We start from the raw sequence: 115343 nt of genomic DNA, 5'->3' as shown, positions 1-115343 counted from the left end.
ACTCAATACCCTCAACGACCCCAAAGGTCGAAGCATGGGGGCCGATGCAGAGGCGATTGCCTGCAATCTGCTCAGCGTCCAGCCCGGCTGGCCGACTGATCTGTGCATACAGGTCTACCAAGGTGCCCAGGACTTCAATGGCATGATCGCCAAAACCCATAAACTGCTAGGCACCTACGGCAATGAGTCCGCAGGCAACACCATTATTCTTGCCCGGCTCGACGATCGTTATGCGGGATATGATCAGACTAACGCGCAAATGCTGCAGCCTGGCAGCACTGACTTCCCATTGATATCGACACTGCTGCGCACACTGACTGACGCCCAGCGCGACGATCTGAAGCACCAGTTGAATGACGGCCCCAAACTGACAACGGCCATTCTGAGCCAGGCGCTACTCAACGCGGACATTCTCAGCGACCTGCTACCGGTGCCGACTACTTTCGACCTGAGCACCGATCGCCTCGCGGCGTTTCAGCTTGTGCAGGATTACAGCAGCACCAAAGCCGACAGCGACGGCATCTATTCCGATGAAGGCAAGCTGTACGTGTGCATCGACGGTGATTTCTTCCAGGTAATGCATGATCGTGACGCATCCAGCCCGGGCCGCAAAGTCATGCGCGTTGTCAGGCCTGGCGACCCGGTCGCCAGCGATACTGACAACCGTTACGTATCAAGCCGCGAGGGTCGCAGCGAACCCGTTACCCGCGATGAACAGGGGCTGTGGGTCGGCGCAGTGATCGGGCTGAGTGGCGGCGGCCCAAAAGTCGATCGCCTGAAAGCCATGAGAGAAAAGACCCTGGCAGAGCGACAGCAATACATTGAGAACGAACTTGCCTTGCAACATGTCCTGTCCGAGTTCCACGCGCACTTCAACCAGCCTGCCTCTACCACCTACTTCCTGCTAGCAGGTGACGAATATTTTCAGCTCAAACAAATGACCCACGAAAACCTCCTTGTCCAGGTCTCCCGTCATCGCAAGGCCGCAACGACCGACTTTGAGGATCTGCCGCCCAGCATCCCTTTGAAGCGTGAGGCGCTGATTCACTCAATCATCGAACTTGAAAATGTCGATCAAAGCTACAGCCGTATTTCCGATCTTTATCAGGGCATAAGCACGCTGGAACTGGAAACCATGAAGACCAACAGTGCGGGCGCTGATCTGGATATCGCGATCTATTTCCTGAAGTACAAACCCATGCAGGATGCCAATGCGAACGTTATCTCGTTGATTGATCGTTTCAAGGCACTGGTTCACGACGAAATCGACCGATTACTGATCAAGCTCGATGAGTTTCCGGTCGCACCGGAACCGCAGACCCGGCGCCCACCAAGCCCCGGCAAAGCACGCGCCCCTTCAAAGGCCAAACCCAGCGTCACACCGCCGCCAAGCATGCCGAAAAACCGCATAGAGATAGTCACCCAGAGCAACGCTGTCCTCAGTGGCAAGCCGCGTGGCGACAATCCCAACATCGTAGATATTCTCGACAGTCGCGGACAGCGCAAAGCCACTTACTTGCGCTCCAGTGACGGTCAGTACTGGGTAGAACACCACACAAATCGAGCGTCTTCGCCCTCAGCTACAACAGTTGCCGCTCCAGCCTGGGAATCCTATGGCACTGCAGCGCAGAAACTGATGAGCGAAGCGCAACACGCCGAATCAGTGGCCGACTATCTGGGCCGCAAAAAGAATTCAGCCCCCTCTGCGCCTGAAGGCCTGCTGGAGTACCACGCAAACCGTCTGGAAGAGTTCGCCAAGGAAACTCTGGAAATAGCCCCACAACTGATCAGCGCAGAGGATCGCCAGCAAGCACTGGACAGGACCAAAGCCTTACGCGACAAAGCGCTGTATCTCAGGCAAAAAGGTCGAACCCTGCGCGTTGATTTGATCATCAGCAACAATGCACCGGTCGCCAATGACCTTCAGTATCTGGCGGACTGCAACAACCTGAGCGTGCGTAAAACCCGCAAAGAGCGCCTCCCGCTGGAGCGTGCAGGCTCAAGCAAACAGCATGCACCGCGCGACTACATCGACGAATTCGAGCTGAAGATCAAGGACCGCAATCAGGTCTGGGCTTACGCGCACCTGCATTACGCCGAATTTGCCAGCGATACTGAGGCTTTTAACGCCGCGCACCTGAAACGGCCAGAGCAGCGGTTTCAGGGCGCGCAATTGCAGATTCAGGAAGCTCAGGCAGGCCGCCGTTATGAAATCCATCGGGGGGCGCTGGAGAAGGCTCAGGTGCAGAACATTCTTCTGTCAGAGCGATTCGCTTGAGCTAAGGCTTACTCGTCTTCGAAGTTATAACTACCCGGTGCGAGGTTTTCAAAGCGCGTGTACTTGCCAATGAACGCAAGCCGGGTGGTACCAATAGGCCCGTTCCGCTGCTTGCCGATGATGATTTCAGCGATGCCTTTATGCTCGGTTTCCGGGTGATACACCTCGTCCCGGTAAACAAACATGATCACGTCAGCATCCTGCTCGATCGCTCCGGATTCCCGCAAGTCGGAGTTGATCGGGCGCTTGTTCGGACGTTGCTCCAAAGATCGGTTGAGCTGCGACAGGGCAACCACCGGGCAGTTGAATTCCTTGGCGAGGGCTTTCAACGAGCGAGAAATCTCGGAAATCTCGTTGGTCCGGTTATCACCGCCTGAACCGGGGATCTGCATCAACTGCAGGTAGTCGATCATGATCAGGGCAATGTCGCCGTGTTCACGTACCAGACGCCGTGTCCGGGCGCGCATCTCCGACGGACTGATACCGGCCGTATCGTCGATGAACAGCTTGCGCTCGTTGAGCAGATTGACCGCAGAAGTCAGGCGTGGCCAATCATCGTCTTCCAGGCGACCGGCACGGACTTTGGTCTGGTCGATTCGGCCCAACGAAGACAGCATACGCATGATCAGCGATTCACCTGGCATCTCAAGCGAGTAAACCAGCACCGCCTTGTCGCTGCGTAAAACGGCGTTTTCCACCAGGTTCATGGCGAAAGTGGTTTTACCCATGGACGGACGACCGGCGACGATGATCAAGTCGGACGGTTGCAGGCCGCTGGTCTTCTCATCCAGGTCGGTATAACCGGTAGACAGGCCGGTAATCGCGTTGTCAGTGTTGAACAGGGTATCGATACGGTCGATGGCCTTGGTCAACAGGTCGGTCACGCTAACCGGGCCACCGGTCTTTGGACGCGCTTCGGCAATCTGGAAAATCTGCCGCTCGGCTTCGTCGAGGATTTCAGCAGCATTGCGCCCTTCCGGGTTAAACGCGCTGTCGGCGATTTCCGTGCTGATGCCGATCAATTGACGCAGCGTCGCCCGCTCACGGACGATTTGCGCGTAGGCCTTGATGTTGGCAACGGACGGAATGTTTTTCGCCAGTTCGCTGAGATAGCCCAGGCCGCCAACCTGCGAGGTCTGGCCTTCTTTTTCCAGCTGCTCGGCCAGCGTAACCACGTCGATGGGCTGGTTCTGGTCAGCCAGACGGGCGATGGCGCGAAAAATCAAACGGTGGTCATGTCGATAGAAATCGCCATCCGACACCTGATCGAGCACGCGCTCCCAGGCGTTGTTGTCCAGCATCAGACCACCGAGCACGGCCTGTTCAGCCTCGATGGAATGCGGCGGCACCTTCAGCGCGGCGGTTTGCAGATCATATTGCTCAGGGGCGGAGATATCGTTCATGACCACTCAGAATCAGGGGTTGTGAAAAATCAGGGTTTGTAAAAACCAAGGGTACAGAAAGACAAAGGGCACGACCTGTAAACAGGATCGTGCCCGATGTTAATCCTCTAGCGAGCAAGTCGCCAGACGATTACGTACTGCTTAAGCAGCCACCACAACAACGCGAACGGTTGCTTCTACGTCGCTGTGCAGGTGCACGGCTACGTCGAATTCGCCAACGTTACGGATGGTGCCGTTCGGCAGACGAACTTCGCTTTTTGCAACTTCAACGCCAGAGGCGGTCAGTGCATCAGCGATGTCGTGGGTGCCGATCGAACCGAACAGCTTGCCTTCGTCACCAGCAGTGGCAGTGATAGTCACTTCCAGCTCAGCCAGTTGGGCAGCGCGAGTTTCGGCAGAAGCTTTTTTGTCTGCAGCCAGTTTTTCCAGCTCGGCACGACGCTCTTCGAACGCAGCAATGTTAGCAGCGGTCGCAGCGGTAGCTTTGCCGTAAGGCAGCAGGTAGTTACGACCGTAACCGGCCTTAACATTTACTTTGTCGCCCAGGTTGCCCAGGTTCGCGACTTTTTCCAGAAGGATCAGTTGCATGTGAAAATCCTCTTAACTTTTAACCTTCACCGTTCGCGCTATCGGAGTCTTTCGATCCCAGACGACCGCGAAAATCAATCAGGCTGTCGACAATGGCAATAACCACGAGCAACGGACCTATCAGGTGCATGAATGGCACCAGCGTGACGTACATCCCCACCAGCCAGAAACTGGCCAGTTTTTTCTGCGCCACCAGCCCGTGAATCAGGGCTAGCCCGGCGAAGGCCAACGGTATGCTCAACAACGGCAACAAGATCAACATATGTACGCCAAGCATCGGCCCTACAAACATCGCTGCCAGCAACGATAACGCCAGTCCTTTCGGGATTCTGATCTGACGAAATTCGCGACCAAAACCACCAGGGTTGTACAACAACGCCTGCCAATAGCGCCCAAGAATCAGGCACAACACACTGAAAACCTGAAGCGTAACCGCCATCGAACCGATGATCAGGGGTGGAATCAGTGAAGCGAAGGTAACTCGCTGGTCAGCCGAGAGTTTCTCGTAGACCTCACCGAAAGCCTGAGGCATGAGTTTCTCGAACTCCTGACTCAAACTGTCAACCATGGGACTGAACACCGTTCCAAGGCTCACTGCACACAACAACCCGACTACCACGCTGACCAGCAGCACGCGATTCCAGGTGTGGCCTGCGCGTAAAACCAGCGACAGACCACAAGCCCCAAGCAACACTAAAAGTGCGCCGGGATCTTTCTGGAAGTACCAGCAAACCAACGCTGAAAGCACTCCCACACCAATGACGCCGATGGCGTCCGAACCGCGCCGCAGTAGCACAAGGCTAGCTGCGGCGGCACTCACACAGTACAACAACGGCAATGCCGCAAATCCGGCCACAACCAGCATGGCCTGCAAGCGTCCCCGCATGATGAATTCAGCCAAGGCGCGCATGCATTAGATCCTTACTACTTTGTCGACTGCCCGGTCTCAGCGGCCGTGGCTGTCGGTGTAGGCCAGCAGGGCCAGGAAGCGGGCACGCTTGATAGCGGTGGCCAGCTGACGCTGATAACGTGCTTTGGTACCAGTGATACGGCTTGGAACGATTTTGCCGGTCTCGGATACGTATGCTTTCAGAGTGTTGAGATCTTTGTAATCGATCTCTTTCACGTCTTCAGCGGTGAAGCGGCAGAATTTACGACGACGGAAGAAACGTGCCATGTGATTGGCTCCTTAAAAGGTCCGTGGATTACTCGTCAGCGTTATCGCTGTTGTCGCTGTCATCACCATCAACGCCATCGGCGCTGTCGGAGTGCTCAGGACGGTCGCGACGCTCACGGCGCTCACTGCGGTTTTCTTCAGCCTTGAGCATCTCGGACTGGCCAGTTACGGCTTCGTCACGACGGATGACCAGGTTACGGATCACTGCATCGTTGTAGCGGAAGTTGTCTTCCAGCTCGGCCAGAGCCTTGCCAGTGCACTCAACGTTCAGCATCACGTAGTGAGCCTTGTGAACATTGTTGATTGCGTAAGCCAGTTGACGACGGCCCCAATCTTCCAGACGGTGGATTTTGCCGCCGTCTTCTTCGATCAGCTTGGTGTAACGCTCTACCATGCCGCCGACTTGCTCGCTTTGATCCGGGTGGACCAAAAAGATGATTTCGTAATGACGCATGAATGCTCCTTACGGGTTGTAGCCTGCCGCCAATAAGCGGTCAGACAAGGAGTGAATGACACTGTTAGTCTTGCTCAGGGACAGGCACATGAGCGCCTGCCGTGACAGCAAGGGGCGCAATTGTAGAGAAGGGGATGAAGAGGCGCAAGGCAATTGGTGAATATTTGAGCAGCGAAGATTCGTAGGACCGGCTTTAGCCGGGAGGGCGCTATTCCTGACGAGGAATATGCATTGACTGCACCGCCCCTCTCCCGGCTAAAGCCGGTCCTACGAATAAATCATTTTGCCTCAGGCTTTCTTGGTGCCAGCCGCTTTCACGTTGCGCTGACGCAACGCTTCAAACAGGCAAACGCCGGTTGCAACCGAGACGTTCAGGCTGCTGACGCTACCTGCCATCGGCAGGCGCACCAGGTAATCGCAGTGCTCACGGGTCAGACGGCGCATGCCTTTGCCCTCAGCACCCATGATCAGGATGGTCGGGCCCGTGAGGTCTTGCTGATACAACTCCTGCTCCGCCTCCCCTGCCGTGCCGACAACCCAAAGGCCGCGCTGCTGGAGTTTCTCCAGGGTGCGCGCGAGGTTAGTCACAGCAACCAGCGGAATCACTTCAGCCGCGCCACAAGCCACTTTACGCACTGCTGGCGTCAGGGTTGCAGACTTGTCCTTGGGCACGACCACCGCCAGCGCTCCGGCAGCATCGGCAGTGCGCAGGCATGCACCGAGGTTGTGCGGATCGGTTACACCGTCGAGCACCAGAATCAACGGAGCGCCTTCGGTACGATCCAGCAACTCATCGAGCATTGCCTCGCCCCAGACCTGACTAGGACTGACTTCCGCAACAACGCCCTGATGCACCCCATCAACCCATGCGTCCATCTCACGCCGCTCGGCCTGACCGATCGACACGCGATTTTCACCGGCCAACGCAACCAGCACCTGTACACGAGGATCATTACGACCCTCGGCCAGCCAGATTTGCTTGACCCGCTTGGGGTGGTGACGCAGTAGCGCTTCTACGGCATGCACGCCGTAGATTTTTTCCAACGAACTCATGACTTGGCCTTAGGCTTGCGCGCCCCGCCGCTTTTCGCGGCTGGAGCAGAACCCGCTTTCGGCGGGCCTTTACGGTGTTTGCTAGGTTTAGCAGGTCTGTCCGATGATGGCGCAGAACCGGCTTTACCGGACTTTCCCGACGATGCCTTGCTACCACCCTTCGCTTCAGCCAACAGAGCCTGTTTCAGTTCGCGACTTTTGCGCACTTCAGCGTTTTTCGCGGCTGCATCACTAGGCCGGTAGGCCTCTGGCTCAGCGCTGGCCTTGGCTTTAGCCTTGGCCGGACGCTTGCTCGGTGCGCGCTCTGAAGCAGCGGCTTTTTCAACTGGCTGCGGCTCTGCACCGCGACGCTTGCGGCCAATTGGGGCGCTGATGGTTTTCTCGGCCATCTCGAAGTCGATCTTGCGCTCATCCAGATCAACGCGCATGACGCGCACTTCAACGGTATCGCCCAAGCGGAAGCTACGACCGGTACGCTCGCCCGCCAGGCGGTGATGCAGCGGATCGAAGTGATAATAATCGCCCGGCAAAGCAGTGACGTGCACCAGACCTTCGACATAGATATCAGTCAGTTCTACAAATAGACCAAAACCAGTCACAGCGGTGATCACACCAGGGAAAGATTCGCCTACGCGGTCTTTCATGAACTCACACTTGAGCCAATTGACCACGTCACGCGTAGCTTCATCGGCGCGGCGCTCGTTCATCGAACACTGTTCGCCCAACTGTTCGAGAATGGCATCGTCATACGGATAGATACGAGCTTTCGGGATTACCGCGGCGCCCGCTCGGCGCACGTGCGGGGTGTCCTGCTTCGAGCGGATCACACTGCGGATTGCGCGGTGAGTCAGCAGGTCCGGATAACGACGAATCGGCGAGGTGAAGTGGGTATACGCCTCGTAATTCAGGCCGAAGTGGCCGTTATTGTCAGAACTGTACACCGCCTGACTCAACGAACGCAGCATGACGGTCTGAATCAGGTGATAGTCCGGACGATCACGTACGGTTTCCAGCAGCGCCTGATAATCCTTCGGAGTTGGACCGTCCTTGCCTTTGTGCAGAGACAGACCCAGCTCGCCCAGGAACGCACGGAGTTTTTCCAGACGCTCAGGTGGCGGACCATCGTGCACGCGGTAAAGCGCAGGAATTTCGTGCTTCTTGAGGAATTCGGCAGTGGCCACGTTAGCAGCCAGCATGCACTCCTCGATCAGCTTGTGAGCATCGTTACGAGTAGTCGGGCGGATTTCAGCGATTTTGCGCTCGGTCCCGAAAATGATGCGGGTTTCCTGCGTTTCAAAATCAATCGCGCCACGCACATGACGAGCACCGAGCAGCACTTTGTACAACGCATAAAGCTGCTTCAGGTGCGGCAACACGTCCGGGTATTCGCCACGCAACTGGCGAGCGTCGCTACTTTTCGGCTGCTCCAGCATGGTACTGACCTTGTTGTAGGTCAGACGGGCATGGGAGTGGATGACCGCTTCATAGAACACGTAATCAGTCATCTCGCCGGTTTTGGAGATGGTCATCTCACAAACCATGGCCAGACGATCAACGTGCGGATTCAGCGAGCACAAGCCGTTGGAAAGCTGCTCAGGCAGCATTGGCACGACCCGCTCGGGGAAGTAAACCGAGGTGCCACGCACCTGCGACTCGGCGTCCAGAGCAGAACCGATCTTCACGTAGCTCGACACGTCAGCGATAGCGACGTAGAGCTTCCAGCCGCCCGAGAACAGACGCAGCTTGCCGGGCTTGGCTTCGCAATAAACAGCGTCATCGAAGTCGCGAGCATCTTCACCGTCGATGGTGACGAACGGCAGATGGCGCAGGTCGACGCGATTTTCTTTGTCTTTTTCTTCCACTTCCGGCTTGAGTTTGGCGGCTTCTTTAAGCACGGCCTCTGGCCAGACGTGAGGAATATCGTAGGTACGCAGCGCGACATCGATTTCCATGCCGGGCGCCATGTAGTTGCCTACGACCTCGACAATATCGCCCTGAGGCTGGAAGCGCGGCGTTGGCCAGTGGGTGATTTTCACCTCGACGAACTGACCGATCTTCGCGTTGTTATTGCGACCGGGAGTAACCAGCACTTCCTGCTGAATTTTTGGATTGTCAGGAATGACAAAACCAATGCCGCTCTCTTCGAAGTATCGGCCGACCACGGACTCGTGGGCGCGGGAAATAACTTCGACGATCACGCCTTCGCGGCGACCGCGGCGGTCCAGACCGGAAACGCGCGCTAAAGCACGGTCACCGTCGAACACCAGACGCATCTGGGCCGGACTCATGAACAGGTCATCGCTGCCATCGTCAGGGACCAGGAAGCCGAAACCATCACGATGCCCGGAGATTCGCCCCAGGATCAGGTCCAGCTTGTCCACCGGGGCATAGGTGCCACGACGGGTGTAGATCAACTGAGCGTCGCGCTCCATTGCTCGCAAACGGCGGCGCAGGGCTTCGAACTGATCTTCAGTTGTCAGGCCAAATTCTTCCACCAGCTGCTCACGGCTCGCAGGCGAACCGCGATCGGAGAGGTGAGCCAGAATCAATTCACGGCTGGGGATAGGGTTTTCATATTTTTCCGCTTCACGAGCGGCCTCGGGATCGAGGGACTGCCAATCGGCCATTAGATAGTTTTCACCTTGTCTATATGGGGGCTAGTTTGGCATACACCTATTGAAACGGGAAATTTCACACTCGAACATCGCCTGAAAAACCCGTGACCGGATGCAAAAAAGCCTTTAAATACACCGCCTGCGAATTTTTTCAAATATTTTAACCACTGGGGGTTTACAGTGCAAAAGGCGCTCCGTATAGTGCGCGCCATCGACAGGTAGACGCTTGTCGATATTGCCCAGATGGTGAAATTGGTAGACACGCCAGCTTCAGGTGCTGGTGACCGCAAGGTCGTGGAAGTTCGAGTCTTCTTCTGGGCACCAATTCAGAGCAGCAGATTAAATCTGATGACTCTCCCAAAAACCCGCGAAAGCGGGTTTTTGCATTTCAGGGTTTAGGTTTTGTGCTTTTGATTATTGCGTCTGTTGCCGATTTTGTTTGCCTCAGCGGAAAAACCATTTATTAAAACCAAAACAGGGGTTTACAGATCAAAACCCGCTCCGTATAGTGCGCTCCATCAACGGCGTGCAACGCTGCTGATGCTGCCCAGATGGTGAAATTGGTAGACACGCCAGCTTCAGGTGCTGGTGACCGCAAGGTCGTGGAAGTTCGAGTCTTCTTCTGGGCACCAATTCAAACAAAACCGAGCCATGTGCTCGGTTTTGTGCTTTCTGGGGCTTGAAAAATAGCAGCTCACCCGTGAGAGCAAAGCTTGGTCTGCTCCTATCAAACAAAATATAACTATCTGATTTGGAATGCTTTTTACTGTAGGAGTGAGCTTGCTCGCGATAGCTCCAGTACAGGCAATATATTCATCGACTGACAGGCCGAATCGCGAGCAAGCTCACTCCTACAGGGTCCGTGTTTGCTGCGCGACAGCGTGGTGTCAGGGACACCGGGGCGACTCCCACAAGGTTACCCACCAAGCAATCCCGGCAATCAAGCCCTGAATTGCCCCAGACTCGCCTTCAACTGCGCCGCCAGGCCATCCAGCACTTTGCCGCTCGCCGTAGTCTCTTCAACGACCTGCGCCGCACGCTGGGCCTGGGCGTGAATCACTTCTACACGTCCTCTCACCGCGTGCGCGCCTTCTGCCTGGTGCACTGCCGCCTTGGTTGCCAGACCAATCGCCGTATGGACCTGCTCAACAGACTCCTGCACGGATTGCTGCAACTTGACGCTGTTTCGCAGTACCGCCAACCCCTCATTGGCCTGCCGTCCCGCCAGACCAATCGCCGCAACGGCCTCTTTCGCACCTGACTGCAACGCACCGATGTGCGCCTGAATATCCCCCGTGGAGCTTTGGGTCTTGCTCGCCAAAGCACGAACCTCATCGGCCACCACAGCAAAACCGCGCCCTGTTTCCCCAGCCCGCGCAGCCTCAATGGCTGCGTTCAGCGCCAACAGGTTAGTCTGTTCGGCAATCCCGTGAATGACCTCCAGCACCACTTCGATCTGCTCGCTCTGCTGCGCCAGCCGCTCGATGACTTTAGAACCGGTTTCAACCTGCCCCGCCAGTGCCTCAATCAAGCCGCCCACTTGATTCGATGTGCGCGTGTTTTCATCAGTCGCCTGACGAATATCCACCACCTGCCTCAAAGCAGCCTGCATGGCATGGCTCTCGGACTGAGCCTCGTCGGCCATGTGCTCAAGCGCTTGCAGACTGGCAGCCACTTCATCGCGCTGCATCGCGGCCGCAGCACCTGCACCCGCATTGCGCTGACTCATCGCATTGATCTCAACACCGGTGCGCTGCGCAACATCTCCGGCCTCGCGAACAATGGGCTGTAGCTTGGCAACAAAACGATTGACTGCTGCCGCCATGTCCCCGATCTCGTCATTACTGTCGATTTTGACGCGCTTGGTCAGATCGCCCTCGCCCGCCGCCAGATCATCCAGCGCCGCGATCAACAGCAGCAGCTTGTTGACTACCCTGCGCCCCAGCACTACCGCCAATACCAAAAGGACGCCCAACCCAATCAGGGCCAGGCCCATGCCTATCCGCCAGCGCAGTGTTTCAGACGCCTCCTTTACCGCTGATGTCGTGTTGGTAGCCATGGCAGAAGCCGCGCCTTGTGCCGAATCAAGCCGTGAACGCAAAGCTGCCGAGCTCTCCTTGGAGGCGCCGCTCAGGCTTTCCGAAACCAGCTGCCCGCCACTGGTAATCAGCGTCGCAAAACGCTTGTCGAGAGCGACAAGGTTTTCTTCAACGGTGGCTGTGGAAACCCCCATGCGTACCTTGCCGATTTCAACACCGTTAGGGCTGATGGATGCCTCGACGTAGTAAACCGAACTGTCGGTCCTGGCAGCGTTCAGCACTTTATCCATTGCCCGCTCGCCCTCGCCCTTGGCAAGCAACGCCTGGATCAGCGGGTTTTCGCGGTTCAGATAACGGGTCAAGTGCTCGCCCGCCGCATCGTCATAAATCACGAACAACACATTGGGGTTGCGTTGCGCGCGACGAGCGAATTCGGACAACGTCGGCGTGTCGTTATCCCACATGGCGCGAGGTGCCACAGCGGCCAGCAATTCGGCCATATCGGTGGCTGAGTCTCTGAGGTCTTTTTCCAGCGTGGCGCGCAGCTGTGCCTGCTCATCCTTCAGACGGGCGGCAAGGCCCGTACTCAAGCGCTGACTGGTACTGGTAGCAAGATTATCGAGACTGGAGGTTACTTCTCGACTTGCCTGTTCCAGTTCAGCGGACAAGTGTTGCGAATCTACACCCAGGCGATTAGCCAAATCAGCTTCAAGCGCAGTGACCGTGCTCCGGGTGAGAGCAACGGCGACCAGCACCTGCACCAAAAGAGCGATGCCAAGTGCAATAAACACGGGCCGCAGCAAGCGGCTCCGCAAAAGAGAGAGGACAGCTGACACGGGGAATCCCTCCACCACCGGCGCCATTAAAATGCTGGCACCTTTTCTGACGCTTTTTACAGCAATCGCCGTGCCGTTCCTGCGGCCACGGTCAAACCAGAAAAAACAAAGGGCCGCATCTGCGACCCTTTGTTTTTACATCAACAACTTATCATCCAAACGGATGACGCAACACGATGGTTTCGTTGCGATCTGGACCCGTCGAAATAATGTCGATAGGTGCGCCCACCAACTCTTCCAGACGCTTGATATAAGCGCGAGCGTTAGCTGGCAGCTCTTCCAGAGTCTTGGCACCCAGCGTCGATTCAGTCCAGCCCGGCACTTGCTCGTACACAGGCTTGAGGCCCAGGTAGCTGTCAGCGTCGGTCGGTGCTTCGATCACTGCTCCGTGCTCGTTCTCGTAACCGATGCAGATGTTGATGGTTTCGAGGCCATCCAGCACGTCGAGCTTGGTCAGGCAGATGCCGGAGATGCTGTTGATTTCGATAGCGCGACGCAGGATCACGGCATCGAACCAGCCGCAGCGACGAGCACGGCCAGTGGTTGCACCGAATTCGTGCCCACGCTTGGCCAGGAATGCACCAACATCGTCGAACAGCTCAGTCGGGAATGGACCCGAGCCTACACGCGTGGTGTAAGCCTTGGTGATACCCAGGATGTAATCCAGGTACATCGGACCAAAACCCGAACCTGTGGCAATACCGCCCGCGGTGGTGTTGGAGCTGGTGACGTACGGATAAGTACCGTGGTCGATGTCCAGCAGCGAACCTTGAGCGCCTTCGAACATGATGTCTTTGCCGTCGCGACGCATTTCATGCAGCGCAGCAGTAACGTCGAGCATCAGCGGCTTGAGCAGTTCGGCGTATTCCATGCACTCGTCGAGAGTTTTCTGGAAATCGATGGCGGGCTCTTTGTAGTAATTGACCAGCACAAAGTTGTGATAGTCGAGCAGCTCGCCCAGCTTCGCGGCGAAACGCTCGCGGTGGAACAGGTCACCGATACGCAGACCGCGACGTGCAACCTTGTCTTCATAAGCCGGGCCGATGCCACGACCGGTAGTACCGATCTTGAACTCGCCACGGGCCTTTTCACGCGCCTGATCCAGCGCAACGTGATAGGACAGGATCAGCGGGCAGGACGGGCTGATGCGCAGACGCTCGCGTACTGGAATGCCTTTCTCTTCCAGCTTGATGATTTCGCGCATCAGCGCATCCGGCGCAACGACCACACCGTTACCGATGAGGCACTGCACGCCTTCGCGCAGTACACCGGACGGAATCAGGTGCAATACGGTTTTTTCGCCGTCGATCACCAAAGTGTGACCCGCGTTGTGGCCACCCTGGTAACGCACTACAGCGGTAGCATGTTCGGTCAGCAGATCAACGATCTTGCCTTTGCCCTCATCACCCCATTGGGTGCCCAGGACTACGACATTCTTACCCATAACACTTGTCCTCATTCACGCAAACTTGGTGTCGGCGGCCGCCGACAGGAAAACTCAAGAAGCCAGCGGCACGACTTGCCAACGCTCGCCATGCTGAATCAATTGCCGATCGCAATCGGCCTCACGCGCTGCGGCCACCCGTTGCCCAGGCAATGCCTGCACAACACGCTGACCTTCACTGCGCAACTGACAAACCTGCTGCCAGAGTGCTGCATCCGTACTGTCCGGCATCCAGATACCGCCGGAAGGCAATTCGATTTCCGCACGACCCAATGTCACCAAAGTCTTCAGGTCCGTGGAAAAACCGGTGGCCGGGCGAGCCCGACCGAAATCTGCACCGATGTCATCATAGCGACCGCCCTGAGCAATGGATTGACCCACGCCCGGAACGAAAACAGCAAAGACAACACCCGTGTGATAGTGATAACCGCGCAACTCACCCAGATCGAAGTACAACGGCAGCTCAGGGAAACGGGTCGCAAGGCGCTCAGCTACGGTCAACAGGTCATCAAGCGCAGCCAGCACTGGCGCTGGCGCGCTGGCCAGGCGATCACGCGCAGCCGCCAATACTTCACGACCACCGCACAGATCGACCAATGCACGCAGCATCGACGCCAGATCGGCAGGCAGATTGGCTGTCAGCTCGATCACTTCGTCGATGGCCTTGCGTTGCAGGGCATCAAACAGCAGTTGTTCAACCTCGCCAGACAAACCAGCTGCGCGGGCCAGGCCGCGGTAGATACCGACATGCCCCAGATCCATGTGCACATCTGGAACATCAGCCAGTTGCAGCATGGCCAGCATCAGGCTGATGACCTCAACGTCACTGCTTGGGCTTGCATCGCCATACAACTCGGCGCCCAACTGAATAGGGCTGCGCGAAGAAGACAAGGCACGCGGCTGTGCATGCAGCACGCTACCGGCGTAGCACAGACGGCTCGGCCCTTCCCGACGCAGGGTATGCGCATCAATGCGCGCCACTTGCGGCGTGATGTCGGCACGAAAGCCCATTTGCCGACCCGACTGCGGGTCGATCACTTTGAAGGTGCGCAGATCCAGGTCCGAGCCCGCGCCAGTGAGCAAGGATTCAAGGTATTCGATATGAGGGGTGACTACGAATTCATAGCCCCAGCTCTGGAACAGATCCAACACCTGACGGCGCGCTACTTCTATGCGCGCCGCTTCAGGCGGCAGTACTTCTTCGATGCCATCTGGTAGCAGCCAGCGGTCAACCGTTGCCATTACGCCTTTCCCCTATGATCCGGGCGACCCGCGCCGAGGCGGGCCTTGAGTAAAGCAGAGAGTGGTCAGGTGCTGCGCCCATTCCTGCGGGCACGGCGAGCGCCCGAGAATGGCTGTTTCAGACCACTGTCCTCGAAAATCATGCCACTGCTGTGGCCAATCAATCGTGCAGACGCAAAAAAGCCGGGAATTTCCCGGCTGCCGCATCATACACACGTTTTACCGCATGATCACCCCGCCAGACGGTTTTGCCGCCCGGCGGGTAGATTACGGCGTTCAGATCACGGCTTGGATTTTTCCAGATAGCGGAAGAAATCGCTGCTCGGATCCAGAACCATCACGTCACTCTTGTTCGCGAAGCTTTCACGGTAGGCGCGCAGGCTACGGTAGAACGCGTAGAACTCCTGATCCTGGCCGTATGCCTTTGAGTAGATCGCGGAAGCCTGGGCATCACCATCACCGCGGGCCTCTTCAGACTCACGATAGGCTTCAGCCAGCAGTACGCGACGCTGACGATCGGCGTCGGCACGGATGCCTTCAGCCAGCTCGTTACCCTTGGCGCGATGCTCACGCGCTTCACGTTCACGTTCGGTACTCATCCGTTCGAAAACGCTGCGGTTCACTTCTTTCGGCAGGTCGATAGCCTTGACCCGAACATCGATAACTTCGATGCCCAGTTCCTTGTTTGCCATCGCGTTCAGCGAAGCGGTGATGTCAGCCATCAACGCATCACGCTCGCCCGACACAGCTTCGTGCAGGGTGCGCTTACCGAACTGGTCACGCAGACCGGATTCGAGACGACGCGACAGACGTTCGTCAGCGATTTGCTTGAGGCCCGACGTTGCTGTGTAGAACACTTCCGCGTCCTTCACACGCCATTTGGCGTAAGCATCCACCATGACCGCTTTCTTTTCCAGCGTCAGGAAGCGTTGGGTCGGAGCATCCAGCGTCAACAGGCGACCGTCGAACTTGCGCACCTGGTTGACGTAAGGAATCTTCACATGCAGACCCGGCTGAATATTAGGTTCAACCACGCGACCAAATTGCAGCATTACGGCACGTTCTGTCTGGGACACGATAAACAGGCTGTTCCAGGCAACCACCGCCAGCACTACAGCAACAATCAGGGCGATCAGCGATTTATTGCTCATCAGCGAGTCTCCCTTGTACGCGGCTGCTGAATCTCTGCGGCGCGAGCACCGACATCAGCTCCTGCAGTGTTAGCACCGGTAGTCGGGGCATTGCTGTTACCGCTACGGCCGTTTTCGATCATCTTGTCCAGCGGCAGATAAAGCAGGTTGTTCCCGCCTTTATCGCCAGTTACGAGAACCTTGCTGGTATTGGTGAACAGCTCTTGCATAGTGTCCAGGTACAGACGTTCACGCGTGACTTCTGGGGCCTTGCGATACTCCGCAACCAGCTTGGTAAAGCGATCAGCTTCACCCTTGGCGCGTGAGATCACTTCGTCGCGATAACCGTTGGCATCTTCGATGATTCGCTGAGCCTGACCACGTGCTTCCGGAATCACACCGTTGGCGTAGGTTTCAGCCTGGTTACGGGAACGTTGCTCGTCTTCCCGTGCACGAATCACGTCATCGAATGCTTCCTGAACCTCACGAGGTGCAGCAGCGCTCTGTACGTTGACCTGGGTCACCGTGATACCGGTGCGATAAGTGTCGAGGAAACGTTGCAGACGCTCCTTGATCTCACTCGCCATCAGTTCACGACCTTCAGTCAGCACCTGATCCATGGCCGTGGAACCCACGACATGACGCAGCGCACTTTCAGTAGCGTGTTGCAGACTGACTTCCGGTTGATCAACGTTCAGCACGAAATCACGCAGGTTGGAGATTTTGTACTGCACGGTCAGCGGCACTTCGACGATGTTTTCGTCTTCAGTCAGCATCTGGCCCTGTTTGCTGTAGGCACGTTCGCGAGTCACGTTTTCCATGTACTTGCGATCGAACGGCGGGAAATAGATGTTCAGACCCGAACCTACGGTTTCGTGGTACTGACCGAAGCGCAGCACAACGGCCTGCTCCTGCTCGTCCACGACGTAAATGGCGCTGTACAGCCAGATCGCAACCAGCACGACCAGGCCAATGCCCAGCAAGCCGAAACCGCCACCCTTGCCAGGGTTGCCGTTACCACCACCGTCACCACCACTGCGTTTCTTGCCACCACCGAACAAACCATTAAGGCTTTCCTGCAGCTTTCGGAAGGCCTCGTCGAGATCCGGTGGCCCCTTGCGGTCGCCGCCCTTGCGCTTACCACCCCAAGGATCCTGATTATTCGAGTTGCCACCCGGCTCATTCCAAGCCATAGCGCTCTCCATCTGATAAAGCAAAGACGCGCCCGCGGCGCGCCGACCAATGCTACAGAATGCCTGAGAGAGCCGTACAACGGCTTTCTCACGCTTTTATTGCAAAGTGTGTTGCTCGATGAATTCCAGCGGCTGCAGTCCTTCGCGACTCACCAGACGATTGAACTCAACGCGCGGTAAACGTACTGCCAACAAGCTGCTGCCCTGCTCGTCATACTCTTCGCTCTGCACCGCACCCAATTCGAAAAACTGGGCGCGCAACCGGGCGAAATCCTGAGACAGGTGCAAAGTACCGACAAACAGATCGTCGCCGAGCAATTCGGCAACCGCCTGTTTGAGCAGGTCCAGCCCTCGACCATCACGGGCGGAGACCCAGACACGTTGCGGTTTGCCATCGGCATCGCGCTGTATCTGCGGCTCTACCCCTTCGAGCAGGTCGAGTTTGTTATAGACCTCAAGTATCGGCAAGCCCTCGGCACCGATCTCGCCAAGTACCGCCATGACCTGTTCGATCTGCTCCATGCGATCAGGCTCGTGAGAGTCGATGACGTGGAGCAGCAGATCGGAGTTGCTGGACTCTTCGAGCGTGGCGCGAAAGGCTTCGACCAGTTTGTGCGGCAGGTGGCGAATAAAGCCCACAGTGTCAGCCAGCACGATAGGCCCCAGGTCGTCGAGTTGCAGACGGCGCAGGGTCGGGTCGAGCGTGGCGAAGAGCTGATCCGCAGCGAACACGTCGGAATCAGTCACAGCATTGAACAACGTCGATTTGCCGGCGTTGGTATAGCCCACCAGAGAAACCGAAGGGATGTCGGCGCGCTTGCGCCCGCGACGAGCCTGCTCACGCTGGCTGCGAACCTTTTCAAGACGGCCCTTGATCTGCCGCAGACGAACCCGCAACAGACGCCGGTCAGTTTCCAGCTGGGTTTCACCGGGACCACGCAGGCCAATACCACCGCCCTGGCGTTCAAGGTGAGTCCAGCCGCGAACCAGCCGCGTGCTCATGTGCTCGAGCTGTGCCAGCTCGACCTGCAATTTGCCTTCATGAGTACGCGCGCGCTGCGCGAAGATGTCGAGGATCAACCCCGTGCGATCAAGTACGCGACACTCGAACACGCGTTCGAGGTTACGTTCCTGACTGGGTGTCAGCACGTGATTGAAGATGACGATATCGATTTTTTCGGCTTTGACCTGGTCGCGAAGTTCCTCGACCTTGCCACTGCCAATCAGATATTTGGCCGATGGCCGATGACGCGGCACGTTGACGAACGCGACGGTATCGGCGCCAGCTGATATGGCCAGTTCCCGAAACTCCTGCGGATCTTCACGCGCCTCAGGGTCCTGACCATCCAGGTGAACGAGTATTGCGCGTTCACCACCACTGTGGCGCTCAAAGAACAAAGCAGACTCCTATCAGGCGTTACCTGGCTCAGCGTCGCCCTGCTCACCTTCGGCTGCGCTAGGCAGACGAATCGGGCGAACCGGAACAACGGTAGAGATTGCGTGCTTGTAGACCATTTGGCTGACAGTGTTCTTCAGCAAAATAACAAACTGGTCAAAAGACTCGATCGTGCCTTGCAGCTTGATGCCGTTGACGAGATAGATCGAAACCCCAACCTTCTCTTTACGCAGGGTGTTCAGGTAAGGGTCTTGTAGCGAATGCCCTTTTGACATGTGCCGCACTCCTTTAAGGATCAATAATAATTCGAATTCAGTTGGCTTGAACCGCCACCCCCCAAGGATAGACGGCTATTGCAAGGACTCAGCTCAATATGGAGACCGACCCCAGGTATTTCAAGGCGCGTGGCAAATTGTCGCTGGCCAGACTGTCCAACCAGTGTAAATCGTCCCAGCTGCGTAGCCAGGTAAACTGTCGCTTGGCCAGTTGGCGCGTGGCAATGATCCCACGCTCCTGCATCTCAGCCCATGTCAGCTTTCCATCCAGATGATCCCAGACCTGACGATAACCGACGGCTCTTATTGATGGCAGACCCGCATGCAGGTCACCTCTTGAGCGTAACGCCAGAACTTCGTCCAGGAATCCCTGGTCCAGCATTGTTGAAAATCTTGATGCTATACGGCCATGCAACACCTTGCGATCTGCCGGAGCAATGGCCAGGCTGGCGACAGTATAGGGCAATTGCGGTCTACCAGAAGCCGCAGCATCAGTAGTTTGCGCACTTTGTTGTTCTCTATGTGCCGTCATGCTCAAGCCACTGACCCGGTAAACCTCCAGCGCACGTATCAATCGCTGCGGGTCATTGGGGTGGATTCGCGCCGCAGACACCGGATCCACTGCCGCCAACTGGTCATGCAACGCCTGCCAGCCATGGGCTGCAGCCTGTGCTTCCAGTTCTGCACGAACACCTGAGTCAGCAGCCGGCATGTCTGCCAACCCGTCCAATAGAGCCTTGAAATACAACATAGTGCCGCCAACCAGCAGCGGAATTTTTCCGCGGGCGGTTATTTCTGCCATGGCAGACAGCGCATCGGCACGAAAATCAGCCGCCGAGTAGCTTTCGGCAGGATCGAGAATATCCACCAGACGGTGGGGAAACTCGGCCAACTGCGCCCTGGAAGGCTTGGCAGTACCAATATCCATGCCGCGATAAACCAGTGCAGAATCGACACTGATCAGCTCGCAAGGCAGGACTTTGCAGAGTTCCATGGCCAGATCGGTTTTACCTGAAGCCGTCGGCCCCATCAGAAAGATGGCCGGAGGTAGAGCGCTCATTCAGCGACCGCGCAGGAAGAGTTTGTCCAGATCATCCAGCCCCATTTGGGTCCAGGTAGGTCGGCCATGGTTGCATTGACCGCTGCGCTCGGTGTTTTCCATGTCGCGCAGCAGACCGTTCATTTCCGGGATGGCCAGACGGCGATTGGCCCGGATTGCCCCATGGCACGCCATGGTGCCCAACAATTCGTTCATGTGAGCCTGAACCCGATCACTGGTGCCGTATTCCATCAGATCGGCCAGCACGTCGCTGACCAGACGATTGGCCTCGGCCTGTTTCAACAAGGCCGGAATCTGCCGGATCGCCAGACTTTCAGGACCGAGACGTTGCAACTCGAAGCCCAGACGCTGGAATGTCTCGATGTGCTCTTCAGCGCAATCGGCTTCGCGCTGACTGACTGCAATGGACTCAGGCACCAGCAACGGCTGACCGCTCAGGCCTTCGCTTGCCATCGCAATCTTCAGACGCTCGTACATGATCCGCTCGTGGGCGGCATGCATGTCTACCAGCACCAGACCGTGAGCGTTCTCCGCCAGAATATAAATACCCTTGAGTTGCGCCAAGGCGTAGCCCAGCGGAGGAATGTCGCCCTGAGTCTCCGGCAACGACACGGCAGGCGTACCGGGCAACGGTGCATAAAACTCGCGATAAGCGCTCTGCGCTTCGGCGGCAGGCAACGTCGCTGTAGGGCGCGGCGTGTACTGATATTGATAACCAGCGCCTGCACCTGAACCGGCTGGCGGCGCATAGGGCTGAGCCTGGGGTTGCTCCAGCAGATTGTTGGCCAGGCGCATTTCACCCTGCGGGCCGAACTCACCGGCTTGCGGGCCGGTGGGTCGCTCGATGGCAGTCACTGGCGCAGCGCCTGCCAGTTGATCTTCGGGACGCACATCGCCCAGCGCGCGGTGCAAGGTGCCATAAAGGAAGTCGTGCACCATGCGCCCGTCGCGGAAGCGGACTTCGTGCTTGGTCGGGTGCACGTTAACGTCAACGACGGCGGGATCAACCTCGAAAAACAGCACGAAGGTCGGATGACGGCCATTGAACAGCACGTCGCGATAAGCCTGGCGCACCGCGTGAGCCACGAGCTTGTCGCGCACTGCCCGGCCATTCACAAAGAAATACTGCAAGTCCGCCTGGCTACGGGAAAAGGTCGGCAACCCGACCCAGCCCCACAGATGCAAGCCATTGCGCTCGATCTCGATGGGCAGCGCCTGCTCCAGAAAACCGGGGCCGCAAATGGCAGATACGCGTCTGGCGCGAGCCGTGTCGTCGTTGGCCTCATGCAGACTGAGAATCGTCTTGCCGTTGTGCCGCAAGTGGAACGCCACGTCGAAGCGCGCCAGTGCCATGCGCTTTATCACTTCCTGCAAGTGATCGAATTCGGTTTTTTCCGCCTTGAGAAACTTGCGCCGCGCCGGGGTATTGAAGAACAGGTCGCGGACTTCAACGGATGTCCCCACCGGATGCGCCGCAGGCTGAACCCGGGAAGCCATGTCGCGGCCTTCGGTTTCCACTTGCCAGGCCTGGTCAGCGTCACGTGTTCGGGAGGTCAGGGTCAATCGCGCCACAGAGCTGATCGACGCCAGCGCCTCGCCGCGAAAGCCGAGGCTCATGACCCGTTCAAGGTCTTCCAGCTCGCGGATTTTGCTGGTGGCGTGCCGGGCCAAGGCCAACGGCAAGTCATCGGAAGAAATACCGCTGCCGTCATCACGGACCCGCAGCAGTTTGATGCCTGCCTGTTCAACATCGACATCAATGCGCTTGGCACCTGAGTCCAGACTGTTTTCCAGTAACTCCTTGATGACCGATGCTGGCCGCTCGACCACCTCACCCGCTGCGATCTGGTTGGCCAGCCGTGGGCTGAGCAGTTCGATCCGGGCAGCATTTAGAGCTGCAGCGCCGGCAGAAGCCTGTACTTCAGGCTCGATACTGTCGAGAAGAAGATCGGTCATGGTTGAGCCGCCACCTCGGAGCTAGGGATTTTCAGGTCCTGCCCAATGCGCAGTTCATCCGTTTTCAGGTTATTGGCGCTACGCAGAGCCGCAGCGCTCATGTCGTAGCGAGCCGCCAGCATGGCCAGTGTTTCACCCGAGCGAACCACGTGATTACGCGGCCCCTGGGCGAGCTTGCCGTTATCGCGGAGCCAGGCGATGTAAGTACCTTGCGGTGGATTCTGCTGGAAGAATTGCTTCACGCCAGAGTTGATCGAACGCGCCAATGCCTGTTGGTGCGAAGCAGCGCTGAGCTTGGCCGCTTCGGCATTGTTGGAGATGAAGCCCGTTTCGACCAGAATCGACGGGATATCAGGCGACTTGAGCACCATAAAGCCTGCTTGCTCAACCCGGGATTTGTGCAGCGACGTCACTCGACCAATGTTGGTGAGGACTTTCTGCCCGACATTGAGGCTTGAAGACAGCGAAGCGGTCATGGACAAGTCCAGCAATACGCCCGCCAGCATCCGGTCCTTGTCATCCAGGCTCACGGCGCCAGCACCACCGATCAAGTCGGAACGGTTTTCACTGTCGGCCAGCCAACGCGCCGTTTCAGACGTAGCACCGCGCTCAGACAGGGCAAATACCGAAGCGCCAAACGCCGCGCGTGAAGGTGCAGCATCGGCATGAATCGACACAAACAGGTCCGCGCCTTTGGCTCGGGCGATTTCCGTACGCTTGCGCAGCGGGATGAAGTAGTCGCCGGTTCGGGTCAGCTCGGCGCGGTAGCCTTTTTCAGCATTGATCTGACGTTGCAACTCTTTGGCGATGGCCAGTACCAGATTCTTTTCTTTCTGGCCGCTACTGCCGGAGGCTCCCGGATCCTCACCGCCGTGACCGGCGTCAATCACGATCACAATGTCGCGCTTGCCGTTGGGCACAGGTGTGAGTTTGATATCGGGCTTGGCCGGACTGACCGGCACGGCAGGCGCAGTGTTCGCGGCCGTGTCGGGAATGGTCGGGCTCGGATTGGCATCGCCCGGCTCGTCGAACAGGTCGACAACCAGACGATTCCCGTATTGCTGGTTCGGGGCCAGGGTGAAGCTCTTGGGCGTCACGGCCTTTTTCAGGTCGATGACCACGCGCAAATCCGTCGCGGTGCGCTGGGCAGAACGCATGCTGGTGATAGGCGTGTTGGCCATGGGTACATTCAGCGGACCACCAAGAGTCGCACCGTTGATGTCGATAACCAGTCGATCAGGAGAAGTCAGGGTGAACACGCTGTGCTGGACGGGTCCGGAGAGGTCAAAAACCAGTCGTGTGTTATCCGGTGCGCGCCATAGGCGGACACTTTTTACCTGTGTTGCAGCCAGCGCATCAACAGCCAGGGCTGTCAAAAGCAGACCCACTACAGTAACCAGCGCGCGAATGCGCATACCTAACCCCATTTCTATTTGAATTCCAACGCCAAAGCGGCACACCAGGTTTCGCCACGCGAGCCAATTGGACTCAAAGTCAGTGCTCGACCTTGCGCATGCGGCCTAATGGTAATGGTCAGGTCAGGCTTTGGCAAAAAGCCTGCACCGAGCTGGGGCCACTCGATCAAACAAAGTGCATCGCCCTCCAGGTAATCGCGGATCCCCAGGTACTCCAGCTCCTCGGGGTCAACCAATCGATACAGGTCAAAGTGGAATACACGAACCGCGCCTATTTCATAGGGTTCAACAAGGGTGAAGGTCGGGCTCTTGACCGCACCTTCGTGCCCAAGACCACGGATGATGCCCCGCGAAAGCGTGGTTTTACCTGCCCCCAGATCACCTTCCAGAAAAATCACGCCTACCCCTTTCGTGACCTCGGCAATGCGCTCACCAAAGTGGGTCATGGCCTCTTCACCGACCAAATGCAGCGTTAACTCAGACACGGTTGCTGCTCCTCCAATAACTGACGAATGGCTGGAATCAGATCACTGGCCGCCAGCCCACGGCCCGCTTCGCCCAAGCGCTGCCCGGCGCTGGCATGCAGCCAGACTGCCAGACACGCCGCATCGAACGGCTTCATTTTTTGCGCCATCAATGCGCCGATCAGCCCGGCGAGCACGTCGCCCAAACCAGCGGTCGCCATGGCCGGATGGCCGCGATCACAGAGCATCAACTGACCGTCGACGTCAGCGATCAGGCTACCGCTGCCCTTCAATACACAAACCGCCTGGTACTTATCGGCCAGCGCTCGCGCAGCAGCAGGGCGGTCAGCCTGGATTTGTTTAGTCGTCATCCCCAGCAAGCGCCCAGCTTCGCCGGGATGCGGGGTAATGACGCTGCCCTCGGGAAGCGAGACAAAACCCTGTGCCAACTGGTTAAGAGCATCGGCGTCCCACACCTGTGGACGCTTGGCGTTAGCGGCGGCTGACAGCAAGCTGCGCCCCCAGGAGCCTTGCCCCAGCCCGGGTCCTACCACCAGAACACTGGCGGGCTCAATCAACGCCATCAGTTGGTTGGCCGAACGGATCGCCGCGCTCATCACTTCGGGCATGCGAGCCAGCGCAGCAGGAATGTGTTCAGGACGGGTCGCCAACGTGACCATGCCTGCGCCACTGCGCAAGGCACTTTCAGCGCTCAGCAGACAGGCTCCGCCGAAACCATGATCGCCACCAATGACCAGCACTCGGCCATACAGGCCTTTATGAGCAGTGCGCGGGCGTGAAGCCAGACGCGGCAGATTAAATGTATCAAGACGAGTCGCGCTGCGAATGGCCTTGGCGACAGCGGACGGATCAGCCTGCAAGTCGTCAAACACCAACTCACCGACCAGGTCTGCCGCATCACCGGTCAGGAGGCCGAGCTTCAAGCCTATATAAGTCACCGTCAGATCGGCTCGCACCGCGACGCCAAGGATACGTCCGGTATCGGCGCTTAATCCGGAGGGAATATCCACCGCCACAACTGGCAAGCCACTGGCATTAATCGACTCGATTGCCGCCGCGTAGGGCTGGCGAACGTCACCGTTCAAGCCAGTTCCCAGCAGCGCATCCAGCACGATGCCGCGCAAAGGTTGATCGGCCCACGGTTGAACATCGAGACCCGCAGTGATTGCAGCGCCATAAGCGTCAGCAGCATCGCCAGCCAGTGTCGCGGGATCGGCCACGCTGAACACATGAACATTCCACCCGGCCTTTTGCGCCAGCGTCGCAATCAGATACCCGTCGCCAGCGTTGTTGCCACGCCCGGCCAGTACGCTCAATTCCCGCGCTTCGGGCCAGCGTCGACGCAGCGCGCGCCACGTTGCATGGGCGGCCCGTTGCATCAATTCACTGCCGCACGTTCCCGCAGCAATGAGCTGTGCGTCCAGTTCGCGGACCTGCGCGGCGCTGTACAGTGCGTCGGGTAATTGGGGATTCGTGTCGACCATGCGTTTCTTGGCTCCGATGTCTGGCAGAATTATACGCACCTCCACCCGGTTTCTCCTTGCGCATGCCCGTTATTACTGTTGATTCGCCCAATACTGTTGACCTCGTCTCCCTTGCTCAATCGATCAAGGAGTGGGGCCGCGAGCTGGGTTTTCAGCAAGTCGGGATTGCCGGGCTGGATCTCGCCGAGCACGAGCAACACCTTGAGCGCTGGCTTGAGGCGGGCTATCACGGCGAGATGGACTATATGGCAGCGCATGGCAGCAAACGTTCGCACCCTGAGGAACTGGTGCCGGGCACCTTGCGGGTGGTCTCGTTGCGCATGGATTACCTGCCCGGCGACACCGAGATGACTCAGCGTCTGACCGAGCCGGAAAAAGCCTACGTGTCCCGCTACGCGTTGGGCCGCGACTATCACAAGCTGATCCGCAAACGCGTGCAGCAACTGGCCGAACGCATCCAGCAGGCCATTGGTCCATTCGGCTATCGCGCCTTCGTCGACAGCGCTCCGGTGCTGGAAAAAGCCATTGCCGAACAGGCCGGACTGGGCTGGATCGGCAAGAACACGCTGGTGCTCAATCGCAAGGCGGGGAGTTTCTTTTTCCTCAGCGAGCTGTTTGTTGACCTGCCATTGCCCGAGGATCCACCTCACGCCACCGAACACTGCGGTCGCTGCACCGCGTGTCTGGACATCTGCCCTACCGCTGCATTCGTCGGGCCTTATGTGCTGGATGCGAGGCGCTGCATTTCTTATCTGACCATTGAACTGAAAACCGCCATCCCGGAGGAGTTACGTCCGCTGATTGGCAACCGGGTGTTCGGTTGCGATGACTGCCAGATCGTTTGCCCGTGGAATCGCTTTGCCCGCCCCACCGACCAAAGTGATTTCCAGCCACGCCACAATCTGGATAACGCCGGTTTGGCCGAGCTATTCATGTGGGACGAGGATAAATTCCTCAGCAACACGGAAGGCTCTCCCCTGCGCCGGGCCGGTTACGAACGCTGGCTGCGTAACCTGGCCGTGGGGCTGGGCAATGCGCCATCGACGATCCCTGTGCTGGAGGCGCTAGAGGCAAGACGGGAGTATCCGTCGGAGTTGGTGAGGGAACATGTGGAGTGGGCGTTGCGTCAGCACCAACACCGCTGATCCGGGGCGAACGGTAGGACCGGCTTCAGCCGGGAGAGCAATATTACTGACGACAAATTGCGTCAGATGTACCGGCCTCCTCCCGGCTAAAGCCGGTCCTACGGTTTCCAGCAGCTCAATGCTCATCGCCCTTGTAGACAAACTTCGGCATGTTCCAGTTAAAGCGGATAGCCATTAGCCGCAGCAATAGACCGCCGAACAGGGTGATTAGGATGCTCTGCTCTTCTGGCAATTGCAGGTGCTGACACAGCAGAAAGCACCAGGCCGCGAGGAATGACACGCTGGCATATAGCTCACGACGGAATACCAAGGGGATGTCGTTGCAGAAGATATCCCGCAGGATGCCGCCAAATACGCCGGTGATCACCCCGCAGACAGAGGCCACCAGCAAGCCGGTCCCGACCTCAAGCGCGGTCATCGTGCCGATCAGGGTAAAGGCCACCAGACCCAAGGCGTCGAGCACCAGAAACAGTGAGCGCAGATGACGCATCAACGGCGCAATGAAAATGGTCAGCAGGGCCGCAACGCTGGTCAGGATCAGATATTCGGGGTGTTTGACCCACGTCAGCGGGTAGTGACCGAGCAACACATCGCGCACTGACCCGCCGCCAAGGGCTGTGACGCAGGCGATCAGTACCACGCCAAACCAGTCCATGCCCCGCCGTCCAGCAGACAGCGCGCCAGTCATGGCTTCAGCGGTAATAGCGATCAGATAAAGCATCAACAACATGGCGGCGGTCCCTGCGACGAAGCCGCGCAGTGTAGGGCAAGCACCAAAAGAGGGCAAAGAGCGAAACTACCGATCACAACCAATTTCTGTAGGAGCTGCCGAAGGCTGCGAAACCGTCGCATCTGACACGCCGCAATCGCAGCCTTCGGCAGCTCCTACAGGAATGATGTAAGCATCAGCCTTTAATGAAATGCTCGCGATAGAAGCGCAGCTCGGCGATCGACTCGCGGATGTCGTCCAGCGCCAGGTGGGTGCTGCCCTTCTGGAACTTCAAGTCAGGCGACCAACGGGCAGCCAGCTCTTTAAGCGTAGAAACATCCAGATTGCGGTAGTGAAAGTAGTGCTCCAGGGTCGGCATGTGCCGATAAAGGAAGCGACGATCCTGGCAAATACTGTTGCCACAGATCGGTGAACTGCGTTCCGGCACCCATTGCTTGATGAACTCCAGCGTCTGGGCTTCCGCTTCAGCCATGCTGATGACACTCTCGCGAACCCGCTGGGTCAGGCCCGAACCGCCGTGCTGACGGGTGTTCCACTCGTCCATTCTGGCCAGGGTTTCATCACTCTGGTGCACAGCGATGACCGGGCCTTCAGCCAGGGTGTTGAGTTCGCTGTCAGTGATGATCGTCGCCATTTCGATAATGACGTCGGTGTCCGGGTCCAGGCCGGTCATTTCCAGATCGATCCAGATCAGGTTCTGCTTGTTCTGCATATTGGGCTCCTCAGCGTAGGCACGCAGTTTAGCTCACCCCGCCGTGCTAGACTCCCCCGCGTTTACTTATCAGCTGCTTTATCACTCGGAACACCCATGGCCAAACGCCAACTCAATCGTCGTCAAAACTGGCGCATCGAAAAAATCCAAGGCGAGCGCGCTGCCCGTGCCGCCAAACGCGAATCACAAACCCTGGAAACACTTGAGGGCGGCGATCTTGGCCCCGAGCAGACCGGGTTGGTGATCGCTCACTTCGGCGTACAAGTCGAAGTGGAAGCAAAGGAAGGCGATCAGGCGGGTCAGGTTTTCCGCTGCCACTTGCGCGCCAACCTGCCTGCACTGGTGACCGGCGATCGCGTCGTCTGGCGCGCTGGCAATCAGGGTATCGGCGTTATCGTCGCGCAACTGCCGCGCACCACTGAGCTGTGCCGTCCCGACAGTCGTGGGCAACTCAAGCCGGTTGCCGCCAACGTCGATCTGATTGTCATTGTGTTTGCGCCGATGCCTGAGCCCCATGCCAATCTGATCGACCGTTATCTGGTGGCCGCCGAGCACGCAGGCATTCGTCCGCTGCTGCTGTTGAACAAGTTCGACCTGATCAACGAGCAGAACGCCCCGGCGCTCAACGCATTGCTGGAGGTTTACCGGACGCTGGGTTATCCGGTACTGGAAGTCTCTGCGCACCACGGCGACGGCATGCAACAACTGCAAGCTCAGCTTGACGGGCATATCAGCGTGTTCGTCGGTCAGTCTGGCGTCGGCAAGTCATCCCTGGTCAACAGTCTGCTGCCTGAAGTCGAAACCCGCGTCGGGCCGCTGTCCGAACTGTCCGGGCAAGGCACGCACACCACGACCACCGCCCGCCTGTTCCACTTCCCCCGTGGCGGTGACTTGATCGACTCCCCGGGTATTCGTGAATTCGGTCTGGGTCATGTAAGCCGTGCGGATGTCGAAGCGGGCTTCATCGAGTTCAACGACCTGATCGGCACCTGCCGATTCCGCGATTGCAAACACGACCGTGAACCGGGCTGTGCATTGTTGATTGCTCTGGAAGAAGGCCGCGTGCAACAACAGCGCATGAACAGCTATCGCTCGATCATCGCCAGTTTGCCGGAAAGCAGCTACTAGCTGCGTCTTGTAGGAGCTGCAGCAGGCTGCGAAACGCGTACTGTCTGGAAGAATGCCTTCGCAGCCTTCGGCAGCTCCTACAGATTTGCGGCCGACAAAAAAGCCCGGACTCTCACGAGTCCGGGCTTTTTACTTGCAGCTTTAGGCTTGTAGCTTGATGCTAGAACGCTAGTTCTTCGTCTCATCCAGCTTCAACGTGCCGTCTTCAAACAAGTTCAGCTTTTGCCGAATCTCGTGAGGCTGGGCGTAGGCCTGTGGATCATCCGGCGGCTGGATTCTAGGATTGACTGGCGCAGCCGGTGCAGGCTCAGTGCCCGTGGCTTTGCCCTGGCCGCCCCTGTAAACCTGACTGCCTTCAATACGCTGCATGGCCTTCTTGGTCAGGACCATGATATCGATGCGCCGGTTGACCGGGCTTTGCGGATGCTCGCCGTCATACAGCATCGACGATGCATAGCCGACTACCCGCGCCACCTGGTTTTCCGGGTAGGTGCCGGCAACCAGAGCGCGACGTGCCGAGTTGGCCCGATTAGCCGACAGCTCCCAGTTACCGAACTCGCCGTTACCCACATAAGGCTTGCCATCTGTGTGCCCGCTGATGCTGATTTTGTTGGGCACCGCTTTGATGGTGTCGGCCATGGCCAGCAGAATGTCTTCGAAATAGGGCTTAAGGCGCGCACTGCCCAAGTCGAACATCGGCCGGTTATCAGCGTCTGTAATCTGGATCCGCAAACCATCCTGAGTAATCTCGAAATGGATCTGGTCCTTGAATTTCTGCAGTTCAGGATTCTCTTCGATCTTGTTCTGCAGCTCCTGAAGCAGCAGTTCCAGACGCTCTTGCTCGACCTCTTCCGCCTTGGCCTCCGCGGTCTCGGCTTCGATGGGCACAGTGTCCGGTGTCGGCGTGTTTTTGATTTCCGGGTTCAAGGTCTGATCAGGAGACATTTCCGGCGAGCCGCCCAGGTCAATCACATAGGGCGAACCACTGTCCGAGAACCCGACCGGATCTTTAAAATAACCGGCGATAGCGACTAACTGCTCCGGGGTTGCCGCAGACAGCAGCCACAGCACCAGAAAGAACGCCATCATGGCGGTTGCAAAGTCCGCGAAGGCGATTTTCCATGCACCACCGTGGTGACCGGCTTCATAGCGCTTGACGCGCTTGATGATTATCGGCTGATTATTTTCCATGACTCAGCGACCGCGAACCGCTTGTTCCAGCTCACTGAAGCTGGGCCGGTGCGCCGGATAGAGAACCTTGCGGCCAAACTCGACAGCCAGCGAAGGAGGCATGCCGGAGGCCGATGCCACCAGCGACGCCTTGATCGCCTCATAGACGTTGAGCTCTTCTTTGGCATCGTGGGCAAGGCAGCTCGCCAGAGGACCGAAGAAACCGTAGGCGGCAATGATACCCAGGAAGGTACCCACCAGCGCTGCACCCACGTGGTTACCAATGGCAGCCTTGTCGCCGTCACCCAGGGAAGCCATGGTGATCACGATGCCGAGTACTGCCGCCACAATACCGAAACCGGGCAGGCCGTCGGCGATACCGGTCACGGCGTGGGATGGATGACCCAGCTCTTCCTTGATGCTCTGCAACTCCATGTCAAACAGGCCTTCCAGCTCGTGAGGAGCCATGTTGCCGGATGACATGATGCGCAGGTAATCACAGATGTAAGCGGTCATGCGCTCATCTTTCAGCACGCCGGGATACTTGGCGAAAATCGGGCTCGCCGACGCGTCTTCGATGTCCCCTTCGATCGCCATCATGCCTTCACGACGGCTCTTGTTGAGGATCTCGTACACCAGACCCAGCACTTCAAGATAGAAGGCGTGCGTGAAGCGCGTACCGAACATCTTCAGCGACTTCTTCATGACGTGCATGGTCATGTAGCCTGGGTTGGCCTGCAGAAATGCGCCAAGACAGGCACCACCGATGATCAACACCTCGAAAGGCTGGATCAGCGCGCCAATCTTACCGTGAGAAAGTACGTAGCCTGCGAGAACACTCGCGAAGACGACGATGATGCCGATAATTTTAGCCATAGGTAGAAAGTACTTACTGAGTCGGGTTCAGGGACATGCGCGGAAGTTCATGAAACTCTTGTTCTACTTATCGGCATATGTGGGCCAGACTGTAGCCAGAAAAATCGAAAAGCCAGTTGACCGGTGAACGGGGGCCCGTAAATTAGGGTCTTACCCATTGATTTCGCAGTGTCCACTGCCTACATTTTCAGTCGCACGGGCCATGATGCATGCCTCCAGAAACGTCGCCACAGCTTCCCGTCCCGAACACGCTCGATGCGTGGCTCAAGCAATTGGACAGCATTGCATTGCCCGTCCCTCTGCCCAGCCACAATAAGGTCCGTAGCGCACTGAATGATAGCCGCCGCTCCCTGCGCGACATCGCCGACATGATGCAGGACAGCCCGGCACTGGTCCTGAGCGTGATGCGCGAAGCCAACCATCAAAGCACCGGTCTGACCGAACCTGCCGAAAGCCTCGAAGTGGCGATCACTCGTCTAGGCCTGGGGCGCACCGAAGTGCTGCTCAATCGCCTGCCCGCGCTGGAAAACGAGAAGATTCCGGCCACGTTCCGCCAGTTGCTACTGATCAGCCAGCACGCTACGCAGCAGGCCAACGGACTGTTCGCGGCTCGCCTTGCGCGGCTATGGCAGGATATCCATCTGGGAAGTCTGTTGTTTCTGGCACCACTGTGGCCAATGGCACTGGCGCACCCGAAATTGCTGGAAGAATGGGAACTGCGGGTTATCCACAAAGGTGAATCTTCCCGCTCAGTGGAGAAAGCGCTGTTTGGCGTCAGTCTGCTGGAGCTCTGTATGGAACTGGCGACCTTGTGGCGCCTGCCTTTATGGGTGACTCAAGGCTACAAGCTACTGATCAGCGAGCGACGCCAATTGGTCAAGGCTCTGCATGTGGCTCGGGCTAATGACGATCCATTGCAACAGCAACAGTTGATGGACGCAGATCCGAACCTGCGTCGCTGGTTCAATCAACCCGCCAATACCGTATTGCTAGGCAACGGCCTGGCGCTGGCCGCTCAACAGGCATGGGACAGCCCGCACTGCCTGCGCTGGGAGTTGCTGAGCAGCCTGTACTTGCAGCAATCCATGGACAGCGTGCAACAGCAGGCTCACCAGAATGCAGTCAGCAGTGCTCGCAACCACAATGACCCGAGTCTTTGGCACCCTGCCGAAGCGCTGATCTGGCCGTGGGCAACCCGCCGGATTCATAGCAAGCTGCAAGCAGCACCGCCGCCGTCGCCCGATGCCTTGCAGAGCTGGCGCAAGCTGTGCGCCGAATTGCTGGCCAACCCGAGCCCCTTCAGTAACGCCATGCACCTGACCACCACGGCGCGGGACGCTCTGGTGTCCTGCGGCATGGAGCGTGTGATGTTACTGATGGCAGACAAGACCGGCACCCAGCTGCGCGTCCATCAGATTGCAGGGCTGAGAGCTGAAGCGACGTCGCTGGCGCTCTCTATAAAGGAAAGCACCGTGCTGCAGCGTTTGCTGGCACAGCCGACCCAACTGCGCATGACACCCGCCAACATCGATCAATTCTCGGCACTGCTGCCGGGTAATCTTCGGGCTTTGTTCCCGGGCAAACACTGGCTGATCCGGTCGCTGAGCAGCAACAACAAGGTGTTGATGCTGGTGGTGGCAGATCAGGGCGGCGGGCAGTTTTCGGAAACCTCGGTGCAGGCTTTCGGTAAAACCTGCCAATGCATCGAGCGGGCGCTGACGAGCTTTAGTAGTCGCAAAGCCTGACAGCTGGGCTACAATTCGCCTCTTTTTTTGAATTGGAGGCTGCACATGTCCGTCTTCTCTGGCTTGCCGCTGGTTATCGAGCCAAGCGACCTGAAGGATCGCCTGGATGCTCCGGAACTGATCCTGGTGGATCTGACCAGCAGCGCCCGGTACGACGCCGGACACATACCCGGCGCGCGTTTCGTTGACCCGAAACGCACTCAGTTGGGCCAGCCTCCAGCACCAGGTTTGCTACCTGCCCATGCAGACCTGCAAGCGCTGTTCGGTGAACTGGGCCACAACGCCGATGCGGTGTATGTGGTCTACGACGACGAAGGCGGCGGCTGGGCCGGACGCTTTATTTGGTTACTGGATGTAATCGGCCACAGCCAATATCACTATGTCGACGGCGGCCTGCTGGCCTGGCAGGCCGATGGCTTGCCCTTGTCCACAGCGGTTCCACCTTCGGCAGGCGGACCGGTTGACCTGCAGTTGCATGACGAACCCACCGCCACACGCGAGTATCTGCTAAGTCGCCTGGGCGCTGCCGATCTAGCAATCTGGGACGCTCGTGGACCGCTTGAATATTCCGGCGAAAAAGTCGTCGCGGCCAAAGGTGGACACATTCCCGGCGCGATCAACTTCGAGTGGACCGCAGGCATGGATAAGGCGCGTGATCTGCGCATCCGAGAAGACATCGCGGAGATCCTCGACAGCCTGGGCATCACTGCGGACAAAGAAATCATTACTCACTGCCAGACACACCATCGGTCGGGCTTCACGTATCTGGTGGCCAAGGCGCTGGGTTACCCTCGGGTCAAAGGCTACGCCGGCTCCTGGGGCGAATGGGGCAACCACCCCGATACGCCAGTCGAACGCTGAAACCCTGTCCACTTCAAGTATTACATTCAGGAATTTTGATGAAAGAGCGTCTGTTTATCCTCAGCCAGTACCTGCTGCCGCATCACTTGCTGTCACGCCTGGCTGGCTGTGTTGCCGAGTGCCGCGTGCGCTGGTTCAAGAATGCCTTCACCGCATGGTTCGCCCGCCGCTATCAGGTCAACATGTCCGAAGCGCAAGTCGAGGACTTGAGCGCCTATGAGCACTTCAACGCCTTCTTCACCCGTGCTCTGAAACCCGGCGCACGTCCGCTCGATGAAACGCCCGGTGCAATCCTCAGCCCGGCAGATGGCGCGATCAGCCAACTGGGCCGCATCGAACAGGGCCGTATCTTCCAGGCCAAGGGCCACAGCTTCAGCGTGCTGGAATTGCTGGGCGGTGACCCGGCGTTGTCGGCGCCATTCATGGGTGGCGAATTCGCAACTGTTTACCTGTCGCCCAAGGACTACCATCGCGTGCACATGCCGCTGGCCGGTACCTTGCGTGAAATGGTGTATGTGCCTGGCCGGATTTTCTCGGTTAACCAGACCACCGCTGAAAACGTGCCTGAGCTGTTTGCCCGTAACGAGCGCGTCGTTTGCATCTTCGACACCGAGCGCGGACCGATGGCCTTGGTGCTGGTTGGCGCGATGATCGTCGCGTCCGTCGAAACGGTCTGGGCCGGATTGGTGACACCGCCAAAACGCGAACTGAGGACTTTCCGCTACGACGAAGCAGCACGTGCGCCGATCCATCTGGAGAAAGGTGCAGAAATGGGTCGCTTCAAGCTGGGCTCCACCGCCATCGTCCTGTTCGGCCCTGAGCAAGTGAAATGGGCCGAGCAGCTCACTGCGACTTCCCCCGTGCGCATGGGTCAGGCCCTGGCATTGCCCGCACAGGTTTGAAACAGTAAATAGTGGCACTATGTGCCACTATTTATCATCAGGTGGTTGTACCATGGCTGTTTTCGCTTGAGCCTGAGCCGATAGATTCGTCTGCGGTTGCTGCGACTATTGGCCGATGCTGCTAGAGTCCCAACACCGGCCCTGTCGGAAACCTGCATTTTTATTGATGTAGATTTCGGCACCCGTCGGGAACTGTTATCGCTGCATCGATTCAAAGCAGCCGCTTGGTCCCGAGCGGGCAGTTGGAGTTAGCCTTTCACATGAGTAATTTGAGCCTACCTGTGTTGTTGCGTGTTCCCGCGCCAACGCAGTCGAGCCTGACATTCTGTGAAGCGACGCCCAAGGATCTCAAGCGTTGGATCTCGACGCTGCCTAAAGCAAACCTGGGTGAAACAGCTCGTCAGCTCTATCAGGGCCTGACTGAACTCAATCTACTGCTGACGCCCAGTGAAAATCGCCTGCAACTGCTTGAACTGCTGCGTCCCGAAGTGCATTTCGTCTGCAAACATCTGGAACGCCACTTTCTCAATCAGGCCGTGGTGCTTGACGAACGTCCGCGCAAAGTCGCCAATCTTTGCCAGGCGCTTCAAAACCATCTGGCGGTCGGCTACAAACTGATTATCGAGCGAGTCAGCTCAAGACTCAGCAGAGACCGCATCCCGCTACTGACCACTGCACTGCAACGGGCGCTCCAGTGCCTGAACGGACCGCTGATTCGCGCCAATCAATTGTACTGTCCTGTGCAGGAAGGCCTGTGGCTCGAGCTGCACAAGATCTATCAGATTGCCTGCGAACATCAATTGCAGAATCTACCGGTGGCCGATGAACAGGCGATCCACTCCCGCTCGCTGACGGTAGAGCAGACTTACACCATTGCGCTGCTGATGGGCTGCTCGCGCTGCAACCAGATGCGTCAGCTCAACATCGGTCGGCTTGCTGATGTGCTGGATGCATGGAGCCCGTTTGTGCGGCTGCAGTCACCCACAGACGAAACCAGCCTGTATGCGCTTTCAGCAAGACAGGACAAACCGCCGCTCTACAAATCACTGTTTCCCGAAGACCAGCACCCTACCCTGCTGGGTCTTAACACCCAGACTTTAGCAGCGATGATCACCCGCTATCTGGAAACCCCTGTAGATCAACGGGCACAGTCACCGCTGTTGGTTCCACAAGGCTTTCCCCCTGACCTGCTGGAACATCTGGCTACTGCATGGGGCGATGTCGCAGAACGGACCTTTCAACGCACGCCCGGCCAGGGCACTCTGAGCCTGTGCATAGGCATGAGCGCACTGCATTTCTATCTGGGCGGCAAACGCTCTTTCAGTGACATGCTGCAAGTCCCGGCTACCAAAGCCGCCGAGTTCAGCCTGCAAGTCGTGGACGACAAAGCTGACGACCCTTGGGCCAGCGCTTTTGACACCCAGCGCGGCAACACCTCGGCGCTGATGCTGCCTTACGAAGAAATCCAGTATGAACAGCCTGACGCCGATGGCGTAGACGCGGCGTCCAACGCCCAGCAGACGTTCCCGACCTTTGACCTGAACATCGTCAACCACAGCCCAGGCGGCTACTGCCTTGCGTGGCCAAAAGAGGTGCCTCAGCAGTTGCAGGCCGGAGAGTTGGTCGGGATTCAGGATGATGCCGGTCAGGGCTGGAGTGTTGCTGTCGTGCGTTGGGTGCGCCAGGTGCGCAGCGGCGGCACACAAATGGGTATCGAGTTGATCGCGCCATTTGCCCAGCCTTGCGGCTTGCAGGTCGTCCGGCCTGAACTGAACAGCCCTTACATGCGCTCTTTGCTGCTGCCGGAAATTCGCGCGATTGAACAACCGGCCACGATACTGGCACCGCGCTTGCCCTTTAAAGAAGGCAATAACGTGATGATCAATATTGCCGGAGAAGAACACAGCGGCCTGCTGGGTCATCAACGCACCAGCAGCGGCAGCTACAACCAGTTCGAGTACGAGACCTTCGAACTGCCCGGCCAATCGGGCGGCGACACGCCAAAAGCGGAGCAGGAATTCGATTCGTTGTGGTCTTCGCTGTAACACTACGACGCTCTTCCGGCTAAAGCCGGTCCTATGGGACTGCGTCGGTTCTGTGGGAGTGAGGCTTGCCCGCGATACAAGCACCGCGGTCTATCTGATAAACCGCGGCGCCCTTATCGCGGGCAAGCCTCGCTCCCACAGGTTCCGCTGTGATCCCGCGATTTGCGCAGTGTCGTGGGAGCGAATTCATTCGCGAAGAGGCCGGTACATCCCATACATCTGCATGGTTTGAAATGCAGCCTTCGCGAATAATTCGCACAGGCTCAAGTAACCCCGTAGGACCGGCTTTAGCCGGGAGGACGTCGGTACATGCGCCGCATTTATTCGTTAGAAATACCGCCCTCCCGGCTAAAGCCGGTCCTACGGGATTGCAGGCCAACATAGAATCTCCTGCAGGTCCAAGTCCACGGTTTAGCCGCGCCCTTCTCGCTCCCTTACCCCCAACAGATAAAGCACGCCATCCAGACCCAGGGTCGAAATCGCCTGCTTGGCTGACTGCTTGACCAGCGGTTTGGCGCGAAACGCGACGCCCAGACCTGCGATGGCCAGCATTGGCAAGTCGTTGGCACCGTCACCCACTGCGATGGTCTGGTCAAGACTCAAACCTTCCTTCGCCGCCAGCTCACGCAACAAATCGGCCTTGCGCTGGGCATTGACGATAGGCTCGATGGCCACGCCTGTGCACTTGCCATCCACGACTTCCAGCTCGTTGGCAAAGACGTAGTCGATACCAAGTCTGGCCTGCAATTGCTTGGCAAAGTAAGTGAAGCCGCCGGACAGAATCGCCGTTTTGTAGCCCAGACGCTTGAGCTCGGCAAAAAGAACCTCGGTCCCTTCGGTCAAGCGCAGCGAAGCACCAATCTCATCCAGCACGCTGACGTCCAGACCTTTAAGCAAAGCCAGACGCTCTTTGAAGCTGGCACTGAAATCCAGTTCGCCACGCATGGCGCGCTCGGTGATTTCCGAAACCCGATCACCTACACCATGAGCCTTGGCCAGCTCATCGATAACCTCTGCTTCAATCAGGGTCGAGTCCATATCGAACACCGCCAGACGACGATTGCGGCGGTACAGCGAGTCCTGCTGGAAAGCGATGTCCACGTTCAGCTCTTGAGCAACCTGCAGGAACTCGGCCTGCAAGGCCTTGGTGTCAGCGGGCTCGCCACGCACGGAAAATTCGACGCATCCTTTGCCTTGATCAGTAGAAGCGTCCAGCGGCATGCGTTTGGACAAACGATCAATCTTGTCAATGTTCAGGCCGTGTTGCGCGGTGATGGCGCTGACACGTTGCAATTGCCCGGCAGTGATCTTACGGGTCAGCAGCGTCACGATGTGTCGCGGGCTGCCCTGGTCATCTACCCACTTCTGATAGTCCGCCTCGGACACAGGTGTAATGCGCACCTGTTGATCCAGCTTATGCGCCGCAGCCTGAATGTCCGCGAGGACCGAAGCCCCCTGCTCAGTACCAGGGATTTCGACAAGAATGCCGAACGACATGACGTCGTGAATCACCGCCTGGCCAATATCAAGGATGCTCACGCCACCGTTGGCAAGCACGCCGGTGATGGTCGCAGTGAGACCGGGACGGTCTTCACCGGTGATGTTAATCAGGACGATTTCGCGCAAGGGACACCCCAGCAGTGGAAAAAAACCGCATTCTAACCACTTTCAGTGACCATCGGGCGAAGGCAGCGCTTTGCCGCCACTGGGTCGGTCGTTATACTGCGCGGCAACTTCTTCGAAAGAGCCGTGCTCTGTGAACCGGCCTAAGCCTGTTAAAACCGATAATTTCTTCCTGCTGATCTTCCGTGCACTGCGTCATCGCCGTGTACCGATCGCATTGCGCATCGCTAGCCATAACGTGATTCTCGTCTCCCTGGCGCTGATGATCTACGCCGGTGTGATGGGCTTGCAGTTCAAGCAGGCCATGCATGAGCAGGCCGATGCGCTGGGGCAGGCACTCACCACGCAAACTGCGACCTCCGCCACGGAGCTGCTGGTGTCCAACGACATCCTCAGCCTTAACGTGCTGTTGGGTAATCTGGTGAAGAACCCGCTGGTGGCGCATGCCGCGATCTATAGCGTGGATAATCGTATTCTTGCGGAAGCCGGTCAGCGCCCGAAAAACGGTCTGCTGGGTGAGGCCGAAGGGCTTTACGAAATCAAGATTACCTTCCAGGACACAATGGCCGGGCATCTGCGCATCAGCCTGGACATGTCCCAATTCCAGCAGCCGATGACCATCAGCCTGCAAAGCATGGGCATCCTGGCAGGTATCCTGCTGGCGCTCGCCCTGGCGCTGAGCCTGCGTCTGGGCCGACACATTTCCACTCCGCTGCTGCAATTGCGAATCTGGCTGCGTGATATCGATCCGTACACCCCGGCCATCGAGCGTCAGGACGAAATCGGTGATCTGGCCCGCCAGTTGCGCACGTCCTTTGCACCGCCGATGCCGGAACCGGAGCCCGAACCAGAGCCGGAATACGCCGAGGACGAGTCGGATGACCACTATGCTGAAGATGAAGCCGTAGAGCCCGCCGCCAAAAGCCGCTCTGCCCGCGAGCCAGGTTTTGACGAGGCGCCCAAGCCACGCCTGCCTGCGCCGCCCGTACAGCACCGTCTGGTTGCCGAAGAAGATGAAGAAGACGAGGACGACCCGTTTGCCGACCTGCGCGACAGTTCCGACGCCGCGCCTCAGGTCAGTAGAGCTGTGGCTCCGAGTACGCCGCAACCCAGCGCCGTGCTGGCCGTACAGCTCGGTTCCCAGGATCAACTACGTCGTTTGCCCCGGGCTCGCCTGACGGAGCTGCTGCAACGCTATCGCGATTGTCTGGATCAGGCTTCTTCGCTGTACGAAGGCGAACTGCATACCCTGAACGATGGCAGCACACTGATGCTGTTCCACAGCCAGGAAAGCGGTGAGGATTACCTCACCAATGCTATCTGCTGCGGCGAGCTGTTGCGTGCGCTGAGCCATGCATTGCAAATCGAGGTCGCAGACAGCGGCATCACCCTGCAATTGCAATTGGGTCTGACGCTGGGCGAAGGCCTGGCAGGTCTGAGTCAGATCGACTTGCTGCTGACGGAAACCGCACAGGATGCCCTGGCCCTGTCGCAACACAGTCGCAACCTGTTGCTGGTAGAGCGCAAGATCAATGACGACGCACTGATCCGTCAGCGCGCCCGAATCCGCCCGATTGCGAGCCCTGAAGGCGCTTGCTGTGTAGAGCGCCTGATGGAGCCTTACCCATCGATGCTAGAGCGCCAGTTGGCGCGTATGCATGAGACGGCACGCAAGGTGTGATCTGAACCTTGCTAGCTCTGCCATAACGGTAGGAGCGAACTTGTTCGCGAGGGGCCATTCAGGAAAAGCATCATTGAATGACCCTCCTCCTCGCCAACAAGTTGGCTCCTACACAAACTGTGTGAAAACTACTGCGCTCGGCAATACTGCGTTAAAAACAGGCGAAAAATGCTCATTTAGAACACTAGAGTCGGACGCGACCCCGGCCGTTTTTCGCCTGTTTTTGCCTTGTCTTGCCGTCGCTCGCTACGTTTTCACACAGTCTGTACAGGAGCACAACCCTGATCACCACCCACAAAAAAGCCCGCATCGCTGCGGGCTTTTTGTTTGCGCCAATCCTAGAAGCGGAACACTTCAAGATCAGTACGTATTGGTGAAGCCATTGGAATCTTTGGTTTCTCAGGCTCTTTGGCGCGAGCTACCGGGGCTTTCTTGGGTTCTTCCAGAGGCTGCCAGGAAATCGGCTTGACCGCAGAACTCACCTGATCCGCCAGACGCTGAAGCAGCAGGCCTTGGGCACGCACCTGATCGGCAGACGTCCCGGCATGCAGTTCTTCCAGATGCACGATCCGGCTGTCACGAACATTGCCTTTGCGGTCCACCAGACGCCATTGGGCATCGAGAATCGCAGGCTGCTTCGCGCCCGAGTCCAGACGGCTGATGGACAATACCACTTGCACATCAGGCGTGAAGTTTGCCGCAGCAGGTGCCAGCACTACGCGCTGGCTGTCCAGCTTCCACGCCAATTGGCGCAGCAGCAGTTGGTCAATATCCGAAGACAGGCTACCTGCCCAACGACCGTCGGTCGAAGCGGTCAGGCTACCGTCAGGCTGACGCTGCAGCAGTGTTTCGCGCTGCAGGTAATCCGCCACTGAGACTGGCCCAAGTAAAACTGCCAGGCCCTTATTGTGCGTAGGTTGCCCCGGTGTGCCGCTGTCGAGCTGATAAAGCGAGGTCGGTTGGTTCACACTGCAACCAGCCAGACCCAAAACACCGGTCATCAACAAAACAAAGGGAAGGCGTAGAAGATTCATCGTCCCATCCAGGTGGCCGCCGTCAAGCAAGCCACAGTGTATAACTCAACAAAAGTCGTGCAGGCACTCAGCCACGCTTGCGCCTCAAGACGTCATATCATCCGTGAATATGCGTCATGACTCCAGCGATTATGCGTCGATCTTCATGGCAAAACGAAGACCGATAGCTCTAAACGAGGATTAAGAGGCGTTTTCCACCAAAAGCGCATCAACCCTCTGGAAGCCTCGCGGCAGCTTATTACCCCGACGTCCACGTTCCCCCTTGTAATGTTCCAGATCATCAGGCTTGAGTGACAGGTTACGTTTGCCTGCCTGCAAGACCAGTGTCGAACCTTGCGGTATGACGGCGACATCAGTCACATATTCTTCACGACTGGCCACTCGATCACCCGGAATCCCGATGATCTTGTTGCCCTTGCCTTTGCTCAATTGCGGAAGGTCACTGATCTTGAAGATCAGCAGACGTCCTTCAGTGGTCACAGCGGCGAGCCAGTTTTGCTCGCGATCAGCCACTGGACGCGGCTGCATCACCTTGGCCCCTTTCGGCAGGCTCAACAGCGCTTTACCTGCCTTGTTCTTGGCCTGCAGATCCTCGCCTTTGACCACGAAGCCGTAGCCTGCGTCCGACGCGATGACATAAAGCGCGTCATCTTCAGGCAGCAACACACATTCAAATGTCGCGCCCGGCGGTGGCTGAAGCTTGCCGGTCAACGGCTCGCCCTGTCCCCGCGCCGATGGCAAGGTGTGCGCCGCCAGCGAATAGCTGCGCCCGGTAGAGTCGATAAATACCGCGTATTGGTTGGAGCGGCCCATTGCAGCGGTCTGGAACCCGTCACCCGCCTTGTAGGAAAGCCCGGTCGCGTCGATATCGTGGCCTTTGGCAGAGCGTACCCAGCCTTTTTCCGACAGTACGACGGTCACTTTCTCATTCGGCAGCAGGTCATGCTCGGTCATGGCCTTGGCTTCGGCACGCTCCACGATAGGCGAGCGGCGGTCGTCGCCATAAGTTTCGGCATCTTTAAGCAGCTCGGTGCGGACCAGCTTCTTCAGCTTGGCTTCGCTGCCCAGCAGCGCCAATAATTTGGTTCGCTCTTTGTTCAGCTCATCCTGTTCATTGCGTAGCTTCATTTCTTCGAGACGCGCCAGCTGTCGCAGGCGGGTGTCCAGAATGTAGTCTGCCTGGATTTCGCTCAGCTCGAAGCGTTCGATCAGCTTCGCCTTCGGATGCTCCTCAGTACGGATGATATGGATCACTTCATCCAGATTGAGGTAAGCGATCAACAAACCGTCCAACAGGTGCAGGCGACGCTCCACCTTGTCCAGGCGGAATTGCAGGCGGCGACGCACCGTGCGGACACGGAACTCCAACCACTCCACCAGCAATGCACGCAGGTTTTTAAGTTGCGGTTTGCCATCCAGACCAATGATGTTGATGTTGACCCTGTAGCTGGACTCCAGATCGGTGCTGGCAAACAGGTGCTGCATCAGCGCTTCGTGATCGACCCGGCTGTTCACCGGAATGATCACGATGCGGCAAGGGTTTTCGTGGTCCGACTCATCACGCAGGTCCGCGACCTGCGGTGCTTTGGAAGGTTTGGCCTGCATCAGCCCGGCAATCTGCTCCAGCACCTTGGCGCCGGAAACCTGATGCGGCAGCGCCGTAACGATGATGTCGCCATCTTCCACGTGGTACACGGCGCGCATGCGCACCGAGCCCTTGCCGGTTTCGTACATTTTCAGCAGGTCGGCACGCGGCGTGATGATCTCTGCTTCAGTCGGGTAATCCGGGCCCTGAATGTGTTCAACCAGCTGTTCAACGGTGGCTTTCGGCTCATCAAGCAAACGAACACAGGCCGTCGCGACCTCACGCAGGTTATGCGGCGGCACGTCAGTGGCCATGCCCACGGCGATTCCGGTGGTGCCGTTAAGGAGAATGTTCGGCAAACGTGCCGGCAAAACCGCTGGTTCATCGAGAGTACCGTCGAAGTTCGGCACCCAGTCCGCAGTGCCCTGACCCAGTTCGCTGAGCAGTACTTCGGAGTAACGCGACAAGCGCGCTTCGGTGTAACGCATGGCAGCGAAGGATTTCGGATCATCCGGGGCACCCCAGTTGCCCTGCCCGTCTACCAGCGTATAGCGGTAGCTGAACGGCTGGGCCATGAGCACCATGGCTTCATAACAGGCCGAGTCGCCGTGGGGGTGAAACTTGCCGAGCACGTCGCCGACGGTACGCGCCGACTTCTTGTGCTTGGAATCAGCGTCCAGGCCTAGCTCGCTCATGGCGTAGACGATGCGCCGCTGCACGGGCTTGAGGCCGTCGCCGATATGCGGCAAGGCACGGTCCATGATCACGTACATGGAGTAGTTGAGGTAGGCCTGTTCGGTGAAGTCAGCCAGTGACCGGCGTTCTACACCATCCAGGCTGAGGTCAAGGGAGTCGCTCATGCGTGCCTCATTATTTCGTGGTCTGACGCAGCAGCATGGTGCCGCCGCGCTGAGTGAATTCGAGTTGTTTCATTGCGCTCATACCCAGCAGCACTTGTTCGCCGTCCAGACCGGGCACCACCAGGGCGCGTACGTTGTGCAGGACGATATCGCCCAGTTGCAGGCGCTCGATGGAAGTCCGAAAGCCTTCGCTGCGGCCATTGGCCGTGTTGACCCAGACCGGCGCACCGCGCTGCAACCGCAAGGTGTCGGCCACCTCGCCCGGAACCGCCACATCAGTGGCGCCGGTATCCAGCAAAAACTGCACGAGATGATCGTTGATCTTCCCGGTGCTGACAAAGTGCCCCTGGCGATTGCCCACCAATTGCACTTCGACGTAACCATCACCGTGCTGGGAGGTGACCACGGCGTTGGGATTTTCCTGTTTGTCTTCCCACTCACCAAAAAAGCGTGTCGCGAGAAACAGCCCCGCCGCCCAGGCAACGATCATCAGGACCTTTCCCGCCCGCTTGCCGGGAGGCTGCTGACTCACGGTTTAGCACTCCAGCCACCCGCAGGAGCCGCGAAACGCCACACAATCGGGCGTTCCTCGCCATCAGCGCGCTTGCCAAAATTGTTGTCGACACCAATCCAGGCACCCGTCTCGTCGACGACCAGTGCTTCAGTCAGGCCAAACGCCTGATCATAAAGTCGATTCGGCATCAGGGCTTCTTTGGCGAACGACCAGCACTGCTCGGTCTTGCCGGTTTCCAGATCGCGCCGACAGATGCGATAAGCCGAACGCTCCAAGGTAAACAGCTTGCCGTTGAACAGTGACAGATCCGCGAAATCACGGGATACCGATTTGCCACCCACTTGAGGCGGCAACACTTCTTTGCCGGGTTCAGTCCGCAAGACGCAACTGCCTTTGCAGCGCCAGGCATCCGACTCGCGGCTGACTACCAGTAAACCGCGCTGCTCGCGTTCGGCAGCCAGCCACAAGCGATCACCCTGGGGGCTGACAGCCAAGCCTTCGAAAATGGCGTTGAAGTGTTGCAACATGCCCTTGGCACGCGCCTGTGCGACCAACTCGCTCGGCAATTTCAACCAGCCCGGGTTTCCTTCCACGGGCACCTTGAGGACCTCGGCATGCGCTTCGCTGACGACATATTTATTGCCCGCCGCGTCGCAACTGATGCCTTCGAAATCCAGACTGCCACCGCGGACGAAGGACGACAGTTTGGCCAATGAACGCAGGTTGGCGGGTAAATCGCTCTCCGGCGCAGGCGGTACATCAATCTTTTCCGACTGGGCCTGCCAGACGGTTTTCGTCATATCCATGCGGTAGAGCAAGTCGTCATCGCGGTCCGAAATTGCCCATAACTGGCCGTTGCACATTGCCAGGCCTGACAGGTTACCCCCGACCATGCTGTCTACGGGATGCTCGGAGACGAGCGTCAGCTCTGGTAGAGGGGCTGCGAATGCCGGCGCGGCCAGCAGAGCTGCAAGCAGCCCGCCCCACACATATCTCCTGTCGGAGCGCGCTTGCCCGCGATCCGGCCGATCAGTCGCGACATGCATCGACTGACACACCTCCATCGCGGGCAAGCGCGCTCCTACAGCGGTCGTGCGTACTACGCAGTTTTGTATCAAACGCGCAATCCTGTAGGAGCGCGCTTGCCCGCGATCCGGTCGATCAGTCACAACATGCGTCGACTGACACACCTCCATCGCGGGCAAGCGCGCTCCTACAGAGGTCGTGCGTACTACGCAGTTTTGTATCAAACGCGCGATTCTGTAGGAGTGAGCTTGCTCGCGATTCGGTCGATCAGGCGCAACATCCATCGACTGGCACACCCCCATCGCGGGCAAGCGCACTTCTGCAGGTTTGGCGCTATCGCGCGGTGTCAGGGACACCGGGGCGATTTGCATCAGGTCAGAACCTCGGCAAGGTTGCCTTTGGACTCCAGCCAGTTTTTGCGATCGCCGGCGCGCTTTTTGGCCAGCAACATGTCCATCATTTCCGAAGCCACCTCGAAATCATCCAGCGTCAGTTGCACCAGACGGCGAGTGTTCGGGTCCATGGTGGTTTCACGCAGCTGTGGCGGGTTCATTTCACCCAGACCTTTGAATCGAGTGACCTGCGGCTTGCCGCGTTTCTTCTCGGCCACCAGACGGTCCAGAATCCCGTCGCGCTCGGCTTCGTCCAGCGCGTAGTAAATCTCTTTACCCAAGTCGATGCGGTACAGCGGCGGCATGGCGACATACACGTGCCCTGCATCCACAAGCGGGCGGAAATGCTGGACGAACAACGCGCACAACAAGGTCGCAATGTGCAAACCATCGGAGTCGGCGTCGGCAAGGATGCAGATCTTGCCGTAGCGCAGCTGGCTCATGTCCGCGGCGCCCGGATCGACACCTATGGCGACGGCAATGTTGTGGACTTCCTGGCTGGCAAGCACTTCGCCGCCATCGACTTCCCACGTGTTGAGGATCTTGCCGCGCAACGGCAGGATCGCCTGAAACTCCTTGTCCCGCGCCTGCTTGGCCGAACCGCCAGCGGAGTCACCTTCCACCAGGAACAGCTCGGAACGCATCGGGTCTTGCCCGGCGCAATCAGCCAGCTTGCCAGGCAACGCCGGACCTTGAGTAATGCGCTTGCGCTCGACCTTCTTGCTGGCCTTGAGTCGGCGACCGGCGTTGTTGATCGCCAATTCGGCCAGTTGCATGCCCAGATCGGAGTTGGCATTGAGCCACAGGCTGAAAGCATCTTTGACGACACCTGACACAAACGCCGCCGCTTCACGAGAAGACAAGCGCTCTTTGGTCTGGCCAGAGAACTGCGGTTCCTGCATTTTCATCGAGAGAACGAAAGCAATGCGCTCCCAGACATCTTCCGGCGCGAGCTTCACGCCACGCGGCAGCAGATTGCGGTATTCGCAGAACTCGCGCATCGCATCAAGCAAGCCCTGACGCAGACCGTTGACATGAGTGCCGCCTTGCGCCGTCGGGATCAGGTTGACGTAGCTTTCCTGAACGCTGTCGCCGCCTTCCGGCAACCAGAGCAGCGCCCAGTCGACCGCTTCTTTATTACCGGCAAAACTACCGCAGAACGGTTCGTCCGGCAGGCGCAGGAAGTCGCTGACCGAGTCCTGCAAGTAGGAACGCAGGCCGTCTTCGTAATGCCATTCGACTTTCTCGCCGGTGGCTTTGTCCTCAAAGCTGACCAGCAGCCCCGGACACAGTACGGCCTTGGCCTTGAGCACATGCTTGAGACGGCTGACCGAAAACTTCGGGGTATCGAAATACTTGGGGTCCGGCGAGAAATAAACGCTCGTCCCGGTGTTGCGTTTACCGACCGTCCCGACAACTTCCAGCTCCGACGCCTTGTAGCCGTCGGTGAAGGACATTTCGTATTCGTTGCCATCGCGCTTGACCCGAACCTTGACCAGGGTCGACAGCGCGTTGACCACGGAAATACCCACACCGTGAAGACCGCCGGAGAACTGGTAGTTCTTGTTGGAGAACTTGCCGCCCGCGTGAAGCTTGGTGAGGATCAGCTCGACACCCGAAACGCCTTCCTCCGGGTGAATATCCACCGGCATGCCGCGACCATCGTCGGACACTTCCAGCGAGTTATCGGCATGCAGGATGACCTGCACCGATTTGGCATGCCCGGCCAGCGCTTCGTCGACGCTGTTGTCGATGACTTCCTGGGCAAGGTGGTTCGGTCGCGAAGTGTCGGTGTACATGCCCGGACGCTTTCGAACCGGGTCGAGGCCCGAGAGGACTTCGATGGCGTCTGCGTTATAAGAGCTAGCGCTGGGATTGGCCATGGGGTCTCGTCATCAGTTGTTCGTGGGGTTACAGAGTTGAAAACCTGTAGGAGCTGCCGAAGGCTGCGATCCGCCTACGCCAGGCTTTCGAACCAATCGCAGCCTTCGGCAGCTCCTACATTTAATCCGGCTATACATTCAAAGCATCGAAACATCCAGCGCCTGTAACAACTCAGGGGCGAATCCGGCAAAGCTCAACAATGCGGGCAATTGCCCGGCAAAGCCTTGGTAACTGTGGTCGCCGCCGGCCTGAATACGCAAGGCGCATGCACGATAAAACGATTCGGCGCGGCGATAATCAAGGGTCTCATCCCCGGTTTGCAGCCAGACCTGAATACGCGTGGGGTCCTGAGGTGCTGGTACTTCCAGTTCGGCCAGAGCCTTGACGTGGTCGTGGGTCAGCTCCCAGGTTTCGCCGGTATAAAGGTTTTGCTGCGTACCGACAAATCCGTCGAACAGCTGGTGCGGGTTGACTGCCGGGTTGATCAGCACGGCTTTGAGGCCGTGACGCTGCGCCAGGTGTGTCGCATAGTAGCCGCCGAGCGAGCTGCCGACCAGCAATGGCCGCCCCAGCTCTTCGATAGCGGATTCGAGCTGAACCATGGCGTGACGCGGATGGTGATGCAATTCAGGGACACGCACCTGCTCACTCAACCCCAGCGAGCGCATCAGCGCGATCAGTTGAGTGGCTTTTTTCGACAGCGCCGAACTGTTCAGGCCGTGGATATAAAGCAGTGTGGGGTTTTCACTGGTCACGCCGTCCGCTCCTGAATCACTGAGTGGTGCAAAGCCGCGCAGTTTACAGGGACTAACGCTGAAAGACTCGCACAGGTGTGTATCACGCCAAAAAGATCAGTAGCCCTTGCCGCCGTAATCCACTTCGAAATCCAGGCCAACCACCCGGGATACGCCGGTTTCCAGCGTCCCATCGTTGTAAAGACGCAGCCAGCGGTAGCCCGGAGCGGTGGTATCAACTTTGAAATCAACGCTACCGGGCGCGAACTGAATGCAGGTTGAAGGCGACGCCAGCAGCCGGACGGTATCGCGCATCTGGTCATATTCCTGATGAACATGCCCCCAGAGCACTGCTCGCACCTGTGGAAAACGCTCCAGGACCGCAAACAGCGCGTCGGGATTACGCAGGCCGATGGGGTTCATCCACTCGCAGCCAATCTGCACCGGATTGTGATGCAGACACACCAGATGATGTCGCTCGGGCGCTTCACTCAATGACTGGACCAGCAACTGCAGTTGCTGATCAGACAAATACCCGGGTACGGAACCCGGTACCGAGGAATCCAGCAATGTCACTCGCCAATTGCCAATATCGATGACCGGGTCGAGCAAGTCGCTTTGTTGCGCTGCCTGGCGCATTTCCACGGATTCATCATGATTGCCGGGGAACCAGCGCTTAGGCGCATCGATCTCCCCACTCAACCGACGGAACGCCTCATAAGACTCAACACTGCCGTCCTGGGAAACATCGCCACTGGCAACCACCAGATCGACCTGCGGCTGTTCGGCCAACACCAACTCAATGACTTTTTGCAGACTGTCGCGGGTACACATCCCCAGCAGCGTACCGTCCGCATTGGCGAACAAATGGCTGTCGGACAGCTGGACCAACAGGACTGAGTCGTTAACGGGGACGTTGGGCAAAAGCCATCTCCTTGGGCAGAGTCTGGCGATTATGGTGGGAAGCGATCAGGTCGGCAAATACGGGAATGAGTGGCAGGTCTCAGTTACGAAGGCTTATAGAGAAGATTTCTCTCTTGTACGCATCCACATGAATCGGCCTCGGTATCCCGACACGACACTATCTCGCTGCAAACATTGGACCTGTAGGAGTGAGCTTGCTCGCGATAGCGGTCTATCACTTAGAGGATATTTGAATTACAGGCCGCTATCGCGAGCAAGCTCACTCCTACAGATAAGCATTTCAATTCTAAGGTTTGCATTTTTTAATGGAAACCACGTTTGCTGCGAGACGAATACAACGCTTACCGCACCGCCTCAAACTCATGCCCACAAGCGAGACAATGGCTCAGCCACTCGCCGAGAAACAGATTCAACTGGGCTTTTTCATCCGGCTGATGCATCTCCGCATTGGGATACGGATAGATCCCCCGAAAGCGCCGCGCATGTTCAGCGCCGATGACTTCGGCCATGCGCGCGTCGTGGTAGACCTGGACTTCCAGGCTGGGCACCGGCAGCCACGGCAGGCTGTGTTCCTGACGCACTTGCAGGGTCGTGGTGTATGGACAATCGAGGAGTACTTCAACCGCCAGCACGCCGAGCATTTGATCGCCCTGGGTTACCGCCACCCGACGTGAGCGTTGTTCGTTGCGCATGTCCGGCAACAATCGCATCAAGCGCGCATAGTTGGCCTCGCAGGCGGCTTGCAGCCCGGCGAGGTCAACACGATAGCGCTCGCGCAATGGATTCACGACCATAACCCCCTGACTTCAGCACGATTCAACGCCAGCCATTGCAGCGCAATAATCGTCGAAGCATTGATAATTCGCCCGTCACGTACGGCTTGCAGTGCGTCATCGAACGACCAGACGGTGACGCGGATATCTTCGCCCTCAGACTCCAGTCCGTGCAATCCCCCTGCACCCTCGCTTTCACAACGCCCTAAGTACAGATGAACGAACTCATCGCTGCCACCCGGCGACGGAAAGTATTTAGTGATAGGCCACAAAGCGCTGAAGACGATATCAGCTTCCTCTTCTGCCTCACGGTGGGCAACCTCTTCAGGCTGCTCATCTTTGTCGATCAAACCGGCGACCAGCTCAATCAGCCAAGGGTTGGCAGTCTTGTTCAGCGCACCAACGCGAAACTGCTCGATCAAGACCACTTCGTCACGTTTGGCGTCATAAGGCAGGACACACACCGCGTCGTGGCGCACGAACAGCTCGCGACTGATCTCCTTGCCCAGGCCACCGGCAAACAGCTCGTGACGCAGGATCACTTTGTCCAGTCTATAAAAGCCCTGAAAGCAGTTTTCCCGTTTGGTGATTTCAAACGCTGTCGGGGTCGATCGGGTCGGGTCGGTCATTGGGCTCTCGCTTCGGGTAAATCGTGACGTGACGCCATCCTAACGCGCATCGCCAACCAGATGCAGCCCCCTCTTGAACATGCAGGGTAGACGGGTGATGGCGAAACGAACTCTAATCCGCCCAGCGGCGAACCGATGCCACCGTTTGCAGTCCAAGCAGCCTGAACTCGAACAACGTAACCGTCTTCATTGCCACCGCAAAGGATCAACATGTCGTTATTGAGGATCGCTTCACTGGCCTGCCTGGCACTTATGCTGGGCGCGTGTCAGAGCCTGCTCCAACCCAATTACCGTGCGCCCCTGCAAGTGCAGCGCGATGCGTCCGAGCTGATCAAGCCGGGCTGTACCGCCGCCGATTGCCCGCTGGTGAATATCGACACCGTGCACTTCCCCGATGAGCCCAAGCTGGACGCCATCGTGCAGAAGACCCTGCTGCAACTGACTCGCACAGATTCCAGCGGACCGCTGCCGGTCTCGCTCAAAGCGTATCAAGAGCAATACCTGCGTGATTCCCAAGGCCGCAACGCCAGCTATTTGCAAGCCAAGGTACGCGAGCAACATGACGGTATCGTAGTCGTCGAACTGTCCAGCTATCTGGAGACCGGCGGCGCACACGGCGCTCCAGGTCGCGCGTTCATCAACTATTCACGTCCGCAAGAGAAAGTGCTGACCCTGGCCGACATGATTGTGCCGGGCAAGGAAGGCGAGTTCTGGCAGAAGGCCGAACTGGCGCATCAGGGCTGGTTGTTGTCGACCAAAATGAACGAAGACCCTGAGTTCATGAAAACCTGGCCGTTCAAACGTACTCCGCACATCGCCCTGACGTACGGCGCGTTCATCCTCAAGTATCAGGTGGACACTATCGCGCCTTACTCCATGGGCCACATCGAGCTGAAGATTCCTTATCCACAGCTCAATGGCATCCTCAAACCGGAGCTGTTCCCCGGTCGCGGTTGAGGTTCTTACCCGGCAACTTTTTTACCCAGCAACAACTGCAGCACGCCAGCGACGATGAGCGCTGGCAGTGTTGCGCCGATATCCGGATAAAGATTGGCCAGCAAGTGATAGGTGCTGACTCCGCCTAGCCAGGCCAACAAGGTCATCCAGTGAAACTCGACATTAGCCGCCCGGCTTTTGCGTCCTCGCAGCACAAAGTGATCCACCAGCACCACGCCAAACAACGGCGCGAATACCGAGCCGATGAGCAGCAGGAAGTTCTGATACTGCGCCAAGGGTGCAAAGCAGGCAATCAGCGTGCAGATCACGCCAATCGCTAGCGCCAGATGCTCGACTTTCAGCCCTGAAAGCATCCCGCTGGACACTGCCGCCGAGTGAATATCGGCAAAAGCGTTTTCCGACTCGTCGAGCAGGATCAGCAGTAATGGAATCCCCAATCCCGCCCCTGCCAGCGCCAGCAACAGCGCATTGACTTCCCCACTCGGCGCGAATGCCAGGGTGTAAGCGACGCCCAGGCTCATCAGCCAGAAATTACCGATGAAGAACCCCAGCGCGGTGCCGCCGAAGACGTTTTTTGCGCGCTTGCCGAAGCGTGAGTAATCGGCAATCAGTGGCAGCCATGACAGCGGCATGGCGATAGCAATGTCAAAGCCCACCGCAAAGGGCAAAGATCCGTCACCGGCCTGCGCCCAAAGCGCGGCCAGATCAGCCTTGGCGAACAGATTCCAGGTCAGCCACAGGCAAGCCGCCAGCAACAGCCAGATGCCCCACTTACGCAGAATCTGTCGAACAAACGTCAGCGGGCCACTGACCGCCAGCAATGTCGCCAGTCCACCGAAGAACAAGGTCCAGAGCAGCGGACTGGTCCACGGGCTGCCTTCGCCAAAAGCGCGGGTGCCCAGCAGACTGGCGGCATCGCGCATGACGATGATTTCGAACGAACCCCAACCGATCAACTGCAACAGGTTGAGCAGCGCGGGCAGTGAGGCGCCTTTGCTACCCAGGCTGACTTTCAGCGCGGCCATGGACGACAAACCGGTGTCGCTGCCGATCACGCCGACCGCGGCCAGCAGCAATACGCCCACCAGCGTGCCAAGGAAGATCGCCATCAACGAACCCGACAGGCCCAGCCCTGGCGCCAACAGCGCGCCGGTTTGCAGGACCATAAGACCAATGCCGAGGGAAAACCACAGAGAAAACAGATCACGCCCGCCGAAGACGCGCTTTTCTGCGGGAACAGGGGAATCGGGTGAGTAGGTGCTGGGGGTGGTCATGGCTTTAGTCCAGAAGGAACACATGTAAAGGCGATGAATCCCGGTAGGAGCGAACTTGTTCGCGAGGCGATTTAATGTGAAACCCTTAAGCCGCCTCGCGAACAAGTTCGCTCCTACCAAGACCTCTGCCAGCTTCAAATCACACTTTTTTGTAAAGCTGGCTGCCTTCCTGCTTGAAGCGCTCGGCCTGTTCCGCCAGCCCTTGGGCGACGTCCAGGTCAATGGCTTCAATCTTCTGGTTAGCCGCGTACTCACGCACTTCCTGAGTGATTTTCATCGAGCAGAATTTCGGCCCGCACATGGAGCAGAAATGCGCGACCTTGGCGGAGTCTTTTGGCAAGGTTTCGTCGTGATACGAACGTGCGGTGTCCGGGTCCAGACCAAGGTTGAACTGGTCTTCCCAGCGGAATTCAAAACGCGCCTTGCTCAGTGCGTTATCGCGGATCTGCGCGCCCGGATGGCCCTTGGCAAGGTCAGCCGCATGCGCCGCGATCTTGTAGGTGATGATCCCGGTCTTCACGTCATCCTTGTTCGGCAACCCCAAATGCTCTTTGGGCGTGACGTAACAAAGCATCGCGCAACCGAACCAGCCGATCATCGCCGCACCAATACCCGAGGTGATGTGGTCGTAACCCGGCGCAATATCCGTGGTCAGCGGGCCGAGGGTGTAGAACGGCGCTTCGTCACAGCACTCCAGCTGCTTGTCCATGTTCTCTTTGATCAACTGCATCGGCACATGGCCCGGGCCTTCGATCATGGTCTGCACGTCGTGCTTCCAGGCGATTTTGGTCAGTTCACCCAGAGTTTCCAGCTCACCGAATTGCGCGGCGTCGTTGGCATCGGCAATTGATCCCGGACGCAAGCCATCGCCCAGCGAGAAGCTGACGTCGTAGGCCTTCATGATTTCGCAGATGTCTTCAAAGTGCGTGTAGAGGAAGTTCTCTTTGTGGTGCGCCAGGCACCACTTGGCCATGATCGAACCGCCACGGCTGACGATACCGGTGACGCGTTTGGCCGTCAGTGGCACGTAGCGCAGCAATACGCCGGCGTGAATCGTGAAGTAATCGACGCCCTGCTCCGCCTGCTCGATCAGCGTGTCGCGGAACAGCTCCCACGTCAGGTCTTCGGCGGCGCCGCCAACTTTTTCCAGCGCCTGATAGATCGGCACCGTACCGATCGGCACCGGCGAGTTACGGATGATCCACTCGCGGGTTTCGTGAATGTGTTTGCCCGTGGACAAGTCCATGACCGTGTCCGAGCCCCAGCGGATACCCCAGGTCAGTTTGGCGACTTCTTCTTCAATGGACGAACCCAGCGCGCTGTTGCCGATGTTGCCGTTGATCTTCACCAGGAAGTTGCGGCCAATGATCATCGGCTCCAGCTCGGTGTGGTTGATGTTGGCCGGGATGATTGCGCGACCGCGAGCGATTTCTTCGCGCACGAACTCAGCGGTGATTTCTTTGGGGATGTTCGCGCCGAAGCTATGCCCGGCGTGTTGCTGAGTGAGCAGACCGGCAGCACGGGCTTCTTGCAGCTTCATATTTTCGCGGATGGCGACGTATTCCATCTCCGCCGTGATGATGCCCTGACGCGCGTAATGCATCTGGCTCACGTTGGCCCCGGCCTTGGCTCGACGAGGGTTGCGTACGTGGGCGAAACGCAGACGGGTCAGCTCGGCATCGGCCAGTCGCTGCTGGCCGAAGTTCGACGTCAGGCCGTCGAGACGCTCGGTGTCGTTGCGCGCGTCGATCCACGGCGAACGTACGTCAGCCAGGCCTTTGCGCACATCAATGATGACGTTCGGGTCAGTGTAAGGACCCGACGTGTCATACACCGTCACCGGCGCGTTGATTTCGCCGCCAAAATCGGTCGGCGTCACATCCAGGGTAATTTCGCGCATGGGCACGCGGATGTCGGGGCGAGAGCCCTGAACATAGATTTTTTGCGAGCGGGTAAACGGCTGCACCGATCCAGAGTCGACTTGTGCGGACTCACTCAGGTTGGCGGCATTTTTTGGATTTGTACTCATCACGGGCTCTCCAGACATCATCCAGCGGCGGATTAATTGTCGGAGCGAACCTGAAGACGGAAAGACGCACCAAGACTGGTGCTGAGTATCGAGCGGAGAGTGTTGATTCATTTCAAGGCTTTCAGAAATGAACCATCGACCCCGGACGACACTCAAGAGGACTCGCCGGGAGACGAGAAATCTTGTTCCCTACGCAGGCGCTAACCTGATCAGGTTCAACGGGATCCGGTTTAACCGATCTCAGCCTCAAAGCAAGGCACCCCGACAAGAACGTCGCCAGTCTAGTCGCGACGAGCCCGGAACGCCAAGCGCGTTTTCAAACGCTGGATAAATGGCCTGCCTGATTGTTGCCACGGCCCCCAGCCTCTACACTCGCAAGCCAGCTTCTTCGAATCGGACTGGCACCATAATCATGAACAGGGAACGCCCCATGCTGCACAAACTTTCATTGGCCATTGCCGTGTCATGTGCCTGCAGTTCGATTGCCTGGGCAGCCGACATGCCGCTGCCGACCAAAACCGGGCTGGTCAGTGTTTACCAGGAAGCTGTCGACAACAACGCCGATCTTGCAGCAGCACGCGCCGATTATGCCGCTCGCAAGGAAGTTGTACCGCAGGCCCGCGCCGGCTTGCTGCCGAACCTGTCTGCCGGTGCCGACGTCAACAATACCCGCACCAGCATCGACCAACCCAACGCCATTGCCACCCGCAGCGGCACGGTGTATCAGGCGACGCTGAGCCAACCGATTTTCCGTGCAGACCGCTGGTTCCAGTTGCAGGCTGCCGAAGCAGTCGATGAACAGGCAGCGCTCGAACTCTCAGCCACCGAGCAGAACCTGATTCTGCAGAGCGCGCAAAGTTACTTCACCGTGCTGCGCGCCCAGGACAACCTGGCCTCGACCAAAGCAGAAGAAGCAGCCTTCAAACGTCAGCTGGATCAAGCCAATGAGCGCTTCGACGTTGGGCTTTCCGACAAGACCGACGTGTTGCAGGCTCAGGCGAGCTATGACACTGCCCGGGCCAGCCGGATCGTTGCCAAACGTCAGGTGGATGATGCTTTTCAGGCCTTGGTGACGTTGACCAATCGTGAGTACAACTCCATTGAAGGGATCGTCCACACGTTGCCGATTCTGGCGCCAATGCCCAACGACGCGAAAGCCTGGGTTGATACGGCCGCGCAGCAGAACCTCAACCTGCTGGCCAGCAATTACGCAGTTAACGCCGCAGAAGAAACCTTGCGTCAGCGCAAGGCCGGGCACGCTCCGACCCTTGATGCGGTGGCTCAATACAAGCGCGGCGATAACGATGCGCTGGGCTTCAGCAATCCGAACTACACGGGGCAGAATTACCGTGGCGACGTGGAGCAGCGCAGCATTGGTGTGCAGCTGAATATCCCGATCTACAGCGGTGGCCTGACCAGCTCGCAAGTTCGAGAAGCGTATTCAAGACTGAGCCAGAGTGAGCAACGTCGCGAAGGTTTGCGTCGCCAGGTGGTGGAGAACACCCGCAACCTGCACCGCGCAGTAAACACCGATGTGGAGCAGGTTCAGGCTCGCAAGCAGTCAATCATCTCTAACCAGAGCGCATTGGAAGCCACGGAAATCGGCTATCAGGTGGGAACTCGCAACATCGTCGACGTTCTGGATGCCCAGCGCCAGTTGTACGCCTCGGTGCGCGATTACAACAACACCCGCTATGACTACATCCTCGACAACCTGCGCTTGAAGCAAGCGGCGGGAACGTTGAATCCTGGCGACTTGCAGGATTTGTCACGCTACCTGAAAGCCGACTACAACCCGGACAAAGACTTCTTGCCGCCGGATCTTGCCGCGGCCGCGAAGAAAAATTTCGAAAGACCGCCGCAGCGGTAGATATCACTGTCGAGCAGCAAACGGAAATCTGTAGGAGCGCACGAGCACCTACAGAAAAGCACGAGGCAACACCTTAAGCCAGCCCCACCGCACCGCTGCGGTAGGAGCGAACTTGTTCGCGAGACGGTGCACCTGAATCACCGCGTCACCCCCTAATCGCCAACAAGTTGCCTCCTACCTTTGAACGCGGCGTGCCTGAATCACCGAGTCGGCATTTCGCCAAGCCTGCCTCGCCACGCAACTGCGGTAGGAGCGAACTTGTTCGCGAGACGGTGCACCTGAATCACCGCGTCACCCCCTAATCGCCAACAAGTTGCCTCCTACCTTTGAACGCGGCGTGCCTGAATCACCGAGTCGGCATTTCGCCAAGCCTGCCTCGCCACGCAACTGCGGTAGGAGCGAACTTGTTCGCGAGACGGTGCACCTGAATCACCGCGTCACCCCCTAATCGCCAACAAGTTGCCTCCTACCTTTGAACGCGGCGTGCCTGAATCACCGAGTCGGCATTTCGCCAAGCCTGCCTCGCCACGCAACTGCGGTAGGAGCGAACTTGTTCGCGAGACGGTGCGCCTGAATCAACGCGTCAGCCCCTCTCGCCAACAAGTTGCCTCCTACCCTGGAAGGCGGCCAAGCCCATCCAGCAATCGCTTTAATGCGCCTTGATTAGCCTTCATAACCGCCAACCCTGCTTGTGCCATATCGCGCGCCTTTTGCGGCTGGTCGAACAGTTGCTGCACAGCGGCCGAAAGACTCGCTGCATCGCGGCATTCGATCAACGCCTCGGCATTGCGCAACATCGCGGCGATCTCGAGGAAATTGAACAGGTGCGGGCCGCTCAAAACAGGCTTGGCCAACGCGGCAGGTTCCAGCAGGTTGTGGCCGCCGTTAGACACCAGACTGCCACCAACAAAAGCAATGTCGGCCAAGGCATAGAGAAACAGAAGTTCTCCCATGGTGTCGCCCACCAGCACCGAGGTCTGCGCTGTCACTGGCTGACCGGATGAACGACGCACCGTCGCAAAACCTTGCTGCACGACAAGATCATGCACGCTGTTAAAACGCTCCGGATGGCGCGGCACCAAAACCAGCAGTGCATCGGGATGGCTGCTCAGCAATTGCCGATGAGCCGCCAGAACAATTTCATCCTCACCCGCATGGGTGCTGGCCGCGATCCAGAGAGGGCGCTCAGTCGCCTGCCATTCTTCGCGTAACTGCGCGGCATGGGTCAGCAATTGTGGATCAATCGTCAGGTCAAACTTGATCGAACCGGTGACGGCCACGCATTCAGGACGTGCACCCAAATCCCGAAAACGCTGCGCTTCAGTCTCGGTCTGCACCGCGAACCAGTTCATCTCTTCCAGCATCGGCCGGGTCAATTTGGCAAACCGTGCATAACCCCGCGCCGAGCGCTCGGACAGCCGCGCATTGGCCAAAGCAACCGGGATGCCGCGCTTGGCACACTGATGAATATGGTTAGGCCATAGCTCGGTCTCCATGATCACGCCAAGCACTGGTCGCACATGATCAAGAAAGCGACCCGCTGCCCATGGCAAGTCATAAGGCAGGTAGCAATGCTGAATGCGCGGCTCGTTGGCAAACATGGCCTTGATCCGCTCCGAACCGGTGGGCGTCATGCAGGTGATCGTGATCGGCAGCTGTGGATAAGCGGCGAGCAGCGCACGAATCATCGGCGCAGCAGCAATGCTTTCGCCCACCGACACCGCATGCACCCAGATGCCGCCCGGCTGCATGGCTGGCAAGCCCAGAGCGAAACGCTCACCGATTCGCTGGCGATAGGCCGGTGCCTTGCGTGCTCGCAGCCACAGTCGAACGGCCACCAATGGCAGGCCGATATGAAACAGCAAGGTATATAAGGTTCTATTCATGGGCGCGGAGTTTATCAGCCAATGGCCCGCAAATGCCGGGCAAAACTTTCTGACAGCCACTGCGCAGCCGGGCCCAGGGGCTCGTCACGTCGCCAGACCATTTCCACCACCAAGGGTGGCGGCGTCCACTCACTGAGCAGTTCGATCATCTGATGTTGATAGGTTGGATACTGCACCACATGTCGGGGTAGCCAGGCCCAACCCAGGCCGCGCATCAACAGCTCGGCCATCACATAAAAACTGTCGGCCCGCCAGACCTGCGGGCTCAACTGCTCACCACCGGGATAACCGCTTTGTTGCGGAGCAATCAATAATTGCCGATGCCGCGCCAGTTGTTGCCGGGTGACGCGCCCCTCCCGAGCCAGTGGATGATCCACCGCGCACACGGTAACCATTTCCACCCCGCCCAGCCCTCTGCGCTCCAACTCGGTGGGCATCTGCTCGTGATGAAACAGCAACCCCAGATCAGCCCGCCGCTCCAGCAATTTGCGTGCGACGTCGCCCTGAGCGCCGCTGGCCAGCTGAACTTCAAGGGTCGGAAAGCGCTCAGACAGCGCCTCCAGACTGTCGAGCACAGGCTGATAAGGCATGGCCTCATCATGGGCAACGCGTAATTGCGCCTCCTGCCCGCGCATCAGCGCCAGCGCGCGTCCGTCGATACGCTCGCATTGGCGCAGCAACTCACGGGCCTCTTCAAGTAATGCGGCACCCGCCTCGGTCAAACGGGGCTGACGACCACTGCTGCGCTCGAACAGGCTCACACCCAAGTCAGACTCCAGCATGGCGATTGCACTGCTGACGGCCGACTGAGCTCTGCGCATATCCCGCGCGACCGCAGAAAACGAACGCTGCTCAGCCACACTGACGAACAGGCGCATTTGCTCAAGATTCCACTGCATGGTTTGGCGACCTATCTCTAATACCGATAGGTAATGACTTTACCCCATCTCACCGGTGGCGAAGAATGTCCGACATATGAAGAGGAGTTACCGTTATGCCTGCCTACTACCTGCTGGCCATCGCCATATGCGCTGAAGTCATCGGCACCATTTCCATGAAAGCCGTCAAAGGCTTGAGCACGCCAATCCCGTTACTGCTGGTGATCTGCGGCTACGCCATCGCCTTCTGGATGCTGATTCTGGTGGTCCGCACGATTCCGGTGGGAGTAGCCTATGCCGTCTGGGCGGGCATGGGGATTGTCATGGTCAGTGTCGCTGCGTACTTCATCTACGGGCAGAAACTCGACATTCCCGCCATGCTTGGCATGGGCATGATCGTTCTGGGCGTCGTCGTGATTCAGTTGTTTTCGAAAACCGCCGGGCATTGAAAACGCGTTCCTCTATAATGGCCGCATTCTTTCGGCCACAGAGGTGTTCATGCCTTCCGTAATTTCCACTGACGTCCTGATCGTCGGTGCCGGCGTTGCTGGCCTCTGGCTCAATGCCCGACTGCGCGGCCAGGGGTACTCGACTGTCCTGATCGAAAATGCCAGCCTCGGCGGGGGGCAAAGCCTCAAATCCCAGGGGATCATCCACGGCGGTGCCAAATACGCCCTGCATGGCGCGCTGTCAGGTGCATCGGAAGCAATCGCTGACATGCCGCGCCGCTGGCGTGAAGCGTTGGCCGGTACCGGCGAGCTGGACCTCAGCGGCGTACGTGTACTCTCCCAGGCCCATTACCTCTGGTCGCCCGGCACCCTGGCGGGCAACCTCACCAGCTTCTTTGCCAGCAAGGCCGTGCGCGGCCGTGTCGATCAAGTCAAAGGCACGGATCTTCCGCCCGCCCTGCAAAACCCGAAATTCAAGGGCAAGGTTTATCGTCTGGCTGAACTGGTCATTGATGTGCCAAGCCTGATAGAGCGACTGGCTGAACTGGCCGACGGTAGCCTGCTGGCCGGTCAGGCGCTGGAACCGTTGTTTGAAGGTCAGGAGCTGGTGGGCATGCGCGTCGACGGGCGGGATATTTTCGCTCAGCGCGTAGTGCTATGCGCCGGTGCAGGCAACGCTGACCTGCTGAAAAAGCTTGGCGTGGCGCAACCCGCCATGCAACGTCGCCCCTTGCACATGGTGTTCGCCAAGGGCGCGAGCCTGAAGCCCCTTTACGCTCACTGTCTGGGCGGCGGACCCAAGCCGCGGTTGACTGTGACGACTCATCCAGCCGCCAACGGTCAATGGGTATGGTACGTGGGGGGTGATGTGGCCGAGGCCGATGGCGTGGCCCGTGATCCTGCACAGCAAATCGCTGCGGTGAAAAAAGAACTGGGCACTTTGCTGCCCTGGATTGATCTCAGTGAAGTCGAGTGGGCGACGTTGCGGGTTGATCGAGCAGAACCGGCACAATCCGGACTGGTCCGTCCTGATAACGCATTCCTCAGTGTGCAGAATCGCCTGATGGTGGGCTGGCCGACAAAGCTGGCTCTGGCCCCGGACTTTTCTGATCGAGTGATGGCAGCACTGTCCCTCGACGAAATCCACCCGACGCCGCAGCCATCGCTAAGCGATCTGCCCAAACCACCGTTGGCCATACCTGTCTGGGATCAACTGCTGCCATGAGCGTAAAGACCCTTCACGAACTGCATCGCCCGCTGGGCAGCACCGGTATCAGCGTATCGCCGCTGGGTCTTGGCACGGTCAAACTGGGCCGTGATCAAGGCGTCAAATACCCCAATGGTTTCACCATCCCTGACGATCAACAAGCGCAAATGCTGCTCAAGATGGCCCGGGACATGGGCATCAACCTGATCGACACCGCCCCCGCCTACGGCACCAGTGAAGAACGCCTCGGCCCGTTGTTGCGCGGTCAGCGGCAGGACTGGGTAATTGTCAGCAAGGTCGGTGAGGAGTTCGAAAGCGGTGAATCGAGCCACGACTTCAGCGCCGGGCACACTCGGACCTCAATAGAGCGCAGCCTGAAACGTCTGGAAACCGATTTTATCGATCTGGTACTCGTGCATTCCGACGGCAACGACCTGGCGATTCTTAACGACACGGAGGTCTACCAAACCCTGGCTGACCTCAAGCGCGAAGGCAAGATTCGCGGCTTCGGCTTTTCCGGCAAAACCGTCGAAGGGGGCCTGCTGGCATTGCGCGACGGCGACTGCGCGATGGTCACTTACAACCTCTCCGAGCAGGGCGAAAAGCCAGTGCTCGACTACGCTGCTGCCCACGGCAAGGCCATTCTGGTCAAAAAAGCGCTCGCGAGTGGTCATGTCTGCCTGAGACCTGGCGTTGATGCCGTGCAAGCCAGTTTCGAATTGCTGTTTGCCCATCCGGGTGTTGCCAGTGCTATTGTCGGGACAATAAACCCGATGCATCTGGTCCATAACGTAGCGACAGCCGCTGCCGTGATTCGCCGTCCAGCCTGATGTAGGCGGCCGACCCCAACGCAAGAAGGAGCCGATATGCCGCGAACTTTGATTCGGAAGAATCCAAGCAACTTCAAAACCCTGCCGTTATTTGTCGAAGCCACCCCAGAAGGCCTGAGTTACCAAAGCATCGGGATGCCGCTCAATTTCACCCAGACCTTGCAGCGACGCCGCAAAATAGAAGTCGTCGACACTGAGCGGTTCTCCACGGAGCTGGCCAATCTCGGTGTTTCGGTGCGCCTGACATTGAACTGGCAAAACCGCGATTACTGGGTGCTGGTTCGCCAGCGCCGCCAGGATCGTGGCGATGTGGTGTTGAAGCTGATCTCGGGTTACGTCCCGGCTCATGAGCTGAATCTGCCGCTGCACACCGCCATTCAGGAAGTGGCCGAAGAGTGCCTGATTGAAACGCCCCAAGGCTGGCTGAGCGGGCGCTTCAACGATATCTGGCTACCCGCACCCTACGCCGCGGCGCTGCATTACCGCGAAGCCATGCCGTTTCGTCTCAGCCCGCTATCCGGTGCCGCACGGCCTGTACGTTGCGGGAGCATGACGCTGATCGAGCGGCCTAGAGCTTACGTACACTTGCCCACCGCATCGCTGCAGCTCATTTATGACATGCGTCTGGAAGTCCCCAAGGAAGCGCGGCCCCTGAGCCTTTTCCATGTGGACGAGTGCCTGGAAAAAGACCAACTGGTCGCTCGCCTCAATCGCAGCAAGCCTGATCTGTACCTGATGCCACTGGAAAATGGCGTGCCGCTGCCAGAGCTTTACACGTTGAAGCGCGACAAGCTGACACCGGCCGGAACCCGCGGTCTTTATCTAGCTGAAAGTTTTGCTGCGCAGGAAGGCTGGGTAGTACGTGAAGAGCGGATTCGCTGGAAGGACTGGCTACGCCAGCAAGGGATGACGCCGCCTCCGAAGAAGACCGGACTCAAACGCCTGACGGGCAAGGCACGGCAGTTGTTGAAGCTGGTGACGTTTAAAAGCTGAAGCGGTCCTATTAGGCATGAGAATGCCCCGTAGGACCGGCTTTAGCCGGGAGGACGTCGATACATGCGCAGCATTTGCCTGGACAGAATCACAGCTCTCCCGGCTAAAGCCGGTCCTACAAGATCAAGCCTGCAGGTATAACCAGAATATTCCAAAGGCCGTACTTACAGTTTCAAACCGATTACTGCCCGCGGATTTTCTCGACAATCGCAGTGGTCGAGCTGTTCTCAACCAGCCCCAGAACCCGAACTTCACCGCCATAAGCCTGGACGATGTCAGCGCCGACGACCTGATCGATGCCGTAATCGCCGCCTTTGACCAGCACATCAGGCTTGACGTGGGCGAGCAGGTTTTCCGGAGTACCTTCAGAAAAGCTGATCACCCAATCCACTGCGCCAAGTCCGGCAAGCACTGCCATACGCCGGTCGACACTGTTGATCGGACGACCCGGCCCCTTCAGACGACTCACCGACGCGTCATCGTTGACCGCCACAATCAGGCGATCACCTTGAGCGCGCGCTTGTTCCAGATACGTCACATGACCGGCATGCAGGATATCGAAGCAACCATTGGTGAAAACGATCTTCTCGTTGTGTGCCCGGGCGTCGTCGATGGCCAACAGCAGTTGCTCAAGGCCCAGTACGCCGCGCTCGGAGCCTTCCTCGCGCTGAATCGCACGGCGCAGCTCAGGCGCGCTGATGGCCGCGGTCCCCAGCTTGCCAACCACAATGCCAGCAGCCAGATTCGCCAGCGCCACTGCGTGGGGCAAATCTTCGCCCGCAGCAATCGCGGCCGCGAGCGTTGAAATAACAGTATCGCCAGCACCGGTCACATCAAACACTTCACGGGCACGCGCCGGTAAATGCAGAGCAGGATGATCGGGACGCAACAAGGTCATGCCGTGTTCGCCACGGGTAACCAGCAGCGCACCCAGATCGAGCTCACTCATCAATTGCGCGCCCTTTGCGACCAGCTCGGCTTCATCCAGACAATGGCCGACAATAGCTTCAAATTCGCTGAGGTTCGGCGTAATCAGACTCGCGCCACGATAAATCGCGAAGTCCTTGCCCTTGGGATCAGCCAACACCGGAATATTACGGTCACGGGCCACTTTGATCAGCGCCTGATGATTCTTCAGCGCGCCTTTACCGTAATCGGACAGGACCAGCACTTTGATGCCGTCGAGCAAGCCTTCTACTTCAGCACTCAACGCTTCGGCATCGGTGGCAAACGGCTCTTCGAAATCGATCCGCAGCAGTTGCTGATGACGACTCATGACCCGCAGCTTGACGATGGTCGGCTGATGGGAAATGCGCTGGAAGCGTGCGAGAACACCCGCAGCCTTCAAGCTGTTGGAAAGGCTTTCAGCAGCTTCGTCTTCACCGGTAACACCGACCAGCGAAGCTGGAGCTCCCAGCGCGGCAATGTTCAACGCGACGTTCGCGGCCCCGCCTGGGCGGTCCTCGATTTGCTCAACCTTGACCACAGGCACGGGCGCCTCTGGCGAAATCCTTGAGGTACCGCCATGCCAATAGCGGTCGAGCATGACATCGCCCACTACCAAGACTGGTGCTTGATCGAAACGCGGCATGGACAACTTCATCGAACAACCCGTAACTAGAATGAACAGGGGCGGAATCTTAGCACAGGGTTTGCGAAGGCTTGGGATTGCGCAACATTGAGAATTGCGAACGCGGCGATCTGTCCAGGCTGTGTGGGAACGAATTCATTCACGAAAGCGGTGGATCAGTGCCAATACCTCTGAGGCACCGACCTCTTCGCGAATGAATTCGCTCCCGCAATTCGCCACCACACCATCCTGTCTGGTCAGATCGCGCCAACCGGCGCAGGCTCGTCGAGCCCCAGCGCATGCAGACGCGAGTAGTAGCCATTTTGCGCCAGCAACTGCGCGTGCGTGCCACGCTCGACGATGCGCCCACCGTCCATCACCAGAATCTGATCAGCTTTTTCAATGGTCGACAACCGGTGCGCAATCACGAGGGTCGTGCGCCCTTGCATGGCGTGATCCAGCGCAGCCTGGATATGCCGCTCGGACTCGGTGTCCAGTGCCGAGGTAGCCTCATCGAGGATCAGAACAGGAGCATTTTTGAGCAGCGCCCGGGCAATTGCCAGACGCTGACGCTGACCACCAGAAAGCAGAACGCCATTTTCCCCGACCTGAGTATCCAGACCTTGCGGTAACTGATCGATGAATTCCTTGGCGTAGGCATCAGCTGCCGCTTTCTCGATGTCCGAACGAGGCGCACCCGCCAGATCACCATAGGCAATGTTATTGGCGACAGTATCGTTGAACAGCGTAACGCTCTGCGTCACCTGAGAGATATGGCGACGAAGGTTACGCAGCTGATAATCGCTGATTTCAACGTCATCAAGCAGGATCTGCCCAATACTATGTTGGTAGAAACGCGGCAACAGACTGGCAAGCGTCGACTTGCCACTGCCCGAACGACCAACAAGCGCAACCATCTGCCCTGGCGCAACAGAGAAACTGATGTCATCCAGCACCCTACGCTCTGTACCCGGGTAGGTGAAGCTGAGGTTCCTGACCTCCAGACGCCCGCTGACCCGATCACGCTCAATGGTCCCGGTGTCAAATTCCGGCTCGACATCAAGCTGCTCGAAAATGCTTTCTGCGCCTGCGATACCTTTCTGAACCGTTGAGCTGACCTCGGACAACTGGCGAATAGGCTTGGGCAGCAAGCCAGCTGCCGTGATGTAAGCAACCAGGTCACCGGCAGTCGAATCGCCACGCAGATAAAGCACCAGAAACATCAGCACAGCCATGGCCGAATAAATGACCAGCTGCAGCATCGGCGTGTAGATCGCGCCGGTTTTCGTCATGCGCAGTTGCTTCTTGGTGTTGTCGGCGCTGGCACCCGCAAACCGGGCCTCTTCGTACCGTTCCCCGCCGAAGCTACGCACGACGCGATAGCCTTGAATAGTCTCGGAGGCCACGTGGGTCACATCGCCCATGGCTACCTGAATTTTCTTGCTTTGCTTACGGAATTTCTTGCTGGCGCTGCTGACCATCACCGCGATCACCGGCAGGATCGCCAACATGACCAGCGTCAGTTGCCAGTTCATCCACAGCAGATAGATAAACAGGAATACAACCGTAAGCCCTTCGCGAATAACCACCTTGATCGCATCAGTGGCCGCGCCCGTCACCATCGTTACGTTAAACGTGATCCGCGAAATCAGATGTCCCGAGTTGTGGGTATCGAAATAACGGTTAGGCAACACCAACAGTTTGTTGAAAAGCTCTACTCGCAGGTCATGAACCAATCCCAGAGAGACTCTCGCCAGAAAGTAGTTACCCAGATAGGAGCCCAGACCTTGCCAGGCGGCAATCAGCACAATGATCAGTGGCACAGCCTGAAGCAATTGCAGGTCGCGCAGATACGGTACATGGGGAAACAGCACCGCCTCAGGATTGCTGAGACCATCAACGAAGTACTTGAGGATGCCGGCCAGCATAGGCTGGGTCGAGGCAAACATGACAAAGCCGATGATACTGAGCAGGAATATCCCTATGTACGGACGCACATAGGACAACAAGCGCAAGTATATTTTCAGGCTTGACTGGCTGGACGATTCGGAGGATGTCATGAGAATCCGTCATGCATAAAAAGAGGCGGAATTGTATCACAAGCGCATTTTGCCAAGGCTTGCTGCGGTAAGATAGGCGGCTGTCCAAGCCCTAGGGCAAAGAAACCGGAGTATCGATGCAAGCGCTTGATCATGCACATTACCTTGCCTTGGCCGAGGGAGCTGAAGTCCTCGAGGCCGATCATTCGGGTAATAAAGTCCTGCGATTGACCGATGGATCAATGTTGAAGCTGTTTCGTCGCAAGCGACTGGTCAGCTCGGCGGCCTGGTACCCTTACGCGCGACGCTTTGCAGACAACTGCGTGATCCTCGCCGAGCGTGACATCCCCTGCCCGAAGGTACTAAGCGTATTCAGAATTGCAAAGATCCAGCGCGATGCAGTGCATTACGCCCCTCTGGAAGGGCAAACGTTACGCCAGATCATGCGGGCACCCGACAGTGGTGACGGGCTTCGCGCAGAATTGGGGCGCTTCATTGCCGAACTGCATGAAAAAGGCATCTACTTCCGGTCAGCTCATCTGGGCAACGTGATACTGACCCCGCGACGCACGCTGGGCCTGATCGACATAGCAGATATGAAAACCTTTCGCGGCCCCCTCCGTAAAAGCCTGCGTCTGCGTAACTTCAAGCACATGCTGCGTTACAGCGAAGACCGCAAGTGGTTGCTCGGTCAGAACAATCAGGCCTTCTTCAACGGCTATCTGGCCGCCCAAAGTCTTTGCACGGCAAAAGAGCTGACTCAGGCAATGAGCTGACCGCGGCATTGCAATAGACCAGACATTAAAAAATGGCCCCCAAGGGCCATTTTTTGTATTCGTTACAGCGGTTTCAGCCTGCGTTCCCGCACGATCCGGGCATAGACCATGACGGCGGGAAACAGCACCAACACCCAGAGTTCATCGGGGTTGCCTATCAGCTTGCTGCCATCAAAGTTGAGCATGACCAGTGCACTCGCCAGAAAGACGCCCCACGCGCTACGCATGCGCCACGCGTACCAGAGCGTCAGCGCCATTACAGCGACGAACAACAGCAGCGATAAGGCCCCAGTGTACAAACCCATCGCAACGAAGATGTTGTGAGGGTGCTGGATCGGCATGCCACCGGTGAGCGTTTGCGTGGTGTGGAAATCAATCCCGCAGCCCTTCAGCCAACCGCAATTAGCCCATTCGCCGAGCATGATCTGCAGCAGTTCGGTTCGATGGGAATCGCCCCTTTCCAACAGCAACTTCGCCCAGGCCTCGTCCTTCACCAGCCACATGAACAACGAAGCCAGCAGCGCCAGACCGATCACCGCGAGGAGGCCCTGCTTCTGATGATGGCGCATCGCATGCAAAGCCCACAGACCGCCCAGAAACGCTGCGCCGACCAGGGCAGTGCGGGTCTGCACAACAAAAGACACAATGAACAACGACAGAACGACTGCAGCCGCCGCTTCCACCCAGCGCCTTTGTTTCTGCAAGACCGGCAATACCAGCCCCAGTGCACAGAACAGCCAGATGCTGGCGTAGATAACGTTGTCCATACGTGCAGGAAGTATGTCTACACGATGGCCAATCTGGAACTTACCTGTCATCCAGCCGTAGATTCCCGACAGCAGGATGTACAGCAAAACGACCCAGAACTGGCTACGCGCAAACAAGCCACTGTTGAAAAAGTCGACATTGACCAACCCTGCCAGTACAAAAACAAACAAGGCGACGTAGGCGATGTGCTTGTAAAACTGGAAGTCCCCTGCATAAACAGCAGGTACCAGAAAGCAAAGAATGAATGCCAGCCAGAGCCAGCCAAGGCGATCAGCAAACAGGCCAGCACCACGATTGATAATCAGAAAAACCAGACCTGGAAGAGCAATCAGCGCATAGAACAGGTTGTTGGTGAACTTGGCTGAGTCCCAAAAAATGAAGCTCAGTAGAAAGAGGACCAGCGTACCGCTGAAATAAGCCGCGACTTTAGGGTTTATCCCGAATTGTTCAGACAACATTACTGATTACCCAACCTATGAGCAGACCCAAAACAAGTGTTGCCACCAACTTTATGCGATCACGGCGCTTACGCCGCTTTTTGTCCACACGCTCTTGAGGTACTTCGACGTGATTTCCGAAACCGGTATGCAGCACGGCATCATTTTCCAGAATCAACGCGTAACGGTTTTCCGCCGCATAAAGTCCTGACAGCTTTTTCTCGCCACCATGAGAGGCGTAAGGGGCATGCACTTTATAATCGGCCAGACGACGCAGCCCAGGGTTGAAAGAGAACCCCTGCCACTCAGGCTTGTGCGAGCCCAACTTGTAGAACGGGATACCCTGAACGACTTCACGCTCGTTGAGGTACACGTAGGGGCTGTGAACCTGCAAGTCATGATTGAAACTGCGGAGCCAGACCTGCAGCGCCTGCGGGTCGTTTTCAAGCAAGGTCATTGATTCTTCGATGAAGCAAGGACGATAGAAATCCCAGTCATCCTCGCAATGGAACACCCAGGATGTCTCGATCAGCTCATAGGCTGCATCCACCGAGCGCATCTGGCCAAGCTTGGGATTGTTGATAATAAAACGGGTGAAGGGGCGCCAGTGCTCGGGGATACAGCGTTCAACCTGGGCATCGCCCGAGTCTTCGGTAATCAGAACATGACGTATTGGCGCAGTATTGAAGCGATCAAATGTCTCAAGCGTCTGCTTCAACAAATCAAACCGGCCACAACTGGTCACCACCAGTGTGATATCACTGCTTTCGCTGAACACCATCATTTTTACTCAATCATTGAAATTTTCAAAAGGCGATCACACCCCCACTCTGGACCTCAACCGGTCCCACCAGCTCATGGCTGGCATAGAACGCAATGGCGGACGCATTTCTTCAACAATGGCCTTCCCTAGCGCGTGGAATGTAAAGCGTTGTTCAACCAATGTCTGCCCATTGCGCGAAATTTCATCCGCAAGCGCGGGGTTGCCCCTTAGTTGTCGCAGTTTTTCCTGAAGTTGTGGGATGTCGCTGTAAAACACAATGTTGTGCATGTCGACGAAGCCCAGCGCGCGATTCTCTTCAGCGCCTTGATCGTAGGCGAGCAACACACAACCGCAGGCCATGGCCTCGAAGTTCTTGATCATGTATTCGCCCATACCCACATCGGCACTGACGAAAAAGCGAATCCGGTTAAGGGTTTCGCAATACTCTTCGCCTGACTTGGTACGGGTCACTACCAGCTTTTCCACACGCCCCAGTTCGTCCAGCAACGCCTTGCGGCCACTGTAAGCCACACTGTTGGTGCTGCCGACAAAGGCCAGTTCGATATCGCGCTCGCGATCACGCCACTGGAGCAGGGTCTGGTCATAACCTTTGGGGACAAACACCGCATCAAAACCTTCATCGCGCAGGCGTTGAGCAACCTTGAAACCAGAGCTCATGACCCTGACCCAAGGCAACTTCCGATAGTGAGCGCTGAACTTGCCTGTGTACTTGCAGGCGATGTAATTCTGATAAGCGTCGTGCTCGAGGATCACCAGATTAGGGATCGTGCGAATAAAGCCGACCTGGCGGATCTCATGTTTGAAACGCAGAAAGAACACAATACGATCGTATTGAGTGACGTCCACTTCGCGACGAAAATAACTGCGCAGATTGCGTTGTTCCCCGGAAGTCAGCCAGCGAATATCGCATTCGCAATGGGCGGCGATTCCTTCATACAGACGATCCAGAATGGCTCGTTGCTCTTTCTGAACCAGAAGTAAAACTTTCATTTTTGTCCTTGCAGTGCCGCAGGCTACTGATCAGAGGTCTCTGCGCCAGAACAGCTCATGTCGGCGAACGGCTTTTCTAAAGAATTCGTTTTCGCCCTCGGCCGGCCAGCGTCTTCCTGCCAACACGCTTTGCAACCAGCGACGCACACGCCTTTTGAGCGGCATCGGAGGTTGCAGGTCGTGCATCATGCCCAGCGCCATGGCTTTGTCACGTTGCTGATCAACCGACAGTTCAAGGCTGTAGGGGAGCATTCGCAAGTCGGCATCGAAGACGGGCGGCAAACTGACACCATTATAAGCATTGCCCATCGGCCAGCGATCGTTGTCATGCAGATGATTGGCATACCCCAGAATCACTTCGGGCTGCCACTCAAGACCTTCAAGCGCTTCAAGAACTGCGGCCTGGGCGCAGATATGATCCGGATGAGGATCAATGGCCGGGTGAGGCATCACCAGCACCTGCGGCCGAGCCTGCAAAAGCAGCGCGCGCATATCGGCCAGCAGGTTGTTCCAGGTTGGCGCGCCATCGGCATCGCCGGGCAACTTCATGGCGTTGAACTGACGAAATATCCGTGTATCAGCGAGCTCGGCTTCACGGGAAGCAATGGGCTGATCCGGCGCAGCCTGCATCGCAGGCAACTGCAAACAGAAATAACCGAGCTGCACACACTGACTCTCGGGGACCCCGCCCCACCGAGGGACAGCAATACTGTCCCAGGCCCGAAGTCGCCCCTTGATGCGCGAGGCCTCGGCCTTGCCCATTCCCATTTGCTGGTAGTGTTCGGCTTCGATTTCGCCCGCCGTCAGCGTAACAATCCAGGTGTCGGCCGCTTGGCTGTACAAACCAAACGCCGCCAGCTCGGCGTCGTCAGCATGAGGTGCAATGACCATGACCCGCTGCTGACGAGCATCTGGCTGACGGAACACCCACAGACGCGGCTGCCCTCTTACAGTGGCGAACCGACCTCTCATGCGCAATGAGCCATCGACCAGCGCTTTGCCAAGTCCGGTCAGATTGAGGTAGCGCAGACCGCTAACGCCTCGCTCGAAAGCCTGACTGTCAGCCACACCTGCCCCGACCAGTTCAATAAGGGGATCAAAAAAACGCCCCAGCCAGGAGCTTCTGACATCAAGAGCCAGAATGAGCGTTTCATCACCGCTCAGATCCAAAGGCGCTTGCAAGATCAGCCTGCCGCCCTGAAGCGTGATACCCATTACCTCCGCCTCAGGCGGAAAGTTGTACAGGTAATCTTCTTTCGGGGAGTAAAACAGATGATCGGCAAACCAGGCTTCGTGGGCGATCCAGCCTATAACAGCCAGGAGCAGTGGCAACCACCAGGCAACCAGAACACCCACGACAATCAATAAAAGCAGCCCGATCAGCAGCGCCATACGCTTGTTACGGCGATGGCGCTTGAGCAAGGCCTGCTTGCGGCTCAAATCTGGAACACCGGCACGGGGTTGCACCAACGATCCTTATACTCGCGGTCTGCACGCCCGAATGAAAAGCGTAAAGGCTTGCCCAAATGACGGGCGTCTTCCCAGGCACTTTGCGTGTTGAGAAAGCTCAGTACGCTGCCAGGACTGAAATCACGGGTCTCGGGGTCGACGCCACCGTTGATGTACTCAACGCTGATCCACTCTGGCGCCTCCACGCGATACACCAGTTGAATGGCAATCGGCGCGTCGTTGAGAAATACCACGGAGCCGATCAACAGCTCGCGCAGCAACTCGATTACCTCGGCCATGCGCTCGGCACCGGTAGCAGGAAAGCCCCAACGGCGCTGGAACAGGTCGCAATACATGCGCGCCAGTTCAGCGCTGGTGAAGTCCGTCACGGGGCGCACGATACCGCCAGCCTCTTCAAGCAGACGCAGTTCACGACGCTGGTTGTAGCGAAACTTCTTCGAAAGCTCCTCTGGCGTGCGGGCCATGGCCAGAGATTCGGCCTGAGGCTTGAGGGTACTGATGCGCCCTTCATTGAGCGCTGAAAAATAGCGTCCACGATGACGAACAGGCACCTGAACGTCTGCGGCAATGGGCAATATCAATTCAGCGTTGCCCAGGTCAAACAGCCCTTTCTTGCCATGGCTTTTCAGCACGTCCTTGGACAAGGCCAGCGAACGACCCCACGCAGGGATTGCAGCCTTGATCTCCCCGTCCTGCTCCCAGCCAAGATAACGCACCGGAATTTGCGCGAGACCGGCAAGGCGCTCGACCACCAGTGGATGAGTGGCCACGCTACCGCCATAACGACCCCATGCACGCTGGTAGTCAGCGGCATCTATCGAGGTCCAGCCACGCTCGCGCCAGCCTTGAAATCTATTGAGCATCAAGACTCCGCAACCAGACTGGTGACCTGGGGCAGACGCCAGAAAACGTCCCGTACGGCCTGATCAGAAAAGCGCTCGCGTAAACGCAACAACATCAGTTCTGCACATTCGCGACGCTGCCCGACATCAAGGCCGGCCAAATGAATCAGCCCGTGAGCAAGACGTTCGGTGTCGCCCAGGGGGAACAGCACGCCCACACCTTCAACCACTTCCTTCGCTCCGCCGCAGGAAGTCGCCAACAAAGGCACACCTGCGACCATGGCTTCGAGCAGCACCATGCCGAACGGCTCGTGATCAGAACTCAGAGCAAAAACATCGAACGCTTTGTAGTAGAGACTGGCCTGTGGCACCTGACCCAGAAACAGAACCTGTGAGCCGATACCTAACTCGAGCGCCAGCGCCTTGAGTTTGTGCTCAAGCGACCCCTTACCCAGAATCACCAGTTGGCTATTCTGCGGCAAGCCTGGCAAAGCTTTGGCAAAACCACGCAGTAAACTCGCTTGATCCTTGTCCGGATGCAGCCGCCCGACATTGCCGACGATCCATGCCGATGCAGACAAACCCAGCTCGGCACGCGCCTGATCGGGGGAAAACTGGCTGGCTTGCAGGTGATCGATATCGACGCGGTTGTAAAGGGTTTGAATACGGCCCGTCGGCCACTTGGGCAGACTCTTGCGTATGTCATCACGGACCGCATCAGACACACCCAGCAGGCTCAAGCGCCTGCGAAACAGGTGAGCGAAGAGTTTGCGACCGCGACGTCGATAGTCAGCAAATGCGTGGTGCACGCCAATGACCGGCAATCGCGTCGCCAACATTGCGATGTACACCGGCTTGAAGCGGTGCGCGATACAGAAGCTGAAATTGCGCGAAGCAACGATTTTGCGCAGATCACGGATGGCCCCCAGCTTCAGGCCGCGAATGGCCGACGAGGTGTACTCCATGAACAACACTTCATCGGATGCACAACCGGCAGCAACCTCGGAATCAGCTGCACCGGTCAGGAATACCGTAGTAACGCGATATCCCTTGCCTACGAACAGACTTGCATATTGCCGCGCACAGTCCAGAAACGGACCGTCATAACCGTGACAAAACTGCAGCACATGGCGCTCAGCCGAGCGTGTCATAGGTTTCCACGCCGTCTTTGACCACCAGAATGTCTTCCATGATCAGGTATTCAAGATCCGAGCCGAAGAACATGTTCAAGGCATCGGTAGGCGAGCAGATCATCGGTTCACCGCGACGGTTAAGCGAGGTGTTCAGCGACACGCCATTACCGGTGAGGTTTTCCAGCGCCTTCATCATGTCGTAGTAACGCGGGTTGTATTCGCGCTTCAGGACCTGGGCACGTGAAGTCCCGTCTTCGTGGACGACTTCCGGCACGCGGGTCTTCCACTCTTCAGCCACTTCAAAAGTGAAGGTCATGAACGGCGCCGGGTGATCGATCTTGATCATCTGTGGCGCAACGGTGTCGAGCATCGACGGGCAGAAAGGCCTCCAGCGCTCACGGAACTTGATCTGATGGTTGATGCGATCGGCAACGCCAGCAACGCTCGGGCAGCCGATGATCGAACGCCCACCCAATGCGCGCGGGCCAAACTCCATACGCCCCTGGAACCAGGCCACTGGGTTGCCCGCGACCATGATCTGCGCGATGCGCTCTGGAGTGTTTTCGATCTGACGCCAGACCGGCTTGCTCGGGTGGCGAGCGCAGGCCGCGATCACATCTTCGTTGGTGTAAGACGGACCGAGGTAGACGTGTTCCATCTTCTCGACCGGCACACCACGGGCGTGGGAAACATAAGCCGCCGCACCCACCGCAGTGCCCGCATCACCCGAAGCTGGCTGCACGAACAGCTCTTTGACTTCCGGGCGGGCAATGATTTTCTGGTTCAGCTTGACGTTCAGCGCACAGCCGCCTGCAAACGCGATCTTGCCGGTTTCCTTGAGGATGTCACCCAGATAGTGATCCATCATCTGCAACGCCAGCTTCTCGAACAGCGCCTGCATGCTCGCGGCGTAGTGGATGTAAGGCTCGTCAGCAATGTCGCCTTCGCGCTTCGGCCCCAGCCACTCGATCAGCTTCGGCGAGAAGTAGAAACCCTTGCCCTTCTCTTTATAACGACGCAGGCCAATGACGTTGGCCAGCTCGGTGTTGATCACCAGTTCGCCGTTTTCGAAAGTCGCCAGACGCGAGAAATCGTATTTGCTGGCATCGCCATACGGCGCCATGCCCATCACCTTGAATTCGCCGTCGAGCATCTCGAAGCCGAGGAATTCAGTGATCGCGCCATACAGGCCGCCCAGGGAGTCCGGGTCGAAGAACTCCTTGATCTTGTGGATCTTGCCGTTCTCGCCATAGCCAAAGAACGTGGTGGCGTACTCACCCTTGCCATCAATACCGAGGATCGCGGTTTTCTCTTTGAAACCGGAGCAATGATAAGCGCTGGAGGCGTGAGCCAGGTGGTGCTCAACCGGCTCGATCTTGATCTTCTTCGGATCGAAGCCCAATTGCTCAAGGCACCAGACGATCTTGTTGCGATAGCGCTTGTAGCGACGGTTGCCCATCAGCAATGCGTCAAGCGCACGGTCCGGGGCATACCAGTAGCGTTTGGCGTAGTGCCAGCGTGCTTTACCGAACAAGCTGATCGGCGCAAACGGAATCGCCACCACATCGACATCAGATGGCTTGATGCCCGCCTGCTCAAGGCAGAACTTCGCCGACTCGTAGGGCATGCGGTTCTTTGCATGTTTATCGCGAACGAAGCGCTCTTCTTCAGCCGCTGCCACCAGCTTGCCGTCGATGTACAGCGCCGCGGAAGGATCATGGCTAAGGGCGCCGGACAGGCCAAGAATCGTCAATGCCACTGGGGTCTAGCCTCTTTAGTCTGCATGCAGGCGGCACGCGCCTGAGAAAAATATGTGCCCTCGCAGCGGGGCGAGGAACAGCTAAAGGGCGGGATTATAGCGTAATGACAAAGGGATTTGCTTGCCCCGAGTAAAACCGGGGCAAGCCACGGCCTGGTTAGCAGAAGTATGAATCTACGACACTTCACGTAGGGCCTTTCCCAAAGTGCTTTGTGTGCATTGAGCGCCCGCCGCTCATCAGCCACTCTCCCGCCCTCGCTCAGGGTCGGGCTTGAGATTACACGCTCCGCCATCTGGATCCTGGCCTCTACTCGCCAGCCCAAGGCAAGGAGCCTGCATGACAAACCCTCTCATTACACCGCGCGGCCACATGGCAAATCTGGTCGCCAGGGCCAACCCCGCCGAGGCACCCGATGCTGGCGGGTTTTGTCCGCTGATGAGTCAGACCTTACAACTGTTGCCGGTGCGTTATGGCCTCGTGGAAGACCTCGACCCGTCCATCGAGATCGCCATGCCTTACAAGTTGCAGGCTTTGCCTTTGGGGTTTCGTCTGTTGCGGGACGGCTATCTGTACATCATCGACAGCGCCACTGGCCTGTTACATGAGTATCAGATAACGAATGGCTCCGTGACTGCGCTGTTGTTCAAGGGCGATCACGTCATCAAGGATCTTCGCGCTGACGTGATCGAAGCTGATCCAGCGCTGACGTTTTCTCGCAGCAGCGTTCTGCACGTGACCTTTTCCGAGGTCCAGTGGACAGCGTTCAAATGCGCACAAGTGATGAAGGTTTCCACCGAGCGCGAGTACTTCATGCAGCGCGTCAGTTTCGAAAATATTCAGCGCGGCGATGCCCGGGACCTGTTCGACGACCGAAAAATGGCCGTGTGGCTGGCGGAAAGCAGCGGCAGTTGGGCGGACAGACCGGACGACACTTCGACGAAGATTCCCTACGCCTGGGAACACACCCCGCTGTATCGCCAGACCATTCTTGAAGAGTTCACCAGCCAGATCACCACGGCCCACAAACGCGATTTCCTGTTTCTGGCCGTTCGGGATGACGTCGGCGTGATGCGTGATTTGGCGCAGTATCAGGATCAGGTGGTCGGCCAGATAGATGCCTGGGCGAAAAGCGGAACCGAGGAAGGTCAGGTTGAGCGGGACTATTTACTGGGCTGCTACATCGAATCGCTCACTCAGATCAGCGCCGCAGGTCTCAGCGAGCGGGCCGAAGCTGATCCGGCGCTCCAGGCGCTTTTGGATGATCTCGAATTACTGGCAGAACCCGAGCGCAGTGATACGCGTAAAACCCTGCTGGAAGTGATGACTGAGGACAACAGCAAGCATCCCGCGCCACGCGTGGAAGACCCGGGGTTACCCGCAGCCCTGAAAGCCAGACTCGAACTGATACCGCCCAGCACTGATCCGGCGAACATGTATGCCGGGCATGGAACCCGGCTGCAAGCCCTTCAGCAGTATTACCTTGAGCAACGCTTCACTGACACCAGTTCCGCATTTATTGCCCGACATCGCCAGCCTCTCTGGCGACTCTATCGCCAGCTGGACAAGCGCACGAAGGAACTGCTCCATGGCGCAAAATTCGGTCAACGCGGCATCAACGACCTTATCGATCGTCCACGCATGGATGCCTTCCTCAAGAAGCAACGCGAAGTCCTGCAGCCACTCAACGAGCTACTGGAAAAGATCACCCAGGATCGCATTAATCTGCTGCTAAAAAACCGCCTGCATCGAGCGATCTGGTATTACGACATCGAAGACAGCGAGCAGGTTGATCACGCCCTGCTCACCGAATACGCCTGCCTGAAAGACATCTGCCGCAGCGACTACGCTCTCGACAAGGTACTCGTCTGGCTCAACCTCAACCCGGCCATGTCCCGCCCACTGTTCTATGCCGCGCCCCTGAGCGCGCAAACAGAACTGGGCGTGCAGTTTGCCTACTTCGTCAACGCTGGGTGGATGCTGATTAAGGAAGCCCCCAACTCGCTGGAGCGACTCCAGCAATGGGGTGCCGGGATTTTACTAAACACCCGCCGATTGTCGGCGAGCAGCCAAGTCAACATCGCTGCCGCCTGGGGCACACTCGCCCCGGCGCTGCACATGGGCATCCAGCAAGCCTTGCAGGTATTTTTGCAACAGATGGACAAAGGCCAGTTGCCCGACATGGAAGCCCTGTTTCGCAGCCTGCCCAAGGCTACGGGCGTCACCATCCTCGACGCAGCACGACGAGAGAACGTCGCCTTCCAGATCGCCAGCGCCGAAGATCTGAAGGCATTGGGCGAGACCGTTAAAGCGGTACAAAAAGAGCGCAAATACCTGCGCTATCTGAACAACGAAGCACAACAATCCCGAGCCAGACATGCTCTCTGGCACACCAGCACCGCTGCCGAGAACCTCAAGCTCTCCCGACAAGCCACACAGCAAAGGTTAAGCGGACTGGAAGAACAACTGGCAAAGGCCATGAGTCCGCTGGCCGACCTGCCTTCGGACACGACACATCTTCAACCGGCCTCATCGGGCAAGCCAGGGTTGGCGCTGGTGTTTCCGGCGCAGCAGCATCAAGAGATTAAAACCGTGCTGGATAACTATCGGCGCGGGGTGACGGTTGCGCCGAAGGCCGGGTTGCTGGGGGATGGGGCCGGGTTGTTGGTGTTTGTGGCGCAGGTGGTGAATTTTGTTCAGGTGAAAAAAGAAGTCGACCTGCAGTCAGATGGAGCTAAAAACTGGGCTAGCCTCTGGAGCTCGGCAACTGCGACTTCAGCAGCAGGGTTTGGCGCAGCACAGGGCATAGCGGACACAGCCCTCAGCGCACACGCCGCGGAGCTTGCAAAAAACCTGAAGAAAGCGGAACTGATGGGCGTGCATGTGCAGATGGGCAAACTTCATGTCTGGCTCGGAGGAGTCGGATATGCCGCTGGAGCAATTGCGGCTGCCATGAGCTTGAACAGCTCTCACAAGAACTGGACGGATGCTGTACGCAATGGCAACGGCGATGCACAGACCGGAGCTGCGATCAGTATGTTCGGCAACAGTGGTTTTATCGCCACTAATAGCTACGGCGTTGTCCAATCCACTCAAGCCCTCAGGCATGTGCTCGCCGCTGAGGCGGGTTCCGCAGCGCGAACTACGGCATGGGCTCTGGCAGGCACACGCCTCTCCACCGTATTTTTCCGCTTCAACGTAGCCGGAATCTTACTTACCGCGCTGGAGCTGTCTGGCAACTGGTTCTATAACCGCAACAACCTAAGCGGCCATGATCGCTGGTTGCTTAGCACGCCTTGGAGCCAGGACGCTGAACGACGTCGTTCGCTATCTCTAAGCAACTACCAAAAAGAACTGCATGGCCATATTCAGGCCCCGCGCATGGAGATTGTTCCGTCGAATGACGACCCGAGCAACCCTAAACCCAGGCTCTTTCTGCTGCATTTTCCAAAGCTTTCTGCCGATAATCTAGCGCTACCCATCGACAGCCACGCCAGCGTAGCCTTGCTCAAAATTGGCGGTTATCAGATTGTTCGGGCCCAGCATGGCCGAGACTACAACCCAGAAAAATGGACCCCTTTAAACAAGGGGCTTGAGGAAAGCTTTCAGCTTTACCAAGAGACACCTTTGATTCTGCGACTGACAAATATTAGTGGACTGCTAACTTCACCTACGCCAGGACGCTGCGACTTAATGCTGTCAATACTGCTGGGCTATCGGACACAGGAAGGCCAGTACGAAGGCCATTCATATGACGTGCGTTTTCAACTTACCGGTGAGAGCGGTGATTTTCCCGCTGTCGATATTGAGCATCAGGGGGATCAGTGTCCTCACTTCAGTATCTACCCCGCGACCATGCCGTCGGGGAAGAACTGAGATGGCAGTAATAGTCCCTGAAGTGCCTGCCCCGATCCATCACTCCCCCCACGCGGGCATGATCGAAACCTTCCCAAGTGGTCAGGTGATCTACTTGGCACCACTACCACTGCCCACTGACCTTCCCGCTCAGGATTTCGGACACGCAGTAGGAGAAGTGAACGACACCTGCATGGACTTTGGCGTCGGGCTACCCTCTGTTTTTGCATGGCAGATGGGATTAGGAGCACCGTTTTGGGCCGTATGGTGGTTTAGCTTAGTGATCCCCGGTTTTACTTGGCTGCTCACCATCGTGGACGGGGGAGGTCCAGAACGAGCTGCGACATACATCGCTGAGCTTATTCCTCAAGGTCTGGAGATCGGAGGATGGGCCGCGGCGTTTAGCTTTGGTCTTTACCTCATCATCACCTTCCACCACCTCAACAAATACCACGAAGTCATACCCACCCGCTTCAACCGTCAACGCCGCGAAGTTTGCTTCGTCCCCAACGGCCAAACAAAGCCCATCTTCGTCCCTTGGGAATCGCTATCCGCCTGGGTCGTGCAGGCCCGGAGCGTGACGCAATACGGCATGGACATCCGCTACGCCATGGGCGTCGGGTTTTATCATCCGCCTCACGATGAGCATTACAGCCTGGAGTTTTTCTGCGCCGGGTTTGATCTGGCGGTGTGCAACTGGGAAGCGATTCGGGCGTACATGGAATACGAGGTTCACACCCTCAAGGAAATCCAGGACCCGCTGGAACTGCAAAACCCCGGCGACCCGCCCCACGAAGGTCTCCACACGTTTTACAACGCACGGGAGCGGATGCGGCGTCGGCGCAAGAATCGCGAGGTTGGGTTCTTCTATCCGTTCTGGTGGTACACGTACCACGTGCTGACCCTGTGGACCTTGCCCAACTACCTCACCGAATGGGAAATCCGCCACATCAAAAGCATCGGCCGCGCTGCCATACCTGAAGCGATGCAAAACTGGTCAGAGCCGCTGCCAGAGGAGCAATGGGCCAAGCCCAGTGAGGAATTGCTAAGCCTGAGCCAGGCGGTGAAAGCCCAGCGCGAGAAACGGCCTGGTCAGAACCTTGCGTCCAGATTTGCCGAGGTCCAGCAGGCGGATCGAAATGTGGCCAAACGAGCCTAGATGAATGACGAATCTAGGCGCCACTGGTTGGCGATACATCAGATCCGCGCCATAAGAAAGACCGCCTCGCGAACAAGTTCGCTCCTATCAAACAAAATATAAATCACTGAATAAACAAGGATTTCCGTAGGACCGGCTTTAGCCGGGAGGGGGCTGGTACATTCGCACAGTATTCTTCGTCAGAAACAAAGCCCTCCCGGCTGAAGCCGGTCCTACGGCTTCTCTGTTTGTTTCGCGACAGCGTGGTGTCTGGGACACCAGGGCGGCTCTCATCAAACAACAGGCAAACCACGGGATTGAAATGCATTTTCTGTAGGAGCTGCCGAAGGCTGCGAAGCATTTCTCCTGATACACCGTGATCGCAGCCTTCGGCAGCTCCTACATGTCCTACGTTGCCGCGAGACAGCGCGGCGCCATCGACACCGGGTTGAAGCTCCTACAGGCCAACCGCCAGCCGGAATACAAACACCCTCTTTTCTATATGGCCCAAACCCTGATTTAGCGAACCAAGGACTATGACCTCTGAAACTCTAGAAGGCCCGCCGCCGATCCATCATGCACCTCATGCCGGTATGCGAGAAGCCTTCCCAACAGGCCAAGTCGTATACCTCGCGCCTTTACCACTCCCGACTGAACTACCTGCTCAGGATTACGGACACGCGGTCGGTGAAGTGAACGATACGTATCTGGACTTCGGCGTTGGGCTACCCGCAGTGTTCGCCTGGCAGGTGGGTGTAGGACTTCCCTTTTGGGCTATTTGGTGTCTTGGCTTGGCTCTGCCAGCGCTAGTTTGGTTGCTGACAGTACTGGACGGAGAAGAGGTGGAGCTCGCAACAGAGTTCGCAATACAGGTGATGTCTTATGGTTTTAAAGTCGGGAGCTTGGCCGCTGCTGGCGCCCTCACCCTCTACCTCGTCATCACCTTCAACCACCTCAACAAATACCACGAAGTCGTCCCCACCCGCTTCAACCGTCAACGCCGAGAAGTCTGCTTCGTCCCCCGTGGCCATACCGAACCTATTTTCGTGCCATGGGAATCGCTATCAGCATGGGTCGTTCAAGCGCAGTCGGTCACGCAATACGGCATGGACATCCGCTACGCCATGGGCGTCGGGTTTTATCATCCGCCTCACGATGAGCATTACAGCCTGGAGTTTTTCTGCGCCGGGTTTGATCTCGCGGTGTGCAACTGGGAGGCGATTCGGGCGTACATGGAATATGAAGTTCACAGCCTGAAGGAGATTCAGGACCCGCTTGAACTGCAAAACCCCGGCGATCCTCCCCATGAAGGACTGCATACGTTTTACTACGCACGGGAGCGGATGCGGCGTCGGCGCAAAAATCGCGAGGTTGGGTTCCTCTATCCGTTCTGGTGGTACACGTACCACGTGCTAACCCTGTGGACGTTGCCCAACTACCTCACGGAATGGGAAATCCGCCACATCAAAAGTATCGGCCGCGCAGCTATACCTGAAGCGATGCAAAGCTGGTCAGAGCCGCTGCCAGAGGAGCAATGGGCCAAGCCCAGTGAACAGTTAAAGCGCATGACCCAGGCGGTCAAAACCCTGCACGGGCAAAAGCCCAATCAAAACATTGCGGCGCGGTTTACCGAGGTACATCAGACAGCGCCCCTGTAACTCACGAGCAACGCGAGACAGCGATGGCGGTCTGTATGCCCCCCATCGCTAACCTCACAACCTCGGTGCCCCACCCCCTACAAGTTTCCCGCTCCAGCAATCTCTGCCGCCATCGTCGCAGCGCGATCAACACGCTCCAGCGTGCTCAGCTTCGAACGCACGGTCAGCAACTCAGCAATGTCCGGGTGCTGCTCCAGCACGTCATCCCCCAGAAAACCGAAAACGTTGGCGTACAACCAGATTTCCTGCTCGGTCTCAAAACCTCTTTTGATGGCAGAGTGAGCAAGTTGATGGATGTGTTTCAGGCGCTGTTCAGAGGTCAGTTCTGCCCGGTAATCGGGGAAAAAGCGCTGCATGTGCTGATAAAGCTCGCCCATGGATTTGTCAAAAGCCACGCCTTTCAGAGCAGCCCATTGCGCGTCACTTGCCATAAAGGGTTTGTCGTACTGCGGGATGTACTTGTCGCCGGGACGTTTGAGTTGTGTCCATCCATCACGGGCGGCGTTGCTGACGATAATCTCCTGGCAGGGGCCAAAAAGATCCGGTCCCGGATTACGCTCTGCTGCAAATAACGCATGCGCCACTGCGGGGTCAGAGATGCGTAAATACATGTCTTCGCCTTGGGGCGGCTTGAAACAGGTCAGCCAGCGCACATGAGCCAACAGCTCATCCCACGAACCATCACTGACCAGCAGATACCCCCACAACTCCTGAGTGTGAGCCATAAACTGCAAAAGAACCGGATCATCAGCATCATGCAAGCGCACCAGACACGGTGAAAGCCGACTGATTTCAGCCCACCGGGTCTCGTGATAAAGCACGCTCACTCTCGGTTCCGGATTCCATTGATACAGGCGCTGAAGAAGGTTTTTGACCTGAATGGCATCAAGCAGAAGCCCGACCGTCTGGCCCCAGGGGAAATCGTCAGGCAGGGAAGATTGCACAGAGTGCTCGCCGTTCATGACAATTCCTTCCTGGCGTCAGCACACACTTGGCAAAACGAGACACCTCGTTCGATAGCATTGAGTTGTACATCTGGAATCAAGGATGGATTCGCGGGCAACGCCACTTGGGGTATCAACGCCGCAGGCAAACCAGGAACCGCGGGCATTCCCGACACTGGAACACCGCCAAGTTGAATAGGCACACTGCTGAAAATCCCCGCCGGACTGATACTTATCCAGTGCCCACCTGCCTTGATCGTTGCGTTGAGCCCCGCATTGATCACTACATCTACTTTTGAGTGCAGATGCACTTGTGTGGCCGCACTGACCAGATGACTCGCGGCGCTGATGTGCTGATTACCGACCACCGTCAACGAGTCATCGGCCAGCACCTGGGTTTTGCGTGCCCCATGGGTGAGGTGGTGTTCTTCGCCATGCAGCTCGTGACTGGAAAGCCCGGTGACCTTGACCTGGCGCTGATTATCCACCTGGATCGACTGATCGTTCAGCACATGCTCAGACCAGTTGCGTTGAGCGCGAATGGAAATGGACTCGGCACCTTTGCGGTCTTCAATGCGCAGTTCGTTGAAGCCTGCGCCGCCTGGGCTGCTCTGGGTCTTGAGCACGGTCTGGGTGTTCTGCACAGGCAGGTTCAGCGGTGTTCGCGTACCGGCATTGGGCAGACAGGCCTGCACGTAGGGCTGGTCCGGATCGGCGTCGAAGTAACCCACGATCACTTCCATGCCGACTCGAGGAATCATCACCGCTCCATATTGCTCATGCGCCCAACCGGTAGCGACCCGCAGCCAGCAGCTGGAATGCTCGTTACGTTTGCCTTCACGATCCCAGAAAAACTTGACCTTCACCCGACCGTACTCGTCGCAGTAAATCTCTTCGCCCTGCGGACCAGTCACCACGGCGTGCTGGCTGCCTAAGACCCTTGGTTTACGGTGTCTAAGCGGTGGACGAAACGGCACCTTCCCGGGGATGGCTTCAAAACGGTTGCGATAGCCTTGAGTAAACGCTCCCGATGCCCGAGGCATGGATTCCTCCAGCACCTGCGGCTGTTTGCCTTCATGGAACACCGAGGTTAATAACCACTGCTGGCTCCACGCCGGATTGGGATGTGTCAGCTCAAACAGATGCCCGCTAAGCAAAGCGCTCTGATCGCTGTTACCACTGGCCAGTTGAACGTCGCTGCGGTTTCGCTCAAGTGCCTTTTGCGCCTGACGCGTACCGACGCTGAAATCCGTGAAAGACGCCGGATACTGATAATCCTCCAACTCCTTACGACCATCGCCGCCCGCACTGCTGAGCAGATCCACCTGAGGCAACTGAAAGTGATAGGTCTGATGGCTGGCCTTGCCCGAGCGCGTGGCGAGTCGCACGTTGAATCTGTTGATAACCGAAGTTTCCGCAACCTGACCGCTGCTCTGTACATACGCAACCGCAGGCTTGAGTACCGGCAACTGAATAGGGTCGTCTGCAAACACCAGCAAATGCTCGTCAGGGCTGTGCTGAAAGTGAAAGTGGATGCCCTCTTCTTCACACAGCCTGCGCACAAAATGCAGGTCGGTTTCCTGATACTGGGTGCAGTAATCGCGGGGTTTGCAGGGCTCTCGCAACCTGAACGCAAACCCATTGCTGAAAATGGCGTGATCCTTGAGGACCAGCGCAATGATTTCCGGAACCGTCTTGCCCTGAAAGATCCGATGATTACTGCGGTATTCCAGACGCTTGAGGCTGGGCACCAGATGAATGAAATAGTGGGTAAAGCGCTTGCCGGAATCACCCTGAGCGATTTCGCCGATCTGCCCGTGAAGGCCATTACCGTCGGCGTCGAACCTCAGAAATGCCAGGCGGTGCAGCAGGTCTTCCAGCTTGAGATCGGCGCGTTCGCTGACCAGCTCAATCCGCACACTGAACGGACGGCTGATGGATTCCTTTGCGGTAAAGGCCAGCACTCGAAAGTCATGCTCAAGCCCGGCAATTTCCAGCGTGAACGAGGCGCGATTGGCGGGGTTGAACATGGGCAAGTCCTTGGCCTGAGTAAAAGGCGGGACTTTGCTCCTAAGCGATAAAAGTGTCAGTCAGGCTTAAGTCGTTTGATCTGTGGGACGTTTCTGCAAATGCAATCCCAACGCCCTGCACCTCGACGACCGAGCCTGCCACTAACTATCTAACACCCCCACCCACCCCACTCCTGATTGATTGAGCTCAAAGCGGTACCTCCTCCGGGCCGCTCTTTTACACCACTCAGTCATTCAGGATTATTGACCCTTATGCAACAACTCACTCCGCTCCCCCCTATACCAGCAGAGACCCTGCCACTGGCAGCTGGCGCTTTATATCGACTCAGCGCCCTGGACATAACGTTCGCCGAGGAGCTCAAGTCCTTGCCCAAAGCCAGCGCAGCAATCATTGAAACGCTTGGCGGGCAGGACGACTCGGCCAAAGAAACCAAGGCGGCTGCGCTGCTCGAACAGCTCGACGATTTCTGGCAAGCCCCCAGCGCCAAAGGTCCCGTTCGTAAAGTTCTGTTCATTGAGGGAATGGAGCAGGCACTGCGCAACGAGGTGATCGTCAAAAACCACGAGCGCCATCTGGACCCGCAATATGCTGCCTGCTTACCCCTGCCAACGGTCAGTAAACAGATCGGCCGTTCTCTGGAGACGTTCACGCTGCATGTGCAACTCAATGACAAGACAACCATTGAGATCGCTGGCGCGCTGGTGTTCATTTCAATCACAGGCCTGACCTTGCTGGTATTGCCCGGCCTGGGGACGGAAGGTTTCCCAAGCCGCACCGTCTTTGGCACAACGCTTGTTCAGTGGCTCAACAATGATGTGTTGCGTCATGCGCTGTTCAACAATGCCCAGCAGCGCGACCAGCAATTACTGGAGACGATCACCCAGGATCCAGGCCTCTATCTGGAGCCCTTCACCGCCGCCGACCTGCAACTGCAACCTGTTACCGGCAGCCCCTTTGCCTATGCGTTCGAGCGCCAACTCCACAAGCAACGCAACGATGTGCGTCATGCCTGTCTTGATACAAAAGCAACCGACAATCAAACCGTCTCTGCAAGAATCGCGGCGGCCATGGACATGCAGGGGCTGCTTGGCCCTGGAGCCATGCTTGCACAACGCGAAATGGCTTACTGGGAACGCCAGCAGCGCAGGAATCTGCCCCACTGGATCAAGGTCGCCAGCCAGGGCGACCTCGATCAATATCAGCAACGTCTGAACCATTACGAACAGAGCCGTACGGCATTGCTCAGCGCCCTGGGTGGCGCAACTTCCCATGAGTCCTTCGCCAGAATAAGGCTGCGCGCTCGCATCGCTGCCGACCTTGGCTACGATCTGGAACCCGAGCAGATCATGATCACGACGCAACGCCGACTGGCAATCACCGGCGAACTTTATACGACCCGGCGCTCGCTGCTGGAAATGGCACTGTACGGGCTGCACCCCGGAGATACGGACGCCAGTTCGGCATTCCAGACGCTGAGCACCTTCCGTCTGAACGGCACGCTGATGCAAACGAGCCATCCACTGCTGACCCACACTTACGTAGCGAAGCTGGTCGACGACCTGAATCTGGGCACTGTATTTCGCGAGTACCAACGTACGGCCTACGCCACTGAGCACAATCAGCAACTGATGCGCGACATCACACGCAAGCAGGTAACCGCCCTGGCCTACGCGGCAAAGATGCAGGCGCATATCCTGGCAGACGATTTCGCGATCATTGAGCAGATCGAGGCTGACGCAACGGGGCAGACCACACCCAACCTGCAAGTCCAGCAGATCAAGCTTGATGACGGCGACATTCTGGGCGGCATGCTGATTTTTCGTAAAAACGACGCCCAGGGACGCCTTGAGCGGCTGATCATGTTCGCTGCCGATGCGCCGAGGGCACAACGCTTTCAAGCCTTCGACAACCAGACTCAACTCACCCACGAACTGGTCAGTTGGACCACATCGCCTGAAATGAGCCGTTATTTGCTTAAACAGGTGCCAGCGTCCAGCCGGGAAAATCTAGAGAAGCGCTTCGCCGCCCTACGTCTCAAGCCCTCCCCACCCGCCAACTACGTTCAGCTCATCACTCGCAGCCACTACAATCAGGCCCTTGGGCAGTTCGTGCGCCAGCATGTGCGAGTGGCGGCCGCCGATCAGGCGCAACGAACGCCGGACTGGTACATGCGCGCCAGTCCATCTGAACGACAAGAGCTACTGGCTCTGGAAGACGCGATAGCAGGCGCTACCGAAAACTTCCACGCAAAGCCACCCACCAAGGCGCAGGATTTCGAAGACTACGTTCATCAGCGCGCCAGCAAGAAAATCAGCGAATTGCTGGGTTTGGCTGAAGGCAGCGTCGATCCGGACCAGATCATCATCACCTCCCAACGCGAAGTACTGAGCTACACCCAGATGTTGCGCAACGGTTATGACGACACCTTAGGCCTTATCAAAAGCAGCGCCGACGCCGAAGCAACGTTCAGTGGCCCATCGCATATCGACCTGACGCCACTGACGCCGCAAAAAGTCGCACGCTCGGTGCATGGCAAATGGCTCAGCGACGATTACATCAAGCTGGTCAGGGACACCCTGCTCGATCCTGCTTCTCCCGGTTACGACCATCGCCGACGCAGCAGCCTGCAGATTACTGTGCTGCAAATGAAAGCAGCTGCGTTACGTGGCTACCTCAAAGGTCAGCTCGACTTACGGCAGTATCAGTGGCTCCGGCTATCCATGAACCATCTGCACCAGACCGACAGCCAGGCGCGCCGCCTCTATCCGCTGCACACCTTACAACTGCGCCTGGAAAACCCGCTGATAGGCACCGATATCGCCAAGGTGGGCGAAGTCGTGAACGATCTCTATAACGCTGTTTCACCTGGAAGGGTCGAGCTGATTCAGGTTGAAACCGTCCAGGGCTGTTATCTGTTGTCATCCGCCGACGCGACGCAAGCGGCAATGCTCTACACACCGGAGGCACCGGATGGTCTGGAGTTCCGCCTGTTGAGCGACTTTAAAAGCTCGCTCTCCAGCCCCGGCATGATCGATTACTACAAAGACCGCTGCCGGATCGATGCACGCCGCAAACTGTCGCTCTTCCTGCGCGACATGAAAGAGGGCGGTGAGAGTAAACCGCCGGTCATACCGCGGGATGCGGTGAACGACTTCCAGGATCTCTGCTTCAATCGCCCCCTCGAGCGCCAACTGCGCGATGTCGAAGACACGACCACTGGCCGCAGCGATATGCTGGCGAAACTGGCCTGGATAACATTCGAGCTGGTCGCCACAGTGGTAACACTGCCCTTCCCGCCGGCCAGCTTTGCGGTCGGCGCACTGCTTTCCCTGCGCGACAGCATGAAAGCCCTGCAAGCCTTCGCCAATGGCGACCGGGAAACCGCCAGCGCCTACATTCTCAGCTCACTGTTCAACAGCCTGGGCGCGGCCGGGGATTTGTCAGCCGGCATGAAAGGCTTCGGTGCATTGCGCCAACTCGGGCACAACGGCAAACACGCGTCGGTACTTCCGGCCGCGAAAAACGTCACGCGCGCCCCCAGCCAGGCTGACCTGCATCCCGTGCACCTCGAGGGGGAGACCTTCTGGCGCAGCAAGCCAAACGCAAATGGCCATGCGTCGGTGTACCACTTGAACAGCGATCTGTCCAAAGCCCCACAACCGACCGGAGAGTTCGCCCGGCGCGACCTGGACGGTGCATGGCGCCCCCTGGGCCAGCCTGTCGGCCAGTCGACCGTCCTGAACGCAGATGGCATAAAACAGGGGGTCGCCGTGAACATTTCACTGAAAGATACGATCCCGTTGTCGTCCGGACACGCCAATGGCGTCAGCCTGATCAATAACAAGTATTACATCGAACTCGGCACCCAGGTCTTCGAGGTCCACTTCGATGCGGGAGCGCGCTGCTGGAACATCATCGACCCGCAAAACCCGTTCGCCTTTTTCGGCAGGCGTCCGGTACAACTGGATGCGCAGGGCAAATGGCAACTCCTGCAACGACACAATCTGCGTGGCGGGATGGACGATACATTCAGGCCGCTGGTGAGTGAAACCGCGACAACCGCGGATCCGATTACCAGTGCGGTCGTGCCCTATGAACTGCCACTGCAATTACGCCCACATTTCAGCATTCTCAGTAGTACCAGTAACACGGTGGACACGCTGGGGCTGGATCTTGAAGACTATTTCAACGCTGTTTTCAGGGAGGTACGCTCCAAATTCTCTGCCCAACGAGAAAAACTCTACCTTGATGCGCAGACATTTTTTACGTCGGCCGTTCCGGCACCACGCCCGGTGTTACCACTCCTGGACGTGAACGCCGAACCCACCGGGCTGATCAGGAAAATCTTCGAAAACAGCAACGCGATGGTTATCAGCGAGGCCCCAAGGTCCCTCGCCAGCAAGCGTCTGCTCATTGAGAACATGGCTGCGCTGGCGGAACAGGACGTGAAGGTTTTGTACATCCCGCATCTGTTTACCGACCTGCATATGTACAAACTGGAGAAATACCGAAAACTGGGGGCCAGAAGCAAGTCAGGCTCAAGTGACCTGAAATTCTGGCTGGAAGAACTCAACAGCGGCGCACTGAGAAACCGCAGCAAGGAATATGACTACTATCACTTGATAAAGACCGCGCACCGCCACGGTCTGGAAGTTCGACCGATCAGCTCTTCGGTCAGCTACCCACTGCTCAATAATCCGGTGGCAATCGCAGCGGGCGACCTTGCGACTGAACAAAAAATGAGCAACTTCTTCGCACATACAGTTATTAGCGCCGACGTTACCTCTCATCCATCACGCCGCTGGGTGGCGTTACTCGACCAGAAGTTTGCCAATACGTATCAACAAGTCCCTGGCATCGCCGAGCTGCAAGGCGCGATCAGCGTACGCGTACGCGAAGTGCCCCTCGGTCGACCGACCGTTATCAGCCGGGAGATTGAAGAAACCGGCAATGCGTTTGGCAAGTCCGATTTCCGGATCGAAATGGCCAACCCGCTGATTCAGGATCAAGGCGCATCAAGCCTCGCAACAGCCCTGCCGCACCTGCCGCCCAGCCGTCTGGATGACGCGCTTTATCAGCAGATGCACGGAAAATTCAGAGTCGAACTCGATAACCCTTACACGGGCAAGCCAGGTTTTCAATGGAATGATGCCAACGGCTGGCAACCTGTCGACGTGCAACATTGGCCCGCCGAAACGCCGCCTACGGCCCTGCAACTGTCCTTGCGAGACCCCGCGTATTCATTGCCCGCAGAAGCACGTGACACCCTGCATGAATTGATCAATTTCGAGAGCCGCGGCCTGGACTCGCGTTATTTCAGCGTCAATAAACAACACGCGGTGGTCAGTGATCAATTCTTCAATCTGCGCCACGCATTGCAGAAGGACGCCCGGACCATCATCGTCAAGGAGTTGCCAGCTCGTCCAACCATGCCAGCCGTTGCGCCGGGCATAAGCCATGGCGATTTTCTCGAAGACCTTTATCAATATGCCGATGGAGTGGTCATTGGAGAGGCTCATTCCTCCATTGCCAGCAAGAAGTTGATCATTGACAACTTGCCGTTACTGTCCAGACAAGAGGTAAAAACACTCTACATCGAGCACCTGCTCAGCGACGTCCATCAGGCAGACCTGGATCGTTTCGTCGACACCGGCTACATGAGCAAAAGCTTGCTCCATGACTTGAAAAGGATGGACCGAGGTCATCACACCGATGTCGACGGCGTTTACACCTTTGAAAAGCTGATCACCAGAGCGCGTGGTCAGGGCCTGGAAATCAGGGCTCTGGACTGCACCGCCAGCTACTACCTCAAAGACCTGGAAAACCTGGCGCCGACCACTCGTCAACAGATGTTCAGCCACTTCGCTTCACGCACTGTGCGCAAACATCAAGAAGTCATGGGCACCCACAAGTGGATTGCACTGGTCGGTAACAGCCATGCCAATACCTTCGAAAAAATCGTCCCGGGACTCGCCGAACTGGAAGGCGGCATCGGCGTACGAGTAATCGATGTAAAGCCCGCTCAGGCTCGAGGCATCTCAATAGACCCTGGAGAGAAGGTGACCGATACCTTGAGCAGTCAACAGAGCTTCATCAAAAGTGATTTTCGGGTAGAGATGGAAACCTTCAAACCCGCAGTTGCCGTCCGACCTGCGCAATCGTTACCTGTCGAGGAAAGACTGATCAGGCCCGGGATGTTTTTCGTCGAAGAGAGTGAAAACAGCCTGCCCGTCATCGTCCATCGCGCACGGGACAATACTATTCATCGCACGCCGGTGAAGGTCAACGCCCAGGGACAGGTTTATGTGGAGCGAGCCACCTGGACCTCGGTCAATCTGAAACCTTACGCAGACATGGATGCGCTGATAGTAGGTCTGGAGGAAATCAACCTGACGCGAGTTGCGTAAGACGCGATTACCTTGTGGGAGCGGGGCTTGCCCGCGATGAACGATGATGCGGTGTGTCTGACAAACCGCAGCACCTGAATCGCGAGCAAGCACCGCACGTATAAACCCGGGTTATTCCCGTTGGAGCGAGGCTTGCCCGCGAATCAGTCGCCACGGTGTATCAGTAACACCGCGCTTTAGCTCTTCGCGGGCAAGCCTCGCTCCAACGCAGCGCCCTGCACCCAAAATAACTAAACCTTCGGCAACCGCTGCTCCAGCAATTGGTGCAGCGCGCTGTCGGCGGGCCAGTTGCGCATGAAGCGGGCGCGGTCACGGGCGAAGGCGGTCGCGAACGAGGCCTGCGAGGTGTGCTGGCACATGGCGTCCAGATCGATCAACGCCCAGCGATCCTGATGCCAGAACACGTTATGGCCTTTCAGATCACCATGGCTGATGCGCTCGCGCACCAACTGCCCGAAGAGCTGATCCAGCGCTATCAGTTCGCTTTCCGGCGCATCCCCCGACGTTACGTAAGGCGCAAAGCGCTCGATGATATCCGGCCCCGGCAAAAACTCGGTAACCAGATACGCCTTGTTCCGCAGACCGAAAAAGCGTGTTTCCAGCAACGCCAGCGGCTTGGGCGTGGCGATGCCGAGGAACATCAGCCGATTGCCTTCACGCCAGGAATGCCAGGCACGGCTCGGGCGCCAGAAGCGCTTGAACCAGTGGGCAAGGTCCTTGATGTTGTAGCGCTTGATCACCAGTGCACGACCATCGACTTCGACCCGGGCGACACTGGCTGCACCGCCAGTCTTGTACATGTGGCCCTGATCCAGCAGCGCATCAGCGTTAGCCAGCACGGGCAACATTGCAGGCTCTTCTTCCCGGCGAATCGCGCGCAGTTGCGACGGCTCGTCGATCACACTGAACAGGCTGCAATCGCGACCGGCCTTGTCCAGGTAATCCTTCAAGCGCCAGGCACGCACCTTGTCGATCTGCTTCTGCAACGCTTCCATGGGCAGACCATGTTCGCCATTGCTCAACAGGTAATGCACCAGCAACTCTTCGGTGAAGGGTTCCAGAGACTTGGGCAACTGAGCGAAAAACACGCCGAGGTTTTCCAGCACTTTTTGCCGGGACAGCGGTTTGCCCGCTTCTTCAACACGAATCCCCGCGCCATCGATCAAGTACAACTTGCCGTTGCAGCGCAAAAGGTTGTCCAGATGCAGGTCTTCCTGCCACAGCCCTTTGAGGTGCAACTGAGCGATGGCCGACAACGCCTCGCCCAACACGTCCTGCTGCGCGTCGCTAAACGGCGTCTGATCTTCCACCTCAAGCCACGCATCGCCCAGGCTGCGGGCCTGTTCGAGAAACTCGAAAAGCAGCCAGCCGCCCTCGCCGTCCTGCAAGCCGTCAGCCAGCAACAACGGCGTGGTCATGCCTTGCGCAGCCAGTGAACGCACGCCTTCCAGCTCGCGCTGAAAATGCCGTGGGGCTTTTGGGCCAACCAGTAATTTGGCCAACACTGGCCGGCCACGCCATACGCCCGCACCGACATAACGCTGACCGGGCAGAACCCGCAGCAACGTCAATAATTGCAATTCAGCAGGACCGGCCGCATCCGCCAATGACAGATTGATCGGCAAGACGGGCGTACGTCCGGCCTCTTTGAGTTCAGACAAACGCATTAACGGATCTCTTCGTGTTCGCTGCGCCGTGCAGCGCGCTTGTGAGTGCCGCGCTCACCGAGCCGCACATACAAATCCTCGACCTGCGGGCTCTCGAGCCCCGCTTGCAGATAAGCCGCCAGCAGCTCCCGCACCTGCGCACTGCTCCACATCGGCGCCCGACGCAACAGTGGCTCAAGGTCCTTGATCCGGTCACGCATACCAAGCAGCAAAGGCCGGGTCTTCTCCAGATCAATCAACTGCGCGCGATAAAAGCCCGCCTTGGCCCGCATGAAAATATGCTTGGGATAGAAGCAACCGTGTATCTGTCGGGCCGCGTGCAGCGTGCGCGCCAAATCACCGCAGGATTGCAGAATCGCAGACTGTTGCTGGCTCTCCATCTCGGGCCAATGCTGCAGCAGCGTATCCAGATCAGTCCAGCCATCCAGCGCCCGCGTCATGAGGATTGCACGGCGCTCGCCATTGACGCGCTGCTCGCCGTAAAACACCGCCTGCAACGCCGGAATACCCAACTTCTGGTAGCGGCTGATGTTACGAAACTCGCGGGAAAACGACGGCTCGCCAAGCGGATGGTGCAAGGTGCGAGTCAGGTAGTTGCTCTGGCGCTTGAGGTAGAAGCCCGTGCCTTCAAGCTCCATGCGGAACACGCTGCTCCAGCCGCCGCGACCGGTATTGGGCTCATCGACAGCATCGAGCTGGACCTCCCAAAGCGAGTCGAAATCAGCCAGGCCATGGCGTTCAAGCAACGGGCGCTCGCTGGGTGCAATAAAATCAGTCATTCGCGCCCCTCAAAGAAACTGACAACATGGCGGATACGTTTCTTGTCGGACGCGTTCAGCCGCGTGCGCTGTCGATACTGCAAATAGAAGCGCAGACGCTGTGTGTTGGACAGATGGTATTTGCCCAGCTTATCCAGACACGCCAGATCCTTGGTAATTCGATACCGCAACATGAAGCTTGTCCAGAATGCTCCATTGGGACAATCGATCAAGAATACCGTGGCTTGATCGTCGACCAACAGGTTGCGCCACTTCAGGTCGTTGTGGGTAAAGTTCTGGTCATGCATGGCACGCGTATAGCGGGCCACCTGACGGCTGACTGTATCCACCCACGACCTGTCAGACAGGCGTGGGTCCTCACGCTTTGCCACGGCAGACAAGTCTTCGGTACTGGGCAATTCGCGGGTAATCAAAGCCCCGCGATCGTAAGCAGTGCCGCGACGCTCAAGCCCCCAGGCGACCACCTCGGCAGTAGGAATGCCCCATTTGGCAAAACGCTTGAGGTTCTGCCACTCGGATTTGACCCGCGGCTTACCCAGATAGCGACGCAAGCCTTTACCGGCGCCCACATAGCGTTTGACGTAATAGTTAACGCCATCGCGCTGAACCTTGATCACTTCCGACAACGGGTCCCGGGTCAGTCGTTCGCCTTCCAACGCAAACACCGCGTCAAGGCTGCCAAAGTCGTCACTCAAGGACGCGTAGGCCGGCTCCAGATTCCAACCCGCCATCAGAGCGCGTCCCCGTAGCGGACTTTACGCTCATAAAGCTTGTCGGCTTTGACCTCAAGCCAGCGCAGCAGCCTCGCTTCTTGCGCCAGAATCTGGCGCAACGGTTGCTGGAAGTAGCCTTTGAGAAAGCGCAACTTGTCGCGACGCGTCAGGCCGATATCCAGTGCCGAAAAATACAGTGCGGCCAGATCCTTGTTGCGCCAGCGCGGGGTAATCGCCCGGCGGGTCTGGGCGCGATGCAGGTCGATCACCGAGAGGCGGAAATCATCGGCCGTGACCGGCTTGTCGGTGTGCAACAGGAAGTGGCAGATGTAACAGTCACGATGGTTGACACCCGCGCGATGCATCATGCCCACCAACCGCGCCACTTCGGCAATGAAAGCGCGCTTGAGGCGTGGCTCTGGCGGCTCGTTTCGCCAGTTGATGCTGACATCCTCCAGGCTTTCGGTGGGTGCCAGCTCTTCGGTGACTATAAATGAATGCTGCGCCGCCGGGTTGTTGCCCCGCTCGCCGTAAGCCACGGCGGTCATGGTCGGTACGCCCACTTCTTTCAGGCGGGCAATGGCTTTCCACTCCATGCCTGCACCCAGCACGGGCAGTTTGGCGGTGAGCAGGTTCTTGCCGATTTCGCCCCAGCCAATGCCGCGGTGAATCTTGACGAAGTAACCGCGACCATCGACTTCGGTGCGCAAGGTGCGCCGACCTTCGAGTTCGCGATAGACCTGACCGTCCAGACGCTCGACTTCGGCGAAGGCGTCGCGGCCTTCCCAAAGGGTCTTGAACGGTTCAGCGAGGAACAACTTCATGCGTAGTGCTCCGCCAGAATCACATCGGCCGCGTGCTGCGGCATGCTGTAAAGATCGGCTGTATCAGCGAAGGCCAGACCATTGCGGCTCCAGTTGGCGCGCGCAGTGTCGTCGGCCAGCATGTTCGCCAGGTATTCGTTGAGCTGTGTCTGTTCGAACGGCTCATCCAGCACCAGACCGCTGTCGGCTTCGGCGATGTAATGAGCATAGCCACACACCGCGCTGACCAATACAGGCAGCCCCGCCACCAGTGCTTCAAGCAGCACGGTGCCGGTGTTTTCGTTGTACGCCGGATGAATCAGGATATCGGCCCCCATCAGGAAACGCGGGATATCGCTGCGCCCCTTCATGAAGGTGACGTGATCGCCCAAGCCCAGCGTCGCGCTTTGCAGCTGGAATACTTTGGGGTCGTCCTGGCCGATTACAAACAGTCGGGTGCGTTTTTTAAGTTCGGGTGGCAGCGCGGCGAGCGCTTTCAGGCTGCGGTCCACGCCCTTGGTCTTGAAACCGGAGCCGATCTGCACCAGCAACAAGTCGTCGTCAGCCAACCCGAATTCCTTGCGAAAATCAGCACGAATCTGCGGCGCATCTGCAGGTGCGCGACGATCCTGAGCAATGCCCGGCGGCAACAGATGAAAGCGCGACAAGGGCGTGTCGTAATATTTGATGAACAGCGGCTGCTGGACTTCGGAAATCATCAGCACCTGAGTCTTCGCGTCTTTGGCGAACACCGCTCGCTCGTACTCGGCGAAATGGCGATAGCGGCCCCATTGGCGATACAGCGAGTGACGCAACGTCTGCGCTTTGTCTTCAAAGCAGCCGTCGGCGGCGTAATACACGTCCAGGCCTGGCATTTTGTTGAAGCCGATCAGACGGTCTACCGGGCGCTTAGCCAAGTCCGCTTCCATCCAGGCGCTGAGCTTTTCATTGCGGCGATGGTTGAAGAACGCTTTGACCGGCGCCACCAGCACTTCGAAGCCCGGCGGCACTTCGCCTTCCCAGATCAGGGTGTAAACCCGGATCTGATGCCCACGCTGCTGGCACTCCAGAGCGATGCGCATGAAGTCGCGTTGCAGCCCGCCAAACGGGAAGTATTTATACAGTACAAAAGCCAGTTGCATCAGCCGGGCTCCTTTGCCAGCAACAGCGAACCCAATTGGCTCGCTACCCGCTCGGGATTCAAACGAGTGAAGCACATCGGCCACTCGCGTTTTGTATCGAACTGACGGCGGTCTTCATCGGTCGGTTGATACGTACATTTCTTTTGCAGGCACGGCGCACACGCCGGGTAGTCGCCCGCCAGATGAACCTGCGACTTGCCGTAAGCACCGGTCAGCCCAGGATTGGTTGGGCCAAACAGGGAAACCGTCGGCACATCCAGCGCTGCGGCCAAATGACCAATACCCGTGTCCACCGCGACACAGGCTTGCGCACTGGCCAGCACCTGAGCGACACCTGCCAGATTCAGCTTCGGTAGCACGGCTGCATGTTCCAGACCTTCGGCGATGCGCTCGGCGCGGGCTTTTTCGCTCGGGTTACCCCACGGCAAGCGCACTTGCAGGCCCTGCGCGCCCATGCGTTCGGCCAACTGCCGCCAGTACAGCTCGGGCCAGTGCTTAGTGTCCCAAGTGGTGCCATGCAGAAATAGAACGAATGGCGGCGTATTGTCGTCTGCACCCAGCAGACGACCACGGTCGAGACCGTAATCACCCAGCCCGGCAGGCACCGCGTAACCCAACGCTTGCCCGAACAGTTGCCGCAGACGCTCAACCGCATGTTGCCCACGCGCGACTGGATACGCCTGATCGTAGAAACGGCTGGCGAGGGGCTCGCGGGCCGAGTCCTTGTCCAGTCCGGCCACGGGTGCGCTGACATAGCGGGTCAGCCAGGCACTTTTCAGCAAACCCTGAGCGTCAATCACCAGGTCGTAATGGGTATCGCGCAAACGTTGTTTGAAGCGCCGCCACTCGCCGGTCTTGAACGTCTGCCAGAGATTCTTGCGCCAGCGCCGGATCGCGACCGGAATCACATTGCCAACGGCCGGGTGCCAGGTCGGGATCTCGGCGAAGCCTTCCTCCACCACCCAGTCAAACTGGATACCCGGCACAGCCCGAGCAGCATCAGTCAGTGCTGGCAACGCGTGAATCACATCGCCCAGCGACGAAGTTTTGATCAGCAAGACCCGCAATCAGGCGACCTCCACCGGTGTGGCACCCAGATTACCCAGCGCCTGCACCACGGAATCCGGCTCCAGCAGGCGCATGCAATTGTAGTGGCCAAACCGGCAGGTACGATCAAAGCAAGGGCTGCATTCCAGCCCCAGACGCACAACTTCCACCTGATCGGCCAGCGGCGGCGTGAAGCCCGGCGATGTCGAACCGTAAACCGCCACCAGCGGGCGATTCAGCGCTGCCGCGACGTGCATCAGGCCCGAGTCGTTGGACACCACGGCATCAGCGCACGACAACAGATCAATCGCCTCAGCCAGCGAAGTATCGCCGCTGAGGTTGACCGACTCTTCGCGCAGGCCAGGAATCAGCCGTTCACGAATGCTTTCGCCCACCGGATGATCTTTCTTCGAACCGAACAGCCAGACTTGCCAGCCTTCGCGAATCTTCGTTTCAGCCACTTTCGCGTAATGCTCGGCAGGCCAGCGCTTGGACTCGCCGAACTCGGCTCCCGGACATAACGCCAGCACCGGCCGATCCAGGCTCAGGCCAAACTTGGCCAACGCTGCATCGCGGGTGGTGAGGTCAATGCGCAGGTCTGGTTTTGGGTACGGACGCGGCAGCTCGGCACCGGGTTCATACGCCAGCGCCATGAAACGCTCGATCATCAGCGGATACCGCTCTTTGTCGAGCGTGCGCACGTCGTTGAGCAGGCCGTAACGAAACTCACCACGCCAGCCAGTCCGCTTGGGGATGCCAGCAAAAAACGGCACCAATGCGGACTTCAGAGAATTGGGCAGCAGAATCGCCTGATCGTATTGCCCCGCCAGGGACTTGCCAATCCTGCGACGCGTGGCCAGTTCCAGCGCACCGTGACCCAGCGGAAAGCTAAGGGCCGCGCGCACTTCAGGCATACGCTCCAGAATCGGTCGGCTCCATTCCGGGGCCAGGACATCGATGTCGCATTCAGGGTGGCGCTGTTTAAGGCACTGGAACAGCGTTTGCGCCATTACCATGTCGCCTACCCAGCTGGGCCCAACGATCAGAATTCTCATGTTTCATCCAAAACGACAGAAACGATCAGGGAGGCCGATCGGCTTGCGTGACGTTCCCACACAACCCGACGCCTCCCTGTCATAGCTTTATATAGTGCCTTTACCGTAAGAGCAGTTGAGGCACTGTGGGAGCGAATTCATTCGCGAAAGCGGCGCATCGAACGCCAAATCTCTATCGGATGTACCGCCCTCTTCGCGAATGAATTCGCTCCCACAGGATCACCGCCAACTCAAGATGAACGCTAACCCGTGGGGCCTCAGATCAACTCAACCCCATCTCCCCCCAGACCCGCATCACTTCGCGCCGCTGAGTTTCAAACTGATCCCCCGGCACGACACCGGCCTGGTTCTGCAAGGCCTGACGGTGAGCGGCCGAGCGGTAGATCTTGTAGACCTCGCGTAGCAGGCTGGCGTCGCTGGCCGGTATCAACCCGGCCTCTTCCAGCCCTTCAAGAATACGAATGTTATCGGTGTAACGCAGCAGTGCCGGATGTTCCCGGGACCACGCCAAGGCCGCGTATTGCACCATAAATTCGATATCGACGATACCACCGGCATCCTGCTTGAGGTCGAAGGGCACCGTCGCCAGAAAGGCATTCGCCGCCGTACCAGCCGCTGTAGCCTTGGTGCCGAGGCTGCCACGCATCTTGGCGCGCATCTCGCTGACCTCCTGCTGCAGCTTCGACAAATCCCGTTCGCGCCCCAGCACCGACGCGCGCACGCCTTCAAATGCCTGCCCCACTTCACGGCTGCCCACCAGCACCCGTGCGCGGACCAGAGCCTGATGCTCCCACGTCCATGCTTCATTTTCTTGATAGCGGGCAAAAGCCCCGAGCGAACTGACCAACAGCCCCGATGCGCCAGACGGGCGCAGGCGCATGTCTACTTCATAAAGCTGACCGGAGTTGGTTTGCGCGGTCAGCAAGTGAATAATCCGCTGCCCCAGACGCGTAAAGAACTGCGCGCTATCAATCGGTTTCGCGCCATCGGTTTCAGCCTGCAAGTCGCCATCATGGATGAACACCAGATCAAGGTCCGAACCATGACCCAGCTCGATGCCACCGACCTTGCCGTAGCCGACGATCACAAAGCCCGGATCACACAAGCTGCCATCCGGCCGCGACGGAGTTCCGTGGCGCGCAACCGTATGCCGCCACGCCAGCGCCAGCACCTGTTCAAGAATCGCTTCTGCCAGCCAGGTCAGGTAATCGCTGACTTTCATTAAAGGCAGACTGCCGGTGATTTCCGATGCTGCCACGCGCAAACGGTGCGCCAGCTTGAAGTGACGCAAGGCCTCCATCTGCTGTTCAAGATCATCTTCGGGGATTCGGGTCAGACGCTCACGCAACTCCGCAGCCAGCTCCAGAGCCTGGGGCGGGTTGAACAGTCTGCCCTCGTTGAGCAACTCATCAAGCAGCAACGGGAAGCGCGCAATTTGCTCGGCAATCCAAGGGCTGGCGGCGCACAGCGTCAATAACTGGCGCAGTGCATCAGGGTTTTCAGTGAGCAGCACCAGATACGCAGAACGCCGGGCGACGGCTTCAACCAACGGCAGTACACGCTCAAGCACCAGATCCGGATTGTCGTGCTCGACCGCCTGCGCCAGTAAACGCGGAATAAACGCATCCAGTCGCTCACGACCAAGACGCTGCATGGAGCGCAACTGGGAGCTGTTGCGCAAATCGTTGAGGTTTTTCAGCGCTTTATCTGCATCAACGAACCCGCCTGACAGCAACTGGCGGCAGGCGGCGTCTTCGTCCTGGGACTCTTCCCACAACGGCAGCCATTCCACACCGACCACGACCTCGGCTTCTTCCTGCTGTTCGTCGTCCGGATCAGAATCCGGGTCCGCGATGACCTGACGGAAATGCCACGAAACCCGCCCGCGCCAGTGCATCAACCGCTCGTGGAAGCTCTTCCAATCGGCAAAACCCAGCATAAAGGCGATTCGGGCCTGATCCTTTTCGTCCTCAGGCAGCATTTGCGTCTGTCGGTCGGCAATGGCCTGGATGGCGTGCTCGGTATAACGCAGGAATTCATAGCCCTGGCGCAATTCGTCGATGACCGCAGTAGGCAAGTAGCCCTGCCCTTCCAGCGTGCGCAGCACTTTAAGCAGCGGGCGCTGTTGCAGGCTCAGGTCTCGTCCACCATGAATCAACTGGAACGCCTGGGCGATGAACTCGACTTCGCGAATGCCGCCTGCGCCGAGCTTGATGTTTTCCGCCATGCCTTTACGGCGCACCTCCTGCTGAATCAGCTGCTTCATGGTGCGCAGCGCTTCAATGGCCGAAAAATCCAGATAGCGGCGATAGACGAACGGCCGCAGCATGTCCAGTAACTGCTCGCCCGCCGCCTGATCGCCGCCCACGACACGGGCCTTGATCATCGCGTAGCGTTCCCAGTCGCGGCCCTGATCCTGGTAATACTGCTCCAGCGCATTGAAGCTCAGCACCAAGGCCCCGGATGAACCGTAAGGCCGCAGGCGCATGTCAACGCGGAACACGAAGCCGTCGACGGTTATCGGGTCCAGCGCCTTGATCAAACGCTGCCCCAGGCGGATGAAAAACTCCTGGTTATCCAGTGGGCGCTTGACCCCCACCGTCTCGCCGCCGTCCGGATAAGCGAAGATCAGGTCGATGTCCGACGAAAGGTTCAGTTCCACCGCGCCCAGCTTGCCCATGCCCAGAATGACCATCTGCTGCGCTTCGCCGCTGCGCCGACCGGTGGGCGTGCCGAACTGCTGGCAATGGCGCTCGTACAACCATTGGTAAGCCAGGTCGATGCAGCCATCAGCCATGTCGGACAGATCGCGACAGGTTTCCACCAGATCGGCCTGCCGGGTCAGGTCGCGCCAGATAATCCGCACTTGCTGCCGCGCACGCTGGCGACGTAGATTACGCCCCAGTTCGTCCTCGCTGACGGCTTCGGCCACCGCTGCCGCAAGCTGCCCGCGCAGCTCACCGGGAGCGAAACTGCGCTCCAGCTCGCCGGATTCCGCGAGGTCCAGCAGCAGATGAGGGTCACGACAGACCTGCTCGGTGACGAAGTCACTGGCCGCGCAAACCCGATCGAACGCTGCGCGACGAGATTCAGGCCAGGCGTCGAAAGATGTCGAAGCACCGTCCGACGAAGCAGCAAGGGATGTGCGAAACGTCTGTTGCGCACGAGAGACTAAAGGCAGCAGGATGGCCGGAATATCGGCCAGCGAAGGTAGGCTCATGGTCTATCCTAGATCGGCGTGCGAAGCGCTGTGTAGCGCGCAAAAAACCTGCGAGCGACTGACAGGACTGTCGAACAAAAGTCATAAATTGCTGGGATAGTTAATTTTGTAGCAGCCAGCATCTGATTTGATTCGCTTATGTTTGTTTTCAACCAACAGGAACGTTTTATCCCACAACACATGACGAACCTTTTATACGCTTCCCTGTAGCTTTACTACTGCCCCTACAGTTCGAAAGGCTGAAATAGCCGACGATTTGTAGTAAAACTACACGCCGCCGGAACAACCGCCGGTCATCCAAGAATTTATGTCGTCTGCCCACAAGGCCAGTCGCAAACACTCAGGCAACCGATTCTGGAAGCCTTTCCGCCCTGGAGCAAGCCATGCAAGACCTCGATCCCGTCGAAACCCAGGAATGGCTGGACGCCCTGGAATCGGTTCTCGACAAAGAAGGCGAAGACCGTGCTCACTACCTGATGACCCGTATGGGCGAGCTGGCCACCCGTAGTGGTTCGCAGCTGCCGTACGCCATCACCACGCCTTATCGCAACACGATTCCGGTCACTCACGAAGCACGCATGCCTGGCGACCTGTTCATGGAACGCCGCATTCGCTCGCTGATCCGCTGGAACGCGTTGGCCATGGTTGTTAAAACCAACCTGAATGACCCAGACCTGGGCGGTCACATCTCCAGCTTCGCATCCAGCGCCACGCTGTATGACATTGGCTTCAACTACTTCTTCCAGGCCCCGACCGACGAACACGGCGGCGACCTGATCTACTTCCAGGGTCACGCATCGCCAGGCGTTTACGCCCGTGCGTTCATGGAAGGCCGGATCACCGAAGAACAAATGAACAACTTCCGTCAGGAAGTCGATGGCAAAGGCCTGTCGTCTTATCCACACCCGTGGCTGATGAAAGATTTCTGGCAGTTCCCGACCGTATCCATGGGGCTGGGTCCAATCCAGGCGATCTACCAGGCACGCTTCATGAAGTACCTGGAGCATCGCGGCTATATCCCTGAAGGCAAGCAGAAAGTCTGGTGCTTCCTGGGCGACGGCGAGACTGACGAGCCGGAATCCCTGGGCGCCATCGCACTGGCCGGTCGCGAAAAACTCGACAACCTGATCTTCGTCGTCAACTGCAACCTGCAGCGCCTCGATGGCCCGGTTCGCGGTAACGGCAAGATCATTCAGGAACTCGAAGGCGTATTCCGCGGTGCTCAGTGGAACGTGACCAAAGTGGTCTGGGGCCGCTTCTGGGACCCGCTGCTGGCCAAAGACGTCGACGGCATCCTGCAACGTCGTATGGACGAAGTCATCGACGGCGAGTACCAGAACTACAAAGCCAAAGACGGCGCGTTCGTCCGTGAACACTTCTTCAACACGCCAGAACTCAAGGCGATGGTTGCTGACCTGTCCGACGACGAAATCTGGAAACTCAACCGTGGCGGCCACGACCCGTACAAAATGTACGCAGCGTACCACCAGGCTGTTAACCACAAAGGTCAACCGACCGTGGTTCTGGCCAAGACCATCAAAGGTTACGGTACCGGTGCTGGCGAAGCGAAAAACACTGCGCACAACACCAAGAAAGTCGATGTCGATAGCCTGCGTCACTTCCGTGACCGCTTCGACATCCCGGTCAAAGACGACCAACTGGAAGCCCTGCCATTCTTCAAACCAGAAGAAGGCAGCGCCGAAGCCCGTTACCTGAGCGAGCGTCGTGCTGCGCTGGGCGGCTTCGTACCACAGCGTCGCGCTGAAAGCTTCAGCCTGCCGACTCCGCCACTGGAAACCCTCAAGGCGATCCTGGACGGTTCCGGCGACCGCGAAATTTCCACCACCATGGCCTTCGTGCGGATCCTCTCGCAACTGGTCAAGGACAAGGAAGTGGGCCCGCGCATCGTGCCGATCATCCCGGACGAAGCCCGTACCTTCGGTATGGAAGGCATGTTCCGCCAACTGGGCATCTACTCTTCCGTCGGCCAGCTCTACGAGCCAGTCGATAAAGAACAAGTGATGTTCTATCGCGAAGACAAGAAAGGCCAGATCCTCGAAGAAGGCATCAACGAAGCAGGCGCGATGTCCTCCTTCATCGCTGCCGGTACTTCGTACTCCAGCCACAACCAGCCGATGATTCCGTTCTACATCTTCTACTCGATGTTCGGTTTCCAGCGTATCGGTGACCTGGCCTGGGCCGCTGGCGACAGCCGCACCCGTGGCTTCCTGATCGGCGGCACCGCCGGCCGTACCACCCTGAACGGCGAAGGTCTGCAGCACGAAGACGGTCACAGCCACATCCTGGCATCGACCATCCCGAACTGCCGCACCTTCGACCCGACTTACGGTTACGAGCTGGCTGTGATCATCCAGGACGGCATGCGCCGGATGTTCGAAGAACAGCAGGACGTTTTCTACTACCTGACCGTGATGAATGAATCCTACGCCCAGCCAGCCATGCCGGCCGGTGTCGAGGAAGGTATCGTCAAGGGCATGTACCTGCTCGAAGAAGACACCAAGGAAGCGGCGCACCACGTCCAGTTGCTGGGCTCGGGCACCATCCTGCGTGAAGTTCGCGAAGCGGCGAAAATCCTGCGTGACGAATTCAACATCGGGGCTGATGTCTGGAGCGTCACCAGCTTCAACGAACTGCGTCGCGACGGCCTGGCCGTAGAGCGCAGCAACCGTCTGCACCCTGGCCAGAAGCCTGCGGTCAGCTACGTTGAAGAGTGCCTCGCAGGCCGTAAAGGTCCAGTGATTGCATCGACCGACTACATGAAACTGTTCGCTGACCAGATCCGTCAGTGGGTTCCGACCAAGGAATACAAAGTCTTGGGCACTGACGGTTTCGGCCGCAGCGACAGCCGCAAGAAACTGCGTAACTTCTTCGAAGTCGACCGTCACTTCGTTGTGCTGGCCGCTCTGGAAGCCTTGGCTGATCGTGGTGATATCGAACCTAAGGTTGTGGCTGAAGCCATCGTCAAGTTCGGTATCGATCCTGAGAAACGCAACCCACTGGATTGTTAAGAGTCTGCTTCGAGATCGTATAACGCGCTGAACGAGGAGCGACAAGGCAGCTGAAGATGCGGAATTTACCGTTTTTGATGAACGTTAAATGAGCATCCGAAAGCTGTTTTGTCGCAACTGACTAACCCGGCGCAATCGAGAGTGAACAGGTTCTCCGAAGGAGAGACATTGTGAGTGAGCTAATTCGCGTACCCGACATCGGCAACGGTGAAGGTGAAGTTATTGAGTTGATGGTCAAGGTCGGTGATCGCATCGAAGCAGACCAGAGCGTTCTGACGCTCGAGTCGGACAAGGCGAGCATGGAAATTCCTGCTCCCAAGGCTGGCGTCATCAAGACCATGAAGGTCAAGCTGGGCGACCGCCTGAAAGAAGGCGACGAGCTGTTTGAGCTAGAAGTTGAAGGCGAAGCTGCCGCTGCGCCTGCTGAAGCTGCTGCTCCGGCCGCTGCTGCACCTGCTGCGGCTGAGAAGCCTGCGGAAGCTGCTCCAGCGCCTGCTGCTGAGCCAGCTGCTGCCGCGACTGAAACCGTGCAGGACATCCACGTACCGGACATCGGTTCGTCGGGTAAAGCCAAGATCATCGAACTGATGGTCAAGGTCGGCGACACCATCACGGCTGATCAATCGCTGATCACCCTGGAATCCGATAAAGCCAGCATGGAGATCCCATCTCCAGCCGCAGGCGTTGTCGAAGCCATCCTCGTCAAGCTCGAAGACGAAGTTGGCACCGGCGACCTGATCCTGAAATTGAAAGTAGCTGGCGCTGCGCCTGCTGCCCCTGCTCAAGCCGCCGCTGCTGCCGCACCGGCCAAGGCTGAAGCTGCACCATCTGCCGCGTCTGCGCCAAAAGCAGAAGCTCCAGCTGCTGCGCCGGCTCAAACAGCTGCAGCCCCCGCCAAAGACGGCGCCAAGGTTCACGCAGGCCCGGCGGTTCGCCAACTGGCCCGTGAATTCGGCGTTGAACTGAGCGCAGTCAGCGCTACCGGCCCACACGGCCGCGTGCTGAAAGAGGACGTGCAGGTTTACGTCAAGGCCATGATGCAAAAGGCCAAGGAAGCTCCAGCGGGCGGCGCAAGCGGCGGCGCGGGCATCCAGCCAATCCCTGAAGTCGACTTCAGCCGTTTCGGCGAAATCGAAGAAGTACCGATGACCCGCCTGATGCAACTGGGCGCCACCGGTCTGCATCGCAGCTGGCTGAACATTCCGCACGTTACACAATTCGACCAGGCCGACATCACCGACCTGGAAGCTTTCCGCGTTGCGCAGAAAGCCGTTGCCGAGAAAGCGGGCGTCAAGCTGACCATCCTGCCTCTGCTGCTCAAGTCTTGCGCCTTCCTGCTCAAGGAACTGCCGGACTTCAACGCTTCGCTGGCACCAAGCGGCAAAGCGGTGATCCGCAAGAAATACGTCAACATCGGTTTTGCTGTTGATACCCCTGAAGGCCTGCTGGTACCGGTCATCAAGGACGTCGACAAGAAAAGCCTGCTGCAACTGGCTGCCGAAGCAGCAGTGCTGGCTGAAAAAGCCCGCACCAAGAAGCTCTCGGCGAACGAAATGCAGGGCGCTTGCTTCACTATCTCCAGCCTCGGTCACATTGGCGGCACCGGCTTCACGCCGATCGTCAACGCGCCTGAAGTGGCGATTCTGGGTGTTTCCAAGGCAACCATGCAGCCGGTTTGGGATGGCAAAGCCTTCCAGCCTAAGCTGATGCTGCCATTGTCGCTGTCCTACGATCACCGCGTAATCAACGGCGCAGCCGCCGCGCGCTTCACCAAGCGCCTGAGCGATCTGCTGGCTGATATCCGCACGATCCTGTTGTAAGCCTGGCTGGGTGCTCGCTCTCTTTTGTGGGAGCGAATTCATTCGCGAAAGCGGTGTATCAGGCAATGATTTGCTGGATGTGCCGCCCTCTTCGCGGATGAATCCGCTCCCACAGGGGCGGCGCCAGAGCCACCTGTTTCACCGAGCCAAACCGCTCGACCTCAACCCCGCCTACATGGCGGGGCTTTTTTTGCCCGGGATTCAATCATCTGCACGGAACGCATAGCCCGGTAGGAGCGAACTTGTTCGCGAGGTGTAAACCTGACACACCCGGTCGCCTGTCTCGCGAACAAGTTCGCTCCTACCGATACGGCAATTCTCACTCCACCAAACCGCTCGACCTCAACCTCGCCCACATGGCGGGGCTTTTTTTGCCCGGGATTCAATCATCTGCACGGAACGCATAACCCGGTAGGAGCGAACTTGTTCGCGAGGTGTGCACCTGACACACCCGGTCGCCTGTCTCGCGAACAAGTTCGCTCCTACCTGAATCGGTGGCGGGCCTTTTGAGCGTTCCAAGACACAAATCGCCTACCTGTCTGCGACCCCCCATCATCTGACGGAACGCATAGCCCGGTAGGAGCGAACTTGTTCGCGAGGTGTATACCTGACACACCCGGTCGTCTGTCTCGCGAACAAGTTCGCTCCTACCGATACGGCAATTCTCACTCCACCAAACCGCTGGACCTCAACCCCGCCTACATGGCGGGGCTTTTTTTTTGTGCGCGATTTGGCAAAGTGCGGCGAAATGCCGCTAATCCGGAATATTCCCCCACCGCCAGCAAAGCCTTGATCTAGAGCGCTTAATTCATAAACTGCATACAACCAGCCTATTATGGCCAAACATTTATAGCACTAAGCCACCGCGCTCCCTTGTCAGCCAGTGCTGCATGATGCAACCTTGCCACACGCGAAATCAGAAAGGGCCCCGCCCGCACGCGTTCAGTATTCCGAAAGCGAGTTCCTTCATGAAGAGCCAACCCGATGCTGCCGGTAGAACGGCGGCCGAGGTAGTGACGCAATTGCCGGTGCCTTCGCGCCTCGGCATGCTGCGTTTCGAGCGGCTTAATGAAGCCAATTGGGCGCTGCTCTACCTCGATCCAAACTGTGAAAAACAGTTCGGCCTGGCTGCCGTGGAACTCTGCGCCTTATTGGGCTCGCCTTACGCAAGCCTGATGGAACCTGAAGCCCGCTATCAAGTACACGACTCCATTCAGTTGCAACTGGCTGAAACCCCGCATTACACCGTGCGCTATACCCTGCACACCGCCCGCGGCCCACTCAGCGTTGTCGAAGTGGGCGAAGGCTATAAGCAACACAATCGGCACCTGTTGCGCGGTTACCTGATGGTCGTTGATGGCCTGCAGATCGATACCGACCTGTACGCCAATCCCGATCTGGAGACCCAGAACTCACGGCTGCAAATCGCTCTTGAGCTCAATCAACAAGCCCAGCGCGAACAGTTCGAACACCTGGAGCGTGTCCGCGCCCAGCAAAATCTGATCCTGCACCTCGCCCGCCAGCGCTACAGCACCAATAACGCGCTGCAGGAAGCGGCTGAACTGATCACTAAAAGTGCCTGCGAGATCTACAACATCTCCTGCGCCAGCATGTGGTACCTCAGTGGCCACATTCTTGAACCTATTTCGGCCTATCGCCGCGAAGACAAAAAAAGCCACCTGCCGGCCCCCATCGACGCGAGCCCGTTTCCGAGCTACCTCGAAGCGCTGCATAACAGCCGCGCCATCGATGCACACGACGTCCAGCAAGACCCGCGCACCAAAGAGATGGCCGCCAGCTTCAAACCACGCGACATCAGCGCCATTCTCGACGCCAGTATTCGTATCGACGGCCAGGTGATGGGTGTGCTGTGCCTGGAGCAAACCGGTGAACCGCGCGCCTGGCAGTCCGATGAGATCGCCTTTGCCGGTGAGCTGGCGGATCAATTCGCCCAGGCCATCAACAACCACACCCGCCGCACCGCCACCAGCGCCCTGCACCTATTCCAGCGCGCCGTCGAGCAAAGCGCCAATGCCTTCCTGCTGGTCAATTGCGACGGTGTGGTCGAGTACGTGAACCCGAGCTTTACCGCCATCACCCAGTACACGGCCGATGAGGTCCACGGGTACAAGCTGTCCGAGCTGCCCGCACTGGAAAACCTCAGCGAAGTGCTCAAGGATGCCAATTCCAGCCTTGCCAGCAGCAACAGCTGGCAAGGTGAATTCAAGAGCCGTCGTAAAAACCTCGAACCCTACTGGGGGCAACTGTCGATTTCCAAGGTGTATGGCGACAACCGCGAGTTGACCCATTACATCGGCATTTACGAAGACATCACTCAGAGCAAACTGGCGCAGCAGCGCATCGAGCGCCTGGCCTACACCGACAACCTGACCAACCTGGGCAACCGGCCGGCATTCATCCGCACCCTGGACGAGCGCTTTACCCGGGATAGCGACACGCCCATGAGCCTGTTGCTGGTAGACATCGACAACTTCAAACGCATCAACGACAGCCTGGGCCACCAAACCGGCGACAAACTGCTGATCAGCCTTGCCCGTCGCCTGCGTAACACGCTGAGCCCCAGCGACGTGTTGGCGCGTTTTGCCAGTAATGAATTCGCCGTGCTGCTCGACCAGACCGGACCCGATGCCGGGCAAAGCATTGCCACCCAGGTGCTGGCAACACTGGACAAGCCGATCTTCGTCGATAACCAGTTGATCAGCGTCACCGGCTCTGTGGGCCTGGCCTGCGCACCGCTGCATGGTCGTGATCCGCAGACGCTGATGAAAAACGCCGGGCTTGCGCTGCACAAGGCCAAAGCCAACGGCAAGCATCAGGTTCAGCTGTTTACCGAGGCCCTGAATGCCGAGGCCAGCTACAAACTGTTCGTTGAAAACAACCTGCGCCGCGCCCTGACGCAAAATGAGCTGGAGGTCTTCTACCAGCCCAAGCTGTGCCTGCTCAGCGGGCGTCTGATCGGCATGGAAGCGCTATTGCGCTGGAACCACCCGGAGAAGGGCATGATTCGCCCTGACCAGTTCATCAGCGTCGCTGAAGAGACGGGTCTGATCATCCCGATCGGCAAATGGGTAGCCCGCCAGTCCTGCCGCATGAGCAAGCAACTGACCGCAGCCGGTTTCGGCAATCTGCAAGTGGCGATCAACGTGTCCCCCAAGCAGTTCTCCGACCCCGAGCTGGTGAGTGCAATCGCCGCGATCCTCAAAGAGGAACAGCTCGATGCTTCCCTGCTGGAGCTGGAGCTGACCGAAGGCTTGCTGCTGGAGGCCACTGAAGACACCCGTCAGCAACTGGACGCCCTGAAGAAAATGGGCTTGTCGCTGGCCATGGATGACTTCGGCACTGGCTATTCATCGTTCAGCTACCTGAAAAAATTCCCCATCGACGTGATCAAGATCGACCGCAGCTTCATCCGTGATATTCCGGATGATGAGGACGACATGGAAATCACCTCGGCAGTCATCGCCATGGCCCACAACCTCAAGCTCAAAGTGGTCGCCGAAGGCATCGAAACCGCCGCTCAACTGACGTTCCTGCGCCGCCATCGCTGCGACGTCGGTCAAGGCTACCTGTTCGACAAACCCATCCCCGGTCGGGACCTGATCGACAAGCTGCGCCGCTACCCACGCGGACCATTGGCCTGACAGACTTCCCCCTGCCCGCTTGTTTGGGGCACACTTGCTGCTAACTGACATAACGCCGCCCTCGGTAGGAGGCAACTTGTTGGCGAGGCGGCGAAACTGACATCGCCTCGCGAACAAGTTCGCTCCTACCGGGAGCCGCGCCCTGATTACCTTCGCGGCCCGCCCGCATCCCACCATGAGGAAAAGGTTCATGGCTCTACGCTCGGAAATTCTTGTGAACAAAAACGTACTCCCAACTGCCGAACAAGCCCTGCCGGGTCGCGAAACACCGATGGCACTGCCGGAAACCCACTTCGTCAACGGCAACCCGCTACTGGGCCCGTTCACCAGCAACGTGGAATTCGCCATTTTCGGTCTGGGTTGCTTCTGGGGTGCCGAACGCCGCTTCTGGCAACGGGACGGCGTCGTAAGCACCGTTGTCGGCTATGCCGGTGGCTTCACGCCTAACCCGACCTACGAAGAAGTCTGCTCCGGTCTGACTGGCCACACAGAAGTCGTGCTGGTGGTCTACGAGCCGGAAAAAGTCAGCTACGACCAACTGCTGACCCAGTTCTGGGAACTGCACAACCCGACTCAAGGCATGCGCCAGGGCAACGACATCGGCACGCAATACCGCTCGGTGATCTACTGCACTACCCCGGAACAGCTCGCTGGCGCAAAAGCCAGCGCAGCTGTTTACCAGGCAGAACTGACCAAAGCCGGGCTGGGTGAAATCACCACCGAAATCGAAGAAGCGCCGACTGTGTTCTTTGCCGAGGCGTACCACCAGCAATACCTGGCAAAAAATCCGCAGGGTTATTGCGGGATTGGTGGCACCGGTGTGTGCATGCCGCCGAGTCTGGCGGGGAATTGATGGGGTAAAAAACAGTTTGTTAGTGAGGCGCCTGCTTTGCGTAATCAGCAACATCGCCTCGCGAACAAGTTCGCTCCTATCTAACACGTAACGATCTGAATTCACGAAGAACATGTGGGACCGAATTCATTCGGGAAAGCGCTATTCCTGACGACGAAGACGCTGCGGATGCATCGGCCCCTCGCGAATGAATTCGCTCCTATCAAACAAAATATAACTATCTGATTTGGAATGCTTTTTACTGTAGGAGTGACCGGGGTGGCGATCCACATTGCTCGCGATAGCTCCAGCACAGGCAATATATTCATCGACTGACAGGCCAAATCGCGAGCAAGCTCACTCCTACAGGGTCCGTGTTTGCTGCGCGACAGCGTGGTGTCAGGGACACCGGGGCGACTCCCACGGGGTTGGCGCCAGACTCAAGCCCACCGCGATCCTGTGGGACCGAATTCACCGAGAAATACATCGTTGTTGATCCTGTGCAATCAGGAGGCTGTCACTGTAATTAACCAAGGCTCAGACACTGCACTGTTGTTGTTTGATCGCGCAGTAAAGCTATGATCTCCGACCGTTAATCCTCGCAGTTGCGCGTCCCAACCACCTTCAAATGGAAAGGCTCTGGCCATCAGAAGATTGTTATCCAGAATATCCAGGACGTCGGGCCTGGTCTCATCAACCACCGTTCCAGAAAGAGTCAACAGAGTATCGGGAGTAGAGCCGCCGTTCGGCACAGGAACACCCTGGGAATCTACAACACCCAAGATACGTGGCTCATTCCAGCTTGCGTTAATCATCCAGGGCTCAGACTCTGCACCGTTATCGATTGATCGAGCAATGAAGCTGTGGCTTCCCGCTGTTATCAAATTCACTTGCGCTGACCACGTATCGTCTTCCGGCCAGACCATGAGCCTGCGGGTGCCGTTATCCAGAATCTCCAGGACCTGAGTATCAACTGCAGCGCCCGATAATGTGAGTTCAGGATCTCTGGTGAAGCCACCGTCCGATACAGGGACGCCTTGAGAGTCAACGACACCTTCGATAACCGGCTCATTCCAGCTTGCGTTAATCATCCAGGGCTCAGACTCTGCACCGTTATCGATTGATCGAGCAATGAAGCTGTGGCTTCCCGCTGTTATCAAATTCACTTGCGCTGACCACGTATCGTCTTCCGGCCAGACCATGAGCCTGCGGGTGCCGTTATCCAGAATCTCCAGGACCTGAGTATCAACAGCAGCGCCCGATAACGTGAGTTCAGGATCTCGAGTAAACCCGCCGTCCGATACTGGAGCGCCTTGGGAATCAACGACGTTATCGATTGAGGGCGAAGCCATTTCTTGAGTAGATTGAGGACGGGTTGGCATGACACCACCTGCATGAGTGGACGAAAGTTTACAGAGCGCTGCAATTCGCAGCCGTTACGATGTTCCGCCCTTAGTATTGTTCAACGATGAATGAAAGATAACTGTTAGAAATGACAGCACTCAGACTCTTTGGCGATAAAGAGGGAACCGTTGACGCTAAACAAGAATCGTTATATTTGCAAACATCCGGCTGCCTGCACTGAATATACCCCCCTCAAAAACAATGAAATCGACATAAGGCCGACAACTTAAAAGTGAGTAAGACAATGGCGATAAACAAGAAAGCCATTATTGCGAATTACTCTTACGCCCCTTCCCTGTTTCCATTTATCAAACACAATCATCTGCCACACTGAAATCACGTGCCGATCATCGGAGCGCTAGCGTCATCCATCATGATTCGCATGGGGAGCTTTCATCATGTTCAAGGCATTCCTTCTGGCGTTCGGCTTTATATTGAGCAGTTGTACTTACGCACCCAACGATAACCCTCCCCCACAACAAACGCGCCAGGACAATACGGGTGACGTTGTGCAGCGACAACTTACCGAACGTTATAATGACACGCGTGCGAATTGTGGCCTGCCTTCGCATCCTGCTTTTCTGTGCAGCGGTGTAATCATTAGAGCGACCGCTTATTCTCCCAACTACCACGTCTGGGACAACTCCATAAACTCCCATCAAAAAGGCTCTGTTTCCTTCTCCTATCTACGGCGTGACTCCCAATTCCGCAGCACATCGGGAGCGAACGGCAACGGCTATATTTTTCTGCCTCCGTTCTACGCCAATGGAAAGTTAACGCCTGAACTTCTTTGTTCGTTCCCTCTTAATGGGGCCACCGACTACCGTGATGACAGAGGCTGTGGCGTTTCACCGGATGCCCCGCTAAGTGCACCCTGCCAATCATTGGGCATTACCACCGCAAGAGGATGGTATGAAAACTTTATGATAATCAGTGCAAACATTTGCGGTTTTGCCACACGAAATGTATTAGGTGCAGGGGCTACTACTGCTTTTATCGCTACGCTGGAAGCACGTCAGCTCGTTTTATCTTCCATGCCTTATTACTTTGGGCAAAATAATGAAGTAGTGCTAGCCATATGGCCCAATGGACAGGGTAATAATCTACCGCTGCAGGCCTTTTTTTACGAAGCAGGTCAGTCAGGCACCGGCCGAATGGACGCTCAAAATAATCAGCTTGATTTTAAAAACACCACTGGACTCAGCGTACCTGTTATCGCCATCACCATGCCGGAGTCAAACGAAGACAATGTAGCTTTTAACTATCTCCCTGCTGATCAGGTAGTTGCTTTGCCTTAGGCACTGGCGATTGGATAGTTCAGTCACGAGCAGCGGACGCTTCCGAAATATGCGCTAGTGCCGCTGACGCCCTCCCGGCTGAAGCCGGTCCTACGGGTTGTGATGTAAGCGGTCTTGCGGATGCGCGGTGTTCGCCGCCTCTCGTCGTAGGAGCGGCTTTAGCCGCGAGCAGCGTTCAAACTCAAGATACTCATTGTTGCAAATGTCATTTTTTCTGCCGATGCCAGCCCCTCCGGATGTCGCAGAGCTTGGAAATCTTTCGATAAGCATCAAAGAAGAAACGCGTGATTAAACGCATCTATTGTTAACCCTCAGATCAAAAAAGGGAGCAATAGCATGTCGTACCGCGAACACGGACGTTCACTTCGTATCGGTCGAGTTTCACAACCGGGAACAGCTATCTCGTAACCTGCGTCGTGAAGGACCGCCTGCCTATATTCGACGACTTTAATACAGGCCGCATGATGGTCCGTGAACTAAAGCGGCTGCACGACAGCGGAGTTGCATATTCGCTAGCCTGGGTGGTAATGCCAGACCACGTGCACTGGCTGTTCGAGCTCAAATCAGGATCACTGGCAACCCTTATGCAATTGCTAAAAGGTCGAAGCTCTTTCGAGATTAATAAGGCATACGGCCTTAAAACATTCGCGTGGCAAAAGGGCTATTATGATAAAGCAATAAGGACTGACAAGGATCTCCTAGAGATCGCCCGATATGTAATTGCCAACCCTATACGAGCAGGCTTGGTTGAATGCGAAGGGGATTACCCGCTATGGGATTCAGACTGGACTTAATACCCAGACTCTCGTCGTAGGAGCGGCTTTAGCCGCGAGCAGCGTTCAGGTCTGAGAGGGTGGTGTTGCAACGGACGCCCTCCCGGCTGAAGCCGGTCCTACGGGTTGTGATGTAAGCGGTCTTGCGGATGCCTGGTGTTCGCCGCCTCTCGTCGTAGGAGCGGCTTTAGCCGCGAGCAGCGTTCAGGTCTGAGATGGTGGTGTTGCAACGGACGCCCTCCCGGCTGAAGCCGGTCCTACGGATTTGTGATGTAAGCGGTCTTGCGGATGCGCGGTGTTCGCCGCCTCTCGTCGTAGAAGCGGCTTTAGCCGCGAGCAGCGTTCAGGTCTGAGATGGTGGCGTTGCAACGGACGCCCTCCCGGCTGAAGCCGGTCCTACGGGTTGTGATGTAAGCGGTCTTGCGGATGCCTGGTGTTCGCCGCCTCTCGTCGTAGGAGCGGCTTTAGCCGCGAGCAGCGTTCAGGTCTGAGAGGGTGGTGTTGCAACGGACGCCCTCCCGGCTGAAGCCGGTCCTACGGGTTGTAATGTAAGCGGTCTTGCGGATGCCTGGTGTTCGCCGCCTCTCGTCGTAGGAGCGGCTTTAGCCGCGAGCAGCGTTCAGGTCTGAGA

At 57.7% G+C, this 115343-nt stretch carries 81 protein-coding genes, 2 tRNA genes, 1 pseudogene and 1 riboswitch (1 of these 85 running past the window's edge); of the genes and pseudogenes, 27 read left to right on the top strand and 57 right to left on the bottom strand.

Going from position 1 to position 115343, the window contains the following annotated elements; all coding sequences use genetic code 11:
* Positions 1-2278 carry the 3' portion of a hypothetical protein gene (locus tag AO242_RS04025; RefSeq protein WP_099267776.1) on the top strand. 2273 nt of this gene lie to the left of the window's left edge, so 2278 of the gene's 4551 nt are visible here — the last part of the coding sequence; its start codon lies beyond the left edge, outside the window; the stop codon is at positions 2276-2278.
* Between the two features lie 8 nt (positions 2279-2286).
* Here AO242_RS04025 and dnaB read toward each other — a convergent pair whose 3' ends face one another.
* From dnaB to rnr, 7 genes are all read right to left on the bottom strand, one after another.
* Positions 2287-3681, bottom strand: coding sequence for a replicative DNA helicase (gene dnaB, locus AO242_RS04020; protein ID WP_099267775.1), 1395 nt, complete (start codon positions 3679-3681; stop codon positions 2287-2289).
* Positions 3682-3822: 141 nt separating this feature from the next.
* Complete coding sequence (gene rplI / locus AO242_RS04015) at positions 3823-4269, bottom strand: 50S ribosomal protein L9 (RefSeq protein WP_020293665.1); 447 nt, start codon at positions 4267-4269, stop codon at positions 3823-3825.
* 19 nt (positions 4270-4288) lie between these two features.
* On the bottom strand, positions 4289-5179 hold the full coding sequence (locus AO242_RS04010; RefSeq protein WP_099267774.1) for a hypothetical protein: 891 nt from the start codon (positions 5177-5179) through the stop codon (positions 4289-4291).
* A gap of 36 nt (positions 5180-5215) precedes the next feature.
* The gene (gene rpsR, locus AO242_RS04005) at positions 5216-5446 is read right to left on the bottom strand and encodes a 30S ribosomal protein S18 (protein ID WP_002551829.1); all 231 of its coding nucleotides are present in this window, start codon (positions 5444-5446) and stop codon (positions 5216-5218) included.
* Positions 5447-5474: 28 nt separating this feature from the next.
* Complete coding sequence (gene rpsF, locus AO242_RS04000; RefSeq protein WP_027900435.1) at positions 5475-5900, bottom strand: 30S ribosomal protein S6; 426 nt, start codon at positions 5898-5900, stop codon at positions 5475-5477.
* A 288-nt stretch (positions 5901-6188) separates the two neighbouring features.
* The gene (rlmB, locus tag AO242_RS03995) at positions 6189-6953 is read right to left on the bottom strand and encodes a 23S rRNA (guanosine(2251)-2'-O)-methyltransferase RlmB (RefSeq protein ID WP_099267773.1); all 765 of its coding nucleotides are present in this window, start codon (positions 6951-6953) and stop codon (positions 6189-6191) included.
* Complete coding sequence (gene rnr, locus AO242_RS03990) at positions 6950-9580, bottom strand: ribonuclease R (protein WP_099267772.1); 2631 nt, start codon at positions 9578-9580, stop codon at positions 6950-6952. The genes rlmB and rnr overlap by 4 nt, the downstream gene beginning before the upstream one ends.
* Positions 9581-9805: 225 nt before the next feature.
* On the opposite strand from rnr, the gene AO242_RS03985 reads away from it, so the two are divergent.
* Together AO242_RS03985 and AO242_RS03980 are read left to right on the top strand one after the other, a co-directional pair.
* A tRNA-Leu gene (locus AO242_RS03985) sits at positions 9806-9892 on the top strand.
* A gap of 221 nt (positions 9893-10113) precedes the next feature.
* Positions 10114-10200 (top strand) — tRNA-Leu (locus AO242_RS03980).
* A 308-nt stretch (positions 10201-10508) separates the two neighbouring features.
* Here AO242_RS03980 and AO242_RS03975 read toward each other — a convergent pair.
* The 12 genes from AO242_RS03975 to AO242_RS03920 all read right to left on the bottom strand — a co-directional run bounded on the left by AO242_RS03975 (position 10509) and on the right by AO242_RS03920 (position 25523).
* Positions 10509-12443 (bottom strand): methyl-accepting chemotaxis protein, encoded by a 1935-nt coding sequence (locus tag AO242_RS03975; protein ID WP_099267846.1) that lies wholly within the window; start codon positions 12441-12443, stop codon positions 10509-10511.
* Positions 12444-12594: 151 nt separating this feature from the next.
* Positions 12595-13887: an adenylosuccinate synthase gene (locus AO242_RS03970; protein WP_027900439.1), complete on the bottom strand. Its 1293-nt coding sequence runs from the start codon at positions 13885-13887 to the stop codon at positions 12595-12597.
* A 54-nt stretch (positions 13888-13941) separates the two neighbouring features.
* Positions 13942-15129 (bottom strand): ATP phosphoribosyltransferase regulatory subunit, encoded by a 1188-nt coding sequence (locus AO242_RS03965; RefSeq protein WP_099267771.1) that lies wholly within the window; start codon positions 15127-15129, stop codon positions 13942-13944.
* 281 nt (positions 15130-15410) lie between these two features.
* On the bottom strand, positions 15411-16280 hold the full coding sequence (hflC, locus tag AO242_RS03960; RefSeq protein WP_027900441.1) for a protease modulator HflC: 870 nt from the start codon (positions 16278-16280) through the stop codon (positions 15411-15413).
* On the bottom strand, positions 16280-17452 hold the full coding sequence (gene hflK / locus AO242_RS03955; protein WP_099267770.1) for an FtsH protease activity modulator HflK: 1173 nt from the start codon (positions 17450-17452) through the stop codon (positions 16280-16282). Before hflK ends, hflC begins: the two co-directional genes overlap by 1 nt.
* 96 nt (positions 17453-17548) lie before the next feature.
* Positions 17549-18850, bottom strand: coding sequence for a ribosome rescue GTPase HflX (gene hflX, locus AO242_RS03950; RefSeq protein WP_027900443.1), 1302 nt, complete (start codon positions 18848-18850; stop codon positions 17549-17551).
* Between the two features lie 12 nt (positions 18851-18862).
* Positions 18863-19123, bottom strand: a complete 261-nt coding sequence (gene hfq / locus AO242_RS03945; RefSeq protein WP_099267769.1) for an RNA chaperone Hfq — start codon at positions 19121-19123, stop codon at positions 18863-18865.
* An 88-nt stretch (positions 19124-19211) separates the two neighbouring features.
* Entirely contained in the window at positions 19212-20183 is a 972-nt protein-coding gene (gene miaA, locus AO242_RS03940) for a tRNA (adenosine(37)-N6)-dimethylallyltransferase MiaA (protein ID WP_099267768.1), read from the bottom strand.
* Positions 20184-22139 (bottom strand): DNA mismatch repair endonuclease MutL, encoded by a 1956-nt coding sequence (gene mutL, locus AO242_RS03935; protein WP_099267767.1) that lies wholly within the window; start codon positions 22137-22139, stop codon positions 20184-20186. It abuts the gene before it with no gap.
* Positions 22136-23566: an N-acetylmuramoyl-L-alanine amidase gene (locus AO242_RS03930; protein WP_218927826.1), complete on the bottom strand. Its 1431-nt coding sequence runs from the start codon at positions 23564-23566 to the stop codon at positions 22136-22138. The genes mutL and AO242_RS03930 overlap by 4 nt, the downstream gene beginning before the upstream one ends.
* Before the next feature lie 2 nt (positions 23567-23568).
* Complete coding sequence (gene tsaE, locus AO242_RS03925; RefSeq protein ID WP_176560566.1) at positions 23569-24039, bottom strand: tRNA (adenosine(37)-N6)-threonylcarbamoyltransferase complex ATPase subunit type 1 TsaE; 471 nt, start codon at positions 24037-24039, stop codon at positions 23569-23571.
* Positions 24027-25523, bottom strand: a complete 1497-nt coding sequence (locus AO242_RS03920) for an NAD(P)H-hydrate dehydratase (RefSeq protein ID WP_099267845.1) — start codon at positions 25521-25523, stop codon at positions 24027-24029. The genes tsaE and AO242_RS03920 overlap by 13 nt, the downstream gene beginning before the upstream one ends.
* A 62-nt stretch (positions 25524-25585) precedes the next feature.
* Here AO242_RS03920 and queG point away from each other — a divergent pair, with 62 nt between their 5' ends.
* A complete protein-coding gene (queG, locus tag AO242_RS03915) occupies positions 25586-26668 on the top strand; it encodes a tRNA epoxyqueuosine(34) reductase QueG (RefSeq protein ID WP_099267765.1) in 1083 nt (360 codons plus the stop codon).
* A gap of 115 nt (positions 26669-26783) precedes the next feature.
* Here queG and AO242_RS03910 read toward each other — a convergent pair whose 3' ends face one another.
* Entirely contained in the window at positions 26784-27398 is a 615-nt protein-coding gene (locus AO242_RS03910; protein ID WP_099267764.1) for a trimeric intracellular cation channel family protein, read from the bottom strand.
* Between the two features lie 175 nt (positions 27399-27573).
* Complete coding sequence (orn, locus tag AO242_RS03905; protein ID WP_027898822.1) at positions 27574-28110, bottom strand: oligoribonuclease; 537 nt, start codon at positions 28108-28110, stop codon at positions 27574-27576.
* Between the two features lie 96 nt (positions 28111-28206).
* Here orn and rsgA point away from each other — a divergent pair, with 96 nt between their 5' ends.
* On the top strand, positions 28207-29238 hold the full coding sequence (rsgA, locus tag AO242_RS03900; RefSeq protein WP_027898821.1) for a small ribosomal subunit biogenesis GTPase RsgA: 1032 nt from the start codon (positions 28207-28209) through the stop codon (positions 29236-29238).
* A gap of 168 nt (positions 29239-29406) precedes the next feature.
* Here rsgA and motB read toward each other — a convergent pair whose 3' ends face one another.
* Both motB and motA read right to left on the bottom strand, forming a co-directional pair.
* Positions 29407-30429, bottom strand: coding sequence for a flagellar motor protein MotB (gene motB / locus AO242_RS03895; protein WP_099267763.1), 1023 nt, complete (start codon positions 30427-30429; stop codon positions 29407-29409).
* Positions 30430-30432: 3 nt separating this feature from the next.
* Complete coding sequence (gene motA, locus AO242_RS03890) at positions 30433-31284, bottom strand: flagellar motor stator protein MotA (protein ID WP_027898819.1); 852 nt, start codon at positions 31282-31284, stop codon at positions 30433-30435.
* A 209-nt stretch (positions 31285-31493) separates the two neighbouring features.
* Between motA and AO242_RS03885 the strand changes: the two genes are divergently transcribed.
* The 4 genes from AO242_RS03885 (at position 31494) to AO242_RS03870 (ending at position 36837) form a co-directional block, all read left to right on the top strand.
* On the top strand, positions 31494-33029 hold the full coding sequence (locus tag AO242_RS03885) for an HDOD domain-containing protein (protein ID WP_099267762.1): 1536 nt from the start codon (positions 31494-31496) through the stop codon (positions 33027-33029).
* Positions 33030-33074: 45 nt separating this feature from the next.
* Positions 33075-33890, top strand: a complete 816-nt coding sequence (rhdA, locus tag AO242_RS03880; RefSeq protein WP_099267761.1) for a thiosulfate sulfurtransferase — start codon at positions 33075-33077, stop codon at positions 33888-33890.
* A 32-nt stretch (positions 33891-33922) separates the two neighbouring features.
* Positions 33923-34792, top strand: coding sequence for an archaetidylserine decarboxylase (gene asd / locus AO242_RS03875; protein WP_161628563.1), 870 nt, complete (start codon positions 33923-33925; stop codon positions 34790-34792).
* 260 nt (positions 34793-35052) lie between these two features.
* The gene (locus AO242_RS03870) at positions 35053-36837 is read left to right on the top strand and encodes a molecular chaperone (protein WP_099267760.1); all 1785 of its coding nucleotides are present in this window, start codon (positions 35053-35055) and stop codon (positions 36835-36837) included.
* 411 nt (positions 36838-37248) lie between these two features.
* On the opposite strand, the gene serB is transcribed toward AO242_RS03870, so the two are convergent.
* Positions 37249-38463 carry a phosphoserine phosphatase SerB gene (gene serB / locus AO242_RS03865; protein WP_099267759.1) on the bottom strand — a complete coding sequence of 405 codons (1215 nt, stop codon included), beginning with the start codon at positions 38461-38463 and terminating at the stop codon, positions 37249-37251.
* 130 nt (positions 38464-38593) lie between these two features.
* Between serB and AO242_RS03860 the strand changes: the two genes are divergently transcribed.
* On the top strand, positions 38594-40141 hold the full coding sequence (locus AO242_RS03860) for an AhpA/YtjB family protein (RefSeq protein ID WP_099267758.1): 1548 nt from the start codon (positions 38594-38596) through the stop codon (positions 40139-40141).
* Between the two features lie 338 nt (positions 40142-40479).
* On the opposite strand, the gene AO242_RS03855 is transcribed toward AO242_RS03860, so the two are convergent.
* From AO242_RS03855 to AO242_RS03815, 9 genes are all read right to left on the bottom strand, one after another.
* Positions 40480-41175 carry a PqiC family protein gene (locus tag AO242_RS03855; protein ID WP_099267757.1) on the bottom strand — a complete coding sequence of 232 codons (696 nt, stop codon included), beginning with the start codon at positions 41173-41175 and terminating at the stop codon, positions 40480-40482.
* A 180-nt stretch (positions 41176-41355) separates the two neighbouring features.
* The gene (gene parC / locus AO242_RS03850; RefSeq protein ID WP_099267756.1) at positions 41356-43620 is read right to left on the bottom strand and encodes a DNA topoisomerase IV subunit A; all 2265 of its coding nucleotides are present in this window, start codon (positions 43618-43620) and stop codon (positions 41356-41358) included.
* Positions 43621-43630: 10 nt separating this feature from the next.
* On the bottom strand, positions 43631-44110 hold the full coding sequence (locus AO242_RS03845) for a retropepsin-like aspartic protease family protein (protein WP_264760247.1): 480 nt from the start codon (positions 44108-44110) through the stop codon (positions 43631-43633).
* 38 nt (positions 44111-44148) lie between these two features.
* The gene (locus tag AO242_RS03840; RefSeq protein WP_257153368.1) at positions 44149-45207 is read right to left on the bottom strand and encodes an esterase-like activity of phytase family protein; all 1059 of its coding nucleotides are present in this window, start codon (positions 45205-45207) and stop codon (positions 44149-44151) included.
* A gap of 323 nt (positions 45208-45530) precedes the next feature.
* Positions 45531-47435 carry a DNA topoisomerase IV subunit B gene (parE, locus tag AO242_RS03835; RefSeq protein ID WP_027902520.1) on the bottom strand — a complete coding sequence of 635 codons (1905 nt, stop codon included), beginning with the start codon at positions 47433-47435 and terminating at the stop codon, positions 45531-45533.
* Positions 47436-47573: 138 nt separating this feature from the next.
* Complete coding sequence (locus AO242_RS03830; RefSeq protein WP_099267753.1) at positions 47574-48191, bottom strand: YqiA/YcfP family alpha/beta fold hydrolase; 618 nt, start codon at positions 48189-48191, stop codon at positions 47574-47576.
* 96 nt (positions 48192-48287) lie between these two features.
* The gene (gene cpdA / locus AO242_RS03825) at positions 48288-49064 is read right to left on the bottom strand and encodes a 3',5'-cyclic-AMP phosphodiesterase (RefSeq protein WP_176560568.1); all 777 of its coding nucleotides are present in this window, start codon (positions 49062-49064) and stop codon (positions 48288-48290) included.
* A gap of 371 nt (positions 49065-49435) precedes the next feature.
* The gene (locus AO242_RS03820; protein ID WP_099267751.1) at positions 49436-49888 is read right to left on the bottom strand and encodes a DUF1249 domain-containing protein; all 453 of its coding nucleotides are present in this window, start codon (positions 49886-49888) and stop codon (positions 49436-49438) included.
* Positions 49879-50496 carry an NUDIX domain-containing protein gene (locus AO242_RS03815; RefSeq protein WP_099267750.1) on the bottom strand — a complete coding sequence of 206 codons (618 nt, stop codon included), beginning with the start codon at positions 50494-50496 and terminating at the stop codon, positions 49879-49881. The genes AO242_RS03820 and AO242_RS03815 overlap by 10 nt, the downstream gene beginning before the upstream one ends.
* A gap of 210 nt (positions 50497-50706) precedes the next feature.
* Between AO242_RS03815 and AO242_RS03810 the strand changes: the two genes are divergently transcribed.
* Positions 50707-51453: an RsiV family protein gene (locus AO242_RS03810; protein ID WP_099267749.1), complete on the top strand. Its 747-nt coding sequence runs from the start codon at positions 50707-50709 to the stop codon at positions 51451-51453.
* A gap of 5 nt (positions 51454-51458) precedes the next feature.
* Here the strand turns inward: AO242_RS03810 and cytX are convergent, their stop codons facing one another.
* Positions 51459-52727: a putative hydroxymethylpyrimidine transporter CytX gene (gene cytX, locus AO242_RS03805; protein ID WP_099267748.1), complete on the bottom strand. Its 1269-nt coding sequence runs from the start codon at positions 52725-52727 to the stop codon at positions 51459-51461.
* 139 nt (positions 52728-52866) lie between these two features.
* A complete protein-coding gene (gene thiC, locus AO242_RS03800) occupies positions 52867-54756 on the bottom strand; it encodes a phosphomethylpyrimidine synthase ThiC (RefSeq protein WP_099267747.1) in 1890 nt (629 codons plus the stop codon).
* Positions 54757-54925: 169 nt separating this feature from the next.
* Positions 54926-55030: riboswitch (TPP riboswitch) on the bottom strand.
* A 156-nt stretch (positions 55031-55186) separates the two neighbouring features.
* Here thiC and AO242_RS03795 point away from each other — a divergent pair.
* Entirely contained in the window at positions 55187-56626 is a 1440-nt protein-coding gene (locus tag AO242_RS03795) for a TolC family outer membrane protein (protein ID WP_099267746.1), read from the top strand.
* Positions 56627-57237: 611 nt separating this feature from the next.
* Here the strand turns inward: AO242_RS03795 and waaA are convergent.
* The gene (gene waaA, locus AO242_RS03790; RefSeq protein WP_099267745.1) at positions 57238-58512 is read right to left on the bottom strand and encodes a lipid IV(A) 3-deoxy-D-manno-octulosonic acid transferase; all 1275 of its coding nucleotides are present in this window, start codon (positions 58510-58512) and stop codon (positions 57238-57240) included.
* Between the two features lie 14 nt (positions 58513-58526).
* The gene (locus AO242_RS03785) at positions 58527-59411 is read right to left on the bottom strand and encodes a LysR family transcriptional regulator (protein WP_099267744.1); all 885 of its coding nucleotides are present in this window, start codon (positions 59409-59411) and stop codon (positions 58527-58529) included.
* 95 nt (positions 59412-59506) lie between these two features.
* Between AO242_RS03785 and AO242_RS03780 the strand changes: the two genes are divergently transcribed.
* Genes AO242_RS03780 through AO242_RS03765 form a run of 4 tightly spaced genes read left to right on the top strand, consistent with a single transcriptional unit; the run spans position 59507 to position 62869 of the window.
* On the top strand, positions 59507-59839 hold the full coding sequence (locus AO242_RS03780) for a DMT family transporter (protein ID WP_027901181.1): 333 nt from the start codon (positions 59507-59509) through the stop codon (positions 59837-59839).
* A 49-nt stretch (positions 59840-59888) separates the two neighbouring features.
* Complete coding sequence (locus AO242_RS03775; RefSeq protein WP_099267743.1) at positions 59889-61064, top strand: NAD(P)/FAD-dependent oxidoreductase; 1176 nt, start codon at positions 59889-59891, stop codon at positions 61062-61064.
* Positions 61061-61876: an aldo/keto reductase gene (locus AO242_RS03770; protein WP_099267742.1), complete on the top strand. Its 816-nt coding sequence runs from the start codon at positions 61061-61063 to the stop codon at positions 61874-61876. The genes AO242_RS03775 and AO242_RS03770 overlap by 4 nt, the downstream gene beginning before the upstream one ends.
* A 36-nt stretch (positions 61877-61912) precedes the next feature.
* On the top strand, positions 61913-62869 hold the full coding sequence (locus AO242_RS03765) for a metal ABC transporter ATPase (protein WP_099267741.1): 957 nt from the start codon (positions 61913-61915) through the stop codon (positions 62867-62869).
* A 181-nt stretch (positions 62870-63050) separates the two neighbouring features.
* On the opposite strand, the gene hldE is transcribed toward AO242_RS03765, so the two are convergent.
* Positions 63051-64472, bottom strand: a complete 1422-nt coding sequence (gene hldE, locus AO242_RS03760; RefSeq protein ID WP_099267740.1) for a bifunctional D-glycero-beta-D-manno-heptose-7-phosphate kinase/D-glycero-beta-D-manno-heptose 1-phosphate adenylyltransferase HldE — start codon at positions 64470-64472, stop codon at positions 63051-63053.
* A 224-nt stretch (positions 64473-64696) separates the two neighbouring features.
* A complete protein-coding gene (gene msbA / locus AO242_RS03755) occupies positions 64697-66499 on the bottom strand; it encodes a lipid A export permease/ATP-binding protein MsbA (protein WP_099267739.1) in 1803 nt (600 codons plus the stop codon).
* Positions 66500-66615: 116 nt separating this feature from the next.
* On the opposite strand from msbA, the gene AO242_RS03750 reads away from it, so the two are divergent.
* A complete protein-coding gene (locus AO242_RS03750; protein WP_099267738.1) occupies positions 66616-67254 on the top strand; it encodes a toluene tolerance protein in 639 nt (212 codons plus the stop codon).
* Positions 67255-67316: 62 nt separating this feature from the next.
* Here AO242_RS03750 and AO242_RS03745 read toward each other — a convergent pair whose 3' ends face one another.
* The 7 genes from AO242_RS03745 to AO242_RS03715 are packed head-to-tail and all read right to left on the bottom strand — an operon-like array spanning position 67317 to position 75437.
* Positions 67317-68480, bottom strand: a complete 1164-nt coding sequence (locus tag AO242_RS03745; protein WP_099267737.1) for a hypothetical protein — start codon at positions 68478-68480, stop codon at positions 67317-67319.
* Positions 68470-69243: a hypothetical protein gene (locus AO242_RS03740; RefSeq protein ID WP_099267736.1), complete on the bottom strand. Its 774-nt coding sequence runs from the start codon at positions 69241-69243 to the stop codon at positions 68470-68472. Before AO242_RS03740 ends, AO242_RS03745 begins: the two co-directional genes overlap by 11 nt.
* Before the next feature lie 33 nt (positions 69244-69276).
* Positions 69277-70233, bottom strand: coding sequence for a glycosyltransferase family protein (locus AO242_RS03735; protein ID WP_099267735.1), 957 nt, complete (start codon positions 70231-70233; stop codon positions 69277-69279).
* Between the two features lie 30 nt (positions 70234-70263).
* Positions 70264-71673, bottom strand: coding sequence for a PIG-L deacetylase family protein (locus tag AO242_RS03730; RefSeq protein WP_099267734.1), 1410 nt, complete (start codon positions 71671-71673; stop codon positions 70264-70266).
* Positions 71670-72566, bottom strand: coding sequence for an antimicrobial resistance protein Mig-14 (locus AO242_RS03725; RefSeq protein ID WP_099267733.1), 897 nt, complete (start codon positions 72564-72566; stop codon positions 71670-71672). The genes AO242_RS03730 and AO242_RS03725 overlap by 4 nt, the downstream gene beginning before the upstream one ends.
* A complete protein-coding gene (locus tag AO242_RS03720; RefSeq protein WP_099267732.1) occupies positions 72566-73696 on the bottom strand; it encodes a glycosyltransferase in 1131 nt (376 codons plus the stop codon). The genes AO242_RS03725 and AO242_RS03720 overlap by 1 nt, the downstream gene beginning before the upstream one ends.
* Entirely contained in the window at positions 73680-75437 is a 1758-nt protein-coding gene (locus tag AO242_RS03715) for a carbamoyltransferase family protein (RefSeq protein ID WP_027901194.1), read from the bottom strand. The genes AO242_RS03720 and AO242_RS03715 overlap by 17 nt, the downstream gene beginning before the upstream one ends.
* Positions 75438-75774: 337 nt before the next feature.
* On the opposite strand from AO242_RS03715, the gene AO242_RS03710 reads away from it, so the two are divergent.
* From AO242_RS03710 to AO242_RS03700, 3 genes are all read left to right on the top strand, one after another.
* Positions 75775-79311 carry a toxin VasX gene (locus AO242_RS03710; RefSeq protein WP_099267731.1) on the top strand — a complete coding sequence of 1179 codons (3537 nt, stop codon included), beginning with the start codon at positions 75775-75777 and terminating at the stop codon, positions 79309-79311.
* A 1-nt stretch (position 79312) separates the two neighbouring features.
* Positions 79313-80449, top strand: coding sequence for a hypothetical protein (locus AO242_RS03705; protein WP_099267730.1), 1137 nt, complete (start codon positions 79313-79315; stop codon positions 80447-80449).
* Positions 80450-80964: 515 nt separating this feature from the next.
* Positions 80965-82086 (top strand): hypothetical protein, encoded by a 1122-nt coding sequence (locus tag AO242_RS03700; RefSeq protein ID WP_099267729.1) that lies wholly within the window; start codon positions 80965-80967, stop codon positions 82084-82086.
* Positions 82087-82163: 77 nt separating this feature from the next.
* Here the strand turns inward: AO242_RS03700 and AO242_RS03695 are convergent, their stop codons facing one another.
* On the bottom strand, positions 82164-83048 hold the full coding sequence (locus AO242_RS03695) for a DUF4123 domain-containing protein (protein WP_099267728.1): 885 nt from the start codon (positions 83046-83048) through the stop codon (positions 82164-82166).
* Positions 83045-85060, bottom strand: coding sequence for a type VI secretion system tip protein TssI/VgrG (gene tssI / locus AO242_RS03690; protein ID WP_099267727.1), 2016 nt, complete (start codon positions 85058-85060; stop codon positions 83045-83047). The genes AO242_RS03695 and tssI overlap by 4 nt, the downstream gene beginning before the upstream one ends.
* A gap of 252 nt (positions 85061-85312) precedes the next feature.
* Between tssI and AO242_RS03685 the strand changes: the two genes are divergently transcribed.
* Positions 85313-91468, top strand: coding sequence for a membrane-targeted effector domain-containing toxin (locus AO242_RS03685; RefSeq protein ID WP_099267726.1), 6156 nt, complete (start codon positions 85313-85315; stop codon positions 91466-91468).
* A gap of 230 nt (positions 91469-91698) precedes the next feature.
* Here the strand turns inward: AO242_RS03685 and AO242_RS03680 are convergent, their stop codons facing one another.
* From AO242_RS03680 to glnE, 8 genes are all read right to left on the bottom strand, one after another.
* Positions 91699-93135, bottom strand: coding sequence for a lipopolysaccharide kinase InaA family protein (locus AO242_RS03680; protein WP_099267725.1), 1437 nt, complete (start codon positions 93133-93135; stop codon positions 91699-91701).
* Entirely contained in the window at positions 93135-93914 is a 780-nt protein-coding gene (locus AO242_RS03675) for a lipopolysaccharide kinase InaA family protein (protein WP_099267724.1), read from the bottom strand. The genes AO242_RS03680 and AO242_RS03675 overlap by 1 nt, the downstream gene beginning before the upstream one ends.
* Positions 93911-94645 (bottom strand): lipopolysaccharide kinase InaA family protein, encoded by a 735-nt coding sequence (locus AO242_RS03670; protein WP_099267723.1) that lies wholly within the window; start codon positions 94643-94645, stop codon positions 93911-93913. Before AO242_RS03670 ends, AO242_RS03675 begins: the two co-directional genes overlap by 4 nt.
* Positions 94645-95451 carry a lipopolysaccharide core heptose(I) kinase RfaP gene (rfaP, locus tag AO242_RS03665; RefSeq protein WP_099267722.1) on the bottom strand — a complete coding sequence of 269 codons (807 nt, stop codon included), beginning with the start codon at positions 95449-95451 and terminating at the stop codon, positions 94645-94647. The genes AO242_RS03670 and rfaP overlap by 1 nt, the downstream gene beginning before the upstream one ends.
* Entirely contained in the window at positions 95448-96572 is a 1125-nt protein-coding gene (locus tag AO242_RS03660) for a glycosyltransferase family 4 protein (protein WP_099267721.1), read from the bottom strand. Before AO242_RS03660 ends, rfaP begins: the two co-directional genes overlap by 4 nt.
* Complete coding sequence (waaC, locus tag AO242_RS03655; protein WP_099267720.1) at positions 96572-97639, bottom strand: lipopolysaccharide heptosyltransferase I; 1068 nt, start codon at positions 97637-97639, stop codon at positions 96572-96574. Before waaC ends, AO242_RS03660 begins: the two co-directional genes overlap by 1 nt.
* Positions 97640-98674 carry a lipopolysaccharide heptosyltransferase II gene (waaF, locus tag AO242_RS03650; RefSeq protein ID WP_099267719.1) on the bottom strand — a complete coding sequence of 345 codons (1035 nt, stop codon included), beginning with the start codon at positions 98672-98674 and terminating at the stop codon, positions 97640-97642.
* A 262-nt stretch (positions 98675-98936) separates the two neighbouring features.
* Positions 98937-101894, bottom strand: coding sequence for a bifunctional [glutamate--ammonia ligase]-adenylyl-L-tyrosine phosphorylase/[glutamate--ammonia-ligase] adenylyltransferase (glnE, locus tag AO242_RS03645; RefSeq protein WP_099267718.1), 2958 nt, complete (start codon positions 101892-101894; stop codon positions 98937-98939).
* Positions 101895-102277: 383 nt separating this feature from the next.
* On the opposite strand from glnE, the gene aceE reads away from it, so the two are divergent.
* The 4 genes from aceE (at position 102278) to msrA (ending at position 111258) form a co-directional block, all read left to right on the top strand.
* On the top strand, positions 102278-104923 hold the full coding sequence (gene aceE, locus AO242_RS03640; RefSeq protein WP_027901057.1) for a pyruvate dehydrogenase (acetyl-transferring), homodimeric type: 2646 nt from the start codon (positions 102278-102280) through the stop codon (positions 104921-104923).
* A 170-nt stretch (positions 104924-105093) separates the two neighbouring features.
* Positions 105094-106743 carry a dihydrolipoyllysine-residue acetyltransferase gene (gene aceF, locus AO242_RS03635; RefSeq protein WP_099267717.1) on the top strand — a complete coding sequence of 550 codons (1650 nt, stop codon included), beginning with the start codon at positions 105094-105096 and terminating at the stop codon, positions 106741-106743.
* A gap of 968 nt (positions 106744-107711) precedes the next feature.
* Positions 107712-110405, top strand: coding sequence for a putative bifunctional diguanylate cyclase/phosphodiesterase (locus tag AO242_RS03630; protein WP_099267716.1), 2694 nt, complete (start codon positions 107712-107714; stop codon positions 110403-110405).
* 190 nt (positions 110406-110595) lie between these two features.
* Positions 110596-111258: a peptide-methionine (S)-S-oxide reductase MsrA gene (msrA, locus tag AO242_RS03625; RefSeq protein WP_099267715.1), complete on the top strand. Its 663-nt coding sequence runs from the start codon at positions 110596-110598 to the stop codon at positions 111256-111258.
* Between the two features lie 485 nt (positions 111259-111743).
* Here msrA and AO242_RS03620 read toward each other — a convergent pair whose 3' ends face one another.
* The gene (locus AO242_RS03620) at positions 111744-112619 is read right to left on the bottom strand and encodes a hypothetical protein (protein ID WP_099267714.1); all 876 of its coding nucleotides are present in this window, start codon (positions 112617-112619) and stop codon (positions 111744-111746) included.
* Between the two features lie 420 nt (positions 112620-113039).
* Here AO242_RS03620 and AO242_RS29260 point away from each other — a divergent pair, with 420 nt between their 5' ends.
* Positions 113040-113939: a hypothetical protein gene (locus AO242_RS29260; protein WP_141562181.1), complete on the top strand. Its 900-nt coding sequence runs from the start codon at positions 113040-113042 to the stop codon at positions 113937-113939.
* 336 nt (positions 113940-114275) lie between these two features.
* Positions 114276-114733: pseudogene (locus AO242_RS03610) on the top strand (REP-associated tyrosine transposase).
* Positions 114734-115343 lie beyond the last annotated feature (610 nt).

Origin of the sequence: Pseudomonas sp. ICMP 561 (assembly GCF_002699985.1) — a bacterium.
Classification (GTDB): Bacteria; Pseudomonadota; Gammaproteobacteria; order Pseudomonadales; family Pseudomonadaceae; genus Aquipseudomonas; species Aquipseudomonas quasicaspiana.
The sequence above is the reverse complement of the archived record's forward strand: the minus strand, read 5'-3'. Positions and strand labels throughout refer to the sequence as shown.

What these genes read in the sequence shown, in the direction of transcription:
- queG (WP_099267765.1), top strand. Translation starts at nt 25,586, where the DNA reads ATGCCCGTTATTACTGTTGATTCGCCCAATACTGTTGACCTCGTCTCC.
- rhdA (WP_099267761.1), top strand. Translation starts at nt 33,075, where the DNA reads ATGTCCGTCTTCTCTGGCTTGCCGCTGGTTATCGAGCCAAGCGACCTG.
- rfaP (WP_099267722.1), bottom strand. Translation starts at nt 95,451, where the DNA reads ATGAAGTTGTTCCTCGCTGAACCGTTCAAGACCCTTTGGGAAGGCCGC.
- waaF (WP_099267719.1), bottom strand. Translation starts at nt 98,674, where the DNA reads ATGAGAATTCTGATCGTTGGGCCCAGCTGGGTAGGCGACATGGTAATG.
- AO242_RS04010 (WP_099267774.1), bottom strand. Translation starts at nt 5,179, where the DNA reads ATGCGCGCCTTGGCTGAATTCATCATGCGGGGACGCTTGCAGGCCATG.
- motB (WP_099267763.1), bottom strand. Translation starts at nt 30,429, where the DNA reads ATGGAAAATAATCAGCCGATAATCATCAAGCGCGTCAAGCGCTATGAA.
- AO242_RS03670 (WP_099267723.1), bottom strand. Translation starts at nt 94,645, where the DNA reads ATGGCGGGTTGGAATCTGGAGCCGGCCTACGCGTCCTTGAGTGACGAC.
- rpsF (WP_027900435.1), bottom strand. Translation starts at nt 5,900, where the DNA reads ATGCGTCATTACGAAATCATCTTTTTGGTCCACCCGGATCAAAGCGAG.
- AO242_RS03795 (WP_099267746.1), top strand. Translation starts at nt 55,187, where the DNA reads ATGCTGCACAAACTTTCATTGGCCATTGCCGTGTCATGTGCCTGCAGT.
- AO242_RS03675 (WP_099267724.1), bottom strand. Translation starts at nt 93,914, where the DNA reads ATGACTGATTTTATTGCACCCAGCGAGCGCCCGTTGCTTGAACGCCAT.
- mutL (WP_099267767.1), bottom strand. Translation starts at nt 22,139, where the DNA reads ATGACCGATCTTCTTCTCGACAGTATCGAGCCTGAAGTACAGGCTTCT.
- AO242_RS03700 (WP_099267729.1), top strand. Translation starts at nt 80,965, where the DNA reads ATGACCTCTGAAACTCTAGAAGGCCCGCCGCCGATCCATCATGCACCT.
- AO242_RS03845 (WP_264760247.1), bottom strand. Translation starts at nt 44,110, where the DNA reads ATGATCGTTGCCTGGGCGGCGGGGCTGTTTCTCGCGACACGCTTTTTT.
- AO242_RS03855 (WP_099267757.1), bottom strand. Translation starts at nt 41,175, where the DNA reads ATGAATCTTCTACGCCTTCCCTTTGTTTTGTTGATGACCGGTGTTTTG.
- orn (WP_027898822.1), bottom strand. Translation starts at nt 28,110, where the DNA reads ATGCAGAACAAGCAGAACCTGATCTGGATCGATCTGGAAATGACCGGC.
- AO242_RS03725 (WP_099267733.1), bottom strand. Translation starts at nt 72,566, where the DNA reads ATGCTCAATAGATTTCAAGGCTGGCGCGAGCGTGGCTGGACCTCGATA.
- AO242_RS29260 (WP_141562181.1), top strand. Translation starts at nt 113,040, where the DNA reads ATGTTCAAGGCATTCCTTCTGGCGTTCGGCTTTATATTGAGCAGTTGT.
- parC (WP_099267756.1), bottom strand. Translation starts at nt 43,620, where the DNA reads ATGAGCGACTCCCTTGACCTCAGCCTGGATGGTGTAGAACGCCGGTCA.
- hflC (WP_027900441.1), bottom strand. Translation starts at nt 16,280, where the DNA reads ATGAGCAATAAATCGCTGATCGCCCTGATTGTTGCTGTAGTGCTGGCG.
- motA (WP_027898819.1), bottom strand. Translation starts at nt 31,284, where the DNA reads ATGGCTAAAATTATCGGCATCATCGTCGTCTTCGCGAGTGTTCTCGCA.
- AO242_RS03770 (WP_099267742.1), top strand. Translation starts at nt 61,061, where the DNA reads ATGAGCGTAAAGACCCTTCACGAACTGCATCGCCCGCTGGGCAGCACC.
- AO242_RS03720 (WP_099267732.1), bottom strand. Translation starts at nt 73,696, where the DNA reads ATGACACGCTCGGCTGAGCGCCATGTGCTGCAGTTTTGTCACGGTTAT.
- AO242_RS03930 (WP_218927826.1), bottom strand. Translation starts at nt 23,566, where the DNA reads ATGGGGTTAGGTATGCGCATTCGCGCGCTGGTTACTGTAGTGGGTCTG.
- rplI (WP_020293665.1), bottom strand. Translation starts at nt 4,269, where the DNA reads ATGCAACTGATCCTTCTGGAAAAAGTCGCGAACCTGGGCAACCTGGGC.
- hldE (WP_099267740.1), bottom strand. Translation starts at nt 64,472, where the DNA reads ATGAAGTTGTCCATGCCGCGTTTCGATCAAGCACCAGTCTTGGTAGTG.
- AO242_RS03705 (WP_099267730.1), top strand. Translation starts at nt 79,313, where the DNA reads ATGGCAGTAATAGTCCCTGAAGTGCCTGCCCCGATCCATCACTCCCCC.
- AO242_RS03965 (WP_099267771.1), bottom strand. Translation starts at nt 15,129, where the DNA reads ATGGCAACGGTTGACCGCTGGCTGCTACCAGATGGCATCGAAGAAGTA.
- AO242_RS03785 (WP_099267744.1), bottom strand. Translation starts at nt 59,411, where the DNA reads ATGCAGTGGAATCTTGAGCAAATGCGCCTGTTCGTCAGTGTGGCTGAG.
- hflK (WP_099267770.1), bottom strand. Translation starts at nt 17,452, where the DNA reads ATGGCTTGGAATGAGCCGGGTGGCAACTCGAATAATCAGGATCCTTGG.
- AO242_RS03920 (WP_099267845.1), bottom strand. Translation starts at nt 25,523, where the DNA reads ATGGTCGACACGAATCCCCAATTACCCGACGCACTGTACAGCGCCGCG.
- AO242_RS03750 (WP_099267738.1), top strand. Translation starts at nt 66,616, where the DNA reads ATGCAAGCGCTTGATCATGCACATTACCTTGCCTTGGCCGAGGGAGCT.
- AO242_RS03815 (WP_099267750.1), bottom strand. Translation starts at nt 50,496, where the DNA reads ATGACCGACCCGACCCGATCGACCCCGACAGCGTTTGAAATCACCAAA.
- AO242_RS03695 (WP_099267728.1), bottom strand. Translation starts at nt 83,048, where the DNA reads ATGAACGGCGAGCACTCTGTGCAATCTTCCCTGCCTGACGATTTCCCC.
- miaA (WP_099267768.1), bottom strand. Translation starts at nt 20,183, where the DNA reads ATGAGCGCTCTACCTCCGGCCATCTTTCTGATGGGGCCGACGGCTTCA.
- AO242_RS03910 (WP_099267764.1), bottom strand. Translation starts at nt 27,398, where the DNA reads ATGTTGTTGATGCTTTATCTGATCGCTATTACCGCTGAAGCCATGACT.
- AO242_RS03735 (WP_099267735.1), bottom strand. Translation starts at nt 70,233, where the DNA reads ATGAAAGTTTTACTTCTGGTTCAGAAAGAGCAACGAGCCATTCTGGAT.
- rpsR (WP_002551829.1), bottom strand. Translation starts at nt 5,446, where the DNA reads ATGGCACGTTTCTTCCGTCGTCGTAAATTCTGCCGCTTCACCGCTGAA.
- AO242_RS03970 (WP_027900439.1), bottom strand. Translation starts at nt 13,887, where the DNA reads ATGGGTAAGAATGTCGTAGTCCTGGGCACCCAATGGGGTGATGAGGGC.
- rnr (WP_099267772.1), bottom strand. Translation starts at nt 9,580, where the DNA reads ATGGCCGATTGGCAGTCCCTCGATCCCGAGGCCGCTCGTGAAGCGGAA.
- rlmB (WP_099267773.1), bottom strand. Translation starts at nt 6,953, where the DNA reads ATGAGTTCGTTGGAAAAAATCTACGGCGTGCATGCCGTAGAAGCGCTA.
- AO242_RS03745 (WP_099267737.1), bottom strand. Translation starts at nt 68,480, where the DNA reads ATGTTGTCTGAACAATTCGGGATAAACCCTAAAGTCGCGGCTTATTTC.
- rsgA (WP_027898821.1), top strand. Translation starts at nt 28,207, where the DNA reads ATGGCCAAACGCCAACTCAATCGTCGTCAAAACTGGCGCATCGAAAAA.
- AO242_RS03765 (WP_099267741.1), top strand. Translation starts at nt 61,913, where the DNA reads ATGCCGCGAACTTTGATTCGGAAGAATCCAAGCAACTTCAAAACCCTG.
- tssI (WP_099267727.1), bottom strand. Translation starts at nt 85,060, where the DNA reads ATGTTCAACCCCGCCAATCGCGCCTCGTTCACGCTGGAAATTGCCGGG.
- AO242_RS03680 (WP_099267725.1), bottom strand. Translation starts at nt 93,135, where the DNA reads ATGCGTTTGTCTGAACTCAAAGAGGCCGGACGTACGCCCGTCTTGCCG.
- thiC (WP_099267747.1), bottom strand. Translation starts at nt 54,756, where the DNA reads ATGAGTACAAATCCAAAAAATGCCGCCAACCTGAGTGAGTCCGCACAA.
- aceE (WP_027901057.1), top strand. Translation starts at nt 102,278, where the DNA reads ATGCAAGACCTCGATCCCGTCGAAACCCAGGAATGGCTGGACGCCCTG.
- AO242_RS03660 (WP_099267721.1), bottom strand. Translation starts at nt 96,572, where the DNA reads ATGCAACTGGCTTTTGTACTGTATAAATACTTCCCGTTTGGCGGGCTG.
- AO242_RS03870 (WP_099267760.1), top strand. Translation starts at nt 35,053, where the DNA reads ATGAGTAATTTGAGCCTACCTGTGTTGTTGCGTGTTCCCGCGCCAACG.
- AO242_RS03685 (WP_099267726.1), top strand. Translation starts at nt 85,313, where the DNA reads ATGCAACAACTCACTCCGCTCCCCCCTATACCAGCAGAGACCCTGCCA.
- AO242_RS03775 (WP_099267743.1), top strand. Translation starts at nt 59,889, where the DNA reads ATGCCTTCCGTAATTTCCACTGACGTCCTGATCGTCGGTGCCGGCGTT.
- hfq (WP_099267769.1), bottom strand. Translation starts at nt 19,123, where the DNA reads ATGTCAAAAGGGCATTCGCTACAAGACCCTTACCTGAACACCCTGCGT.
- glnE (WP_099267718.1), bottom strand. Translation starts at nt 101,894, where the DNA reads ATGAGCCTACCTTCGCTGGCCGATATTCCGGCCATCCTGCTGCCTTTA.
- cytX (WP_099267748.1), bottom strand. Translation starts at nt 52,727, where the DNA reads ATGACCACCCCCAGCACCTACTCACCCGATTCCCCTGTTCCCGCAGAA.
- msrA (WP_099267715.1), top strand. Translation starts at nt 110,596, where the DNA reads ATGGCTCTACGCTCGGAAATTCTTGTGAACAAAAACGTACTCCCAACT.
- AO242_RS03780 (WP_027901181.1), top strand. Translation starts at nt 59,507, where the DNA reads ATGCCTGCCTACTACCTGCTGGCCATCGCCATATGCGCTGAAGTCATC.
- parE (WP_027902520.1), bottom strand. Translation starts at nt 47,435, where the DNA reads ATGGCCAATCCCAGCGCTAGCTCTTATAACGCAGACGCCATCGAAGTC.
- AO242_RS03820 (WP_099267751.1), bottom strand. Translation starts at nt 49,888, where the DNA reads ATGGTCGTGAATCCATTGCGCGAGCGCTATCGTGTTGACCTCGCCGGG.
- waaA (WP_099267745.1), bottom strand. Translation starts at nt 58,512, where the DNA reads ATGAATAGAACCTTATATACCTTGCTGTTTCATATCGGCCTGCCATTG.
- AO242_RS03885 (WP_099267762.1), top strand. Translation starts at nt 31,494, where the DNA reads ATGCCTCCAGAAACGTCGCCACAGCTTCCCGTCCCGAACACGCTCGAT.
- AO242_RS03710 (WP_099267731.1), top strand. Translation starts at nt 75,775, where the DNA reads ATGACAAACCCTCTCATTACACCGCGCGGCCACATGGCAAATCTGGTC.
- dnaB (WP_099267775.1), bottom strand. Translation starts at nt 3,681, where the DNA reads ATGAACGATATCTCCGCCCCTGAGCAATATGATCTGCAAACCGCCGCG.
- AO242_RS03620 (WP_099267714.1), bottom strand. Translation starts at nt 112,619, where the DNA reads ATGCCAACCCGTCCTCAATCTACTCAAGAAATGGCTTCGCCCTCAATC.
- AO242_RS03740 (WP_099267736.1), bottom strand. Translation starts at nt 69,243, where the DNA reads ATGATGGTGTTCAGCGAAAGCAGTGATATCACACTGGTGGTGACCAGT.
- AO242_RS03810 (WP_099267749.1), top strand. Translation starts at nt 50,707, where the DNA reads ATGTCGTTATTGAGGATCGCTTCACTGGCCTGCCTGGCACTTATGCTG.
- msbA (WP_099267739.1), bottom strand. Translation starts at nt 66,499, where the DNA reads ATGACATCCTCCGAATCGTCCAGCCAGTCAAGCCTGAAAATATACTTG.
- AO242_RS03630 (WP_099267716.1), top strand. Translation starts at nt 107,712, where the DNA reads ATGAAGAGCCAACCCGATGCTGCCGGTAGAACGGCGGCCGAGGTAGTG.